This is a genomic window from Streptomyces flavovariabilis, assembly GCF_000725785.1.
In the GTDB taxonomy this organism is placed as follows: domain Bacteria; phylum Actinomycetota; class Actinomycetes; order Streptomycetales; family Streptomycetaceae; genus Streptomyces; species Streptomyces hawaiiensis.
In genome coordinates, this window is sequence record NZ_JNXD01000009.1 from 57,020 (window position 1) to 171,000 (window position 113,981).

The following is a 113,981-nucleotide window of genomic DNA, read 5'->3' on the forward strand; positions in this document are numbered from 1 at the left end:
GCGACAAGCGCGGTGGTGCCAACGGCGCCCGTATCCGCCTCGAGCCGCAGCGCGGCTGGGAAGTCAACGAGCCCGACGAGCTGGCGCAGGTCCTTCGGGTCCTCGAGGGCATTCAGCAGGAGTTCAACTCCGGCGCCAAGAAGGTCTCCCTGGCCGACCTGATCGTCCTCGGCGGCACCGCCGCCGTCGAGAAGGCCGCCAAGGAAGCCGGCTTCCAGGTGGAGGTCCCCTTCGCCGCGGGCCGTGTGGACGCGACGGAGGAGCACACCGACGCCGAGTCGTTCGAGGCGCTCGAGCCGACCGCCGACGGGTTCCGCAACTACCACGGCAAGGGCAACCGCCTGCCGGCCGAGTTCCTGCTGCTCGACCGGGCGAACCTGCTCACCCTGAGCGCCCCCGAGATGACCGTCCTGGTCGGCGGCCTGCGGGTGCTGGGCGCCAACTACCAGCAGTCCCAGCTCGGCGCCTTCACCAAGACGCCCGGCTCGCTGACCAACGACTTCTTCGTCAACCTGCTCGACCTGGGCATCACGTGGAAGTCGACGACCGAGGACCAGACCACGTTCGAGGGCCGCGACGCCGCCACCGGCGAGGTCAAGTGGGCCGGCTCCCGCGCCGACCTGGTCTTCGGCTCGAACTCCGAGCTGCGCGCGCTCGCCGAGGTCTACGCGAGCGACGACGCGAAGGAGAAGTTCGTCAACGACTTCGTCGCGGCGTGGGTCAAGGTCATGAACCTGGACCGGTTCGACCTGGTCTGATCACCATCGCATGACCCGACGCCCCGGGCCGGCCGGCCCGGGGCGTCCTGCGTTGCCTGAGGGATCGTCAAAATCCGTTCAAGGTAAGAACATCACTTACCCAACTCTCACCATGAAAGGGCAAGAAACGCGCCTGTGTCCGAAGCCGGGCATACGTTCGGGTCGTGAACACAGACTCCGCTGCCCACAGAGGCGCCGGCCGTGCACCGCACCCCTTCTCCATTGCACGGCCCACCACCGGCGGCACCGTCCGCCGCACCCTTCTGCGCACCGCCCTGACCGGGGCCGCAGCGCTCGGCGCGGGCCTCGGCGCCGCCCGGCCGGCCACCGCCGCCACTCCGGTCCGGGACACACACCCGCGGCCCGGCACCCCCGGCGAAGCCTTGCACGAGTTGGCCGCGGGCAATCGCCGCTGGCGAGCCTTCCGGGAACGCCACCCGCACGAAGACCCCACCCTGCGCCGGACGTTGGCCACCGGCCAGCACCCCTTCGCGGTCGTGCTCGGCTGCATCGACTCGCGCGTGCCCCCGGAGCTCGTCTTCGACCAGGGCCTCGGCGACCTGATGACCGTGCGCACCGCCGGCGAGGTGCTGGACGAGGCCGTCCTCGGCAGCGTCGCCTACGGCGTCCTGGAACTCGGCATACCCCTGGTCGTCGTCCTCGGACACCAGTCGTGCGGCGCGGTCCGTGCCGCCGTCGAGGCGGAGCAGTCCGGAACCACGCTGCCCGCCCACATGCAGTACCTCGTCGATGAGATAGGCCCGGCCATCGACCACGGCAAGGACGGGGACGCCCGGATCGACGCGACCGTGAGCGCCAACGTCCGGCTCGTACGCTCCCGGCTGGCCGCGGAACCCGAACTGGCCGCCAGGATCGGCACCGGCGCGCTGGAGATCGTCGGTGCCCGCTACGAACTGACCACCCAGGCGGTCCACCGCCTGGCCTGACCACCCGCCCGGTCCGCCGCACCCGGCAGCGGACCGGGCCGCCCCCTCACACCTGCAGCGGGTTGTACCGCGCCGCCGCCATGAGGTACCAGGCGGTCGCCCCCGTGTGCCGGTACGGGTAGTAGCCGAAGCCGAATCCGGTGTCCAGCGGACTGCTCGCGGACACCACACCGCAGCGCTCGGGCAGCGGCTTCCCGCCCACGGTCTGGCCGCCGCCCAGCAGATCCTGGGCCTTCTCGGTGGACGCGATCAGACGCCGGGCGCGCGCCTCGTCGCCCCGCGCCCCCCGGTCGCGCAGGGCGAGCGCGAGGTGAGCCGTCCCCTCGAACCACACGCCGTTGCGGTCGGGCCTGGGCTGGCCGGTCGCGATCGGGGCGTCTTCGTTCGCGAGGAGGCTCGCCGAGCTGAAGGTGACACCCTCGTACGACTGCCCCGCGGGCACCGTGCTGTTGACACGGCCGGAGTGGTCCAGGACGGCCAGCTCGGCCGCGGCCCAGTCCAGTGAACGGGAGTGGCGGCGCGAGCCGAGAGCGAGGTGCGTCCAGGTCTGGGTGTCCTCCGGGACCGGGGACGTGTTGACCGTGACACCGTCGTTGGTGCCGGTGTAGAAGAAACCGCCGGACGGCTCCCACATCCGCCGCACGAAGGCCTCGGCCCGCCCACGCCGCTCCAGCCACGCACGGTCGCCGGTGAGCCGGGCGAGCCGGCCGAACAGGCAGATCAGGTCGGTGTTGTGCTCGGTCGAGGTGAACGGCAGCTTCTGATTCGCCCCGTCGACCCCGAACTTGAAGCCGCCCAGAGGCTCGTCGGTCCGGCCGGTCCGCTCGATCCACTCGCCGATCCGCACGGCACCGCCGAGGAAGCGGCGCGCCCCGGTACGCCGGGCGAGGGCGCTCAGCGCGATGCCCGCCCAGGCCATGTCGCCCACGGCCGTGCCCGTGAAGCCGAACTGCGTCCCGACGTTGGCGGTGCCGTCCGCCCGTACGAAACCGTCGGGCTGGAGCGAGCCGTCGTAGAAGGTGTACGGCCCGACGTTGTAGGCCTGCCGGAGCCTGCCGTCGTCGTACGCCGGGTCGTGGCCCTGGGCGTAGAGCAGCGCGTCACCCAGCGCCTTGGCCCTGGTCAGGCCGGCCGAGGTCCGGGCCGCCAGGTGGGCCAGGATCGCGAGGGCGTTGTCGTAGGTGAACGCCGTGCTGAACAGGCCTGCCTGGTCGGTGTAGCTCTGCGTCAGGCGGATGCTGCCGTGGCCGGGGTAGGCGTCCATGGCGGCGGCGAGAAAGGCGTGCCCCCGGGCCGGGGCCGATGCGGGGCGCGCACCCGGGGAGCCCGCCGCCGCGAGGGCCTGCCCCGAACCGGCGGCGGTGAGCCCCGCGGCACTGATGCCGAGTCCGGCACCGATGAGCGAACGCCGGCTGAGCGCCGGGCCTTGTCTGCCAGTCATGGATCTCCCTTGAGAGCGCTCTCACTCAGTGCGCGCTCATTGTGCTGGCGCGGTGCTGCCGGGTCAACGCTCTGTTCTGAAGGGAGAGTTGCCGAAGAAGGCGAACGGGGAGTGGATCACTCGCAGACGATCTCGTCACGCGGCGTGTAATGCGTGCGGTGCGGCTCCCGCTTCACTTCCCGGCCGTCGTTGTAGAAGACCCGCTCCACGGTGACGTCGAACCCTTCGAGCGGTGTCTGCGGCACGCACTCCTTGTCGTCGCTCACCTTCTTCTCCGGCTTCCTCACCTCGGTGCGCGGACCCGTGACCGACTTGATCTCGTCGTACTTGCGGGTGCCGAGGAAGGAGACGGTCACGGAGGTGTCGGTGGACTCGGCCTGGATGTAGATGGCCTTGCCGGAGTCGTTGGTGAACCGCAGATCCAGGCTGCCCCAGGCGACCGTCGCCTCGCGGCCCTCCGGGTAGCGCTCGATGTAGAACGAGTGCGCTCCGTGCTCCACGGGCTTGACCCCGGCGAAGAACAGTGCGTTGTACACGGTAGTCGCCACGGACGAGACCCCGCCGCCGGACGCCTTCGTGAACTTGTCGTCGAGGATGATGATGCCGTCCATGAAGCCGTTGGCCTCGGTGCGCTCACCGACGGTCCGGTTGAAGCTCCAGGTCTCGTCCGGCCTGACGACGGAGCCGTTGATGAGTTCCACCGCCCGGCCTATGTTCTTCGTGCGGTACTCGGCCGGTTCGAAGTGGACGGTGAAGGAGGACATCTTCTCCGTCAGCCCCAGCTCCGCGGCGTTCTCGCGGGTCACCTCCGGCCGGGTCTCGCGCACCTCCACCTCGCCGCTGCGGGCGGCGCCCGGCTTGCCGAGCAGCGCCAGCACGGCCTTGCCCAGTGCCTTGTCGGTGACCGACCGGCCCACCGTGGCGTCCTCGGCCACCACGGCCCTGTCGCCTTCCGGCCGCAGCTTCGCGTTCTCGGCGGTCGTGGTGATGTCGTTCAGCGGACCGGCCACGGAGGGCTCCGCGCGCAGCCCCTTCGCGTCGAGCTCGGGTATCAGTTCGCCGCTGCCGTCCGGCCGCATGGTCAGATGGCCGCTCAGCGCGTCCTGGCCGACCGTGAACCTCTTGCCGGCCGCGGTGAGCGTGACGGGGCCCGACATGGCCGGCTCCGCGAAGGTGCGCACCGCACGTTCCACCTCGCCGGCGGTGACCTTCGGCCGGATCTCGCGGGTGGGCAGGGGAGTGGCCGTACCGGTGTCACCCCGCAGGAAGGAGTCACGCAGGGGCCGGACCGCGGCGTTCACGTCCAGCGCGTACCCCGTCCGCGGTGCCACGGCGTTCACCCGTCCGCCGTCGAAGGCGACGCCGCCGTCCCTGACCTTCTGGTCGAGCCCCTTCGCCAGCTGCCCGAGGGCCGCCCGCGCCTTGCCCTCGTCGAGGCTCACGGCCGGCTCGATGTCGCCGCCCGAGCGGAAGAGCCCGCCGAAGACGCTGATCGGATCGGCGCCGGTGCGCGCCGCCCGGTCGACGGTCTCCCGGACGTCGTAGGAGAGACCCGCGCGCTCCGGGTCGACCCTGCCCGTGCGGTCACCGACCTTCACCAGGAGGTCCCGGGTGCCTGCCGCGCCCAGCTCCCGTTCCAGCTTCCGCACCGCCTCCGCGCGGCTCAGCCCCCCGATCTCCACCCCGCGGACGGTCGTACCGGAGTCGATCTCTCCGCCCGTGAGGAGCAGGCCGGCGAGATACAGACCTGCTACCCCCACGGCCAGCGCGCCGCCGGCCAGGGCGACGGGCGGGAGGGAGGCGATGCGCGGGACGGAGGCTGTTCGGGGGCGCATGGGTCTCCTGAAGATCGATACGAGGGTGCACCCGGTGACGCGACGATGCGCGGGCAAACACATCAAGCTATCCACATATCAGGGGCATACCGGTATGGCCCAGACCACTTATGCCCGAGATCATTCCGGAATCGGCCGGACCGGCCCGGCCACCGGGCACGGCCACAGAGTGGTAACGGCGAACAACGAACCGGTCGTTGGCACGGTCTAGGCCACTATGAAGATCTCTTTCCTTATTCATAACGCCTACGGAATCGGAGGCACGATCACCACCACGTTCAACCTGGCCGGGGCCCTGGCCGAGCGGCACGACGTGGAGATCGTCTCCGCGTTACGTCACCGGGAGCACCCCAACCTCGTCCCGCACCCAGGGGTGCGGCTGCGGGCGCTGGTGGACCTGCGCAAGGAGGCGGACCATCCGCTGCACCAGAGACCGGCGAAGGTGTTCCCGCCCGCCGAGTACCGCCATCACCAGTACAGCGAGCTGACCGACCAGCGCATCGGCGAGTGCCTCGCGGCACTCGACGCCGACGTCGTCATCGGCACCCGCCCGGGCCTCAACGTGCACATCGCCCGCCAGGCCCCGCAGCACGTCCTGCGCGTCGGCCAGGAGCACCTCACGCTCGACAATCACTCGCCACGGCTGCGCACCGCCCTGCGCCGTGCCTACCGCCGCCTCGACGTGATCACCACCGTCACGGAAGCGGACGCCGCCGCCTACCGGCGCAAGATGTGGCTGCCCGGCGTCCATGTGGAGGCCCTCCCGAACAGCGTCCCCGACCCCGCCCTGCCCCCTGCCGACAGCACCGCCAAGGTGGTGATCGCCGCGGGACGCCTGGTTCCGGTCAAGCGCTACGACCTCCTCATCGAGGCGTTCGCCCAGGTCGCCGCCGTGCACCCGGACTGGCAGCTGCGCATCTACGGCAAAGGGGAGGAACAGGCCGGCCTGCGCCGGCTCATCGAGCGGCTCGGCCTGTGGAACAACGTGTTCCTGATGGGGGCCGCCACCCCCATGGAGGCCGAGTGGGCCAAGGGCTCGATCGGCGCGGCCGCGTCCAACTTCGAGCCGTTCGGCATGACCATCGTCGAGGCGATGCGCTGCGGACTGCCCGTCGTCAGCACCGACTGCCCCTACGGCCCCGGCGAGATCATCCAGGACGGAACCGACGGCCGGCTCGTACCGGTCGGGGACCGCGACGCCCTGGCGGCGGCCCTGCTGGGACTCGTCGGCGACGACGAGCGCCGCCGCCGCATGAGCCGGGCCGCCCTGGACAACGCGCGCCGCTTCGCCCCCGGCCCCGTCGTCGCCCAGGCCGAACGCCTCCTGGAGACCGCCGCCGCGGCCAGGAGCACCGGCCGGACAGCCACCCCGCAGGACCACCGCACGCAGAGCGCCCTGACCGGCCGGGGCCACGCTGCCCGCGACGCCGCCCACGCCGCTGCCGCCGGTGTACTGCGTTCGATACGGAAGGGACGCCGATGAGCACGCCTGAGGACAGGATGACCAGCACGCCCGAGGGCGCGACGTCGGGCGAGCCGCGTCAGGGTGCGACGCCGAGTACGCCGGAGAGCATGACCACGAGCCCGCAGCGCGACACCCACCTGCGCGCCGACTGCGCGATCGACACCGACGGCCGGATCACCTTCCGCCTGCCGCCGGCCCCTGGCGCACACCCCCAGCTGCTTTTGCGGCTGCGGCCCAAGAAGGGCCGGCCCGAGACGACCCGCCACGTCCTCGACCTGGAGCTCGGCCGGTCCGACGGCCACCGGCACGCGGTACTGGAACCGCACCCGTGTCTCGACGAGGGCCGCTGGGACGTGTACCTGCTGCCGGAACCCGGTGCCGAACGCCGACGGCTGCGCCCCGGCCTGCGGGATCTGCGCGCCCTCGTCGACGGCCACCTGCGCGACCGCCCCTCGCCGGTCGCGGTCAGGATCCCGTACGCCACGAAGGACGGCTTCCTCGCCCTGAGGGCATGGCGGCGCACGGCCCACGCGGAGGCCCGCACGATCGACGTCACGAACCGCGCCATGACGGTCACGGCCCGCCTGCACGGTGCCGAGCTCCGCGAGGACGCCACCGTGCGTCTGCGCCTGCGGGGCACCGACACCGTACGAAGCCTCCGCCCCCGGACCGACGAGGACGGCAGGGGCTTCTCCTTCACCGTCGGCCCCGGGGACCTGGCGGACGACGGTGGGGGAGCGGCCCGGATCTGGGACGTCCTCGTCCGCCCCACCGCCGAGACGCCACCGATCAGGGTCGGCCGGCTGCTCGACGACGTGGCGGACCGCAAGCACGTGTACGTCTACCCGGCGATCGAGACGGACGGATCCGCTTTCCGCCCTTACTACACCGTCGACAACGACCTCGCGATAGAGGTGACGTAAGACCGATTCGCCGATATGCCCGACATGAAAATCCCTGGAGTTTCGGATGGCCGTTTCGGTGATGCGCCGCGACAGCCATGTGTGGATTTTGTGCAAAGCGGCGGCAAATGGGGTAGGGGCTCGTTCTCAACAGCCGCAGATCGGGCGGGGACTTGCGGCTATAACCAAACTCAAGTACCTAGATGAATCATGAACCTGTTCAACCGCGTTGTGCCGTCCCGCCGGCAGGCACAGCTCCCCCCACAGCGCCCCGCCGGCGCACCGGCATCCTCCACTGCCGTGCTGCCGGACCCCGACCTGGCCAGTCTGTCCGGTGAATGGGTCGTCGACCCCGCGCACAGCAGGATCGGCTTCTCCGTCCGGCATGCCATGGTGACCACCGTGCGCGGTTGTTTCCTGGAGTACGAAAGCCGGCTCTACTTCGACGCGTACGACCCCACACGGTCACGAGCCGACATCACTCTGTTCACCTCCAGCGTCGACACCGGAGTGGAACAACGCGACGCGCACCTGGTCGGCCGTGACTTCCTCGACGCCGCGACGTATCCGCGTATGCGCTTCACCAGCACGGCGGTGGAGCAGACGGGCGCGGACCTGTTCAGCATGTCGGGCGAGCTGACCATCAAAGGCGTCTCCCGTCCCGTCGTACTCGACATGACCTACATCGGAAATGTCACCGACCCCTTCGGCTACGACCGGGTCGGTTTCGACGGCACCACCACCATCAACCGCTCGGACTGGGGCCTGACGTACAACAGCAGGCTGGCCGAGGGCGGCGCGATGGTGAGCGAGAAGGTACGCCTGCAGCTCGACATCGCCGCCATCCGCACGCCCCAGCCGGGCGGCTGACCGCCCCAGGGGATCTCACGACGCGGCGTCGGCCCCGGCCACCAACCGGAACGTGGCCGGGCCGAGCGTGAGCACCCCGTCGTTCGGCGGCGTGCACCGCACACCGCTCCGGCCGCGCAGGGCGCGCTGTGCGCCGGGGCCGATGGTCACGACCCTCCACGCGCAGGGCCGGGCGGGGCGCCTCACGGCGAACACCACCGGCCCGGTGCCGCTGTCCAGCGAGATCGTCGTGATGGTCACCGCCGCGCCGGTGGGCGGGCCGGGCGTAACCACCGTCCCTGGGCCCGGCGCCTCGGCCCGTCACTCCTCCTGCCGCCGCCCGAGCCCGCCGTCCTCCACAGGAGCCCGGCCGTCCGCCGCTTCGCCCGCGGTGAGGTGCTCCAGGACCTCGACCAGCTCCTGGCAGGCGCTCTCCACGGAACGCCGGGTGTGGATCTGCTCGGTGATCACTGCGGACAGGATCAGGGCGGTGAGCGCCATCGCTCCGTTGAAGGCCTGCAGCTTCACCATCACCTCGACCCGGCCGAGCCGTTCGAACGGCCCGACCCGGTCGGTCGCCGCCACCGTGGTCATGACCGAGGCGAACAGAGCGCACAGCAGGCTGCCGGCCAGCTGGAACCGCAGAGCCGCCCAGATCAGCAGGGGGTAGACGAGGAACAGCAGACTGACGGAGCTCTGCGCGGCGAGTGGCACGAGACAGCAGGCGATGACCGCGAGCCCGGCGGCCTCCTTCCAGCGCGACACCGGCAGGGGAAGGCGCACGCGGGACAGCAGGAGCAGCACCGGCGTGACGATGAGCACGCCCATCGCGTCGCCGACCCACCAGGCCAGCCACACCGCCCAGAAGCCCGGCCACTCGATCTTGCCCGTGGCGATCAGGATGCCGGCGCCGGTGGTCGAGCTGATCAGCATGGCGGTGAACGCGCCCAGGAAGACCAGGGCGAGACCGTCCCGCAGCCGCGCGAGATCGGTGCGGAAACCGGCCCGGCGCAGCAGCAGGTACCCCGCGACCGGCGCGGCGGTGTTGCCCGCCAGGACGCCCAGAGCCGAGGGCGTCAGGGAGGTGAGGGACAGGATGACGAAGAAGGCGCCCAGGGCGATCCCGGGCCAGCAGCGCAGCCCGAGGATCAGCAGGCAGGCGACCGAGACGCCGGTGGGCGGCCAGATGGGGGTGACGACCGCTCCCTCGACGACCAGTTCCCGCAACAGCCCCAGCTGTCCCGACGCGTAGTAGCAGGCGGCGACGGTCAGCGTCTGCAGAGCGACGGCGACCGGCGTACGCAGATCCTTGCTACCCACCACAGCAGCCATGAGACACCGAGGCCGCCGCCTCGGCGAGGCGGGGACGGGCGGTGTGCGGCCCTATGGCTGAGCGTCCGGCCCGTCGAGGCCGACCACCAGGACGGCGGCGTCGTCGTCGTGCCCCACGCGCTCGGCACCCTTGATCACGGCGGCCGCGAGCGCGTCCACGTCCATGCCGGCCACCGCCGCGATGCCCGCGAGCCGCGTCACCTGGTCGAGGCCCTCCTCCAGCCGCATCGACGGCCCCTCCACGACACCGTCCGTGAGCAGCACGAACACGCCGCCCGTCGTCAGCTCGTACCGCGTCACCGGATACGGCGTCCCCGGCTGCACCCCGAGGGGCGGCCCGCCCTCGTCGTCGGTGATGCCGGACTTCCCGTCCGCCGTGGCCCAGACGCAGGGCAGATGTCCGGCCCGCGCGCTCTCCAGCACCCCGGCACACGGGTCGAGCCGCATGAACGTGCAGGTGGCGAACAGATCGGAGCCCAGGGACAGCAGCAGTTCGTTGGTCCGGGCCAGCACCTCGCCGGGTTCGCTGGTGACCGAGGCCAGGGCCCGCAGCCCGGCCCGCACCTGCCCCATGAAGGCCGCGGCCTCGATGTTGTGGCCTTGCACGTCACCGATGGCCAGACCGATCCGGCCGTCCCCCAGGGTGAAGGCGTCGTACCAGTCGCCGCCCACGTTGAGGCCCTGGCACGCGGGCGTGTACCGCACGGCCAGATGCAGCCGCCGGGCGGCGGGCAGGTCCCGCGGCAGCATGCCGCGCTGCAGCGCGATCGCCAGTTCGACCCGGGACCGCTGCATCTCGGCCTGCGCACGCGCCTGAGCCGTCAGGGCCCCGAGCCTGGTCAGCAGCTCGTCGCCGTCGTCCGTCGTGCCGGTGCGGGACATGGATCACTCCGGCGAGGAAGGCCACGGTAGGTGACGACCCGAGAAGGCAAATCACCCGATTTACGTCCATAGGATGATACTCAAGCGGCGGCCTTCGCGACGACCTCACGCCTCCTGAAGGGCCCTCACCGCGCCTCCCGCTCCGCCTCGGAACCCGGACGCCGCCCCACCGCCGCCAGCACGAACGTCACGCTGATGAGCAACGCCCAGGCCCCGAACTTCGCCACCCCCACCGGCTCCCAGCCGTGCTCCTGATAGGGGTAGCGCCACGCGCCGACCAAGGTCGCCAGATTCTCCGCCACCCACAGGAAGAACCCGATCAGCACGAACGACAGGGCCAGCGGCATCCGCCGGCGCACCCCTCGCACCGTGAACCGCACCGACGTCCCCAGGGTGACGGCCACCAGCAGCCCGGCCAGCACCCAGCGCACGTCGGGCAGCCAGTGGTGGCTGAAGAAGTTGATGTAGACGGCAGCGGCGACCACGGCCGTCGCCCGCGGCCGATAGCGCACGAGCTCCAGATCGAACAGATGCCAGGCCCGGCAGAGGTAGCTGCCCACAGCCGCGTACAGAAACCCGCCGTACAACGGGACCCCGGCGAACTTCAGCACGGCCGGCTCCGGGTAGCTCCAGGAGCCGAGCGACACCTTCACCAGCTCGAAGGCCAGACCGATGACGTGGCAGACCGCGATGACGGCGATGTCCCGCCCGCTCTCCCAGCCGCGCGCCCAGAACACCAGCGTGAGCAGCACCCCGTAGACGACCAGCAGGTCGTATCGCGCCACGGGCAGTTCGGGCAGTAGCGCGGACACGGCCACACCGGACAGCAGAGCGATGGCGAACGCGCAGGCCCGCGTCTGCATCCAGGCGAATGCGAGCAGCTGGCGAATCGGTGCGGCCAGGGGGCCGTCGATGCTTGCAGGGATCATGGTGCCCTGTAGGACGGCCCCGTGCGCCTAGCGGTTGCAGCGAACCTCCCTGACCGGAGCCCGCCCGCCCGCGCACTCCCGCGCCTGCGCCACGGCCTGCCGCAGCAGCAGGGACAGCAGCTGATCGGCCTCCGGTGCGGCGCACAGCACCCCCAGCGCCTGCTCGAGGTGCCGGCGCCCCGGCCCGCGCCACCACAGCAGATCGGCGATGCGGCCCGCCGGGCCACCCGCGGGCGCGTGGGCGAGCCTCCCGGCCCTTCGCCGGCACGCACGGCCGCGCCGCGCCAGGCGCCGCGACGCGGGACGCACCCGGCATGCCGCGTCCACGACCCTGCCGACGAGCAGCGGCGGGTAGTCACGGCCCGCGGGGTAGGCATCGGCGAGGTCGGCGGCCAGCGGCCGCAAGGCGTGCCGGGCGTCGTCACCGACACTGTCGTTGACCACCCGGGCCAGGCCCGCGAGCACCGGATGGGTCCCGGCCGGGCTGTCGGTGAAGCGGCCGGAGGCCAGCAGGGCGGCGGCCTCCATCAGACAGGCGCCGTCGTCCGGGTGCAGATGGGTGAAACGCCCGGGCATCGGAAGGCCGTCCGGGATCCGGGCAGGGGCCTCCACGGACGCCGGACGGCCAGGAAGAGCGGTCATGGACGGCCTCCGGCTGTGATCACAGAGGGATGACGGAGTGCAGCAAGAGATAGAGCGCTGCTGCCGGGATCCCGGCGCCGGGAAACGTGAGGATCCAGGCGGTGCCGATCGAACGGGCCACCTGCCAGCGTACGTCGGAGAAACGCCGGGTGGCGCCGGCGCCCAGAATGGCCGCTGTGATCGTCTGCGTCGTGGAGATCGGCGCTTTCACCAGGAACGCGGTCGTGTAGAGGACGGCCGCGGCAGCGGTCTCGGCGGCGAACCCGCGCGGCGGATCGAGGTGCACGATGCGCCGCCCCAGGGTGGTGATGATGCGGCGCCCCCCGCTGTACGTACCGGCGGCCATGGCGAGCGCCACGGCGGCGATCACCCACACCGGCACGGAGAAGTCGTCCTGCCAGCCGGCCGTGACGAGCGCCAGCACGATGACCCCCATGGTCTTCTGCGCGTCCTGCAACCCGTGCCCCAGACCCATGGCGGCGGCGGAGACGGTCTGCGCCATACGGAACCGCCGGATGACGCGCCGGGGTGCCGACCGGCGGAACAGCCACAGGATGCCCGTGTGCAGCAGGTACCCGAGCACCACGCCGACCAGCGGGGACAGCAGCATCGGCAGGATGACCTTGTCCAGGATGCCCGACCAGTGCACCGTGGCGGACGCGGCGAGCGCGGCACCGACCAGTCCGCCGATCAGGGCGTGCGAGGAGGAGGTGGGCAGCCCCCGCCACCACGTGAAGACGTTCCACCCGATGGCGCCGATGAGTGCGCACAGGACGAGCAGCAGTCCTGACGTCGCCTCGGGGGCCCCGATGATGCCGCTGCCGACGGTCTGGGCGACCTCGGTTCCGAGGAAGGCGCCGCAGAAGTTCATCACCGCGGCCATGGCCAGCGCCGCCCGCGGTGTCAGGGCCCTGGTGGAGATGGAGGTGGCGATCGCGTTCGCGGCGTCGTGGAAGCCGTTGGTGAAGTCGAACGTCAGACCCACGATGATGATCAGCACCACGAGAGTGAGCTCCATGCCCGATCACCTTTCGACGCCCGGCCGCACGGTTCCATCGTGCGCTCCACAGGCGCAGTGGGCTGTGCGAGTACGCCACGCGGGGCGAGCCGTTCGAAGGAACTCGGGGAGGCGGATGTACCGCTTTACGGTGTCCTGATGCGATCTGTACCTACATGGACGCTGGTGTCTTCGGGATGTGCGCCCATCTTCCTGATCATGGGCTGGCTGGTGGCGGCGTCGCTGCAGGGGCCACCGTACGACCCCGCCGCCCAGACGATCAGCGTCCTGGCGGCCCCTGGAAGCTCGGGGTCCTGGGTGATGACGGCCGCGTTCATCGCGCTGGGGTTCTGCCATCTGATGACGGCCTGGGGCCTGCGCCCGGCGGGGACCGCAGGGCGGATGGCGCTGGCGGCCGGAGGTGTGTCGGCGCTGGCGGTGGCCATGTTCCCGGTGCCGAGCAGCGGCGGCTCCCTGAGTCACGGTTCCGTGGCCGCCGTGGCCTTCGCCCTCCTGGCGGCATGGCCCGTGCTGGCAGCCCGGGCCGGTATCGCCGTGCCGTGGGCCCTGCGCCCCTTGCCCTCCCTCGGGGCGACCGCGGTGATGGCGGCCGGCGCGGCCTGGTTCCTGATCGAGCTGCACCTCCGCGGTGTGGCCGGCGTGGCCGAGCGTGCCGTGACGACCCTCCAGTCGGTCTGGCCCTTCGTGGTCGTCCTCTCCTGCCTGCGCGAATCCCCGCGAGACGGGCCCCCGAGCTGACCGAGCGGTCACAAGCATTGACAGGTACGGACCAAGCCGCAACTCTGAGAGCGCTCTCAGAATTTCTCGAATCGGCCAACCGTCGAACGGAGGCAGAGCGTGTTGCGAACTCTCAGGCGCCGGGCCACGGCTGCGGGGCTGTCCCTCGCCACGATCCTCGCCGGCTCACTGCTGGCGACCGGAACGGGCGCGCCGGCCCACGCCGCCGTCCCGGCGACGATCCCTCTGAAGATCACCAACAACTCGGCCCGTGGTGAGCAGCTGTACATCTACAACCTCGGCACGGAACTCTCGACCGGACGGCAGGGCTGGGCCGACGCGGCAGGCACCTTCCATCCCTGGCCGGCGGGCGGCAACCCACCGACCCCTGCCCCCGACGCCTCGATCCCAGGGCCGGCGGCAGGACAGTCGGCCACGATCCGCATGCCCAAGTTCTCCGGCCGTGTGTACTTCTCCTACGGCCAGAAACTGGTCTTCAAGCTGACCACCGGCGGCCTGGTCCAGCCCGCCGTGCAGAACCCGACCGACCCCAACCGGAACATCTTGTTCAACTGGTCGGAGTACACGCTCAATGACGCCGGCCTGTGGATCAACAGCACACAGGTCGACATGTTCTCCGCTCCCTATGCGGTGGGCGTGCAACGAGCCGACGGCAGCACAGCGAGCACCGGCCGGCTCAGGCCCGGCGGATACAAGGGCTTCTTCGACGCCCTCAGGGGGCAGCCCGGAGGCTGGGCCAACCTGATCCAGACCCGTCCCGACGGCACCGTGCTGCGCGCCCTGTCACCGCTGTACGGCCTGGAGACCGGCGCTCTGCCGGCCACTGTCATGGACGACTACGTCAACCGCGTCTGGCAGAAGTACTCCACCTCGACCCTGACGGTCACCCCGTTCGCCGACCGGCCCGGCACCAAGTACTACGGCCGGGTCTCCGGCGGCGTCATGAACTTCACCAACGGCGCCGGTGCCGTCGTCACCAGCTTCCAGAAGCCGGACGCCTCCTCCGTCTTCGGCTGTCACAGGAAGCTCGACGCCCCGAACGACGAGGTACGCGGCCCTGTCTCGCGCACCCTGTGCGCCGGCTTCAACCGCTCCACGCTGCTGGTCAACCCCAACCAGCCCGATGCCGGCGCCGCCGACTTCTACAAGGACAACGTCACCAATCACTACGCGCGAAAGATCCACGCCCGGATGGCGGACGGAAAGGCGTACGCCTTCGCCTTCGACGACGTCGGCCACCACGAATCACTCGTCCACGACGGCAGCCCGCGCCAGGCCTACCTCACGCTCGATCCCCTCAACTGACACGTCTTCGCCGGCCGCCGGCACCGTGAACTGGTCGCGGTGCCGGCGGCCTTGTCGTATTCGCCCGCCGGACCCGCGCCCAAATCGACCTGAGGACAACGAAGTTGGCTCTTCATCAGTTGTGAAATCAATTACAACTTTGCCAACTCTTGGTGTAGCTCGGCTGTCGATTACGTGAGCCTCATTGGCATCACGCAGTGACTGCAAACCCCGCCGGAGCAAGGGCAACTTGTGGTCACTTTCCCCCCACGCAATGGTGAGAGGCACCACGATGACGATGAACCACGCCCTGCGGTACGGCAGCCGCACGCTCGCGTTGACGGCGACCGCACTCGGGGTGATTGCGACGGCCGTGCCGGCCGCGGCCGAGGAACAGCCCACCGCGGAGCAGATCATGGCCGACTGCGCCTCCGGAGAAGGAAAGTGCAGCTTCAACTCCCCGCAGCTCGGCAAGGCCTACCTCGGTGAGCCCCGGCAGGCATCCGAACTCCTCTTCAACTGCACCGACTCGCCCGCCTCCCAGTCGATGTCATGGGCCGACACCGTGGGCTCCTCCCACTCGGTGGGAGGCTCGGTCACCGTGGGCGGCGGCATCGAGGGCATCATCACGGCCAGTGTGACCGCGACGTACAACTACACCTGGCAGAGCTCGCACACGGAGACGAGTTCCTTCACCGTCACGGTGAAGCCGGGAGAAGTGGGCTGGATCTCCCGCGCCCAGGTGATGCGGCAGATATCCGGCACGTGGCAGACCCACTACGACGACCCCGAGTGGGGCCACTACTACTGGTTCGTGCCCGACACGGTCACCGGCCCGGCCCCGAACGGCACGGACGGCAAGCACAGCGCGGTCGTGGTCAAGTCCCGCAAGATGACGGCCGACGAGAAGAAGCTGTGCGCCGGCGGCTCCACCCAGGACAAGGTCTTCACCCGCAGCGGCTGACCCGGTCCGCCTTGGCCGAGGATCTCGCCGCAGCCGTGCGATCGGGCCGGAACCAGCCCGGCATCGCGTCGACCGGCACGAAGGCGCTGGACAGGAGCGGCGGGCCACTGGGCGCCGTGCGGCCAGCGCGCATGCCGGTCGGCCCCGCCGGATGGTTCTCGCCCGGCGGGGCCGACCGCTGGAACCGGGCGACGGGCGAAGACTGCCCGCGGCGCCGTCAACTGCTTGCGGCGGCGGTCACCGTGGCGGGATCCACCCCGGTCAGCTCGACGATGCGGTGCGGGGCCACGCCGGCGGCCAGCGCGCGTCCGATCAGGCCGTCCCGCCCGCCCGCGCAGTCACGGTAGGCGAGCAGTTCCTCCTCGAGCCGGGCCAGCGGCTCCGGTGCCATCTGGTGGCGGAGGCGGTTCAGCTCCTCCTCGCTCAGCGGGACGGGCAGCCGTTCCGCACCCTCGGGCACGGCCGCCGTCTCCTCCGGCGGCAGCAGACGCAGGTGCGGTGAGGTGGGCGTGCTTCCCTGGGCGTCGAGCCAGGCACGAACCGCGGGAGTCTCCATGCACGCGAGTTCACCGACTGCGGCCGGAGCCACGCCGAGCTGCGCGGACGCGTCGTCAAGCAGGAACAGGTAGGCGTCGTCGGTCATCCTCGGCTCCTTCCAACGGGGTGCTGATCGACATCCCATTACCCCGCCGCGCCCGGATTACCTCCAGATCACCACGGATGGGGAAGGCCACCCGGACGAGGCGCGCTCACTCGGGGGCGGCGGCACGGCGCCGGGTCTCGGTGAGGGGGAGGCCGATGTACGAGGCGAGGGCCAGTGACGCCACGGCATCGCCCCGCCCGCACACCTCAGGACTCGGCAGCAGTGGTTTCCCACCCGCCCGCCCCGCCGCCCGGCGCGGCTTCCCAGGGCAGGGGACCGGTGCCGTCCGTCCACGTCTCCAGGGTCGCCCGGTCCACGCACACGATCCCGCACTGCTCGGCGTACTCCAGCGCCGGCGCCGTGAAGTCACTCGTGCTGACCAGCACGGCGACGTCGGCCCCGTGCACAGTGAAGCACGTGCCGCCGAAACGCTGCATATCCTGGGAGCCGACCCGATGGGACTCGTTGTAGTGCTTGCACTGGATGACGATCCGGCGCCCGTCGGGAGTCGCGGCCATGACGTCGGCGCCCAGGTCCCCGGCGCCTCCGACGACCTCGACCCCGGAGCATCCGTCGCGTTCGCAGAGCGCGGCGACCGCCTCCTCGAACTCCTCCGGTGTCAGGGCGTCGTAGTCGACGGCGGCCTCAACGGACGTCCGCTGAGGGGGAACCGTCACAGTCTCCAGCTCCTCGGCCGCTTCCCTGGCCGCCTCGTCGAGCGCTGCGGCGGCCCGGCGAGCCACACCCGCCACGCGCATCCGTCGCCGCAGGCCCAGGCAGCCCGCGACACCAGTCACGACCAGTGCGAACACCCAGGCAGGGTGCCGCTCGACAGCGCCCGCCGCCACACGGGCGGCGAGGCCCAGGGCGCTCACGACCACCGCGAGAAGCACGAAGAACAGGGCGGTCGATCGAAGATCGAACCCGTACCGGCGGCGCTTCGCCGACGGTGTACGACGCGTGGGCACTGTCACGACATCCCCCCTCTTGGGATCAACAGCAAGATCACTCCCACCGTCTGCCCAAGATCACCTCCTTCACCGCTCCGGCCGCAGTGTGTGACGCCCCACCCGAGCTTGCCGCCGCGCACTCGCACAGCCGCCGCAGTCGAATGGCGGCGCGCCTTTGCGGACCCCGCCATCCGGCAGACGACGGGACGGTCGCCTGCGGCCCGCCCGGTCTCCAGCACCGCGTCGTCACCGTTCCCGAATGCGCCACCACCACCAGCGCCCCGCAGTCCACTCGCTCACCCGGCCCGGCTTCGGAAGGGTGCGGCGCTCGAACTCCGCGTCGATCCGCGCCACCAGGCGGCCCAGATCCGCCCGGGCGCCTCCGGGCAGGTGCCGCAGGGCTACTTCCAGGTCGTCTCGGCCGTCCTCGATCTCGATGCCGGGACTTTCGTAAGGTTCGTCGAGGAAACGCCCCGGCTGCCTGAAGGCGCACTCGAAGCGGAGGAGCGCAACAGCAACGGCGTCGGGCCACAGATGTTCGGCCTCAACACGCCGCACGGCTGCACGAGTTCGGGCTGATACGGACGGAATCCGCCGGACCGGCATGTGCTTGGGGGGCCGCCACCGCTCGTCGCGGACGGCCTTCGGGCGCCTACGCGGCATTGCCCTTTCGGATCAGAACCATGCCGGCATCCTGCCACAGCCGGCCGCACCGCGGCTCTTGCCCGCGACCGGCGTCGGTCACCACCATGAGGGCACAGGCACCACAGCGCCGAGAACCGGGGTGCGGGGGCCGCCGTGGGTGCTTCGGCCGGCTGAGGCTCGGGCTTGCGTGCCGCCTTGAGTTTCCTTGCGGCTCAGGAGCGGGCCCGTTCCGCGAGTCGGCGCCGGCGGGCGTTGATAGGCGACGCTCGATGTCCCGTCGCGGGTCCGGCATGGTGCCGGGGCCGGGGCCGGGGCCTTGACGGGTACCGGCTCCGTGGGGGCTCGCGTTCCGGGACGGCGTGTACGCGGCCCGACCGGCGGCCGACGGCCCTCGGCCCAACGCGAGTCCGCCACCGGTCGTGTCGACGACCGCCTCGCGAGCGCCCTGGAGCCGCACCGGTGGTGCCCATCAGGCCTCCTTGTGCCCGTATGCGCTCAGTCCTGGCAGGCGCCCAAGGTTCGGCACGCCATCTTGCCGTTACGGCAAACGGCCTGTGCCGCCGAGGACGGGCCGCGCCCCCGGCCGACGGTGTGTCCCTCGGCCGGGGGCGGCGGGCGCCGGTTCGTCACCAGGGCAGGGGGTACGGAGCCGCCCCGCCGAGCAGTGACGCTGCCGGCATCGGACCCGGCACGGCCGCCCGACGTGAGGTCAGTCCGAGAAGGGGACGGCGTCGGCGGGGTCGCTGTGCCAGTTGGTGGCGATGGGCCGGTCGACCGTGACGGTCTCGGGGAGGGCGAGGGAGACGGCGTTGGTCTCGTCGCCTGCGATGGAGAGGTGGAGGAAGTCGAACTGCCTGCCGTTGTCGTCGTTCGTGGTCTTGGGGTCGATGCCTGCGTAGGCGGCGGTGGAGCCGGACAGAGTGACCCTCTCGCTGACAGCATCCTCGGCCGGCGCCACCTCGGTGTCGGCGGAGGAGCCGAAGGAGGCGGAGGGGAAGACGCCCTCCAGGTAGCAGGTGACGCCGGACTTGGCCTTGGCGGTGACGAGGAAGTAGCCGCCCGCCTGTGTCTTCAGGCTGACCTTGTAGGTCAGGTCCTTGGTCACGCAGGCCCGCACGGTGGTGCTTCGGCTGTCGGCCGTGGCGGTGGCCGTGGCGGTCGCGGTGGCGGTGACGGCCACCGCGGCGACTGCGGCCAGGGCGAGGCGGGCGGAGGGAGCGGCAAAGCGCGAACGCATCGAGATCTCCATGGTGCGAAGTGGGTTGTCCAGCGGACTGCTTGGACGGCCTCAGCCTGTTCCGCGCTGCGTCCCACCCGCCACATCCCGCGGTCCTTTCGGGACGCTGGAACGCTGAAACGGGCGCTGACCAGCACAGACGCCGACAGCCTGGAACGGCGAGCCGGGATGCGGAAGGCGACCGGCGCCGAGCATGCGAGGACGTCGGGACGGCGGGCGACCGTTCGGCGAAACGGAGCGCGATGCCCACCGCGGGCGATCGGCTCCACTCTTCTCTCCCGTCAATACGAGTCCGCGTACCGGTTGGCCATCGCGGCGGCGCGGTCGTGCAGGGAGGTGCGCAACACCCCCGGGGCCAGGACTTCCGCGTCGGTGCTGAGCTGCCACAGCGCCCACTCGGCGTGTCGCAGATCCTGGAATGTCACCTCCAGCCGCAGCAAGCCGTCGTCGTCGAGTTCCGCGGTGCGGACGGCCACCGCGCTGCTCAGCAGTTCCTCCCGCCGCTTCGGGTCCACCCGTACCAGCACGGCGATATGGCCGCTCGACAGAAACTGCGCACAGCGTTCCCGCCAGACCCGGTCCAGATCGACCTGGTCCGGTCGCTGCGCCGGTTCGGGGAGTTCCTCGGCGGCCGAGACCCGCGACAGCCGGTAGGTGCGGTCCGCGCCGGATCTCGTGGCGAGCAAGTAGCCCCGGTCGCGCACGGTGACCAGGCCGATGGGATCCACTGTGCGCCACTGCGGGGGCTCGTCCGTGGCCGCGTAGTGGATGCGCAGTTTGTGTCCGGCGAGTACCGCGCGCCGGATCTCGAACATCGTCGTGTCGGGGACCTCCTCGGGGGCCACCCGGCGTGAGAGCAGGTCGGTCTCCGGCTCGACGAGAAAGCGCCGGGCCGCGTCGTTCGCGGTGGCCTGGTGGCTTTCGGGCAGTGCGTCGACCACCTTGCGCATGGCCGACGAGAGTGCGGTGCCGAGGCCGAACACCTGCTCGCCGCGCCTCGATCCGGCGGTCAGCAGGGCAAGGGCCTCGTCGTGGTTCAGTCCGGTGAGCTCGGTCCTGAAACCGGGCAACAGCGCGAACCCACCGTGCCGGCCGCGTTCGGCGTAGACCGGGACGCCGGCTGCGGACAGTGCCTCGATGTCGCGCAGCACGGTACGGGTGGACACCTCCAGCTCGCGGGCCAGCGTGTCCGCGGTCAGCCGACCGCGCTGACGCAACAACAGGACCAGCGAGACCAGCCGATCGGCGCGCATACGAGGACCTTAGCGAATACATGACCAAGGGTGTCGTGATTCGCTGCGAGGGTCGTGAGCACCGACGTCGACGATGGCGGATGCCGCGCCGGTGGACGTATGGAACTTCCCATGACTCGAACGGAGCTGATGTGGCAGTGGAACGAACGGCGATCAATCCGGTGACATGGTCGTTGGAGATGGGGTTCAACCAGGGCGAGGTCGTCTCCGGGCACACCCGGACCCTTTACTGCTCCGGACAGACCGCGATGAGCGGCGACGGCAAACCCCGGCATGACGGTGACATGGCCGCACAGTTGGCGCTGAGCCTCGACAACCTGGAGGCCGTCCTCGGCGAGGCCGGCATGTCCCTCGCGAACCTCGTCCGGCTCAACGTCTACACCACCGACGTCGATGGGCTGTTCCCGCACTACGGCGTGCTGGCGTCGCGGTTGGGCGCCGCCGGGGTGGCGCCGACCACCACGTTGCTCGGGGTGACACGGTTGGCCGTCCCCGGCCAGATGGTCGAGCTCGAGGGGACCGCCGTCGCCTGACACGACCTCGCCGCTCGCGCTGCTCGTGCCGGCCGGACGGCACGAGCAGTAGCACATGGGTGACGCACGACCTGGTCGACGGCATCACCCCACCACCGGGCTGAAGCCCCCGGGTCCCGCCCCCGTGCCCGGGCCGCAGCCTCAGCTGCCGGACAGGGTGCGGTCGAGGAGGGGGAGCAGGCGGTCCCAGTGGCGCTCCCGGGCGGACGGGTTGAAGACGTCGGTGTCGGACATGGTGAAGCCGTGGACGGTCCCGGGATAGATCTCGGAGGTGTAGTCGACACCTGCGGCATCCAGCGCATGGTTGAGCTCCCCGAGGGCCTCGGGTGTCAGGTCGGTCTCGGCGTGGCCGAGGTGGACCACGGCCGTCAGACCGGACAGGAGGCGGTGCAGGCTCTCGGGCCCGTCGACTCCGACGGGGCTGTGGAATCCGGCGACTGCGGCCACCTGGCCGGGGTGGGCGGCGGCGGTGCGCATCGCCAGGAGGCCGCCGATGCAGTAGCCGGTCACCGCGACCGGTCCGGCGCCGACCCCGGGCTGGGCGGTGAGGAACCTGAGGTAGGCGTCGGCGTCACTCAGGACGCGTTCGGTGGTGTGCGCCTCGACCAAGGGCATCAACCGGGCGACGAGCGCGGGCCGGACCTCTTCCCCGATGTGCTCGGGAAGTTCGATCACCGGTGCCGGACCGTGCCGGTAGAAGACGTTGGGGACGAGCACGTAGTACCCGTGCCCGGCGAGCTCGCGGGCCATCTCCCGCAGCACGGGCCGGATACCGAAGCCGTCCGGGTACATCAGCACCCCAGGGTGCCGCTCGCCCCGGTCGGGGCAGGCGGCGAAGGCGTCGGCCCGGCCGTCCGCGGTGGGGATCTGCAGTGTCTTGGTGAGCAACATCTTCCCGTCTTGAAGATCACGCGACTGGCGTTAGTGACACTAACGTTTTCGGCTCGGGTGAACGTACATCGTTAGTCGGGCCAACACAACGGGTTAGGGTCGGTGCCGTGATCAGAGCCGAAGCAGCGGACACGCCCGACGACGGCGCGTTCAAGACGCCCGACAGGCTGCGCCGGAGGGCGAGCCGGCTGTTGTCGCAACTGACCATGCGGTCGGACCGGTTGGTCACCGAGGGGCTGGCCCGTGCCGACGCCCGCAAGTGGCACTACGCCGTGCTCGCCTCCTTGCAGGAGTACGGGCCGGGCAGCCAGGCGGAGTTGAGCAGGCGCTCCGGCATCTACCGCAGCGACATGGTCGGCGTGCTGAACGAGTTGGCCGAGCGTGACCTCGTCGAGCGGGCGCCGGATCCCGCCGACCGGCGCCGCAACGTCATCACGATCTCCCCCCGAGGCCGCCGGCACCTGCGCCGCCTGGACAACGTCCTGGACGACCTCCACGACGAACTCCTCGCACCGCTGAGCCCGGCCGAACGCGACCAGTTCGTCCAGCTGCTCACTCGCTTGCTGGACCACCACGCCGAGAGCTCTTGAGGACCTCCGCCCACGGCTCTGCGGTCCGAGCCGGCGTGGTTTCGTGTCACGATGTTCGCCATGTCTGGTCGTGCGCTGAGCTTCGGAGCGGTGGCGGAAGCATACGAACGGTTCCGGCCGGAGTACCCAGTCGAGCTGTTCGACTTGGTGATGGCGTACGAGGGCCGTCCGGTCCCGACCGCCCTCGAGATCGGAGCCGGGACGGGCAAAGCGACCCGGCTGTTCGCTCAACGGGGGATCGCTGTCACCGCGACCGAGCCTGATGGGTCCATGCTCGCCGAGCTGCGCAAGCACGCGCCGGCGAACGTCAGAACGGTGCAAGCCGCGTTCGAGGACTTGCGGCCGGGGGAGAGGTACGGCCTGGTGTACGCGGCGGCAGCGCTGCACTGGACGAACCCGGAGGGCCGCTGGTCACGCATCGCCGCGCTGCTGGAGCCGGGTGGTGTGTTCGCCTCGTTCGGCGGGCCCTTCCGGCCGGCCGACCCGGCCCTGGAGGAAGCCGTTCACGCGGCGAGAGCACCGTTCCTGGAGAGCGACGAGATTCCGTCCCCCGACGGTACGCCTCCGGAACAGCAGATGCAGTGGCCGGGCAGCGAACTGCAACGGTCCGAGTGGTTCACCGAGGTTCGACAGGCCACGATCGAACGGCGTTTGACGATGAGCGCCCGCGACTACGTGGGCCACCTCTCGACCATCTCGGCCTATCTCGTCCTGCCGGCCCCGGAGCGAGAGCAGGCGTTCAGCCGCATCACGCAGGTCCTGCCGGACAGGGTCGAGATGGCCGCCGACATCACCGTTCACCTCGCCCGCAGACGATCAGAGGATTGAGCCACCCCGCACGCCACCCAAGGACCCGTCGGAGGATACCGGCCAACACCAGCTGATAGGCGGCGCGGATCGGGGTACATGCGTCGGCATGGCTTCGCAAACTGATCACGCTGAGTCCGTACGAGCCCTGCGGCAGTTGCGCCGGATGCGCACGTTCTACGCCGGGGGCGCCGTCCTGTGGGCTGTCTCGGCCGCGTCGGCGGGATGGGACGACCCCGGCAGCCGGCAGATGTGGGTGTCGGGGGTGCTTCTGGTGGTCTTCGCCGCCCTGCTGGCCATGACGTCCCTCTGGTTGAAGCGTCAGCAGGCTGACCACTCGACCGAGCCTGCGCACCATGCCGCTCCGCGCAGCACGGCATGGCGTCGCCACGCCAGCGCCTAGTGCGGGAGCTCGCCCCCTGCTCGGCCGGTGCACGCGACCGCCGGGCGACGCCCCGCGGCAACTCCGCGGCAGATCCTTGGTGATGCTGTCGAGACCCGTCCTCACGTGAAAAGAGCTTCGCGGTCTTCTCCTGATCAGGGCATGATGCCCACCGTGAAGGGAGACAGGGGGCAGAGCGGGCAAGGACGGTACGCCCTGACGGAGTCGGAGCACGGCCACGTCTGGGGCGTCTGCGCCGAGGTGGAGGGACTCTTCAGGGAGCCCGAGCGCGCGACCTACGAACTCTTCGGCTGGGTGCCGGACGGTGCCGAGGTGCGCGGCTGGGTCGCATCCAGGGTATGGCTGGTACCGGAAGACAGAACCATCGACCCCTGGCTGCTGGAGGACGCGGAAAGTCTCCGGCCGCAACCGCGAACCGATGCTCTCGTGCTCACGGGCATGGACGACTACATGGGCCCGCCGGAGGGACACCGGGCTCCGGTCCGTCTGCACGACGGGTACCGGTGGCTGGGCTCGTGCCGGGAGTTCGCGCGCGTCCTGCCCGGTGAGCAAGCCGCCCCCTCGCTCGTGCTGCGGGGCCTCTCGCCGGCTGGTCGGCTCCGGCAGGCACTGGCGACGGGAACCCGGCGCGCCCTGGACCTGGGCGAGGCCCGGCTGGAGATCCGGGACGACAGCGGTGAGCCGTTCACCGACCGGCTGCTGCGGCCCAGGATCCGCGCATGGCGCCCCTCCTTGCACGGGCCGGATCTGATCGACCTGGAACTCGACGAAGAGCTCGACAGGCCCGTCCCCGGACACGTCCGTCCCCTCTGGACCCGCTGGCTCGCCGGCCCTCCGGAGATCCCCGGCCGCTGGGCCGACCTGGATGCCCGGCAGCGTGAGGCGTGGCTCGAGCTCGTCCGCGAACGGGGCTGCCGGCGCGAGCACCAGGGCCGACCGGCCGGACAGCGGTACGAGTTGGACGGCCGGCACATCACCGACGTGCCCGGCCTCTTCCTGGCGCTCGGCGAGGCCGTCAACGGGCCGGGGGGTTACTTCGGCGGCTGCGTGGACGCACTCGCGGACTGTCTGCGCGGCAACTTCGGGTACACCGCCCCCGCCACCCTTCTCTGGCGGGACGTCGCGCCCGCGCGCGGGCATCTGTCCCACGTCCTGACACCGGAGGGCGAACCGTACGACCTGGTCGCCCTGGTACTCGAAGTCCTGACCGAGGGCCACATGCGCGTCACCTTCGCGTGAACTCGGCGTCTGCCGCGCTCTAGCTGCCTGGGCAGTGCGCCAGGTCACCGGTCCCACAGGTGCCGATCACCCGCGCGCGGGTACACGGCGCTGCATGTCCGAGGTGATTCAAGCAGGTGGTTGGGGGTTGCTGGCGGGCAGTGCTCTCCTGGTGGGAGCGGTGTTCGGCTTTGGGATGCGCGTGTCGCAGAAGGTCATCGCCCTGGTGATGGCTTTCGGTGCGGGTGTGCTTCTCTCGGCCGTCTCCTTCGAGCTGGTCGGCGAAGCCTACGAACAGGGCGGGTTGGGCCCGGCAGCAGCAGGGACACTGGCCGGGGCGGCGGCCTACACGTCGGGCAACCTGTGGCTGGCAGGCCGAGGCGCCCGCCATCGCAAGCGATCGGGCCATCACGCGGAGCAGACACAGCCGTCCGAGGAGAAGAACAGCGGCTCGGGCCTTGCGCTGGCGCTGGGCGCGCTGCTGGACGGAGTGCCCGAGTCGGCGGTGATCGGCGTCAGCCTGCTCGACGGTGGGGCGGTCAGCCTCGTGACGGTCGCGGCGGTGTTCATCAGCAACATCCCGGAGGGGCTGTCCAGTTCGGCGGGCATGAAGAAGTCCGGGCGGGGTAAGGGCTACGTCTTCGGCGTGTGGGGCGCCATCGCGGTCGCGAGCACAGCCTCAGCAGTCCTCGGGTACGCCGTCCTCGGGGGCTTTTCGCCCACCGTGATCGCGGGGGTGACGGCCGTGGCCGCCGGTGCGATCCTGGCCATGGTCGCCGACACGATGATCCCCGAGGCGTTCCAGGAAGCCCACCTGGCGATCGGGCTGGTCACGGTCAGCGGCTTCCTGGTCTCCTTCGCGCTGTCCCACGCCTGACGTCACGTGGTCGAGGCGACTCGCGGTGTGCGGGGCTGATCCTCTTCCACTCGGCACGTTGGCAGCCCGAGGACGGTTCACCCGCATCAGCGTCGCGGTGCGCCGGCGGTCCGGGCCTCCAGAGCGCGCAGCACGGCCACCATGTCCTCGCCGCCGTGGCCCCGTTGGACGGTCTCTTCGTAGAGGGCGTGGCACACGTCGAGGAGCGGGGATGCCAGGTCGGCCTTGCGGGCGGCCTCGGCGATCAGGCGGTTGTTCTTCAGGACGTCCGCGGCGGCTGCCTGGACCGAGAAGTCGCGCTCCAGGAGCTTCGGAGCCTTGCCCCGGGAGACGCCACTGGCCATCGGGCCGGCGTCCAGGACGTCCCGGAAGAGACGCTGATCAAGCCCGTGCCGCTCGGCGAAGTGGAACGCCTCGGCAAGACCCGTGACCACGGTGATCAGAAACAGGTTCACCGAGAACTTCAGCAGCAGCGCACCCGGGACGGCCCCGCACACGAACGTCTCCCTGCACACCGGAGTGAGCAGGGACCGCACGGTCGCCACGGCGTCGCCGTCGCCCGCCAGCATCCCCACCAGTTCGCCTCGCTCGGCGGGGACGCGGCTGCCGGAGACCGGGGCCTCGACGTACCGTCCGCCCGCCGCCCGGATGTCCTTCTGGAGGCTGGACGAGTACTCGGCCGAGGTCGTGCCCATGTGGACGGCGGTATGGCCGGTGACGCGCCGGGCGAAGTCCGGGGTGCCGCGTCCCAGCACCGCGTCCACGGCCGTCTCGTCGGCCAGCATGAGGAACACGGTGGCCGCCCGGTCGAAGACCTCGGCGGGGCTTGCCGCCACTTCGGCACCGGAGGCGTGCAGCGGTTCGCATCGCTCGGGGGTGCGGTTCCAGACCACGAGTCGTGTCCCGTTACGAGCGAGGTTCAGTGCCATGGGCTGCCCCATGACTCCCAGACCGATGAAACCGACGCACATGACGCACCGCCTCCTCCGGCTCGTGCGAAGGCCGAGCCGCCACCGTCTCCCTTGACTATGACAGCGGTCATAGTAGCTGCGGCTATGACGGCCGTCATAGAATGGAGGTCGAGAATGATGCGCCGGAGAGCCTCCGAGAAGGATGCGCCGAGAGCTGCTGGAGGTCGACGATGGCGAGGGCCGCACGGGGACCGCGTGAGCGGATGGTCTTCAGCGCGGCCCAGCTCATCCGGCGCGACGGAGTCGCCTCCACCGGCATGCGTGAGGTCGCCGTCGACGCGGCGGCGCCGCGCGGTTCGCTCCAGCACTACTTCCCCGGCGGCAAGACGCAGTTGGTCGACGAGGCAGTGGGCTGGGCGGGGGGATACGCGGCGGACCGGGTCGCCCGTTTTCTGGCCGCGCTGCCCGAGCCGACGCCGAGCGGGCTGTTCGCCGCGATGGTGCGTCAGTGGACCGACGAGTACGAGGCCGACGGCTTCGCGGGCGGCTGCCCGGTAGCGGGCGCCACGGTGGACTGCGCGGAGTCGGTCCCCTCCACGCGGAAAGCCGCAGCCGCCGCATTCGCCACCTGGACCGGTGCGGTCGCCCGAGCACTGGCAGAGATGGGTGTGCCCGGGGAACGGGCAGGCGCACTCGCCACGCTCATGATCAGCAGCCTGGAGGGTGCGATCCTCCTCGCCCGGGCCGAGCGGGACGTCCGGGCCCTGACGACCGTGGCCCGGGAACTGGGTCCTGTCCTCGACGCGGCCGTGAGCGAGAAGAAGGGCTGACCGGCCGGGCAGCCCGCCCGGCCGCGATCGCCGGGCCCGCACGGGCGCTATTCCTGGTACTGCGTGAGGTCGATGCCGTACACCGCGAGGTCGTAGCCGTGGACCGGGTGCTGTGCGGTGCCTTCCGCCTGCATGCCGAGTTTGTCGAGTACGTTCACGGAAGCCTCGTCGCTCGTGCGGCATACGGCGACCACCCGGTCGAGGCCGCGGTCCTGCAGGGCGAACTCCAGGGTGGCGTGCGCTGCCTCCGAGGCGTATCCCTGCCCCCAGAACACCCGCCCCAGCCGCCAGCTGATCGCCACCTGGCCGGCGACCTCGGCCGGGGCGTCGGCCACGGACAGGCCGACGGCGCCCGCAAGCTCACCGGAGCCCAGGAGCTCGACGGCGAACATCCCGAACCCTTCCTCGTCCCACTCCTCCTCCCACGCCTCGATGTCCTGGGCGGTCTCTTCGGGGGAGCGCGGCGTGCCGTCGCCGATGCGCTGCATCACCACCGGATCGGCATGGATCTCGGACAGGGGGACGACGTCGTCGTCGAGCCATCGGCGCAGGACGAGACGGGGTGTGCGGATCTCGGTCATGATCCCATCTTTGCCGAGGTGGCGGCGGGAACGCGAACCGCGGCTCGCGAACCGGGATTGCCGCGCCGGGGGAGCTCCCAGCCGTGCGGCCGCCGGCCGACTGCGAGACGCGGACGTTGACACGCCCGCCACAGGTCAGGGAATGGGTGACGTCGTCCTTCGAGTCCTCATGAACCGTCGAAGCTCACGCGCGGCATGATCCGTCGAAGCTCACGGGCGGCCCGGGACGGGCTCCGTCTCGCGTGGCGGTGCGACCATGCCCACCACCGCCAGGAGCAGCACCACCGCCGCGATGACGAGCAGTGCTCGCCCCGTGCCCAGCGGCACCAGCAGCAGCGTGCCCAGCCCACCGCCGCCGAAGATCCCGCCCACGGTGGCCGTCCACCGGGTCCGGGCCAGCCGCTGCTTCGCCGGCATTCCGCGCAGTGCTGCCCGGGGCCTTTCAGCACGTCGTTGACGAGCTCGGCGATGGCCGTCTGGCTCAGCAGCGTCGGCATGCCCGGCACATGGACGCGCAGGGCGGTGGAGGCACGCACTCCCCTGGCCGGCGCGACGAGTGCGACGACCCCGCGGTCGTCCTGGGTCGGGACGGCTCCGGTGCCGTGTTTCGCCAGCGCCAGCACGCCGGCGCACACCAGCAGTACGGCCTCGCAGACGAGCCCGACCGGGAACCACGGCCGTCCGCGCTCCGCGAGCCACTTCATTACGACGGCCGCTCCGGCCATGAACGCGCCGATCGCGATGGCGGGCCGCGCCACCGGAACATCGTCCTCCCCGACGAGCGCGAACGACAGGAAGAGCACGTTGCCGGTCGCCAGCGCGCAGAACACCTTCCCCCATGGTCAGAAAGCTCACGGCGTCGACGGCGCCCGCCAGCACGGTCAGCACCGTCATGACGGCCACCCGCCGGACATCGGTCGCGAGGACCGGGGACGCATCGGACATGCGGCCAGTGTGGCCGGTACCGACGGCCCGCCACCGGACCGCGGCCCCGGGACACGCGGCCAGTGGCTACGGGGGGCTACTACGGCCCACACCGGGACGGATGGTCGCCGCGCACGCGGGCACGGCGCTGGACCGGAGACTTTTCTGCGGCGCCTGGAGGCACGACACCCGGGTGATCGACCTCGGAGCGATCAGTCCGCGCGGACCTCGACCTCCTCGGTCGGAGCCGGGACGTGTGGAAGGGTGGAAGAGAAGGGGCCGACCCCGCGAACCGGGCACGGCGTGGCTCTTCGTACCGGTCGCCGGAGCCGTGAGGTTCGACTGCGGTCGGCGCTCTCCCGGCGCGTCCCCTGGCCGTTCGCAGGTGGCGTACCGCATCGTGAACGGGTGGCCGACCTGCAGGGAGACCGCCGTGAGCGTCTGCCGACGCGGGCGGGTGCGCCGGTGAGGTCGACATGGCCTAAGGGGCGAAAGTGATGAGCCGAGCGAATCAGCCTTCGGAACAGGCGGGTGATCCGGAGGAGGCGGCATCCGGCCCGAGCGGGCTGATGGACCTTTTGGGCGTCGCCGCGGTGCTGGTGGAGGCCGACGGCCGGATCGACATGTGGAGCCCCCAGGCCGAGGAACTGTTCGGCTACACCGGTGACGAAGCGGTCGGGCAGTACGCGGCAACCCTCCTTCTCCACCCCGAACACCGGAAGGCGGGGATGGCACTGTTCGCCGAGGTGATGGAGACCGGCCGGGGCTGGGCGGGATCGTTCCCCGTCCGTCTCAAGGACGGAAGCACCCGCACGGTCGAGTTCCGCAACGTGCGCCTGACCGACAACATCGGCGATCACTACGCGCTGGGGCTGGCCACCGACAAGGCCACGGTGCGGCAGGTGGAGCGCGAGGTGGCCCTGTCCAGCCAGCTGGTCACCCAGGCGCCGATCGGCCTGTCCGTCCTGGACACCGAGTTGCGGTACGTGGCCGTCAACGGGGCCCTCGCCGCGATGCACGGCGTTCCCGAGGCCGACCACACGGGCCGCCACTTCCGGGAGATCCTGCCCGGCGCGCCCTTCACGACCGCGGAGAACCAGATGCGGGAGGTCCTGCGGACCGGCCTGCCCCTGGTGGACGAGCAGGTCGTGGGCCGTACCCGCGCCGACCCGGACCACGACCACGCCTGGGCCGTGTCGCTCTACCGACTGGAGGACCACAGCGGGCACGTGCTGGGGATCGCCAACGTGGTGGTGGACGTCACCGACCGGTACGAAACAGCCAGGCAGGCCGACCGGGCCCAGCAGCGCCTGCGCCTGATGGCCGACGGCTCGTCCCGCATCGGGACCACCCTCGAGGTGGAGCGGACCGCCCAGGAGCTGGCGGACGTCCTGGTCCCCGACCTGGCCGACATGGTCGCGGTGGACATCCTGGACTCCGTCCTGCGGACAGGCCGCCCGGACCGCGGCGAGGGGCCTGCACTGTTCCGCGCCCTGGCGGTGAAGACCGCCTACCCCACCGGTGCCTCCGAGGCGATCATCGCGCCCGGCCACCTCACCGCCTACCACGCCGACCATCCGGCAGCCCACTGCCTCCGCACCCGCAAGCCCCTGCTGATCACCCACATCGACAGCGGCGAGCTCAGCCGCATCGCAGCCGACGACGCCGCCGCCGGCCTGCTCGCCGAAGCCGGTGTCCACACCGACATGGCCGTCCCCCTCATCGCCCGCGGACAGATCATCGGCGTGATGGGCCTCGCCCGCGCCCGCAACCCCCAGCCCTTCGACGAGGACGATCTCACCCTCGCCTGCGAACTGGCCTCGTCCGCCGCGCTGAGCATCGACAACGCCGTCCTGCACCAGCACATCCGCAGCGCCGCCGAAACCCTGCAGCGCAGCCTGCTGCCCCGGCCCTCGCCCCGCCGCCCCGGCCTGGAGATCGCTGCCCGGTACCGGCCCGCGCAGGCCTTCAGCGAGGTCGGCGGCGACTGGTACGACGTCATCCCCCTCAGCGGAGACCGAACCGCCCTGGCGGTCGGCGACGTCATGGGCAGCGGCATCCAGGCTGCCACCGCCATGGGCCGGCTGCGCACCGCCACCTCCACCCTCGCTGACCTCGACCTCGCCCCGAGCCGTATCCTCACCCACCTCGACAAGATCACCCAGGGCCTGGACCCCTACATCGCGACGTGCGTGTACGCGGTCTACGACCCACACCACTCCCGACTGCACGTCGCCTGCGCCGGCCACCTGCCCCCGGTCCTGGTACGGGCCGGAAGGCCTCCCGAACTGCTCGACCTGCCCACCGGCACCCCGCTGGGAGTCGGCAGCGGCCCCTTCGAAACCTCCGCCCTCGCCATGAACCCCGGCGATCAACTCGTCCTGTACACCGACGGCCTGGTGGAGACCCGCGACGATCCCATCGACAAACGCCTGGACGTCCTCCTGCACCTGCTGTCCCCGCCGTTCCGCTCCGTGGAGGAGACCTGCGACCGCCTGCTCCGGCAACTCCGCAGTCCCGACGACCACGACGACGTCGCGCTGCTCATCGCCCGTGCGCGGCCTGCCGGCACTGCGTGAGGGCCGGAACGCCTCCAAAGCCGAGCGTCTCCGTGTGCGGCGGCCCCGCCACGTCCGTTCTCCTAGCCGGCGTTGTTGCGCGCGAGAGCGACTCGCTCGGTGTCGTTGTGCGCGCTGAGCGTCGGCAGCGGGAAGTTCCCGGCCGCGAGTCGACGGCGTGCCTCTTCGTACAGTTCGCGCAGCGAGATCGACTCGGACCCCTCGGTCACACCGTCGCGCAGGACGTCGATCAGGGCCCCCGTGAACGCCGTGTACGCGTCTCCCGGTGCAGTGGCCGCGCGTTGGAGCGACGCGGCCAGGACCGTGACATCACGGTCCGGCACGATGTTGAACACTCCGGGCAGGGCTTGGCGGCCGACGCGGCCGCTGTAACAGCAGTCCAGGATGACGATCTTGTGCCGGGCGGCGCTGTGCAGAACCAGTTCCCTCACGTCGTCGAGCGGCACGGCGGTGACCGGTGCGTCCGGACGGCTGCCGGCGACGGCCAGGCTCAGCTCTCCCGAAACCGAGTCGTACAGGCCGTGACCGGCGAAGTACACCAGCAGGGTGTCCTCGGCAGATGCCGCCGCATGCCCGACGACGTCGAGGAGCTCTGATCCGCTCTCCGGATTCTCCAGCACCAACGAGCGTTCCTGGGAGAAGCCGCCGTCCAGCGGGTGGGTGAGCAGCAGTGCCAGATCCCGGAGCCCGGCGTGAACCTGCGGCAGATCGGGCAGCTCCGTGTAGGAACCGGTGCCGATCAGGACCGCGGTCGAGCGCTCGGGGTCAGGGAGTCTTGAGGAGCGTGTGTGCAGCCAGGCCCAGCTTTCGAAGTCCTCGTGCTTTACGCGTACGCGCCGGAAACGGCCGTGGAACCCGGGTACGTCCTGGTACAGCGACTCCGAGACAATGAGCGCGTAGTCGGCTTCGGACTCCCTCAGGACGGCCGAGTCGGCGAGGCGGGCGGCGCTCTGAACGGCCTCGCCGGTGGCACCCAGTTCTCCCATGGCGATGACGCCGGCCGTCATGGCCACCCTCACGCGCATCACGTTTCCCCGCTCGCGGGCGTGCCGCAGGCCCCGGGCGAGTCCCTCCACGAAGCCAGGGACCGTCACCGACTCGTCCACGCCCTCGGACAACAGGACGAGTGAGCCGTCGCCGCGGTCCTCGCGAAGGTAGGGGCGGGTGTTTCCAGCCGTTCGTACCGCGTCGTCGATGACGTCGCGCAGCGCCCCCGCCATTTCGTGCCGGGTGGCCGCGCTCATCTTCCCGTGTCCGGCGATGTCGACGACGATGCAGACCCTGAAGGACACCGGCGGCGTCGGGAAGCCCGCCGCAGCACGATTCTGGAAGCGCAGTGCGACGACCGACAGGTCCGGCCAGACGGCCACGCACTCGTCGAGCGGTACCGGCCCGTCCGGCTTCTCGTCCTCGTCCACGGCCACCAGGAAGCCCCGGGTCAGGGAGTCGTCCACGGCCATGAGTTCCGCGACCTGCGTACGCGGGGGCCAGGAGAAGGGAGAACCAGCCCGCTTGATCTCCACGGGGCAGTACCGGCCGTTGCTGTGCCAGAGCAGGTCGAACCGGCGCCTCCAGCCCAACCGTCGCTCACGGTCCGGAGACAGTCCACGCTCGTCCAGATAGCGCACCAGGTCTTCGACGATCTCCGCCTGGGTCATCCGTGCCGCGGTCGGCCGGTCATGGACGTACATGAGCAGGTGGAGAAGCAACACGTGGCTGTCTTCCGGGGCATCGCGGACACGGGAGAACGTGCTCACGACGTCCCGGGGGCACAGCGGCAGCAACGCGTCCAGGTACTGCTCGCGCAGCCGCGGCCGTACGTCGGGGGGCGGTTCGCCCCTCGACTCGGCGACCGAGTCCACGAGGCCCGTCACCTGGTCCCAGAGGGGCAGCGTCACCTCGGGTGCGCGAACGCCCAGTTCCCCGGCCAGCAGCCGCAGCGACGCATCCAGGCCCTCTCCCGACACCCAGGGGAACTCCGCCTTCGCCGGCGCCTCCTCGCTGGAACTCTGCTCAGCCGGCGAGAGGATCAGCGTGGAGGCAGCCGCTTCCGGCACTCCCAGCCGCGCCTGCAATGCCGGCCCGAGATGAGCGAAGGGTGCGGCCGACCCTCGTGCGTCCTGGCTCAGGGGCCAGGCCGGGAAGTCCGAGGAGCGGCCGACCAGAGACTCGATGTGTTCGCCCACCCGGCGACTGCAGGCAAGGAGGTCGGTGGTGGGGACGGCATCCAGAAGGAGGTCCTTGGCCTCCGGCGTGAAGTCGAACAGACGGTGGCGGCCTGCCGAGTGGTCGGCCGGCAGAGGCTGCAGCAGACCACCGAGGAAGACCTCCGCCAGCGGTGTGGTGTCCTGGCGCCGGTCGAGGTGCGCGTGGACGAGCTGCATGACGGGCACGGTGACCGGGGCCATCGCTGCCAGGTGCGCGGCCAGGCGCAGGGCCTCGGGGGACGCGGCGCGCGCGAAGTCCCCTACGGACACGGGCCCGGGGGAGGAGACGGCGGGTGCCTCGGGCCGGTGCGGAGACCACAGGGGAACCGGGACCGGCCGTGCGACGACCGTGTTCACCGCCGACCACGTGGCGAGACCGGCCGGGGTCAGCTCCACGACGGGTACCGGGACCGGCGGAGGCGGTGCGACGGTCGGCGGGAGTACCTGGTCGGTCACCGTCCAGGCGGTGTTCACCGCACCCGGCCGGGGGGACACCACCCGCCAGGTGTCCGCCCGGACTCCCGAACCCGCCCACAGGCGGCGGGGGAGCGTGTGGAGCACGGCGGTCGGGCCGCTGCGGGCCCAGCCTTCGAGTACGGGGCGTAACCGTCCGTCGCGCCATGCGGGCGCCGCTCCGTCGGTGACCACCAGCACCATGGTCCGGCCGGAGCCGTCCGCCACGGAACCGGGCGCCCGGGTCTGCGGGTCGGTGCTCCACGGGCGTGCGAGGCGGACTTCGGCGCTTCCGGGGGCACAGCGGATCTGGTGAGTCACCACCTGACGGAAGGCGCCGCTGCGTTCGAAGAGGTCTTTGAGGTCAGCGCACTGCCGCTGCCACAGGGGCATGGACACACCGCCGTCGATGACCAGAGCCAACCGCAGCCAGCGCTCCGGCTGGGCACGCAGCACAAGGTGCGGAGAGCGCGTGTCGGCCTGGAGGGCGGCGGTGGCAGCTTCGTCGAGTCCGCTGTGGTGACGGCTCGGAACACGCCGTTTCAGCGGGCGCAGCGCTCTGCCCAGGGGCAAGGTGGGACCGAGGGCACGGCCGCCGGGGGTCCACAGGGCTCCGGCGGGTGGTCCGGCGGCCGACGGGCTGGAGACGATGGCCAGGTGTGCGTCCGAGGGAGCTGCGGATCCCGCTGTCTCCTCCCGGCCCGCCGCCGCTGCGGGGCCGGTACCCGCCGGTGCGTCCCCGGGCGGTCGGGCATCCGGGCCGACTGCGTCGAGGGACGGGCTCTGGGGGTCCGTCGTCTCCGGAGCACGCAGTGCCAGCGGGGCGGCCGGGCCCGACGGGACGCGAGGCGCGAGCCAGAGGACGTCGAGGAGTTCCTCCTCCATGGGCAGCCCGGGGCCCCTCGCGAGGACTTTCAGCAGCTCCTCGAACATCTTCTCAGCCGTCCGTGTTGAGCCGGTGCAGGACGGTCTTCAGCAGTCCGTCGGCGTCCAGCTGGACCCCTCCCCGGCGCAGGAACACAGCGTTGAGGAGCTGGTCGGTGGCGAGTTCCCCGACGGCCCGCCGGGCCAGGAACGCCATGATCAGGTCCCCGGCGTCGGCGAGGGCCTCCGGGCCGAGGTGGCCTTCGACGATCTCGCGCAGGCGGGCCTCGTCCGGGTCGCCGAGGTGCAGCGGGAGGCAGCGGCGGCGGAAGGCGGGTGGGAAATCGCGTTCACCGTTGCTGGTGATGACGACGAGAGGGAACTCGGCACAGCGCACCATCCCCCGCTTCACTCTCGCTGTCCGGTGCGGGTCGGCGGTCAGGACGTTCACCTCCGCCTGGTCCTCGGGCAGCCTGGACAGCTCCGGGATCTCGAAGGTGCCCTCCTCGAAGACGGTGAGCAGGTCGTTCGGCAGGTCGAGGTCGCCCTTGTCCAACTCATCGACGAGCAGCACCCGGGGCCGCTCCTCGGCGATGAACGCCGTTCCGACCGGGCCGAGGCGCAGGAAGGAGCCGATACCGGGCCGCGCGTCGTCCGGACCCCGTTCGAGGTTGCTCTCCTGGAGCCTGCCGATCGCGTCGTAGCGGTACAGGGCGTCCTGGAGCGTGGAGCGACTGTTGACAGGCCAGTGCAGCACGGGGCCGAGGTCCAGTTCGTGGGCGATGGCCGCCGCGAGGGATGACTTGCCGGTACCGGGGTGGCCCGTGACCAGCAACGGCCGGCGGAGGTGGATGGCCGCGTTGACCACGTCCGTCTCCGTACGGCCGATGACGTAGCGTGCCCCGGTCCGTGCGTTGTCCCCGCGGACGGCTTCGCTTTCGGCGTTCTCGCTTTCCGTGCTCGCGAAGCGCCTCCAGGGTGGTGCCTCGGGGATCGGTACCGTGCGGCGCTGCCCGTCACCCCGGAAGAGCTGCCAGCTCTCGTGCTCGGCAGGGGGACCGGGCGTCTCGGGGGTTTCCGCTGCGGGGTTCTGGGTCATCGAGGGCTCGCCTCTTCGGAGTCGGAGGGGGCGGGGTGATCGGGTGACTCGGAGAGTCCGGTCAGGGACAGCACCGGTGGCAGGGGACGGTCGGCCGCCTCGAGGAGCACAACGGGGCACACAGGACGGGCGGCAGGCTGCACGCACGCCTGGGCCCGGTAGTCCCGGATCCGCCAGGGCAGCCCGTCCACGGCCCTTTCCGGCTGCAGCGGGTCGAAGTGAGTGTGCTGGACCTGGCCCGGTGCCCGCCGGTCCCACAGCACGACCGGGTAGCCGAGCCGCAGCGCCGCCTGCACCAGCCGGCCCCGGCCGTCGGGCCCCGCCCGCACGACGGCTCGGGCCGCGCCGACGTCCGCCATCAGGGCGCCGTACCCCGCGAAACCCTGGGCGTGCTCGTCGTCCAGGAAGACCACCGTGTCGTTGTGCCGCCCCGCCCACCTGCTCTTGATGCCCTCCTGGCGCTTTTCCTCCCGCTCGGCGCAGGCCAGGGGAGCGCAGCGCAGGGCGGTCGCCCACTCGACCCCCAGCAGGATGGGCAGTTCGTCGCCGTCGTCGGCGCCGTTCCAGGAGTCGACGGGCAGCTGCACGGCATCCGGCTGAAGCAGAATCTCGACGACCGGCGTTTCCTCGGTCACCCCCCGCAGCAGCGACACGGTCCGCTGTATCCGGCGCACCACGTCCCTCGGGGCCAGGGGGTCCGGGCTCTGCTCGGCGGCCTGCACGAGGTCGCCGGCGCCGGTGTCGAGCCACATCACGCAGGTGTAGCGCTCGTCGCCGTCCGCGGTGGTGGAGTCGGGTGGCGCGGCGTCGAGCTGGGCCACGACACGGGGCCGGCCGGCCGCCGGGTCGAGGCTGTCCAGCCAGGCCAGCGCGTCGGCGCGGCGCTCGGCGAGCCCACCGGGGTCGACGTTCAGCCGGCGGCTCACTCGTGCGGCCCACTCGTGGAGTTCTGCGCGGACGTCGGGAACCATCGCCGCGAGCAACTCGGTGAAGCGGATGACCGCGGGCACCAGTTGTCTGCCCGGATGGGCCATGCTCTGTCCGCCGGTGTGCTTCTCGAAGTGCTCCACACAGGCCATGAGCTGGGCGACGCTGGAGCCGTGCCCTGCCTGCGGCTTCGGGGGCAGCCACGCCCTCTCGAGCGGCTGGGTGGCTCGTACGGCCGCGATCACCCGTGCCGTCGGCGGCAGGTGGGGTGCGTGGCTGAGGACCTCCCGCAGGGCGGTGTACTCAAGGTGGGAGAGCAAGCCGGGCACACCGTGCGTACGGCCCAGGGACAGCAGTTGGTCGGCGGCCCGCCGGTTGCGGCTGTGCACCACTTCCACGAGTGCGGCCATGGCCCGTTCGACCGTGAGCAGGGTGTGCGCGAGTTGCTCGTCCGAAGGGCAGGAACCGAGATGCGCGCCCGGGCACTGGACGGCGAGGTGCTCCAGGCAGCGGGCCCTCAGGTCGCCGTCGTCGAGCGCCTCGTGCAGGGCCAGGGCCAGGTGGCTGCGGCCTGTCGACGCCGGAAGCGGGGCGCGGGGCCAGAGCAGGCGCTCGCGGGAGCCATCGAGAGTGCGGATGTCGATATCGATGCTGACGGGTGTCTGCGTGTCGGGCGTGGCGGCCCGGACATGGGTGAGCAGGGCGGCCGGATCCGGGTGCAGATCGGCGGCGTGCGTCTCCAGCCAGTCGATGACGGCATGTGAGAAGACGCCGCTGCGCAGGGCCGGGTCGTTCTCAGCGACCTGGCCTGCGGCGGCCGCGCACAGGGCGAACTGCGCGACGGGATGGCGGCGTACGGTGGGGAAGTCGGCGATCGCAGGCCCTGTCGGCTGATTGTGGTGCTCCAGGAAGGTCGCGCACGTGTCGAACAGCAGCACCTGCTCGGTGAAGCCCGCCAGGTCGTCGCGCTGGAGGTATTCCAGCAGGTTGGCGGTGTCCACGCAGCGCTTGTCCTTCGGGGAGGCGTCGGGGCACAGCAGCAGACGTCGGTCGCCTTGGCCGAGCACGCCGTGGCTGCCCCAGTAGACGTAGAGCAGATCGCCGGTACGGCCGTCGAGGCCGTGGGCGAAGGCGTCCATGAGTGCGTCCCGACCCCAGGTTTGGCACCAGGTCAGCTCACCGGCCGCGGTGAGCGCGTCCAGCGAGGTACGACTGGCCTCGTCGGGCGCCAGCAACAGCTGGATGTTGTCCTCGGGCACGCCGCCCTTGCGCAACCACTTGTAGAAGCGCAGGGCGTCGTCGACCGCGCCGGGCAGATCCCAGTCGGGATGCCGGGGATACCGTTCGACGCCGACGACCACGGCGTGGACGCGCGCGGGGTCGTCGACCGCTCTCAGCCCAGCCATGCGCCGATCGCGCCCCAGACCTCGCGGTTGTCCCAGTAGGCGCTGTGCGCGAAGGGGAACGGCTGGTGGTTGTCCACCTCGTGGTCTGTGGCCACCACGGGAAAGACCTGCGCGGCACGGAAGGACAGCAGGTCGCGGGGATCGTAGAGGTTGAGCCAGCGGCGCGGGAAGTGGGCGGGGAGCCGCTGCGGGTGTTCGAGGGAGATCAGGGCGCCCGCCTCGTAGAAGAAGGGGGCCTGGGAGCCGACGGTGATCAGCTGGTCGACCCGGTCGATCCGCTCCTCCACCATGAGATCGACGCAGGCCACCCCGCCCAGGCTATGGGCGATCACCGTGACGGCGTCGCCGGGCGCGTGGTCGACGGTGCGCTTGATCAGTCGGCGCAGCGCCTGGCCACGGGCCTGGTAGCGGAGGATGTCACCGACAGCCGGCACGAGGAGGTCGTCGTTGTGGGCGCCGCGGCGGCGCCGGGCGTGCCAGGTCAGGGCGAGGAGGGCGGGGGTGGAGGCGGCCTTGGCGACGGTCCCGCCCAGACCGCGGCCCTGGGTGTGCAGCTCGGCGCTGAGCAGGGAGAGCAGGGTGTCCCGCTGGAGGCCGTCCGGGGCGTCTGCTCCGCCGTCCACGGCGTACGCCAGCGTCGCCGCGACCACGGCTCGGGCGAAGGCGTGCCGGTGCTCGTAGCCGCCCTCGTCGGCCGTGGCCGCCGCATCGCGCAGTTCGGGCGAGGCGGCGACCTCGAGGAGCGCGTGATCGAGTGCGTCGTCCAGGTCATGCGCGGTGAAGGCGGCGCGCACCTGTGCGGAGGGGACGTAACCGGTGAGCTCGCCGAGCAGCTTCAGCGCGGGGCTCTGACCGCGGCCCATCCCGGAGACGACAGCGGGACGCAGGCCGAGCAGACGCAGCTCGTAGCCGGGGTCGCGGTAGAGCACTCCCCAGATGGCGATGTCCTCGTCGTCCTTCTTCCGGCCACCGCGGGACTCCGTGTATCCAGGGATGCTCGCGCCGTCCAGGGCCAGCCGCGCTCCGGCCTCCCGGCCCCAGAAGCATCCCCGTACCCCGACTTCGGGCCGCAGCTCCTTGAGCGCCGAACGCACGGTCGACAAGGTCTTGTCGTACGACCTCTCGCGCACACCGGTGCCATGGACGAAAACCACTGAGCGTTGCACGTTTCCCCACCCCGCGGACGCACGCAGCCGGGCTTCTTCGCGCGGCTGTCGCCGATGCTAATCGGGGTGGCGAGGCGGACGGGGGGAAACGGCGCAGGAACCGGTGAGGCAGGCGCTTCTCTTCTGTCCGCATACACGGTGCGATTCGCTGGTGTGTGCGAAGCCGCCCCCGGTGTTATTCAATGAGGTGTGCGGTCAGGGAGCTCGGGGCCTCACCGCACGGGTCCGCACACGGCCCCGGTGCCGCGCCGGGGATTGCTGAGAGAGCCGCATGGACTCCACACCCCCGCCCTCGTCCCCTTCGGCCTTCGACCTGGTCAGCCGCGCTCTTGGGCGCTACATCCCGCAAGGAGGAGCGGCAGCGCCCGACGCGCAGAGTGACCGCGCCACGCGCCGGCAGGCCCCCGACCAGTCGGCGGCGGGCCGTCAGGAACAGATCCTCGGCGCGGTCAACCTGGACAGGGACCTGATCATCACCCGCTGCAATCTGGCAGCCCCCGTCTTCGCGGGTCTGGACGCCGGGGCCGGGAGGCCGTTCGTCGATCTCCTGCCACCGGGGGACGTACCGACGGTCACCCGGCGGCTGCGGCAGGTCGTGGAGAGCGGTGAGGCGCATGTGGCCCGCATCCAGCGCCTGCGGCGCGAAGACGGGTCGGAGCTGGTGGTCTCCATGAGTATCCTGCCCTCCGCGGCGCCGGAGGGGGGCCTGACGGTCTCCGTGATCGCCATGGCCAGACGGCTGCACCTGTACGCCGCCGAGACCGCGATCGGCACTTCCCTGGACATCGGCGAGACCGCGCAGTCGCTGGCGGAGTCCCTGCTGGCCTGGGGAGACGTGGCCGCCGTGGACCTCGACTTCGCCGTGTGGACGGGTGAGGGAGTCTCCGCGGGGGCGCGGGGGCGCATCCGGCTGCGGCGGGCGGCCCTGGTGCCGGACCGGGTGTGGCCCGAGGGCTACACGACTGCGGGCGACGACCTTCCCGGCGACGCGAGTCGCCTGCTGGCCCAGGCGGTGCTGCGCGACGATGCTCCGCAGACCCTCGTCATACCCGGAGGGGAGGCGGTCGAGCGGGTCTTCGGCAGTCCACGAGTGGCGCGTGCCCTGGTACCGGGTGACCGGTCGGCAGGTGTGGCGTGCATACCACTGGTCCTGGACAGTGCGCCGCCCGTCGTCCTGGGCGTGGCCGAGGTCTGGCGGCGGGCGGACTGCCCCTTCCGCGACAGCGAGCTGTTCGACCTGCAGGAACTGGTGGCCAGAACCGCCCACCACGTCGACCTGGCTCGTCAGCACCAGCGCGAGCACACGCAGGTGCTGGCGCTCCAGCGACGGCTCCTGCCCCGGGCCGGCGGCGACACCATCGAGATCGCCAGCGTCTACCAGCCCGCCACCCCCGACAGCGCGGGCGTCGGCGGCGACTGGGTGAACAGCTTCCCGCTGCCTGACGGCCGTACCGCGCTGGTGGTCGGTGACGTGGTCGGGCACGGTCTGGGAGCCGCGGCGACCATGGGCCAGCTGAGCATGGAGGCCCGCGCGCTGCTGTCCGCGGGGCTCGCGCCCGACCAGGTACTGGAGCACCTGGACGAGACCGTGACGCTGCTGGACGACGCGGAGTCCGGGCTGGCGGCCGGCTACAGCGCCCTCGGATCGACCTGCTGCATCGCCCTCTACGACCCGGTCAGCCACCACATGACGCTGTCCAGCGCCGGCCACCTCCCGCCGATCCTGGTCTCACCGGACGGGCACGCCGGCCCGCTCGCGATCCGCCCTCACCCCGGCCTGGGGGCCGAGTTCGCGCTGCGAGAGCCGTTCGACGTGTACACCTTCGGCGTGCCCCCGGGCTCGGTGCTCGCCCTCTACACCGACGGCCTGGTGGAGGACCCCGCCCTGTCGATCGACGAGGGCATGGACAGGCTGGCGGACGCAGTGGCCACGGTGCACCCCTGGGACACCCTGCAGCAGGCCGTACGGCACGTCGTCTCCGCACTGGCGCCCCGGCCTCAGCGTGACGATGTGACCCTGCTGCTCGCCCGGATGATCGGCTACCGAAAGGAGGACACGGCGACCTGGCGGCTGCCCGCCCGCGACGACGCCCCGGCCCGTGCCCGGGTGCAGGTCGCCGCGCTGCTGGCGCAATGGCGCATCAGGGACGACACCCGGCACGACGCGCTGCTGCTGGTCAGTGAGCTGGTCACGAACGCGGTGCGCTACGCCACCGGTCCCGTCACGGTGCGGTTGATCAGGGCCGGTCACGGCCTGCTGTGCGAGGTGGGCGACACCGGCAACGGCCGGCCACGGCTGAGGCGTGCCGGCCTGCTCGACGACGGCGGCCGTGGCCTGAGCATCGTGCACCGGCTCACCACCCGGTGGGGGGTGCGGTGGACGGACACCGGGAAGGTCGTCTGGGCGGAAGTGTCGAGGTGACGCGGATGGCGCGGGGGCCGCGGCGGGACTGGAAGAGCGCTGTGGAGATCGCGGGATGAGCGACAGGCGCCGCCGACGGTGCGGACGGCGCCCGTCGGCCCACTACAGCCACTGCCCTTCCAAGGCGGTGGCCGTGAGACCCGGGGCCGCCGCGTACAGGACGGCGCGGTTGCCGGGCTTCTGCTGCCCGGCGTCGTGCGCCCGCCGCAGGATGTCGAACACGGCGGCGCCGCCGCGGTTTCCGCTGGTGTAGCTGTCCCGGCTGTGGTCCAGCAGCCCTGACGGCCAGGCGTCGGGCATCGTCTGCTCCATGTACTCCAGCACCCGGGTCCCCCCGGGGTGCGCGAGCAGCACGTCGGGGTGCCAGGTGTCGGGATCGTCCTGGTAGCGGGCGCGCAGCCACTCCCACATCGCGGTGACCGTCTCCTGTACGGCGCGCGGCCCGCGCCGGTCCATCACGAAGTGGGTGCCGTCCGCCCGCGTCTCCAGGCGGTGCAGGTCCTGGGTGCCGGGCAGGGTGTGATGCCAGGCGGCGTCCAGTCGCAGCACCGACTCGGGCCTCGGGCGGCCCGTGACCACCGCTGCGACAGCGGTGTCGGCGAACAGCAGGCGGACGATCAGGGACTCGAGGGTGTCGTCCGCGGGCTGGTAGGTCGTGCTCAGCGCCTCCGAGATGACGACCAGGACCACCCGGTCGGGGTCGGCGGCCACGAGATCCGCCGCCAGCGCCAGGGAACGGGTCCCCGCGATACAGGCCCACTGCGTGGCCGGCAGCAGCATCACGTCGCTGCGGAGCGGCAGCCGGTTGGCCAGGGCCATGTCCAGACCCGGCAGCGCCGGAGTGGTGGAGTGACTGGTGATCAGGCAGTCGACGTCCGCGGCGTCCAGCCCGGCTTCCTGCAGGGCCCCGCGCGCCGCACGCTCCCCGTAGGACTGCACGGCCTCCCATGCGGGGGCGGTGCGCTCCTGGACGGTCTGCGGCGCGGGTATGGTCTCGAGGGCGGCGATCACGCGGTCCACGTCCTGCTGGGTGAACCCGCCCCGCGTCAGGGCTTCTTGGGCGGGCGCGATGCCGACGGCCCGCAGGCCGCTGCCCTCGCCGGGTGCGACGGCGGTCTCCAGCGGCAGCATCCAGCCGCGGGTCTCGATGCCCGTACTGGCCGCGATGCCGTCGATGCGCGGCGCCCACGCAGCGTGTGGATGCCGATCGCTTACCTCCGCCACGATCTCGCTGGTCTTCACGGCATGCTCGCCGTGTATCACGGCAGGGGGGCAGAGGTAAGCGGCCATGGTGGGGCACCTTCCGAGGGAGAACAGAAATGTGATCCGGCGTCCGTTTCGAGCATGGACGCCAAATGGACATTTCCGCTGTGATGCAGACAACTTAGACGCACCCTGATTGCTGTGACGCGGCTCACGTTCGAACGGTTCCAACTCGCAGGAGGTGGCGGAGAAGAGGGGCTGTCCGATCCCTCGGGCGATGACGTCAGGGCCCGGGGCGTCCGGACCGTCGTAGCGATGCCGCCCTTCTTCGCGCTCATCAGGCAGCCGTCGGCCGGCCCGGACGCCTGCTCGGCGACCTGACGCCGACTCATGTCGCGGTCCACCGCCTCGGGCCGGGAGCGGACACGCACTCGAACGGGTGGCTCCCGCGCCGCAGCCGACCTCACCGCGAGGTCGGCCTGGGCACCGTGAACTCGGGCGCGCCGCTCGGCATCGGCCTCTGGGACCTCTACCTGGATGTACGCGGCCAGGGAGTCAGCCACATCTCGTTACCCGGGATGCTTGTCGTCCGAGGACGCCTGATCGACAATGCCGCCTGCCGCCCGAAGCCCGTGGCCCTGCTCGCCGAAGGGGGTTCGGACTCGGTTCGGGAGGTGCCGCTGCTGTACGCACCGGACGGCAGCCGAACCTTCACTGCCGCATGCCGGTCGGGAAACCGCGACCGGGACGGTGGACGCTGACCCTCCGCCGCTCCCCGGCGGCCCGAAGGGGACTCCGGTGCTGCGTGTGGCTCCGGTCAGGCCGGCTGCGGTCCTTCGCTGCCGCCCCGGTCGACGGGAATCCCCAGCCGGTGCGCGACGGTGCTGAGGGCTGTGCCCAGCGGGAGAGACACCCTGGTCACGGCGTGCCGGTCGCCCCGGGTCTGATCCCGGTTGACGATCAGCACCGGCTTCCCGGCCTGGGCCGCCTGGCGGACGAAGCGGAGCCCGGACATCACCGTCAAGGAGGAGCCCAGGACCAACAGCGAGGCCGCCCCGCGGACCAACTCGCGGCAGTGCTCGACCCGCTGCGGCGGAACCGATTCGCCGAAGAACACGACGTCCGGTTTGAGGGTGCCGCCACAGACCGCGCAGGGCACCACGCGGAAGCCTCCGACCTGGTCGTCCGTGAGGTCGGCATCACCGTCCGGGTTGATTCCGGCAGCCACGGGATCGAACCCCGGATTGGCCTCCTCCAGCCGCAGGGCGAGTTCACGGCGCGGGCTGAAGGCGCCGCAGGAAAGGCAGACGACCCGGGCCAGGTTTCCGTGGAGTTCCACGACGTCGTCGCTGCCGGCGGCCTGGTGCAAGCCGTCCACGTTCTGGGTGATGACACCCGCGAGCAGTCCGTGCCGTCCGAAGGCGGCCACGGCCCGGTGCCCGGCGTTGGGGCGGGCCCGGCCGAAGCTGCGCCAGCCCAGGTGGCTGCGGGCCCAGTACCGGCGCCGGGCCTGGGCGCCGGCGACGAAGTCCTGGTAGGTCATCGGAGTGTGCCGGCTCAGGCTCCCGCCCTCGCCCCGGTAGTCGGGGATGCCCGATTCCGTGGAGATACCCGCTCCGCTGAGCACCAGCACTCCGCCGGCGCTCAGCGCGTCGGTGACCGGCTCCATATCCGTGGTGGCCGGCGGCAAGTCCTCGGAGGGGCTCCAGCTCAGGGTGGGGCGCGTGCGCATGCCGTCAGGGTACGCAACAGCAGCATGTCGTGACCGATGCGTTGTGTCGGGCGGCATGGTCATCGTCATGGCCCCCGGCGCCGGACAGCGCCACCGGGCCCTCGCGGAAGCCGATATCAGGACGAGACGTTTGGCCGGGCGGGATCGGCGCACCCGATGAGCTAACAGAATCCTTATACGACGAAGCGGAGACGCACCATGGGCATCATTGCTTGGATCATCATCGGGCTACTCGCCGGCGCGATCGCCAAGGCCCTGATGCCGGGCAAGGACCCCGGCGGCATCATCATCACCATGCTCATCGGCATCGCCGGTGGTCTCCTCGGCGGCTGGCTCGGCAAGGTCATCTTCGGCGTGGACTCCATCGACGGGTTCTTCCACCTCTCCACGTGGATCGCCGCGATCGTGGGTTCCCTCATCCTGCTCGCGCTCTACCGCGTCGTCACCGGCAACCGCCGCTCGCACCGCCACGCATGACCCGTTGAAGGCATAGCCTCCGGACGCACCTCGACGGCTCCCTCCCTGTTCGCAGGGGAGGGAGCCGTCGGTGTTCGCGGGCGAGAGCGGCCGGGCCGACCGGCCCGTTCGGCCCTCACCCTGCCCGAATTCAGCAAGGGCTCCGCCACACCCCGAGTTCCGGTTCCTTCAGCATCGACGACAGCCTCAGCCGACGGGACTCGGCACAGAAACCGCTCCTCGGCTCCGTGTACTCCACGTGGAACACCGCCTTGCCCGCGGCGATGAACGGGGAGAGCTCGCCGCACTCGTCGTACTGAGCGCATTCCTCGTTCACCGCGAAGTCGAAGTGGCCCACGAGTTGCGGGATCTGGGGGAGGTCGTTCTTCAGCCCCACCGACAGTCCCCGCTCGTGGGCGATGGCCGCGATCATGCGGTTGTACCTGAGCTGGTCCCGGGCGGTGAGCGGGAAGCCGGTGTCGTTGCCGTAGCCCTCCACCAGATCGGGTTCCACCGCGTCGAAGCCCTTGTCGCGGCACATGTCGAAGCGGCGTTCCATGATCGGCCGCAGGACCGTCAGCCGCCGGATGTCCAGCCACCGCTCGCCCCCCCACCCGTTGGGCTCGCCGAGCACCGAGGGCGGGAAATCGTCCCGGTCCGGCCGGAAGTCCTCCCATGCGCCCACGTTGACGTAACAGATGACCTTCCTTCCCGCGCGGTGCAGCCGGGCCACGTCCGCCGCGGAGTTCTCGAAGCCGTCGATGTCGTAGACGGGCACGTCGGCCGACGCGTCGACCTTGCCGTCCAGTTGCCACTGCCAGGCGAGGCCCGGACGGGGCTTCCACACAGCCCTGGAGGGTGACGGGGCGGCCGAACCCCGCGGCGGGGGAGCGGAGTTGCCGTCGAGGGGTGGCCCGGCGCTGCCGGAGCAGCCCGTCAGCGCCGCGGCCGCCAGCGCAACCAGCAGGGCCGCGCAGGGAAGTACCCTCCTTCTCATCGCTCCGCCCTGGTGAGGGCGGGTGTCAACTGGGCCCACGGGTTGGGCGGTTCGCCCGTCACCGGGCCGCAGACCGCCGCTCCCCGGTCGTGCGCGGTGCGCACGGCCAGCGGAACGAGTGCCCCGGGCACGCCGTAGACGAGGTGGCACAGCCGCTCGGGTGGGTGCCGTGCGGTCCACGCCGGCCGGCTGAAGGCGGAGACGTACGTCGACCAGTGGCCCTCGAAGGTGACCGTCAGGTCCGCGAGCCGGGCGTATCCCGGCGCCGGATGGACCCCGGGGTTGAGGACGACCGTCCCCGCGCCCAGCCGGCGTACCGTCCGAACCAGCCGGCGGCAGGCCGGCAGCCCGTCCGCGGTCGCCGTCACCCTGTCCAGGAAGCAGCCGTCCGCCGCGTACCACTCCCGGTGCCGGCGCACGTCCTCGATGACGTCCGCAGGCTCGCGCACCCCGTAGTCGGTGTCGACGTATCCCAGCAGACGCGCCCCCGCGGCCCGCAGCGCACCGGCCGCGGCGGTGAACGCCGGGTCGGGGACCTCGCCCGGCCCGCTCGCCGGGTTGAGAACGACCCCGTAGGTACGCGGCGCGGCGGTGATCAGCCGATGCCAGGCGCCCGGGTCCTCGGCCGGATGCACGTACAGCGGGATCAGCAGGTTCACGGCGTGCCGCCGCCTTCCCACAGCGCGGTGAGCGCGTCGTCGAGGGTATGGGCCGGACGCCAGTCCAGGGCCCGCTCGGCGGCGGTGATGTCGGAACACTGCCACGACACCTGCGCGGAGCGGGCCGACCCGGCCGTGCCCGCCGTGGTCTCCTCGATCCGGCCCCGGAATCCGGCCAGGTCGGCCAGGCCCCGCACCAGGTCACGCACCGGAACGGCCCGGCCTCCGCCGACGTTGAGGACGGGCGGCAGCGGGTGCGGGGCCGTGGCCGCGAGCACCGCCGCCCGTGCCACGTCGCGCACGTCGACGAAGTCGCGGTAGGCGGACAGGTCGCCGAGCCGCAGTACGGCATCCGGGCCGGGGCCGGCCTCGCGCAGCAGTGCGGCGATCCGGCCGGGCAGTCCGGAGGGCGGCGCCCCCGGCCCCACCGGATTGCCCACCCGCAGCACCACCGCGTCCAGGCCGGAGGCGGTCACCGCGACCGTGCCCGCGAGCTTGGTCGCGCCGTAGGGGCCGACCGGGCGGGTGGCCGCCGACTCCGTCACCGGAGTGTCGGGCACGCCGGGGCCGTACTCGGCGGCCGAGCCCAAGTGCACCAGGCGGGCCGCGGGGGCCGACTCGCGCAGCGCCGCGCACAGCACCGCGGGGCCGAGGGCGTTGACCTCGGCGAGGGTGACGGCGTCGCCGCCGGTCGCGCCCGCGCAGTTGACCACGATGTCGGGCGCGGCGGACGCGAGGGTCTTCGCCAGCTGCTCCGGGCGGACGCGGGCGAGATCGACGTCGAGGTGGGCGGCCGGTGACCGGCCGCCGCCGAGAACCAGCGCGCCCGGCAGGGCGCGCAGCCCCTCGACGACGTGGGCGCCGAGATAGCCGGTGAAGCCCAGGACGAGAATGCGCATGACGTGCTCAGGCTCCCTTGAGCAGAAGCGACTTGCGGGTGGTGAACTCGGCGTTGGCGCGGTCATAGTCGTCCGGGCGGCCGATGTCCAGCCAGTACCCGTCGAACTCGTAGGCGTGCGGCTGGTTCTGTGTTTTCAGCAGGTCGAGCACCAGCTCGTCGAATCCGAGGGGCAGTCCGGGCGTGTAGCCGTCGAGGGTGCCGCGGGACAGGCCGTAGACGCCCATGGAGACGCGGTAGTCCATGCTCGGCTTCTCGGTGAACGCGACGACTTTGCTGGAGCGGGTGGTCAGCACCCCGAAGTCGATGTGCACCTTGCGGGCGTACGTCGCGATGGTCAGCGGGGCCCCGGACCCGCGGTGCCGGCGCAGGACGTCGGCGTAGTCGAGGTCGGTGAGGACGTCGCCGTTCATCACCAGGAAGGTCTCGGGCAGCCGGTGGCGCAGGTTGAGCAGCGGGCCCATGGTGCCCAGGGGGCTGTCCTCGGTGGCGTAGTCGACGTTCAGACCCCACTGGGAGCCGTCGCCGACGTAGGCGCGGATGATCTCGCCGAGGTGGCCGATGGCGATGGTGCAGCTGGTGAAGCCGGCCGCGGACAGCTGGCGCAGCACGATCTCCAGGATGGCGTGCTGGTCGCCGATGGGCACGAGCGGCTTGGGCAGTGCGGTGGTGTACGGCCGCAGCCGGACGCCCTTGCCTCCCGCCAGGATCACTGCGTGCATGGGGGCTCCTCCTTCGTGAACGCTTCGTGGACGTGCGCAGACGTGACGGACGAGGTCCGCGGTGGAGTCAGATGTTGTAGATGCCGGTCTTGTAGCGGGCGAGGTTGGCCGGGTCGCGGAAGAACTCCACGGTGGACGCCAGTCCTTCCTCCAGGCTGTGCGCGGGCTGCCAGCCGGTTGCCGCGCCGAGCCGGCTCGCGTCCGCGACCAGCCGCATCACCTCGGAGTTGGCGGGGCGGATGCGGGCGGTGTCCTCGCGGACGTCGAGGGCCGTGTCCATCACCTTGCCGATCAGCGCGACCAGGTCGCCGACCGAGATCTCCCCACCGGTCCCCGCGTTGAAGGTGCGGCCCACGACCCGCTCGGAGGGCGCGGTCCCGACGGCGAGGAAGGCCTGCGCGGTGTCCTTGACGAAGGTGAAGTCCCGGGTGGGGCGCAGGTCGCCGAGGGTGATCGTGCGTTCCCCGGCCGCGACCTGCCCGATGACGGTGGGGATGACCGCGCGCATCGACTGCCGCGGTCCGAAGGTGTTGAAGGGCCGCAGCGTGACGACCGGGGTGCCGAAACTGGCGTGGTAGCTGTCGGCCAGCCGGTCCCCGCCCGCCTTCGAAGCGGCGTACGGCGACTGGGTGTTGATGGGGTGGTCCTCGGTGATGGGCACGGTCTGCGCGGTTCCGTAGGTCTCGCTGGTGGAGGTGTGCACCAGCCGGGGCGTGCCCAGGGCGCGCACGGCTTCCAGCACGTTGAGGGTGCCGGTGACGTTGGTGTCCACGTAACTGTGCGGGGCCTGGTAGGAGTACGGGATCGCGATCAGGGCGGCCAGGTGGTAGGCGGTGTCGGCGCCCTCGAGGAGACCGCGGACGGAGCCGGGGTCCCGGACGTCGCCGAGGACGATCTCCACCTGGTCCAGGACGTCCGGGTGCAGGGTCTCCAGCCAGCCGTAGGAGGAGAAGGAGTTGTACTGGGCCATGGCCCTGACCCGGTGTCCGGAGGCGACCAGCGCCTCGGTGAGGTGCGAGCCGATGAAGCCCTCGGCTCCGGTGACGGCGGCGAGCGGTGCGGAGGTCAACTGCGGTGTCCCTTCGGATGGGTGGGATGGGAGCGGCGAGTGGGCGCGGGAATCAGGCGTGCGGGGCGGGCCGGCCGAGCAGCCACAACGCGCACGCCGACAGACACAGGGCCGCGGCGCCGCAGCTGAGCGGCAGGGCCAGGGCGGCGCCCGGTGGCAGCTGGAACAGGACGACCGCTCCGGCCCCGCCGGCTGCCGTCAGGCAGATCCCGGCCGACGACCAGGCCGCCCCGAAGGCCTGGAGCAGCAGCGCGGTCCACAGCACGGCCGCGAGCAGCAGCAGGGTGGCCGGGTCGGCGCCGGTGAGCAGGGCGGCGGGCAGCAGCGGCGTGAGATAGGCGAGCAGGCAGAGACCGAGGATGCCGGCCGAGCGCAGCAGGAATCCGGCGGGCGTGGCGGTGGCGCGCAGCGCGGCGACCGACAGTCCGCGGTAGCGGTACAGCAGCCATTCCGCCGGCCCCATGCTCAGCGTCAGCACGATCACCGCGTACGGTTCCTCCCGCCCTTCCAGCAGTACCAGCACCCCGGCGGCCAGCCCGAACAGGCCGTACGGCAGCGACCACAGCAGGCGCGGCCGGGTCGCGCCGGCGACGGCGGGCACGGCGAGGGCGCCCCGCAGGACCCAGCCCGTGACGGTGAGCGCGGCGAGCAGCGCCAGCAGGGGGAGCCCGGCCCGGAGTGCGGGGCCGGGCTCCCCCCACGGCAGGACGGCGGCGCCCGCGCACAGCGGGCTGAGCGCGGCCAGCAGCAGCCGTTCCCGGCCCAGGACCAGCAGGACACCGGCGGCCGCCAGGTACGCGGACTGTGCGGCCGCCACCAGGGTCACCGGCCCGCCGCCGGCGGGCAGCGCGGAGATGGCCGTCGCCACCACCGCTCCCGCGGGCGCGCCGGCCAGGAGGGTACGGCCCGCCTCCCGGTGTCCGGTCGCCATCCGCAGGTGCGCGCGGTGACCCAGTGCCTGCCCCCACGCCCAGGAGACGAGTCCGGCCACGATCAGGGCGGGGGCGTGCCCGCCGGCGTCCCACAGCGGTGCGGTCAGCAGGTAGGCCAGCCCCGGCAGGGCGAACAGCACCCCCCGCAGCAGACAGCGCAGCGTGTCGGGGCGCCAGGGGTCGGCCGCCGGGGCGGGTTCGGGGAAGGTGCGCGGCACTCGTTCGTACAGCGCGGCGGCCAGGGAGAACAGGTTGGGATGGCCGTACCGTTCGTTGATCAGGGAGGCGGACAGTCCCTCCGCCTCCAGCAGCGCGGCCACCTCGTAGGGGTGGACAGCGGGGCCGACGCGGTCGGCGAGTTCGGCGGCGAGTTCACTGACCGCCTCCTCGTCGGGGCCGCGCCGGGGCAGCCGGATGGCGAGCGTGGCGTCGTCCAGGGCCCAGCGCGGCCGGCGGCGTGGCGGGCGGGTGCCGGCCAGCCGGATGGCCAGCGTATCCTGTTCCGCACCCCCGGGTTCGAGAGACATAGGCCCGCTCACAGGGCGAGGCTTCCGGTGCCGTCGACGGCCGGGGCGGACATCCTGACCGTCGTGGGCATGGCCGTCAACTCCTCTGTCGGGTGGGCCAGTTCCAGATAGACGGACCGAAACGTGTCAATGGTCTGCCGGAGGGTGAACTGCTCGATGACCCGTAGCCGGGCCGCCTCGCCCATCGCCTTGCGCCGCCCCGGATCGGCCAGCAGTTCCAGCGCGGCCGTGGCCATCGCCGCCGGATCGCGCGGAGGCACCACGAGCCCGGTGTCGCCGACGGCCTCGCGTACACCGCCCACGTCGGTGGAGACGGTCGCCCGTCCGCAGGACATGGCCTCGATCAGAGTGAAGGGGAAGCCTTCGCTGATGCTGGAGAGCATCACGACGTTCCCGGCGGCGTAGGCGTCCTTGATGTCGTCGACGCGCCCTTCGAAGGTGACGGCGTCGGCGTGCCCGAGTTCGGCGGCCAGGGCCTCGCAGCGTTCCCGGTAGGCCTCTCCGCCCCGGGGTGTCCCGCCGAACAACCGCAGCCGGGCGTGCGGGAGCCGGTCGCGGACGAGGGCGAAGGCCCGGATGAGGGTCTCCAGGTCCTTGATGGGGTCGACGCGGCCCGCCCAGCTGAGGGTGGGGGCGTCCGGTTCGGGCCCGGCCGCCGGGAACGCGGCGGGATCGACGCCGTTGTAGACCGTGCGGATCGACTCCGGGTCGGCGCCGCCCTCCTCCTCCCACAGCCGGTTGTAGCGGTTGCCCGGTGTGATCAGGGCGGCCCGGCGGTAGCTCTCCTGCGCGAGCAGCCGGAAGAAGCCGAGGATCACGGCCTTCACCGGCCAGCGGTAGGGCGCGGTGCGGTAGCCGAGGTAGCGCTCACGCAGGTAGACCCCGTGCTCGGTCAACAGCAGCGGGACGCCGTGGTGTTCGAGGGCGGCGAGGCCCGGCAGGACGGCGACCCCGCCGCTGACGGCGTGCGCGACCCCGCTCTCGGGCGCCGGGGCTGCCAGCGGGCGCAGGGCGTGCTCCAGCAGGGCGGTCGCGGTGAGCGCGTCGTGCAGGGTCGGCTGTGCCTCGCGCACCGCGAGGCCGGGGCGCCTCCACAGCGCGGTGAGGATCGCGATCGCCCGGTCCGCGCGCAGGAAGGGGCTCAGCGTCCCGTCCGTCGCGGCCCGTGCCAGCGTGTACAGGGCGGGTGCGAAACCGTCCTCGGCGTGCGGGTCGAGCAGCGCGGTCAGGAACCGTTCGTAGGCGGCGGTGAGCTGGTTGCGGGACCGGCCCCGGGGTGGGCGGCCCTCGGGCGGGGCGCCCCACATGGGGACGGACAGCACGCTCGACACGTGCGCGGGCAGGTCCCAGACGAGCGGCTCACGTCCGGTGCCGGTGACGGCGATGACGTCGAAGGCGAGGTCGGGCATGCCCTGGACGAGCTGGTCGCACCAGACGCTGACGCCGCCGTGGCTGTGCGGGTAGGTGCCTTCGGTGAGCAGGGTGACGCGCGTTGCTCCGGTACGTCGCGCGCCCTGGGGAACGGGCATCGATGCTCCACGGCCGAGGAGTGGGGTGGTTCGGGCCGGTCCTGGCCGCCAGGGGACGGCCAGGACCTTCGGTCGGTCTCGGGCGGGCGCCGTTCAGCCGTCTGCGGTGTGGCTCACCGGGTCGGTGACACCCGTGGGGACACGGGTCTTCGGTGCGGGGCCGGTGGCCGGGGCGGGTTCGGAGTCGGCGTCGGCCGGAGCCGCGGCCGACGCCGGCAGGGTGAGAGCGAGCGGCGTACCCGTGGAGGGCGTCCAGCCGGACACCGCCCCCGCGTACGCCTCGCCGAACGCGGCGCCGGCCAGTGTGGTGCCGGTGGGCAGGGTCGCGGGGACCGCCAGCCCGTCCGGCGCGTCGACGGTCACCGTGCCGCCGATGCGGTGGGCGGTGATCTCTCCGGCCCGGAGTGCGTCCTGCCAGTCCGCGCGGCGTCGCAGTTCGGAGCCGATGTCCCGCATCCGCGGGTTCACCACGGGGGTGTCCTCGGCGAACAGCGCCTCATAGCCGTCCAGGACGCCGTCGAGCACGGGGTAGGCGATGCGGTCCTCGGCGAGGTTCGACTGGTGGATGAAGTGCGGCTTGGGGTCGTTGGCCAGGACGTGCCCGAGGGCGATCCGTGTCTCCAGCGGCACGATGTGGTCGGCGTAGCCGGTGGTGGCGTCCAGCGGCGCCGCCAGGCAGGTGGTGGTGGCCGGGTTGTCCTCGCAGATGCCGCTGCCGCCCTGGGCGCGGCCAGTGTAGATCCAGTTGTACTCGTCGACCTGCTCGGCCGCCCGGCCGGCGTTGTAGAAGACGTTCATCGGATAGCGGGGCACGGTCGTGGCCGGACCGACCTGTCGCTGGGCGGGCTCACGGGAGTTGTCGGAGCCGAGCCAGGTGATGTCGTTGTCGTCGAGGGCGAGCGCCAGGTTGGGGTTGTCCTCGGGCTGCTGCGGCAGCACCTTCATGCCCGAGTGTTCGCCGGTGACCAACTCGGCGTTCACCAGCGGCAGACCGGCGCTCTGGCCCCAGACCCGGTTGGTGGCGATCTCGTCGGAGATGTCGTTGCGGCTCATCCACCGGGTGCTGCCGTCGGCGTCGGTCGCGCACTTCCAGGGCACCACGGTGGTGTCCTGGACACAGCCGAGGAAGGGGTGCGAGTAGGTGTGGTTGATCCACCGGAACTCGCCCCGCCGTGCGATCAGCCGGTCGGCGAGGGCGTCCGTGCCGTTGTTGTCCTCCCGGTGGTCGACGCTGCCGGCGCCGTTGTAGGCGAAGTCGAGGGTGAAGTTCTTGCTGTCCTGCCAGTCGACGGCGTGGTCGACGTCGCCGGCCGTCATCCGGATCGGGTCGGGCGTCGCGTCGGGGTCCGTGCAGTCGACGTCGCCGGGCGTGCAGTTGAGCTCGCTGTTCCAGCGGTCGTCGGCGGCGAACACGTCGTCCACGTGGACGGAGAAGTAGTTCCGTGAGGCGCCCAGGTGCACACCGCCGGTCATCCATTCCACGATGCCGCGGGCCAGAAGCCGGAACTGCTGCTGGTACTGGTTGTAGACGAAGGTGACGACCAGCTCGCGCCGCCCGTCGTGCCGGTACTCGCCCACCAGTGTGCCCTTGGCCGGCTGTCCCGGGATCGCCGCCTGCACGTACGGGGTGAAGTCGGCCCCCGCCACGGGCTTCGACAGGTAGGCGTAACTCTCGCCGATGGCCGGGTCGTTGTCCTCGAAGGGCACCGCCCCGTCGAGATAGCCGAAGGGGCCCGACTTGCCCGCGGCGGTCACCTCCGCCCGCGTGCCGTCGATGCTGCCGGAGTAACCGCCGTGGATCGGGTACTGCAGACCGGCTTCGGGACGCGCGTAGGTGTAGGCGTCGACCTGGGGAATGTCATACGTCTGCTCGTACGCCGCGAGTGCCGCCATCTCGGCGGAGCCGGCCGGGAACGGGTTGTCGTTGGGCAGCACGACGGCCTGGAACCTGGCGCGCGGCCGGCCGTCGACGGTGTCCGCCAGGAAGTCGGCATCGATCACGGTCCGGCCGGACTGCGTGAGGTCGATCCGGGTGTAGGGCGTGCCGGCCGCGGCCAGTTCGGCGGCTATCGCGTCGGTGGACGGGCCGCCGTCGCTCACCACCAGCACCCGCAGGTCGATACGGGGTGTGGTGTCGGCGTGGGCCGCGCCGGCCGGCAGGCCCAGTGCGGCGATGAGCGCGCCCACCGTGAGCACGGTGGTGCGTAAGGTCCGCTTCATGCGGTGAGGTCCCCTCCCCGGGCAGGGGTGAGCACAGCTCCCGTGGAGCGGACGCACCCCCTGCGTGCCGCCGGCGTCCCCCTCAGAAGCCAGTTCGTCACGCATCCGTTCGCGTCACATAGTGATGTCTGTGTGGAGATTTTGCGGTCATGTTGCGGAACATGACGGAAAAGCGCAGGTGTCGAATGGGGCCCGTTCGAAAGCGAAGTGAGCCGTTGCCGGTTTCCGGTCGAGGTCGGACCTGGTGGGCGCGAGGGCCCGGCGTGCTGGTCCGGGCCCTGTGTGGCGCGCCGGCGGGCCGGTGGGGCCCGCCGGTCGGAGTGCCAGTGGTCCAGACCGGGACAGGTGCCTGGGGGTGGAGGCTTTCAGGTCACGCCCACGGTGCTCCGGACGAAGCGTCAGGAGCAGAGCACCCGCGTCACGGGTGTGTAGACCGGGCCGCCGCTGACGTTCGTGGAGTCGCTGAACTCGGCGTAGAAGTACGAGTAGAAGCCGATGTTGCCGTTGCAGCCGGAGTCGGCGGCGACGTCCAGCGTCAGGGTGACCGTACGGCTCTGGCCGGGCGGGATGGTGGCGCCGTAGTTGGCCCCGAGGTTGGCCGGGCCGGTCCCGGAGCAGGGGGCGGGGCCGGCCGTGGTGGTCGGGCTGCACCCGGTGAAGCTGTACTTCAGGTCGGGGCGCTGCGTGGTCAGCCACGTCGGTTCGATCGTCTGGTACACGAACCAGACGTCGTAGGTGTGGGTGTTGGTGATGGTCATCGACAGCCTGACCGAGCCGCCGGGCGTGGTGGTGGCGCTGTCGGTGGCGAAGGTCAGCTCCGCCGGCGCCGGGTCGGCCGCGCTCGCGCTGGGGGCCAGGCCGAACACGGCGAGGGCCAGGGCGAGGACGGCGCCGAGACCGAAACGTCTCATCAGGGGTGATCGCATGGCCCCGGAGGCTAGGCAGGGGCCGAGTGCAGCGTCTGCCCCCTGGGGAAGGTGCTGGTCGCCCCTCGGCTGGAAGTGTTCATTACGTGAATGACGCGTGATGAAAATATGGTGGCGCGGCGGAGGTCGCATCCGCCCAGGCAGTCGGTGTGTGCGGGGGTGGTGGTGCGGGCCGGGCGCCGTCGGCCGCTTCCGTGGCGCGCAGAGATGACTTTGGCGCGTATCGGACGCGGCGGGCCCCCTCTGCACCTCTGGTCACCCTGGAGTTCTCGGCCATCCGCCGGTTTCCGGCCTACCCGTCAGAGAGGGCTCCCAGGCCGGATCGTCACCCGTCAGGATGGTGACCGCATGCGAGGGGTGTGTGTGCGAGGCTGGTCCCGTGTGGACGGATACAGGCAAGAAAGGTGATACGCCATGAGCGATGTCGAAGAGAGGGCGCTGCTGGCGGGTGGCTGCTTCTGGGGTATGCAGGATCTGATCCGGTCGCTTCCCGGAGTGATCCGTACCCGCGTCGGTTACAGCGGTGACGACGACAAGCCCCGCCCCACCTACCGTGACCACGGAAAGCACGCGGAATCGATCGAGATCGTTTTTGATCCGACCGCTACCGACTATCGCGCGATCCTGGAGTACTTCTTCCAGATCCACGACCCGTCCACGAGGAACCGGCAGGGCAATGACATCGGTCTGAGCTACCGCTCCGCCATCTTCTACCTCGACGACGAGCAGCGGCGCGTCGCGCAGGACACCATCGCCGACGTCGAGGCGTCCGGGCTGTGGCCGGGCCCGGTGGTGACCGAGGTCGTACCGGCCGGCGCGTTCTGGGAGGCCGAGCCGGAGCACCAGGACTATCTCCAGCGCTACCCGGACGGTTACACCTGCCACTTCCCGCGTCCGAACTGGCGGCTGCCCAGGCGCGGCTAGTTCTGAACACCGACGTGGCCGGGGAGGGCGCTGCTCTCCCCGGCCACGTGTCGTTTCCGCGCCTTGGTGGTGCCGCACACCCAGCGACCCGGAACTCCTCGGCATCACCTCGCCGCACGACGGCATCGTCACCGGTTCGCCGCGTAACGCAGGAATCCACCTTCGCCTGTAGGCCCGAGCCGCACTCCTACGGGCGACTCGCCCCAGGGCACCAACAGCTCAGCCGGTTCCCCGGTGCACGACCAACGGCAAAAGGCAAGGAGAGATCTCTCCTTGCCTCTCCCAAGGTATAGCGCACCGGGGGGCTTGCGGCAAGGCCCCGGTCACAGCGCAGAATCAGCGGCCTGAGCCACAACCTGCGGAAACGGGGACACCACGTGCGTGTGATCGAGCAATTCGTGCTGGATCTTCAGGAGATCGACGAGAAGCAGCTCGCGGTCGTCGGCGGCAAGGGCGCGCATCTGGGCGCGCTGTCGCGGATCGAAGGCATCCGCGTGCCGGGTGGCTTTTGCGTGACGACGGACGCCTTCCGGCGGATCGTGACGGAAGCACCGTCGATCGAGGAACTGCTGGACCGGCTGTCGCGCACGAACCCGGACGACCGGGAGGCGATCCGCACGCTCAGCGCGCGGATTCGCCGGACCATCGAGGAGACCGCCGTCCCGGGCGATCTCGCGGCGGCAATCACCCGCGCGCTCGCCAGGCTCGGTGAGCAGACCCCCTACGCCGTCCGATCCAGCGCGACGGCCGAGGACCTGCCGACGGCCTCCTTCGCCGGCCAGCAGGACACGTACCTGAACGTCATCGGGCCGGCGGCGATCCTCCAGCACATCAGCCGGTGCTGGGCCTCGCTGTACACCGAGCGGGCCGTGACCTACCGCCGGCGCAACGGCATCGACGACCGTACGGTCCACATGGCAGTGGTCGTGCAGCAGATGGTCTTCCCGCATGCGGCCGGCATCCTCTTCACGGCCGACCCCGTCACCGGCAACCGGAAGGTCGCCACTGTCGACTCCGGCTTCGGCCTCGGCGAGGCCCTGGTCTCCGGTCTGGTGAACCCGGACGTCTTCAAGGTGCGACACGGCGAGGTCGTCGCCAAGACCATCGCCGCGAAACAGCGTGCCGTTCACGCCCTGCAGGCCGGCGGCACGCAGGAGACGGCGGTCGACGCGCAGCGGCAGGAGCAGCCGTCTTTGACGGATGCGCAGGCCGTGCAGCTCGTGCACCTCGGGCGGCGGATCGAAGCGCACTTCGGCCGCCCGCAGGACATCGAATGGTGCCTGGCCGACGACGGTTTCCAGATCGTTCAGAGCCGGCCGATCACGACGCTGTTCCCCATTCCGGAGGCCGCCGACCAGGAGAATCACGTCTACGTCTCCGTCGGCCATCAGCAGATGATGACCGACCCCATGAAGCCACTGGGGCTGTCCATGTGGAAGCTGACGGCGATGGTGCCGATGACCGATGCCGGCGGCAGGCTCTTCGTCGACGCCACCCGGGCCGTGGCCACGCCCGCGGGTCGCGCCGGTCTCCTGGACCTCATGGGGAGAGGCGATCCGCTGACCAGGGACGCCCTGGAGACCGTCCTCGACCGCGACGATTTCGTCCCCCTGCTCCCGGACCCGGGTCCCGGCGGAGCCCCGGCCCGAAGCGCGCCCGCCCCGATCGAGACCGATCCGGCCATCGTCACCCGGCTGATCGAGCGCAGCCAGGCGTCCCTCGCCGCCCTGCGGCGCGACATCGGCACGAAGACCGGGCCGGCTCTGTTCGACTTCCTGCTGGAGGCCTTCGAGGAGCACAAGCGAGTCCTCAGCGATCCGCTGAGCGTGCAGGTGATCATGGCGGGGATGGAGGCCACGTGGTGGCTCAACGACAACCTGCACGAGTGGCTGGGCGAGAAGAACGCGGCTGACACGCTCACGCTGTCCGCCCCCGGCAACGTCACGTCGGAGATGGGACTGGCACTGCTCGACGTCGCGGACGTGATCCGTCCTCATCCGGAGGTGGTGGCATTCCTCCAGAACGCCGAGGACGACAGCTTCCTGGACGAGCTGGCGAAGCTCGCGGGCGGGATCGAAGCGCGCGACGCCATCGAGACCTACCTCGCCCGGTACGGCATGCGCTGTGCCGGCGAGATCGACATCACGAGACCTCGTTGGCGCGAGCGCCCCGGCACGCTCGTGCCGGCGATCCTCGACAACGTCAGGAACTTCGCACCGGGCGCCGCCCAGCGGCGCTTCGAGCAAGGCCGGCAGGAGGCGTCGAAGAAGGAACAGGACGTGCTGACACGCCTGCGGGCTCTGCCCGAGGGGGAGAGCAAAGCCGACGAGACCAAGTGGATGATCGACCGGGTCCGAACCTTCATCGGGTACCGGGAGTACCCCAAGTACGACATCGTCTGCCGCTACTTCGTCTACAAGGAGGCCCTGCTGGAGGAGGCCGGGCGCCTCGCGCAGGCCGGCGTGCTCCGTGAGAAGGAGGACATCTTCTACCTGACGTTCCAAGAGCTCCACCACGTCGTACGCTCCTCGAACCCAGTGGACGACGAGCTCATCCGGCAGCGCAAGGACGCGTTCCAGTCGTACCACGCGCTCACCACGCCGCGGGTACTCACATCGGACGGCGAGATCCTCAACGGTGCGTACCGACGCGACGACGTGCCGGACGGTGCCCTGATCGGCCTGCCGGTTTCCGGCGGCACCATCGAGGGACGGGCCCGGGTCGTCCTCGACATGGCCCAAGCCGATCTCGAGGCGGGCGACATCCTGGTCACGGCCTACACGGACCCCAGTTGGTCACCTCTGTTCGTCGGAATCGCGGGCCTGGTGACGGAGGTGGGCGGCCTGATGACCCATGGCGCGGTGATCGCCCGCGAGTACGGCTTGCCGGCCGTCGTAGGTGTGGATCAGGCCACCCGGCTGATCCGGGACGGACAGCGGATCCGCGTGCACGGAACCGACGGGTACATCGAGATCCTGTCTTCCGGGTCGGAGGTGGGCTCGTCGGACTCGCCGTAACCCGGCAGGCCGGGGCAGACGACCGTACAGACGGCGGCGGCCGGCGGCGGGGGCGCCGGGCCTCAACTCTTGACGGCCTCTGCGATGCGCAGTGCTGTCCCGGTCGGCGCGGCGGACGAAGTGCCGTGCCGGAATGGCGTGCTCGGCGAGGCCCGTGCGTCATGGGTGTACGCGACGGTCTCGACCACGAGTGGCCGCCATGGCGGCCAGTGCTGGAAGGTGCCCGTCCAGGGCCACCGTGGGACGCGACCCGGCAGGTAACGTCCGGCGCCATGGATGACGTGAAGATCGTCGTAGAGCGCCGGTACGCCCCGGACCCGATCGACTACGAGCGCCTGGTCCACCTCGTCGAGTCCACGGGTGAACGCGTCGTGCTCACCGAGGCCGATGTGCCGATGAGCGTGCTGTTCCCGGCGGGGAGGGTGGCCGAGCTGGAGCACTGGGCCCGCGCTGACTACCCGGCACCCGCAGTCATACCGCAGGACGGCGACGAGGAGGGTGCGGAGGAGGCCACGTGGGACGTCGGCCGGCTTCGGGCCGAGTCGTTGGCCGGGCCGCGGCAGTACGGGCCCTACACCCGGTACGTGCGCCCTGATGGCATGCGCGTGAGCTTCGCCCGGGGCGGGACGGTGGTGGCCGTACAGCTGACTGCCGACGAGGCGGCATGGCTCGAGGACAAGGCCATGTACACGCGCCAGGCATTCATGGATCCCCGGCAGGCAGCGGCATTCGAAGAGTTCCTGGCCGGACAGCGGCCTGTCGACGAGGAGTGACACCGCGGCGCCGAGCCGGCCCAGGGCCTCGCCCGACGAGTCGTCAGCCTCCGTACGTGGCCTCGGACTCACCGAGCACGGTGGTGAAGTCCGAGGCCAGCCGCACCGCCTCGGCCGGCTCCAGGCCGGCGACGGAGATCCGCACACCCGGAGGGGACGACAACCTGAACCGTGCCCCGGCCGCCACCCACCAGCCGTGCGAGCGCAGCCCGTTGACCACGGCGGACTCGTCACGGACCGGCACCCACACGTTCATGCCGCCGGCTCCGTGCCCCGCTACCCCACGCGTTCGCAGCTGCTCGATCAGCGCGTTACGGCGTTGCGTGTACACCTCCCTCGCGCGGGCCACCAACGCGCGCGTGCCGTCGTCGGTCAGGAGTCCGTGCACCGCCTCCTGGAGCAGATGGCTGACCCAGCCCGACGTCAGCAGCAGCCGTCCGTCGTGCCGGGCCAGCGTGATCGGGTCGCAGGCCGCCGCGGCCCACCGCAGATCGGGCCCCAGAAACTTGCTCACCGTCCGCACGTGCACCCAACGCGTCAACCCTCCGGCGGTCAGCGTGTGCAAGGGCGCGTCGGCGACCGCGGAGGCGTGGTCGTTCTCCACGACCAGCACCTCGGGTTCTTCCCGGAGCAGGCCGACCAGCGCATCCCTGCGCTCGGCGGAGAAGCAGCCGCCGTACGGATTCTGCGCCCTGGGACTGCACACCAGAGCCCGCACACCGGCCCGCAGCGCGCCACGCAGGGCATCGGGGCGTATGCCCTGGTCGTCCACGGCCACGGGCACCGCCCGCAATCCCAGAGCTGTGACCAGATCCAGCAGATGGTGGTAGCCGGGGTCCTCCATGGCGACGGCGTCACCGGGCCGCAGCTCGACGGACATCAACCGCGCGATCAGATCCAGCGCCCCGTGGGCGAAGGTCACATGGTCCACCGGTACGCCGTCGGAGCGGAACCACGCGCGCACGGTCTCCTCCAAGCGTGCCTGCCTGGGTGTCGCCCGGTGCGACCGGGCCGCGGGGGACAGGCGCGATGTGGGCAGACGGCCGGGAAGCAGCCGGTGATCCGGGTGGCCGTCGGCCAGGTTCCGCAGGCCTTCGGGGGCCCTGGGGGGTCGCCGGGATGCGACGGCCGGCGCGGGGGCCACCACCGTGCCGGCCCGGCCGCGCGTCATCACGATCCCGCGCCGGCGCAGTTCCTGGTAAGCCGCGGCGACAGTCCCGGGACTCACCCCGAGCTCGTCCGCCAGCCGCCGCACCGGAGGCAGGGCGCTCCCCGGACCCAACGTCCCTTCGGCCACGCTCCGTTCGACGGACGCGGCAATTCCCTTGGCTGTCGTACCACTCAGCCCATATTGTGTTGCCACATCCAACATTATGTACCAGTACATAATCGGAATGCAAGGGGGGAGCAGTGCGTTCGATGAGCCGCGCGATCGCCTGGTCGAAACGGATACCCGGGGGATCGGACGGGCGCAGACTTGTCGTCGCCGCCCTCGTCGACCGCATCGGCAGCGGCCTGTGGGCATCCGTCTCCGTCCTCTACTTCACCTACGTCTCCGCCCTCACCGTCACGGAGATCGGCACCCTCGCCGCCACCGCCGGCGCCGTCGGAATCGCCGGAGCGCCGCTGGCCGGCCGCATCGCCGATCGCTTACCCCTCACCCGAGTCCTGGTCGTCACGCAACTCGCGCGCTCCCTCGCCTCCCTCGCCCTGCTCACCACGGACGACTACGTCCTGCTTCTCGCCTACTCCGCAGTCGGCAGCTTCGGAGACCGGGCCTCCAGCGTCCTCACCAAGCTCTATGCCACCCGCGTCGCCGGACCGGACCGCGTTCGCTACCAGGCCGTCCACCGCACCGTCGCCAACGCCGGCTGGGCTCTGGGCGGTCTCACGGCCGCGGCCGCCCTCGCCGTCGGCTCCCACGACGCATACCAGTGGCTCCTTGTGGGGGACGCCCTCTCCTTCGTCGCCTGTGCCCTGATCGTTCTGCGCTGCGGCGAACCGCCCTCACCGTCCAGAAGGGTCGCCGCCTCCACGGACGTCCCGCACGCGATCGAACGGGCCAACCCCTGGCGCGACCGCACGTACCTCGCGTACGTCACCACCGAAACGGTCCTCTTCCTCGACGACGCCGTCTTCAAGATCGGCCTGCCGCTGTGGATCGCCCACACCAGTACCGCCCCCGACGGCCTCGCGCCCTTGCTGATGGTCCTCAACAACGTGATGGTGGTGGTCCTGCAAGTCCCGCTCGCCCGGTTCGGCGCCACCACGCCGGCCGCCCGGTCCCTCTTGCTCCCGCTTTCGGCCGCCTTCGTGTTCGGCGGCGCCACCATGGCCTTCTCCGCGACCGCAGGCCCCCTTGCCGCCACGCTGCTGCTCACCGCTTCGGCGGTCCTGTTCACGCTGGCCGAGATGCTCCACGCCATCGTCTCCTGGGAACTCTCCGTCGCCCTCGCGCCCGACACGGCGCAGGGCGCCTATCTGGGAGTCCACGGCATGGCGCAGTCCGCCCAGCGCAGCGTGGGACCACTTGCCGTCACCGCCGCCATCGCCAGCGGTCCCTTCGGCTGGGCGGCCTTCGGTACCGCCGTCGCACTGACCTGCATCGCCCAGCACCGTCTGGTCCGAGAGCGTCTCACCGCAAGCCCCTTGCCGACGCCCCCTGCCTCGGTCGGGAACCCCTGACCGCCCGCGCCGGTGAGGATCCCGACGACGTGCGCCGCTTCGACGCCCCGAGCTGTCATGGAAGTCCGAAGAGCGCACAGGGGGACGCCCGGTCCGTCGACCACGACGGACCGGGCGTTCGCGCGTCACACCGCCACGGAGGGCATCACCTCAGCGCACCTCACGCGCGTACGGGGCGACGGTGATCCGGTCGATCAGCGGCGCGTAGCGGGAGCGGAGCAGCACGCCGGGGAAGGTGTCCGAGGCGTAGGTGGTGCCGTCGAAGTTGGGCAGCTCCTCGGAGCGGAAGCCGATCGTGTTCTTCCCCTTCTTCAGCTGTACGGGGACGGTCAGCTCCCAGAAGTTGTTCCGGTGGAAGCTGTGCGGGAAGCCGACGCGCCGTGCGGTGCCGCCGTTGACGCTGATGTCGGCGTGGCGGGCGAGCGGGTCGGGGTTGTAGTGGGTGGCCTCCGACTGCTCCGGGTTGGAGTAGCGGATGCGCAGCGCGTACAGGCCGGCCCGGTCGGCCGAGACGGTGAACGTCGCGGTGTTGCCGTTGCCGGGGGCCCCGCCGATGCCCGTGATCGCCGTGCCGTCGGTGGCGAGGGAGAGCGGGGCGAGTGCGGCCGAGCCGGCGAGGGCGGCGCTCCCGGCCTCGTAGGTGCGCGTGGGCAGCGTGCCCCGGGTCGGCGTGACCGTGAGGCGGTCGACGAGAGTTGGGGAGGCGCCTCCCGTCACGGTCACCTTGTTGACGCCGCCGGAGAGGGAGACCGCCGCGCTGCTGCGGCCCTTGGCCAGGCGCATCACGTCGTGGCCGTTGACGGAGAGCCGGGCGCCCGTTCCGCCGAGGGTGTCGACGTGGAGGGTGGCCTCGCGGTCGGCCGGCGAGTAGACCCAGAACGTGGCGGTCTGGCCCTTCGCGAGGCGGACCGCGCCCGAGCCGGTGGTGGCCGGCTCGGGGAGGTCGTAGACCGGGCGTGCCCCGCCGCCCGCCCAGGCCAGTTCACCCTCGTACACCTGCGTGTCCGCCGAGGCGCGGGGGAGGGACAGGGTGAGCCGGTCGACGATGGCGTCGCCCTTCGTGGCGCGCTTGCCGTCGGCGCTCTTCGCGGCGAGCGTCAGGGTGTGCTTGCCCTTCGTGAGCTTCACCTCGGTGTCGGTGTGGTCCCAGACGACCCACTTGTAGCCGAGCGGAAGGCTCAGCTCCTGCTCGCCGTCGGCCTTGCCGTCCACCCGTAGGAAGACGTTGGTGGGGCCTTGCTCCTCGACCTTGTCGTAGGTGTTGAGGGAGTTGGCGAAGACGCTCAGGTCGTAGGTGCCGTCCTCGGGCACGTTCACGGTGAAGTCGAGGGTGACGTCCGAGCCGGTGCGCAGACCGCCGACGTCGTAGCCGCCGGAGGTGTAGAACTTCGACACGTCACGCGGCGAGCCTTCCGGGCCGTTCTTCGACCAGCCGGATCCGGTGTGCGCGGCGTCCTCCGCCTCGTACGAGGACTGCCAGCGCACGGGCGGCGCCTGCGTGCCCCGCGCCTCACCGGCAGGGCTGAGGACGACCTCGTAGGCCGAGGACTCCTTCAGCTTCGGCAGGGCGCCGTCGCCGAAGTCGAGGGCGACCGTGCCGTCGGCACCGACCTTCAGGTTCGTCTCCGCGACGAGTTTCGGGCCGGACGAGTCTCCGACCTGCCCGCTCCACTCGATCTCCCGCACCCAGGCGTGCACACGTGTGCCGAAGACCTTCTTCGGGACGTCGGCGAAGGTGACGTGGCCCTTGCCCGTGGAGCCGCCGAAGATCAGCCGGGACTGCTTCTTCTTCTCGTCGAGGGTGGCGACGCCCTGCATGGTGTAGTTCTCGCCCGGGAACGGCGGAGACACCTTCACGGTGTGGCCGCTCATCGAGGCGTACGAGTTCAGCAGCCACCACTGGCCGTTGCCGCGGCCCGACTGCACCGCGGAGTCGGAGAGGTTGCCGTCGATGTTCCAGTAGGCGATGTCGGCGTCGACCTTGGACTCCTCGATCGCGGACACCCACTGGATCATCTGGCCGGGCACGGACGTGTGGTAGTTGAAGGCGTACTCGTTGATGTTGACGGGGAGTTGCGTGCCTGCGCGCTCGGTGCCCTCGAACAGGTCCTTCTCCCACGCCCGGTACTTGGCGACGCTCTGGCGTACCGCCTCCGGGTGGCTCAGCTCGTGCCAGGTGACGACGTCCGGGAGGGTGCCCGCGGCCAGGGTGTGGGTGAGGAAGCCCTTCACCTGGTCGTACAGGACGCTGGTGTTGGGCCCGGCGATGCGGGCGCTCGGCATCCTGGCCTTGATGAGCTTGTACGCGTCGTCCCAGGCGGCGAGGAAGTCGTCGGGGTCGCTGAGCCAGCTGACCTTGTTGTAGCTCCACTCGCCGGTGCCGAACATGTTGCCCTCGGGCTCGTTGAACGGCACGAAGACGATGTTGTCCTGGTACTGCTCCGGCAGTTCGAGGACCTGGTCGACCTGCTCGGCGATCTTCTCCTTGTAGAGCTTGAGCTTCTCCTCGGGAGTGTCGCCCGGCCACTGGTACGGGAAGCCGCGGTGGATGTCGGTCATGTAGATGTACACGTCACCGTCGGTCGAGTCGGCCAGCGGCTTCACCACCTCCAGGGCGTCGGCACCGGGGTGCTGCGGACCGTCCTGCGCCTTGGTGGAGACCGTGCGCAGACCCATGCCCTCCATGAGGTTGTTGGTCGGGACGTCCGGCCCGTACACGCCGTAGAGCGTGCCGGAGGCGCCGCCGTGGAACGCGCCGGTGTCCGAGCCGAGGTCGACGGTGAGCTGTCCCTCGCGGACCACGGTGACAGTGGCCTTCACCGCGCGCCCGGCCGCGGTTCCGGCAACCGTGAAGGTGCCGGGTGCGGCGTACTTCTCGGAGGGAACGGCGTCCCAGGTGACGGGTGTGTCGCGGTCGTAGCCGTCGGAGAAGGAGGCGCGGACGGCGGCGGGCAGGGCCGGGGCGGTCCCGGTCGTGGTGCGTGCCTCGAAGGACGTCTTCGAGAGCTGCTGGAGGGTGGGCACGGTCCCGACCGTACCGGCCACCTGCTCCGCGCTCAGCGCCGCGTGCCACACGGTGAAGTCGTCGATCGCGCCCTTGAGCAGCGGGTCCGGGTAGAAGGACTTGCCTATGTACCCGGCGGTGGTGGCCGAACCCTCCAGCAGGTCCTTGGCCTTGATGGCGGTCTCGGCGGAGGAGACCGGCACACCGTCGAGGTAGGTGGTGAGCCGGCCCGCAGAGGTGTCCAGGGTGACGGTGACGGTCCGCCACTCGTTCGCGGGGAGCGGCGCGTAGCCGCGGACCTGTGCCTCGGCGCCCCCTCCGCCGGTCGTCACCGAGGTCTGGAACAGCCCGCTGCCGTTGTAGGGGGTGCTGAAGAGGTACTTGGTGGTGTTGGTACCCAGGTCGAAGATCCGCTGCCAGGGCGACTTGTCGCCGCTCCACTTCACGCGGGCGGAGACGGTCAGGTCGGCTGCGTCGCCGACCACAGCGCGGGGCAGACGGACGTACGCGCCGCCGGAGTCGGCCGCACCGCCGGGCAGGGCGAGGGCCTTGCCTCCGTCCGTGCCTTCGACGGGCCGGGCGGTGGAGCCGTTCACCAGGTCTGCGGTCAGACCGTTGCCGGAACTGTCGGCGATCTTCCCGGACGCCATGTCGTCCTGGTCGAAGGTGTAGCGGGCGGCGGGCCGGGGCGCCTCGGCCGCCTGCGCGGGACCGGCCGGTGCGGCCAGTAGGCCCGCGCCGAGGGCCAGCGTCACGGCGGCGGGTGCCCGTCGCCGGGCGGATCTGTCAGCGGATGGCATGGATGGCGTCCTCAATCCTTGAGTGGGCGGTTGCGGCCGGCCGGAGTCCGTCGGCTGCTCGTACACGGGGTGGCCCGGCGGAGAGTGCGTGGGTGATGAGGTCGAATCGGTTCGATTCCATGGGCCGCAGGTACTTCTGCGAGGGCGGGCGCGGCAGCTCGTCTCCCCGGGGGGTACGGAAGGAGCGCAGGTTTGCCGGAAGGATCACTTCGTCGAACCGGTTCGCGAAGCTAGCACCGCGAAACCCGGCCAGCAATCCCTCCGGCACAAGGAATTACCCGCCTCGCAGGCAGGCCGGGAAACCGTGGTCCAAGGTGTTGACAGTTGTTCGGCCAGTTCCTACCGTCGCTTCACGCGAACCGGTTCGACAGCCGGACAGCGTCCCCCCGTCCATCCCTCACCCGTACGACCGGCGAGTGCTTCCTCCCACGAGGTGTCGAACCGGTTCGAGCAAGGAGCCGCCGTGAACATCGGTGAGATCGCCAAGCGAGCCGGTGTCTCGCGGAGCACCGTGTCCTACGCGCTGAGCGGCAAGCGCTCGGTGTCGGAGGAGACCCGTCGCAAGATCCAGCAGGTCATCGATGAGCTGGGCTACCGGCCCAATGCCAGCGCGCGCGCCCTGGCCAACGGGCGGACCAGCACGATCGGCCTGGTCTTCCCCCCGGCGGGCAACCACTACACCGGGATGCAGCTGGACTTCATCGGCAGTGTCGTGGAGGCCGCGGCGGCGCACGACTACGACGTGCTGCTGTCGCCCAGCGGTGTCGACAGCGACCGTTCGTTCCAGCGGCTGCTGGGGGAGCGGAGGGTCGACGGGGCGATCCTCATGGAGATCAGGCTGGCGGACGACCGGGTCGATCACCTGGCCGAACTGGACTTCCCCTCCGTCGCCATCGGCCGCACCGCGCATCCGGAGAGCGGCTGGTGGGTCGGTCTGGACCACACCGCGCTCGCGGCGGCGTGCGTCCACCACCTCGCCGACCTCGGCCACCGCCGGGTCGCCTTCGTCAACCGGCCCGAACAGCTCCTGCGGGCCGGGTACGAGTCCGCGCACCGCGGCCTGGACGGCTTCACCAAGGCCGCGGCGGAACGCGGGCTCACGGTACGGACGTACTGCTGCGGGGACGACGCGGCGTCCGGCCAGGCATGCCTGGAGCACATCCTGCACGACGACCCGGCCACCACCGCACTGGTCACTCTGAACGAGGCCGCACTGGGCGGCCTGTACCGGGGACTCGCCCGGGCCGGCCGCCATGTGCCGCGCGACTTCTCCGTCACCGGAATCGTCGCGAGCCGGTGGGCGGAGACGGTCACCCCGCAGCTCACCGCGGCGGACGTACCGGCGGAGGAGATGGGCCGTCGCGCGGTCGACCTGCTCGTCGAACGGATCGAGCATCCCGCCGCGCCGGGCCGGCACCATCTGCTCACGCCGCCGATCTCGTTGCGGGCCAGCACCGGACCCGCGACCGGCACAGCCTTCCCCGAAGCCTGACCGCACAGCACGGCCCCCTCGCTCTGCTCCCTCCTCACCGAGCACCCGGCCCCCTCACCCTCGCCGTTCGGAGTGCCCGCATCCCCCCAGTCACCCCTCCCACGGCACACGTGTGCCACAAACGAAGGACCCGCCATGCACAGCTCCTCAAGGCGCCGACTCACCGCGGTGGCCCTGTCGACCGTCATCGCTGTCACCGGCGCCGCCTGCTCCTCCGGCTCCGGCAGCGCCGACGCGAAGGGCGCGGACAGCGGCACGTACACCGTCTGGGACCCGTACCCGCAGTTCGCCAAGGGCTCGGCCTGGGTGAAGCTGCTGGACGAGTGCGGTGCCAAAGCCGGTGTGACGATCAAGAGGACCGGCTTCGACACCAGCGACCTGGCGAACAAGGCGCTGCTGGCCGCCCAGCAGGACAACTCCGCGGACCTCCTCATCGTCGACAACCCGGTGGTGTCGACCCTGGCCGAGGCGGGCGTGCTCACCAGCACCGAGGACAACAAGCTGGACACCTCGAAGGTCGACCCCAACCTGCTCGCCGCCGGCCAGTCGGACGGCAAGACGTACGGCACCCCGATCGGCGCCAACACCCTCGCCCTCTACTACAACAAGAAGGTCCTCGAAGAGGCCGGGGTCGACATAGCCTCGGTCAAGGACTGGAAGTCGCTGACGGCCGCGCTGGCCAAGGTGAAGGCGGCGGGCAAGAAGGGCATCACGTTCTCCGCGATCGGCACGGAGGAGGGCAGCTTCCAGTTCCTGCCCTGGTTCTGGGGCGCGGGCGCGAAGCTGACCGAACTGGACTCCGCCCAGGCCGCATCCGCCCTCTCGCTGTGGAAGGACTGGCTGAAGCGGGGCTACGCCCCCAACTCCGTCATCAACAACACCCAGACGACCAGCTGGCAGGAGTTCGCCGGCGGTGACTACGCCTTCGCCGAGAACGGGACATGGCAGCTCGCCAACGCGAAGAAGGCCGGCTTCGACTACGGCGTCCTGCCGGTACCGGGCGCCGACGGGGGCAGCGCCGCCGCCCCGACCGGTGGCGAGTTCGTCACCATCCCCACCCAGGGCGACACCGGCCGCTACGCCACCTCCCAGAAGCTGGCGACCTGCCTGACCAGCACCCAGAACCTGTACGACACCGACACCACCCTGTCCTACGTGGCCCCCACCGGCGAGGTCCAGGACAAGCAGGTCGCGGCGAACGCCGAGCTGAAGCCGTGGGTCGAGGCGGTCAAGGCGGCCAAGGGACGCACCAGCGACGACCTGGGCACCAAGTACCCCAAGATCTCCGAGCAGTTGTGGAAGGCCGTCCAGTCCGCCCTCAGCGGTGCCAAGTCTCCCGAGGAAGCGCTCTCCTCGGCGCAGGCCGCGGTCAAGTGACGAGGGCCCGATGAAGCAGACGACCCATCCGCCGGACCATCCGTCCGCGCGCGTCCGGAACGGGGCGGCCACCGCCGCCCCGCCCCCGGACCCCGCGCGCCCGCCGCGCCGTCCGACCAGCCCGCAGTGGGCCGCCTGGGGATTCCTCGCCCCGGTGACCCTCTACCTGGCCCTCTTCTACGCCTATCCGCTCTACCGCAACCTCGACCTCAGCCTGCGCAACTACACCGTCCGCTCCTTCGTCCAGGGCAACGCGCCCTTCACGGGCATCGAGAACTACCGGACCGTCTTCGACGACCCGACCTTCGCCCCCGCCCTGCTCCACACCGCGGTCTTCACCGTCGTCTGCCTGGTCTTCCAGCACGCCATCGGCCTCGCCCTCGCGGTCTTCTTCACCCAGCACTTCCGGCTGTCGGCCACCCTGCGGGCCCTGTTCCTGGTGCCGTGGCTGCTGCCGCTGATCGTGTCGGCGTCCACCTGGTCGTGGATGCTCAACAGCGACTCCGGCATCGTCAACGCCGCCCTGCACGCCCTCGGCGTCGCTCCGGTGAACTGGCTGACCTCGCCGTCCTGGTCGCTGACCTCGGTGATCATCGCGAACATCTGGATCGGCGTGCCCTTCAACCTGGTCGTGCTCTACAGCGGCCTGCAGTCCATCCCCGCGAACCTGTACGAAGCCGCCGCCCTCGACGGCGCGAACGCCTGGCAGCGGTTCTGGCGCATCACCTTCCCACTGCTGCGCCCGGTGTCCGCGATCACCCTCCTCCTCGGCCTGATCTACACCCTCAAGGTCTTCGACATCATCTGGATCATGACCAAGGGCGGCCCGGCCGACTCGTCGACCACCTTCGCCACCTGGTCCTACCAGCTCGGCTTCGGCAATCTCCTGCCCGCCTTCGGACCCGGCGCGGCCGTCGGCAACCTGCTGGTCGTCGCCGCCCTGGTGTTCGGCCTGATCTACCTCAAGGTCCAGCGAAAGCAGGCGCTGTCATGAACCGACGCACCGGACGCACATGGTGGAAGACCGCCATCGGCCTGCTGCTGACCGCGCTCATGCTCTTCCCGGTCTACTGGATGCTCAACGTGTCCCTCACCCCCGACCGTGACATGCGCAAGAGCCCACCGGACCTCTTCCCCGCCCACGGCACACTCGACGGCTACCGCACCGTCCTCGACGAGCAGTTGCCCTACCTCGGCACCAGCCTCGTCATCGGCCTGGGCACCGTCGTCCTGACCGTCGCCCTGTCCGCACCCGCCGGCTACGCCCTGGCCAAGCTGCGCCCACGCGGCGGCAACGTCCTGAACTTCGTGCTGCTGGCCGCGCAGATGATCCCCGGCATCATCATGGCGATGGGCTTCTACGCCATCTACCTCCAGCTCGGCCTGCTCCAGTCCGTCCCCGGCCTGATCGTCGCCGACTCCACGCTGGCCGTACCGTTCGGCGTCCTCATCTTCACCGCGTTCATGTCCGGCATCCCCGGCGAACTGCTCCAGGCCGCGAAGACCGACGGGGCGGGGGCCCTGCGGACCTTCTGGTCCGTCGTCCTGCCGATGAGCCGCAACGCCGTCGTCACGGTCTCCCTGTTCGCCTTCCTGTGGTCCTGGTCCGACTTCGTCTTCGCAGGCACCCTCGTCAACGGCGGCGCCCACGAGCCGATCACCCTCGGCATCTACCACTACATCGGCAACAACAACCAGGAGTGGAACGCCATCATGGCCACCGCCGTCGTGGCCTCGCTGCCCGCCGCGGTCATCCTCGTCGTCGCCCAGCGCTACGTCGCCGCCGGTGTGACCGCCGGGGCCGTCAAGGACTGACCCCTTCCACCCTCCCCGTCACCACCGAGCGGCCTGCGGGTCAGCCGGCCGTGACCCCTGCTCGAGAAACGAGTCAGCTTCATGACCGCCGCCCGATCCGGCCCGGCCTTCTCCGTCCACGACATCCCGTTCAGCACCCACGGCTCCTGGTTCGACATCTCACCCGTGGTGGCGGAGAAGACCTACGCCGAGGACCTCCACCTCGTCTCGCACCAGAACGGCATGCACGCCGTCCTGCGCCTCGTGCCCCTCGGCGCGGCGACGGGCGAGCGGACCGAAGCCCGCGTCGAGACCACACCGGGTCTGCTCAGCTGGAGCAGCACGGACGGACGCATCGACCTCTCCTACGAGTCGCCCGACACCGTGCGCCTGCGGGGGAGCGGCCTGGGCATCAGCGTCGACGCGGCCGCGCAGACCCTCACCCCGTTCAGCGGAACGTACTTCTTCCGCGACCCGGCCGCGGACGCGCACGTGTTCACGTCCTACGAGACCGGGCGCCGCTACCGCGTCACCGTGCTGTCCGGCACCGTCACCGGGACGCCCGGCACCCAGACCCTGGGCAGCGGCCACCGTGGCCTCGCCATGTCCGCGGAGGGGAACGGCCACTGGGAGATCGCCATCGAGGAACTCGACACCGCCCGCCCGCCGTACGCGTCCTCGGCGACGTTCGACGCGATCGTCGAGTCCGCACGGACCTCGTTCGCGGACTTCGTCGACCAGGTGGCTCCGTGGCGCTCGTCCGACACCCCCGCCGCCGAACTCGCCGCCTACGTCCTCTGGTCGGCGACCGTACGCCCCACAGGGCTGGTCACCCGGCCCGCCGTACTGATGTCCAAGCACTGGATGGACAAGGTCTGGAGCTGGGACCACTGCTTCAACGCCCTGGCCCTCGCACCCGGTTGCCCCGACCTGGCCCTCGACCAGTTCGCCCTGCCCTTCGACCACCAGGACGACAGCGGAGCCCTGCCCGACTCCGTCACCCACTCCGAGGTCCTCTACAACTTCGTCAAACCGCCCATCCACGGCTGGACCTTCGGCCACCTGCGCCGCCGCCTGCCCACACCCCCCGGCCCCGCCGAGCTCACCGAGACCTACGACCGGCTGGAACGCTGGACCGGCTTCTGGCTCACCGCACGGCGAGCACCCGGCGCCGACCTGCCCCACTACCAGCACGGCAACGACAGCGGCTGGGACAACGCCACCACCTTCGACCCCGAGCGGGTGATCGAAACCGCCGACCTGGCCGCCTTCCTCGTCCTCCAGCTCCACGAACTGGCCCACCTGGCCACCGCATTGGACAGACCTGACGACGCCCGCCGGTGGACACAGAAGGCCGAGGAGACGCAGGCGGCGCTGCTCGACCAGCTCTGGGACACGGACAGGTTCGTGGCCCGGGGAGCCGACACCGGGGACACCTGGAGCAGCTCCAGCCTCCTCGACCTGATGCCCGTCGTGCTCGGCGAACACCTGCCCGGCCACGTCAGCAGCACGCTGGCCGACCACATCAAGGCCCACCTCACGCCGTACGGCCTCGCCACCGAGCTGCCCACCTCGCCGCACTACCTCGCCGACGGCTACTGGCGCGGCCCCATCTGGGCCCCCGCCACCGTCCTCGTCGAGGACGGCCTGCGCCGCGCCGGCCACGAGCGCCTAGCGGACGACATCAGCGCCCGCTTCCGCGCCCTGTGCGAAACCCACGGTTTCGCGGAGAACTTCGACGCGCTCACCGGAACGGGCCTGCGCGACCGCGCCTACACCTGGACCGCCAGCAGTTATCTCCTCCTCGCCGAAGCACACGCACACCGAGACGGCCGCTGACCGGCCGCCTCCCGCACGGCCCACGGGACAGCCCATCAGGGACGTCAGGGCCGACAACGTGACGGCCCGGTGGGACGTGCGGAGCGAGCCGGACGGCAGCGGATTCCGGGGTGCCTCACAGGCTGATCATCGGCCCCCGGCATCACCGGCAAGCCCGGCTCCTCCTCCCCGCAGCGGCAGCGCGGCCGTATCCGTCCCGCGCTGTCAGTTGCCGCCCGTGTCCTCGGTCTGCGCCTCGGCCTGGTCACCGCCGGCCGCCTGAGCGGCGGGCGCGCTGTAGAAGACGGACCTGCCCTGCTTGGAACGCTCGGCCTGGCTCTTGGCCACGAGTCCCTCGAGCGTGACCCGGACGACCTTGGCCGCGACGTCGCGTTGCGGGTGGGCCTGGCCGAGCGCTGCGGAGATCTCCGCAGCGGAGCGCGGTTCCTTCTGCTCGGCGAGGTGACGCCGGATGAGCTCGACGAGGGTGGGCTCGGCCGCCTTGGCGGTGCCGGCCGTCTTGGCGGTGCCGGCCGTCTTGGCCGCCGACTTCCTTCCCGCCCGCTTCGCCGGCGCGGCGGTTGACTTCTGTGTCTTCTGCTTCCCGCCGGCCGCGGCGCCGGCCTTCTTCCGCCGCGGAGAGGGCACCTTGACAGTCGCCGAGTCGGAAACGGACTCGGCCGGCGTCGCGGTGATGCCGAGTGCCTGCTGCATGCTCACCAGCACGCCGTGGTCGCGCTGCAGAGAGGCAAGCTCTTCCTGAAGGGAGGCGATCTCCGCGCTGATGCGTTCCTGCTCCTTGACGTTGGCCTCGAGGTCGCCGGTCACTTGGGCGATGTACTGCGATGCCAGTTCGGTGGCGGGGGTTGTTGTCTCGGACATGGCGCTGACCTTTCCTCGGCGTGGGAGGCATGCTGCGGGCGGAGCCCGTCGGGAGACGGGGGCGGCGGCCCGGTGGGACGCCGCGTGTACCGCAGGATGCCTCGGTGTAGTGATGGTACGGACCGATGGAGCCGGTTGTTCCGGCTTGGGCCGACTCCTCCGGGTAAGGATTCGAGAAACCGCGTCACCACCCTGTCGACGTCGGGCAGTTGAAACGCCTCGAACCATGAACGGGCGATACGTGGGAGATCGTCGGTCGTGAAGGGCTGCAACGTGTACCGCGCGACGCGCTCCGCGCTCCCGGAGCCGCCGGCCCCTGAACCGGCGGCCCGGTCCAAGGCGTCGAGCTCGCCGGAGGGCAAGGGGCGCGTGGCTACGGCGAAGCGGTAGTGACTGGCTGTGTCGTCGTCGCGCATCTCCATGATGGTGCTGACAACAGCGCGACGCGCAGCGGGGTCGGTCACCTCGTCGAGACCGTCGACCAGCACCAGCCAGGGCACATCTCTGTACGGGGGAGTGGCGAAGAAGCCTGTGGGCAGCGCGGGCCAAGCCGTACGCGGACAGTTCCGCAGTGACCGCCGAGGCGAGCGCATCGGCCGGCGGCCGGCGAGAGCCGCGGCTTGGACCAGCACCGGGACCGTCGCCTCGCCGGCACCCTCCTGCCAGTGCTGGATGCCCGTGGCCGGACGGGTGCGCAGCAGACTGGGATGGGGTGGAGAGCGGTCTACGGCCCTTGACCGCCCTCGCCGCCGCAGGAAGAGGGCCGGGACTCGCCCGAGGCGAAACGCCGCCACTCGCCCGCCTCGGGCAGCCCGAACCGGGAACAGAGCTCCTTCAGAGCCACACGGGGCACTTGTTCTGGACTGGAATCGATCAGGATCGTCCGGAACTAATCGGCTCAGGTGCGGCCCGAGTTCTCGTGGTCACCCGGCAGCCCCCTGAGCCGCGCCCGCGTTGTTCCGGCCCTCGCGGCCCTCAGAACGCATAGCGCACGCGCAGCCACGGCGCATGGCGCTCGATCAGGGAGCGCAGGGTCTGCACCGCCTCCCCTTTGACCCCGGTGCGGTAGCGGAGGTTGAGTGCCCCGTTCTCGGAGCGCTTTGCCTGCTGGAGTTCCGGCTGCCACAGAACCTCCTCGGCGCGGGGATGCCAGCCGAGGTTGACCTCATGGAGCTGCCGGTTGTGGGTGAGCATGATCACCTCTGCCGCCGCCTGCTGCTTCACCCGCCACGGCAGGACGTCGTCGAGGTGGATGAGCAGCTCGGCCCAGGCGTCCTGCCAGCCGGGCCGGACGACCACGGGCGAGAGGTTGAAGTGCACCTCGTACCCCGCGTCCAGAAAGTCCGCCGCGGCGTCGATACGCTCGGCGACGGGAGAGGTGCGCACATCGAGCAGCCGGGCGTCGTCCGGCGGCATCAGCGAGAACCGGACGCGGGTGCGACCACGCGGATCGAGGGCCAGCAGGTCGGGGTTGACGAACTTGGTGGCGAAGGACGCCTTGGCGGTGGGCCACTGCCGGAAGGCGTGCACCAGATCTGCGGTGTTGTCGCAGATCAGCGCGTCCACCGAACAGTCGCCGTTCTCCCCGATGTCGTACACCCACGCCTGTGTGTCGCACTGGTTCGGCTCGGGCTTGCGGCCCTGCCGCGCCACGTGCCGGGCGAGGTGGGCGATGATCCGGTCGATGTTGGTGAAGACGGTGATGGGGTTGGCGTACCCCTTGCGCCGGGGCACGTAGCAGTAGGCGCAGGCCATGGCGCAGCCGTTGGAGGGGCCGGGGGCGATCCAGTCCGCCGACCGGCCGTTGGGGCGTGTGGTGAGGGTCTTCTTCTCACCGAGGACCAGCGTCTCCCCTTTGACACGCACCCAGCGCTCGATATTGCCCTCGTTGCCGTGCAGCCCGGGGATGCGCCAGTGGGACTCCACCATGGTCACCCGCGCGTCGGGGAACCGGGCACTGATCTGCCTCCCACGGGGGGACGTGGCGGCGGCGGGCTCGGCGTAGATCTCCCGCACGGGCAGCAGCCGGCGGGCCGCGGCGGAGGTGCGGAAGGAGGGGTGCCGGCCGGCCGTAGCGGGTCGTGGGGCGAGGGCGTCGAGCCCGAACAGGGCGTCGGAGTCGTCGTCCGGGCTGCCGGACGGGTGGTGCATGACTGCTCCCGTACGGATGGATGCGAGGAGACGAGGGGGGTCCCCTCACTTAACTGTACGGGGCACACATCACCGCCGCGTCCTCGCGCGCGAAGATCCACCAGCCGGCTCGGAAGGCGGTCATCACAGCAACCGACCTCACCGCCGTTTACGGCATCCGTACGCGCTTGGTACGCGAAACGTGCGCTCCACGCTAGGGTTGCGGAGCAGGAGGTGCTGCATGTCCGAGCTGTTCGACGCGGTCGACGCGCTCATCGCGTCCCGCTCCCCGCTGCCGCCCCCGGCGGAACGCAAGCGGCTGCGCCAGGCGCACGGTCTGACGCTGGACGAGGTGGCCGCCGCACTGCAGGTACGGCGGGCGACGGTCAGCGGCTGGGAGGCCGGCAAGACCGAGCCGCGGCCGCCGGAGCGCGACGCGTACGCCCGCCTGCTCAAGCAGCTCGCCCAGCTGTACCCCGCCAGCGCCCCTGTCCCCCCCGAGGAGACGGTGGTCCCCGAGACACCTGCCGTTCCGGCCGCTCCCGTGCCATCGGTGCCTGAACCGGCCGAAACCCGCACCGCGCCCCCAGGCCCGGCCACGGAAGACGCTCCCGGAAACACCGCACGCCGCCCCGTCGGCCCCGGGGCTGTACCGCGTCCGGCGGCCACGTCCGGGCCGACATCGCGACGCCCGGCCGCGCGCAAGGCCGCCCCCGCCGGCACCAGCGCGAACAACACCGATTCCCGGTTCGACAACGGCCCGCTCGCGGTCGTCGACGTCGACGCAGATGGCCAGGTGCTGGCGTACTGCGTCGGCGGGCTGGTCCTGGACGTGCCCGCCAAGTCGCTTCCGGCGCTGGTGGAGTGGACGCTCGACCAGGGGCGGCTCGGCCAGCCGAAGCTGTCCGGGCCGGGCAAGGACGCCGACCCGCTGGTCGTGCTGACCGGGGCCGCGTGTGAGCGCTACGGCCTGCCCGTCACGCTCACCGGGCAGGAGCGCCTGGCCGGGCGGCTGCCGGAAAGCCACAAGGTCATCAAGCAGCTGACCCGCGCCGACTGGCAGCTGACCAAGCGCGGGCTCGGACCGTGGGCACGGATCTACCGCCCCGCGCAGGGCGCGGAGCGATCCTGCGTGCAGTTGTGCATCCCGTCGTGGGACGCTCTCGACACCCGGCACTGGGCCAACGCCGGGCAGCTGCCGCCGGCGGACCTCGCCCGGCTGCTGGGCACCTACGCGGCCCGGGTGATGACGCCGCGCGGATCGACCGCCGTGACCGGTCTGGAGCTGATGACCGCACTGCACCCTCCGACCCGCGCGTCCGAGCCCGATGCCGACGGCCGACGGCACTCCGAGCACAACCCCGGCTCGCTGGGCAGGAACCCGGTGGACTGCGCGCCGTGCGAGGCCCCCGACGGCCACCCACTCCTGGCGAACCTGCCTCGCTTCCACCACCGCACCCCGGCTGAGGTCCTGGTGGAAGAGGCATACGACTGGGCGCGGCCGCTCACCGACGCCGAATGTCTTCGCCGCCACCTGGTGGGCATCGACGTGAACATGGCCTTCGCCGCCGGCGCCAACGGCCTCACCGTCGGTCTGGGCGCACCGAACCACGTCAAGAACCCCGTCTTCGACGCGAAACTGCCCGGCTCCTGGCTGGTCGACCTGAGCCACGTCGACCTCGCCCGCGTGAAACTCGCAAAAGAATGGACGGACTTGGACGGTGACCTGCTGCCCAGCCCGTTCACACCGAAAGGCGAACGCCCGACAGGGCCCGCCTGGTACGCCACGCCGACCGTGGCGTACGCGGTGGAGCTCGGCTACGAGGTGCGCCCGATCGAGGCATACGTCCGCCACGACAACGGCCGCTACCTGGACGCCTGGTACAACCGGCTGCGCGACGCCTACCTCGCCACGATGGCTGACCTCGGGGTGAGCGCGGACCTGCCGCCAAGGGAGTTCCTCGCCGCGATGGAGGGCTACCGGCAGCGTGACCCTCAACTGGCGATCGTGGTGTCCGCGATCAAGGCGACCGTGAAGGGCGGCATCGGCAAGCTGCGCGAGCGCCCCCGCGGAGAGGGCTGGAAGCCCGGTCAGTCGTGGCGGGCCCTGGCCCGGCCCACCTGGCGCCCGGACATCCGTGCCGCCGTCATCTCCCGGACCCGGGTCAACATGCACCGCAAGATCGTCAAGCACGCCGCCTTCACCGGGCAGTACCCGGTGGCCGTCCTCTCGGACTGCGCCGTCTACGCATCCGACGGCCCGTCGCCACTGGACTTCCTGCCCTACCGGGACGACAAGCCGCTGCCGGGCGGCTTCAAACTGGGAGTGAACCCCGGGCTGGTCAAGCACGAGGGCACCCAGAGCGTGCTGTGGGGCGAGGGCGTACGGGAACAGTTCAACGCCCCCGAACTCAACCTCGCCCGCTACATCAAGGACGGCACCGTCACCGACCAGGACACCGGAGAGTAGGTAGAGCGCGATGAGCCTGTTCGGCAACGGCCTGGACGCCGCGGTGCACAAGGCATTCACCCGCCCCGCGCCCAAGAGCGCGCCCGCGCAGATGCGTTACCTGGTCAAGCAGCTCAAAGGCACCAAGGCGGTCGCCCAGATGCTGCGCATCTCCCAGCGGACCGTCGAACGCTACGTCAAAAATCAGATCAAAAAGCCCCGCCCCGACCTCGCCACCCGCCTCGACGCCGAGGTGAAGAAGCGGTGGCAGCCGCAGATCCGCGCCAAGGCGCGGCAGCAGGCAGCCACCACCAGCGGCATCATCATCGACACCCGCGCCCGGATCGGCTACACCGCCCCGATCGGCACAACGGACGAGGACCGGCTCCGGCACCTGACGGTAGCGCTGCCGCCCCACCACGCCGCCCGCCTCTTCAACGCCCAGGAGCAGGGAGCCACCGAACAGCAGCTTCAGCAGATCGCCGCCGAAGCCCTCAAAGAGGTGTACTTCCAGGACGGCGGCCGCCGGGCCGGCGACCTGGAGGAGGTCCGCTTCACCGACATCGAGCACGTCGAGTTCGACCTATGACCCAGCGTCGCCTGAGAGTCCTCTGATGGTCACCCCGGGCGGCGGGCCCTCTGCGGTCCCGTGGCCGGCCCTCACACGTGCGGCAAGTTGGTGGCCCAGCAAAACCGGTCTGCCCCGGGACCACCGCCGGTGATCTACTGCCGGTCGTGCCGTTGCTGATGCTGGACCTCGACAACACCCTGGTCGACCGGGACGCCGCCTTCCGCGACGCTGTCACCACACTTCTCGCCGAACACCGCCTGCCCGGCACCGACCTCACCTGCCTCGGCTATGACCGACCGGTACCGGGGCATGGTGCCCGCCACGGCCATCCACGCGAGAAGGCGTTCATCGAGTCCTACCGGGACGGCTCCTTCCCGTACGTCCTGATCGCGGCCGACCGCGTCTGAGCCCGGCCCGGTACAGCCGGGGCCCTCACCGGCGGCCCCGGCCTGCCGCCACGTCGAGCCGCCCCCCGTCCGCGAGTTGAGAGGATTCGCACGGAGCCGTTCGGCCGATGAGCCGCATGCGAGAATGTCGCCCGTGACCGGATCGCCTTCGTCGCCTGTCGTAGAGACCACGCCCCGTGACGGTCTGGGCCCACGCGCCGCCGCGATACTGGTGTTCGGGTCCTCGGCAGCGGTTCTGGTGGTCGAGATCGTCGCCCTGCGGCTGCTCGCTCCCTACCTGGGCCTGACCCTCGAGACCAGCACCTTGGTGATCGGCATCGCGCTCACAGCGATCGCCTTCGGCTCCTGGTTGGGCGGGCACATCGCGGACCAGGTCGATCCACGGCGGCTCATCGGCCCTTCGCTGGGAGTGTCCGGAGCGGTGGTGGCGCTCACCCCCGCGGTGTTGCGCACCACCGCGGAGTGGGCGCCGGCGGTGCTCTTGGTCATCGCGTCGCTGACCATCCTGGTGCCGGGGGCGCTGCTCTCCGCGGTGACGCCGTTCGTGACGAAGCTGCGTCTCACCAGCCTGGCGGAGACCGGCACGGTCGTCGGCCGGCTCTCGGGCATCGGCACCGTCGGCGCCATCGTCGGCACCGTGCTCACCGGCTTCGTCCTCGTGTCGCGGTTGTCGGTCAGCGGCATACTGCTCGGCCTGGGAGCACTGCTGGTGGCCGGCTCGGCGTGGGTCGAATGGCGAACGCGCGGGTGGCGCGGCACCCCAACCCTGGCACTCGTGGTCGCAGCCGGCGGCCTCGCCGCCACGGTCGCGCCCGGGGGCTGCGACGTGGAGACCAAGTACCACTGCGCGCGGGTCGTTTCGGACCCTGACGGGGGCGACGGGCGCACCCTCGTTCTGGACGGCCTGCGGCACTCCTACGTCGACATCGACGAGCCGACCCATCTGAGGTTCGAGTATGTGCGCGCCATCGCGTCGGTGGTCGATGCCGCCTTTCCGCAACGTGAGCCACTGGTCGCCCACCACCTGGGCGGCGGTGGACTCACCCTTCCCCGTTACCTTGCGGCCACCCGACCTGGAACGCGAAGCCTCGTCTCCGAGATCGATCGCGGGGTCGTGCGCATCAACCACGACCGACTCGGTCTGCGCTCGGAAGGCGGTATCGACGTACGCGTCGAGGACGGCAGGCTCGGCCTGCGGCAACTCGGCAGCGACAGCCGTGACCTCGTCGTCGGGGACGCCTTCGGGGGTGTCAGCGTGCCGTGGCACCTCACCACCGTGGAAGCGATGACGGATGTACGACGGGTGCTCAACGAAGAGGGCCTGTACGTTGCCAACCTCATCGATCACGGGGGTATGGACTTCGCACGCGCCGAAGTGGCCACCCTCGGCGAGACCTTCGAGCATGTCGCCCTCCTCGGCGAACCCGCCGATATCGGCCTGGGCCCGACCGCGGCATCCGACGGCGGCAATCTGGTGGCGCTCGCCTCCGATCAGCCGGTCGACCTCAGCGCGATCCAAAGGGCGCTAGACGCCCGGCGAACCGGCTGGAAGATCACCGCCGGCGAGGACCTCACGTCCTGGACCGGCGCTGCTCAAGTCCTCACCGACGATCACGCACCCGTGGACCAGCTCCTGCAGCCCTACAGCCCGCAGAGCGGCCAGTGACAGAGTGAGGGCCGCGGTGCCCGCACGGCCAGGGCGGGAGATGCCGACCGTCCGTGAGGCAACACGTCGAGGGCAAGGACTTCGGCGAGGTCGCACCGCACCCGAGGGGTTACTCGTGGCGTACCGGCGCTCATCGCCGCGCACCGGGGAAGGGCCGCCCAGGGCCGTACTCCTGCTGTCCGAAGGACGTCGCCGCGGGCGTACGAGATGTTCAAGGACAAGACGGACGGCTGCGTGCGCGCGGTCATCCGGCCGGGCGGCTGACGGCGGAGCCCCGTCGTACGCCACCCCGCCCGCCCATACGAGGTCGCGACTGACCGGGCCTATGGGACGCAGGTGGGCAGGACGGTGGTGAGTTGGGTCAGATGGTCGGGGCGGGCGCGGATTCCGGGCAGCCAGAGGAGCTGACCCTGATGTGTGACCTGGACCCAGATGCTGGTGTGCTGGTGGTTCTCGTCGGTGACGGTGACGCCGTTGGCGATGGTGCAGCGAGCTCGGAGGAGGTCGTGGTGCCAGACGCGGCGGGCGGAGTTGGTCGTCGTGTAGGGGCGATAGGGGTTGTAGGCCAGCGACAGGGCGCACGTGTGCGTGCGGGGTTCCTGGCATGCCTTCTCGACGTTGTGGACGACGACGCCGGCACTGCCGCCTGAGCTTGTGCTGCCCGCGGCGCCCTGCGCGGGCGTGGCGCCGGGACCGTCCTGCGGGGGGAGCAGAAGCAGCAGGGCTGCCGCGAGTGCGCTCGTGGCGACAGCCGTGAGGGCCGCTGTGACGACCCGACGCCGGGGCCACGGCCCGCGCAGCAGACGCCGGACGGTGAAGCGGGGGAAGGGTGAGGGACCGGCGGCTTCGACGTTGCCGGTGGAGGCTGACGTCTCCTGGCCGGTGGGGGTGGCTGCTTCCCACAATGCCCGGTACTCGGAGGGGTCTGCGCCCAAGGCCCGGCACAGGTCCGCAGGTCCGCTGCCGCCCGTTGTGCAAGCGGCGGATAGGTGGGTACCTGCGTTCGGCGGCCCGTCGACGACGGGTGTCCGAGCGGTGCGAGTGTGCGGAGTGGGGAGATCGAGGTGGGATTGCGCGAGGTGCGGAGCGCCCGGGCTTTTCGGGGCTGTGCCCGGATTCTGGGGGGCCGCTACCGGCTGGATGCGCTGATCGGTTCGGGCGGCTCGGCTGACGTGTACCGCGGGTTCGATCTGCGGCTGCGGCGGCCCGTTGCCGTGAAGGTCTTCCGCGCCGGTACCGGCTTCGACACGGAAGAGGCGTTCCGGAGCGAGGCTGTGATCCTGGCCCGGATGCACCACCCGCGACTGGTGACCGCCTTTGACGCCGGACACCATGACGGCGATGCCTTCCTGGTCATGCAGCTGATCGACGGACGTACCCTGAAATCCCGCATCGCCGAGGGCCCCCTGTCCTGCGAGGCGGCGGCCGCGCTCGGCGCGGCTTTGGCCGAGGCTCTGGCTCACGCCCATGGAGAGGGGATCGTCCATCGGGACGTCAAACCGTCCAACATCATCCTGGACTCCTCCGGCCGCCCCCATCTGACGGACTTCGGCATCTCCCGGCTGCTGGACGCGACCACCCGCACCGCCACCGGTACCCTGACCGGCACGGCGGCCTATCTCTCCCCAGAGCAGGTGCTGGGCCGGCCCGTCGGCCGGCCCGCCGACATCTACGCCCTCGGCCTGGTCCTCCTCGAAAGCCTCACCGGACGACTCGAATACGACGGCGGCCCTCTGGAAGCCGCCATAGCACGCCTGCACCGCCCGCCCGTTCTCCCGGATTTCCTGCCCGACGGCTTCGCCACCCTCCTTCGGGACATGACCGGCCTGGAAGAACAAGCTCGCCCCACGGCGGGCGACTGCGCCCAAGCCCTGACCCGTCTCTCCGGAACGAGCACGGCCAACCCTGCTGCATCCGTCACCCGGCCAGTGCTCAGCGCCATACCTCCCACAGCCGCGGATCACGCCGACCGCACACACCGGAGCCTGTCGCCCGCCGCGACAACACCCGGAAGCTCGAGCGGCTCAACAGGTCTCCCCGAGGGGGTGTCTTCGTCCGCTTCCCCACCCGGCCGCTTCCGAACGCGTGGGGCGGCGGCTGCACTGGCCGCCCTTCTCGCCGCCGGCCTCGTGCTGACCGACGGCTTCTCACACCATGACGGCGCAGGCGAAGCGGCCCCGTCCGCCCCTGACCCGGTCGCCCCTTCCAAGCCTCCGGAATCGGCCGCTCACAACGACGACACGTCTTCTGCGCCGGCGACCCCGCCTTCACGCAGCCCCTCTGTCTCGGCTCCGCCGCCGAGTGATGCCGCCCTCCTGCGCGCCGTCCATCCGCCCTCCGGCAGGTCACGGCCCACCACCCGCACCGCCTCCACGCCCCACACCGCGGAGCAGGCCGCGGCCGACGCGGTCGCGAAAGGCAGGGCAAAGGCTCCCGACCAACCGCCGGGGCAGGCCCGCACGAACCAGAAGGGCAAGAAGCCGGCACATGCCAAGTAAGGGGCAGGAAACGCCGAGGCGGCGGTCGTACACGTCACTGCCGGGCTCAGCGAGGCACCGGATCTTCGGAGACGGGCAGCGGTTCGGCGGTCTCCGGGACCAGCGCGCGGACGGAGGGGGTGGCGACCATGGCGAGGGTGGCGAGGAGGATGAGCGCGGCGGCCGCGTAGAGCGTGGCATGGAGGCCGAGCAGGAGTACGGCGGGTCCGGCCGTGAACTGGGCGAGCGGGAGGGCGAGGTAGGAGCCGAGGTCGTCGTAGGCGTAGACGCGGGCAAGGCGGCTTTCGGGGATCTGCTCGTTGAGGGTCGCGTACCAGGCGACGCCGGCCTGCTCGACGCCCACGCCCGCAACGAAGTTGGCCACGACCAGCACCCAGGTATACGGGGCGAGAGCGAGCAGCAGCGGGGTCATCGCCGTCAGGCCCATCAGCGCGCAGCCGACCAGGATCGCGCGCCGGGGCCGCCAGAGCAGCGACAGCACACCGCCGGCGACCGCGCCGAGTGAGGTCGCCGCGACGGCCAGGCCCCAGCCGGTGCGCCCGATCCCGGTGGTGTCGGCGACGGCCGGGCCGAGGACGGTGAACGAGGCGGTGTAACCGGCGTTGAGGAAGCAGAAGGCCACCACGATCACCCACACCCAGCTGCGGGAGGTGAACTCCTGCCAGCCGATGCGCAGTTCATGCACCAGGCCGGGGCTGGGGGCGGGTGGCGCGACCCGGACGCGGATCAGCGCGAAGGACGCGGCGGCGAGCGCGAAGCTGAGGGCGTCGACGGCCAGGCCCCAGCCGGGGCCGACCGCGGCGACCAGTACTCCGCCCAGTGAGGCGCCCGCGATCGTCGCGCTGCTGCCCGCGATCCGGGAGAGCGCGAGGGCGGCGCGGCGGGACTCGGCCGGCACGGTCTGCGGCAGCAGGGCCTGGGCGGCGGGCTGATAGCAGGAACTTGACGCCCCGTTGACCGCGGCGAGCACCATCAGCAGGGGGATGGCGGCGCTGTGGGTGAGGACCAGGGCGGCGATCAGCGCCTGGCTCGCGGCGCTGACCATGCTGCTGCCCACCAGCAGCGGGCCGCGCGGCAGCCGGTCCGCCAGCACCCCGCCGAACAGCAGGAAGAGAATGCTGGTGAGTGAGTGGGAGCCGACCACCAACCCCAGCGAGCCGACCGAGCCGGTCGCGTCGAGCACGGCGAACGCCAGGGCGATCGGGGCCACTCCGCTGCCGAGCAGGTTGGCCGTCGTACCGATGAAGAGGTGACGGAACGGGCGGTGGCGCAGAGGCGCCAGGGCGGCAGGCATGCGCCTGATCGTTGGTGCTGGGCGGCGCGCCCGTCAAAGGGTTATAGGACTGGCGCCCGTCCAGGTGTGCGGCTGCCCCTCGTGAGGGCATCGAGCGCCTCCGCCTCAAGTTCAGACATCGGACCGGCGGCCTGCTCTTCGGCCTAGGGTCGGATCATGTTCAAATCAGGGGTGGGGTTCCTCGCGTTGTTCGGGCTCGGCTGGTGGCTGCTGGGTTCGAGTGCATTCGACGGGTTGACGCGGCAGGTGCTGGTCGCAGGCGGCTGTGCCGTCATGGTGGGGCTGCTGCTTGCCGCACGCCGTTTCCTTCCCTCGTCGGCAGGGGGACCACTCCCCGTTGGCCGACGGAAGCGGTTCAACCAGATCAACGGAGTCCAGTGGCTGTTGATCATCGCCATCGCCGTGGTCTGCCGCCACGTCGGGGTGCCGGTGCTCATTCCCCCGCTGATCGCCGTTGTCGTCGGGCTCCACTTCCTGCCGTTGGCTGCGGTGTTCGAGCAGCCCCGGCTGCGCACACCGGCGGCCCTGCTGACCGCCTCCGGCGCGGCGGGCATGACGGTCTGGCTTACGAACGGCCCGGACGAGACCGTACGCCTCGTGGTGGGCCTTGCTTCTGCCCTCTCCCTGTGGGGCATGGCGCTGTGGACAGTCGCAGGGGTGGCGTCCGCTGCCGGGCAAGGCGCAGAAAGTGAGGGACCTGGCGGCTCGAACGCCTGGTCAGCGCGTGATGATGGCGGCCAATAGATGTTGCGGGTCAGGACGTTGGTGACGGCGCATAGTGGTGGGCAAGGTTGATGGCGAGGTCGCGGAGGTGAGCCCTGGCTTCGGTGGGGCTGTGTACAGTGATGGCGCTCCCGAACGGCAGTAGTGCTCGCACGTCCTCCAGATGCAGGAAGCGGATCGTTACCTTGTGGCCGGTGGGGGATTCTTCATGGTCGTCCCGGACGAGTCGTAGGCCAAAGATCCGTTGCGCTCGCTCGATCTGGGTCTGTTCGATGGTGGCGCTGACCTCTATCGCGTGGTTGTGTTCCCACTGATCAATGAGCGCTGCAGCGACGGTGGCCAGGGTCTGGTTCTCGCGGATCCGTCGTGGCTGGTCGACTTCTTTCCACGTCGTGATCCGTTGGAGTCGGTACATCCGCGGCACTCGGGCACAGTCGGCGACGAGATACCAGATGCCGGCCTTGGCGAACAGCCCGTAGGGATCCACGAGCAGGTCGCGTGGGCATGACTCGTGTGGGCTGTCGTACTCGATCTGTAGCTGCCGACCTCGCCGCACTGGGCCGATCAGCGAAGCCGGAGTCGTGCCGGAAGCCCGTGCCTGGAGCCAGGGACGGCTGTCCACGTGCACTACGTCGGTGAGCGGCAGGAGCTCATGACCTCGACGTGACTGTGTGGCGACGATCTTGGAGAGCGCGCGCTGGCTTTCGACCGATGCGTTGAGCTCCGCACGTTGCTTCTCGTCCAGCCCGGTGAGCGACAGATGATCGCGCTCGCCCGGTGTGAGTCGCGTGAGGTCGAGCCCGGACCCGGGCGGCATGGTCACGCCTCCGAGGCGGCCCCGTTGTGCGGTCACCGGCAGTCCGGCGTCGCGGAGCCAGTTCAGGTCTCGGGTGATGGTTCGAAGGGACACTCCGAGCGCTGAGGCAAGTTCCTGTGTGGTCACGGCATCCCTTGATTTGAGGAGCAGCATCAGGGTGAAGAAGCGATCTGGGGTCACACACCAATTTTTTCAGGAATTGCGACACGATGCGGCGCATATCCCGGTCAGGCTGGTGGATGCGTACCTACGATCTGTGAGAAGGAAAAACCATGACCACATCCGTCGTGTCCATCGTCTACGTGAACGACGCTCCCGCCGCAGCTCGTTTCTACGGCGACCTCCTCGGCATGAGCCCCTCGTTCGAGACTTCGGGATACATCACCTTCGACCTCGGGCCAGGCGCTGACCTCGGTCTGTGGTCTGGCCAGTTCGAGGATCTGTCGCCGGACGTCCCGCGCACCAGTGAGGTTTGCCTGGCCATCGACGGTGGACCCGACGAGCTCAACGCGACCTTTGAGCAGTGGAATTCCAATGGGGTCACGATCCTGCGCGAGCCTCATGATGCGGGGTTCGGGCTGACCTTCCTCGCAGCCGATCCTGACGGGAACCGTATCCGCGTCGCACTGCAGGGCTGAAAGGCCGCAATGCGGCAGGCGCGCACGATAGGTGTCGCGCCTGCCGTCGTCTGACTTCGAGAGGACGACGAGTGCCCCACGCGAATGCGCCCCTGCGCGTCGAGGGCCGTAGGCGGCTCGTGAAGCGGTGCCAGACACGTCCCATTGCCCACGTCGCCGCTGAGATGGGTTTCTCTCGCGCATGCTCCAGCAAGTGGGTAAATCGCTGGCGGCTACACGGTGATGCGGGATTGCACGACCGGCCGTCGAGCCCGCACCGGAGTCCGAACGCGACACCATCATGGGTCATCGAGCAGATCGAGTCCTGGCGCCGCGAGCACAAGTGATCCGCGCAACGGATCACCGACGAACTTGTGAGCATCGGTTTTGTGATCGACCGGCGGACTGTCAGTAGACACCTGCCCCGGCTCGGCCTCGGCAGACGCCGCTTCATCGACCCAGGCGGTGAGAGCAACCGGAAGCCGGGGAAGATCACCGCCCGCTGGCCCGGACACATGGTGCACCTGGATGTGAAGAAGGTCGGCCGGATCCCTGATGGCGGCGGGTGGCGGATCCACGGCCGGGACAGCGATCAGGCCAAGGTCGCTAGTCGGGCGAAGTCGGCCGGGGCGAAGCGTGGCTACGTCTACCTGCACTCCGTCGTCGATGGTTCCTCGCGGCTCGCCTACACAGAACCGCTGGGCGATGAGAAGGGCGCGACGGCTGCTGCTTTCCTCGCCCGGGCGAAGGTCTGGTTCGCCGCCCACGGCATCAACCACATCCACCGGGTCGTCACCGACAATGGCGCTTGCCACCACTCCGGCGACTTCGCCCGCATCGTCGGGCAAGGCACCCGGCATCAGAGAACCAAGCCATACACACCTCGGCACAACGGGAAGGTGGAGCGCTACCAGCGCATCATGGCCGAGGAAGTCCTCTACGCCCGCGAGTTCACCAGCGAGGACGCCCGGTCAGCCGCGATCGCAGTGTGGAACATCCACTACAACTACCACCGACCGCATAGTGCTGCCGCCGGAAAGCCGCCGGCAGCACGCCTCCGCGAGAGCGTCACCAACCTCGAGCCCTCATACAACTAGAGCCCCCAGCAGGCCCAGCCCGGACAATCCGACGGTGAGCGGGACCCGGCCGACCCCTCGTCTATGCTTCCCGAGCGGTTCGGCCTGCGTGGCTACCTGTGGTGGTACTTCATCGCCGTGTTCCTGCGCCATCCGCGGCGGGTGTTCGATGGCGAGGTGTTGGCGCTCTGGTTGACGGGTTCGGAGGGATGCGATCATGGGTGGGTCATGTTCGTTCGCCCGTGAGGTGATTTCTTGAGGAAGGTGGCACTGCGTCCTCACGCACTGTTGCCTCGGCAGTACGACCACCAGAAGGTTCTGGCGACCACCGTGGACGCCTGGGGCCGGACTCTCTGGTTGATCTGCCCTGATGCGGAACTCCGCCCGAGTTCGTTCGGCAGGCCCCACCCTCAGCCTCGAAGCTGTCCGTATGACGCGCTTCTGGTCATCGACAACGGCGGCGCAGTCCGCGAACGCCCCCTGCGCAACGTGAGCTTGCGGGTGACCCATATCGATGCGCTGCCCAACGGCCGGTTCGTTGTGCAGGGGCACAGTGCCGCAGGGGACCAGAACGCGCAGATCTACGGGATGGACGGGCGACGCCGCCGCAGCTTCGTGATGGGGCGTGCGGTCGAGTACTTGATGGCAGACCGGCGCCACCATGTATGGAGTGCCTACTTCGACGAAGGCGTCTACATCGACCCGATCAGCGCCGCCGGCCTGGTCCGTTGGGACAGCGGCGGTAACCACCAATGGGAGTACACGCCTCCGAAGGGCGTCGAATACATCGATACGGTCTATGCCTTCAACGTCGACGACGGTGTCGCGTGGGCCAGCTACTACCCGACCTTCCCGCTGCTCGAAGTCCGGACCAACGGTGAGACCCGGCTACGGAGAACCCCTGTGGTCGCTCCCGCGGGTATGGCCGTGCACGGAGAACACATCACGATGCTGGGGGGCGATCGGCAACCGGACCGCCTGCACCGCTGCCTCCTGACAGAGGGCGAGGCCCTGCTGGTTGAGGAAGCCTGTCTCACTCTCCCCAACGGGGCACCGCTGAAGCGGTACGCAAGCCCCATAGGACGAGGCCGACATCTGTACCTGCGTGGCGGATCACCCAGACAGTGGTACGTGATGACTTCCTGACAGCGCTCTGCGGGATGGTTTCCCCGCAATACCGAGGAACGACTGATGGACCCATCGCTGCTGCTGGGTGCCTTCCCGCCGGACGTGCCACCAGGTCCGGTCGTTACCGTAATTGTCGCCGTAGGTCCAGCAGTGGCAGTAGGCCTCCTGCCTGGTGACCCGGCCCGCGGACCTGCTCGTACTGGACGAGCCGACGAACCACATCGCGCTCGACCTGGTCGAGGACCTCCAGGCCGCGCTCGCGGCATACCCGGGGGCGGTCGTCGCGGTCTCGCACGACCGTGCCTTCCGCGCACGTTTCGAAGGGGAGCGGCTGGAGCTGCGCGCGGGTCGCAGGCGTTGACCAGCAACGGAGGTGTGGACGGTTCCTCCCTGCTCGTACTCCTCGGCGCCGACGGCCGCCGACGGTGCTGACCCGGCTTCAGAGGCGCGCGCATTACCCTGAGTCCATGCGGCAGGGGGCGGCGGCGCAGGCGGGGGAGTGGCGGGACTGGCGGGTCGGTGACCGGGTCCTCGGGGTGTACGAGGTGACCGGTTCCCTCGGCCAGGGCGGCATGGGGCTCGTGCACCGGGTGCGGCACCTGGGGTGGGGCACCGATCTCGCCGTCAAGAGCCCGCGTCCGGCGGATCGCGTCTGCCGCCACCGCGATGCCTCCGGCGCCGCGCTGACACCCCGAGTCGCGGCGGTGGAGCTGCTCAACGTCATCCGTCCCACCACGGCACTGAGCTGGTTCGTGGCCTTCGCGGCGCACGCCCTGCACCGTTGGCCCGAACACAAGGAGCGGCTCCGGTCGGGCGAGACGGGGTTCGCCACGGCGTTCGCCCATGAGGTCCGCCGCTTCTACCCCTTCGCCCCGTTCCTGGGTGGCCAGGCCGCCACCGACCTGACCTGGCACGGCCGCCACGTCCCGGTCGGCGGCCTCGTCCTGCTGGACGTCTACGGCCAGAACCACGACGAACGCCTGTGGAAGGACCCGTACACCTTCCGCCCCGAACGTTTCCTCGACCACCCGCCCGGCCGGGACGAACTGATCCCCCAAGGCGGCGCGGACCCTCGAACCGGACACCGCTGTCCCGGCGAGGCCATGGCCGTCGGCATCCTGGAGACGCTCTCCCAGCGCCTGGCCGACCTGAGCTACGCCGCTCCGCCGCAGGACCTGACCATCCCCCTGAACCGCATCCCCACCCGGCCACGCAGCGGAATGATCATCCGAGTGATCGCGTAGCACGGGTCACGGCCCCCACCGCCCAGCGGTAGTCGTAACCGACCGCAGAACGCCATGACCGACGGCGGATCCCGAAGGACGCTGACCGCCCGGCTGTTCAGTGCGCGGCATCAAAACCGCATAAAGATTGCCGGAACCAGGCAATGCCTCCCTTGGTCTCCCCGTGTGACGATGCCCGCGACAACGGGGGAGGGCAAGGAGAGGCGGTGTGCACGGATGGCCTGGTTGCTCGGGCTCGGCATTGCGGGGGTCGTCCTCCTTGCCCTGTCGTTCGTCCTCGACGGCGTGATCGAGGGGCTGTTCGACGGGGTTGCCGTGCTGGAGGGCGTCGCCGACGGGCTGCTGTCGCTGCCCGTGATCGCCGGGTTCGTCTCCATGCTCGGCTTCTCCGGGGCGATCGTCCTGGGGACCACCGGGCTGAGCGCGGCCGGGGCCACGCTGATCGGGGTGCCGGCCGGTGCCGTCACCGGCTGGTTCGCCTACCGCCTGAGCCGGGCGCTGATGAACGGATCCTCCGGAGACGCTCCGCGCGACGACGACATGGTCGGTGTGTCCGGCTCGGTGGTGACCGCCATCCCCGCCGGTGGCTACGGCGAGGTGCTGGTGCACCGGGCCGGGCACCTGGTGAAACTCTCGGCGAAGAGCCCGGTTGCCGTGGCGCGGGGAGCCGAGGTCTGGGTCGAGCAGACACTGTCGCAGTCGGCGGTCTCCGTCCGCCCGGTGGAGCGCTGACCCGGCGAAGCCGCTCACTCCTTCCGGCAGCGCACCGGCTGTGCCATCGCGCCGCTCACCTTCACAACCCTTACCGAACGCCGTCCTGAGGGAGGGCTGAGGGGACAACACCATGAGTTCTGTCATTGTCGCGGTCGGAGGAGTCGTCGTACTCCTCGTGCTGATCGCGCTGGTCGTCGTCAGCCGGTACAAGGTCGCCGGTCCGAGTGAGGCGTTCATCGTCACCGGGCGGCGCGGCAAGCAGGCCACCGATCCGGAGACCGGACGGGTCTTCACCGACAACAGCGGTCAGAAGGTCGTGGTCGGCGGCGGAGTCTTCGTCGTGCCGTTCGTGCAGCAGAAGTTCACCCTCGACCTGTCCTCCCGGCACATTCCCGTCGCCGTGCGCGGCGCGGTCACGCTGCGCGGAGTGAAGGCCAACCTGGAGGGCGTCGCGATCGTCAAGGTCGGCGGCAGCGAGGACGCCATCCGGGCCGCCGCACAGCGATTTCTGATGCAGCAGGACGGCATCGTCGGCTTCACACAGGAGGTACTGTCGGGCGCCCTGCGCGCGATCGTCGGCCGGATGTCGGTGGAGGACATCATCCGCGACCGTGCCGCCTTCGCCGGGCAGGTCGCTGAGGAGGCCGAGGCGAGCCTGTCCGGGCAGGGCCTGGTGCTGGACGCCTTCCAGATCCAGGACATCACCACCGAGGGCTCCTACCTGGAGGACCTCGGCCGACCGGAAGCCGCCCGCGCCAAGCAGGAGGCCGACATCGCCGAGGCGGTCGCCCGGCGCGCCGCCGAGCAGGCCCGGCTGAAGGCCGAAGAGGAAATCGCGATCGCCCAGCGGACCTTCTACCTCAAGCAGGCCGAGATCAAGGCCGAGACCGACGAGGCCGCCGCCCGCGCGGACGCCGCCGGCCCGCTCGCGGAGGCGGCCCGGCAGCAGGAGATCCTCATCCAGCAGGAGAAGGTCGCCGAACGGCAGGCCGCCCTGACCGACCGCCAGCTCGACACCCAGGTCCGCAAGCCCGCCGATGCCCAGCGCTACGCCGCCGAACAGGAGGCCGAGGCCAAGCGGGTGGCGCGGGTCAAGCAGGCCGAGGCGGAGAAGTCCGCGGGTATCGCGGACGCCCAGGCGGAGGCCGAGCGGGCCCGGCTGACCGGCGAGGGCGAGAAGCAGCGCCGTAGTGCGCTGGCCGACGCCCAAGCCATCGAAGGGCTCAAGGAGGGCGAGGCCGAGAAGGCCCGGCGCGCGGCCATCGCGGAAGCGGTCCGGCTGGAGGGCGAGGCCGAAGCGGCGGCGATCGGCGCCAAGGGCGCGGCCGAGGCCGAGGCGATGCAGAAGAAGGCCGACGCCTTCGCCCAGTACGGCGACGCCGCTGTGCTGCAGATGCTGGTGGAGGTGCTGCCCCAGGTGGTGGCCAAGGCGTCCGAGCCGCTGAGCGCCGTGGACAAGATGACCGTCATCTCCACGGACGGCGCGAGCCAACTCTCGCGCACGGTCGCCGACAATGTGGCGCAGGGCGTCGAACTCCTCAGCTCCACCACGGGAGTCGATCTTGCCGAGTTGCTGAAGGGCCTCACACAAGGCCGCGGCGCGGCGCAGCCCACGACCCCGTCGGCTGCCGAGGCGAACGGGAAGATCCAGATCGGCTGAGGCCGGGAGGAGCGGTTCAGGGGCCCGCGGCATCGAGCCGCCGGGCTCCTGAACCACTCCGTGCTTGCGGACTCGCCTGGTACGACTCCAACCAGCGGACGCACACAAGACGGGGCCCGCATCGGGTGATCTCCAGCGAGCAGCGAGGTCACCTCCGCACTACAGGGCACGACCTCAGCGGGCTCACGGCAGGGCGGCGTTAGGCAACGGAGACAGGGGGTACCGATGACAGTTACGACGACATCGACCACGCCGACGCGATCGCGCTGTTCGGGCACAACATCGCCCCGCCCGCGCCGCGAACGAGACGACCGTCGCCGACTGGGATCCCGTTTCCAAGCAACCACTGTTCAAGACCGCCGCGGCCGCGCTGCACCGCGTGGAGCACGCCGACGGCAACACCGCCCCGGCACCGACCACCACCGCCTCCGCTCCGAACCGCACCGACGCCGTACCCGCCACGACCGGAGGCCCGTCCGCCCTCGCCGTGCAGTCGGCCGACGCCGGCCGGGACAACCGCAGGGAGGGCACAGCGTGAACGGCCTCGACCTCGTCCTCCGCGCCCTGCACCACGGCGAGCAGCACCTGGCCGGGGAGCTGACGACGGTGGCCCGGCGCCACCGCACCGACCACGAGGTCCACCACGTCGCCACCGACCTCGCCCACTGGTCCCGCGAACACGCCCCGGGCCTGGCCGACACCGGCCAGGACCGGGGTCGGCACCTCGGTGATCCAGCGGAGGACCACGCCCCGGGCCTGCTGCCGGCGGTGCGGGAGAAGGCCGCCGAGGCGCTGGGACACCGACCGGAACCCGCTCTGCTCCTCCTGCGGGATCTGCGGGATCTCCATGTGGCAGCCGCGCAGAACTCCCTGTACTGGGAGATGCTCGCGCAAGCCGCGCAGGCCACCAGGGACGACGAACTCCTGGCCCTGGTCTCCGCGTGCCATCCACAGACGCTGCGGCAGATGCGCTGGACCAACACCATGATCAAGAACCTCTCGCCCCAGGTCCTGTCGAGCCTGTGACGCAGGGCCTCCACTGATCACGGGACGCCGTGTCAGCCGGTGGCGGGGTGCGGTACTCCGGCGAGGGACGCGACGCCCTTAGTCGGGCCGGCCCGGGGCCCGAGCCACTCGCACAGCAGGATGGTGGCATCGTCCTGCAGCTCGTTGCCGTGGTGGCGAAGATGGGCGCGGATGAGGCGGCGGAGGGTTTCGGGGACGGTGAGGCCGTCGCTGTGGTGGCGGATCAGGAAGTCGATGAAGCGGGTGAGCCCGAACTCCTCACCGTCGGGGGTACGGGCTTCGGTGATGCCGTCGGTGTAGAGGACGAGGCGGTCACCGGGCTGGAGCTGCTCGTGGCAGAGCGTGGTGGGCAGACGCAGATCGGTACCCATGGGGTGTGCGGGCGGACAGCGCAGGAGGGTGGTCCAGCGTCCGTCCCGGATCACGACGGGGGGATGGTGGCCACGGTTGACCCAGGTCAGCATGCCGGTGGAGGTGTCGAGGTCGGCGAGGATGCCGGTGACGTAGCGGGTCCGGCCGAACTGTTCGAGCACCACCCGCTCGATGGCGTCGCCGAGGTCGGCGAGGCCCGTTCCCTGCCTGCGGTGGTTGCGGCAGGCACCCATGGCGAGGTTGGCGGTGAGGCCGGCCGAGGTGTCGTGTCCCATGGCGTCGAAGACCGACAGATGGACGACGTCGGCGGCGGTGGCGTAGTCGTAGGCGTCCCCGCTGACCTCGTACGCGGGCTCCATCACGGCACCGATGACCACCCGGTGGTCGGCGTAGGTGCGGGGCGGCATCAGCGTCCACTGCATCTCCGCGGCGACGTTCATGGGCTGCAGGCGGGTCAGGCGGGCATGGGAGTCACTGGTGTCCCGGCTTCCGACCACCAGCATGGCCACCAGCGAGGAGAGCGCCATCATGTCCTGGCGGACGTCCTCCCCGTCCTCGCCGGGGGAGGCCAGGTACATCACCCCCAGGCGTTCGGTGCCGTCCAGGAGTGGGATCCACCATCCCCGCAGCCCGTCCCCCGTGTCGGCGATGGGCACGATGAGCCCGTACTGATAGGCACGACCGGCGACCGTTCCCTCGACCGACAGCTTCGCCTTGCCTTCCGGGGCGCCCTCGGCGGCGTCCAGTCCCCTGCCGGTGAGCAGCCGCAGCACGTCGCGCTGCAGATCTCCGAGGTAGATGAGCGCGTCGGAGAAGCCCGCCGCCGCGGCGTGTTCGGCCACCCGCGACGGCAGGCGCTCGAACGCCATCAGATGGCTCTCTTCCAGCAGCCCCGTCAGCATGCGCCGGACCGCGCTGTCCCGCTGCGTCACGAGACACCTCCCTACGCCTCACAGTCGCGATGTCGCGCTCGGCTACGTCTCCCCTCTTCGCGGCCGACAGGCAGGGCAGCTCGCCGATGAGGCAGACGGTGGCCCGGTCGGGGCCGAACCCGCAAGGCGCGTCCGGCCGAGGACGTTTGATGTCGCCGCGCTCCCTCGCGGTAGAGCTTCGGAGGATGACGGCGGGCGCGGTGCCGTCGCGGATCGGCACCCGGGCAGGGCCGTGCCGATCGGCGCACGGGCCCGCAGTGCTCAGGTGCCGTAGGCAGCCTCATCATGCAGCGACGGGGCCGTCAGGACGGCTCACGGGTGCTCGGGTTGCTGATCCGGTGGGACCCCTCCGCCTTCCCCTCCACCTTTGTCGCCCTTGTCCGTGCCGTGGGCACTGCGGCCTTTCGCCTCGCTCTCCCGGGCCTTGATCTCACCGCTCTGCTGTGGCGTGCTGCCGCCCTTTTGACTACGTCGCTGCTCTGGTTCCTGGGGATTGGACATGTCGGGTACCTCGCTCGCGTCTGAGGTCGTTCTCGTCGACGAGTTCCCGTGGGGGCCCGCCCGAAGCATGGGGTCGTGCCAGAGGTGCACGTGCCCAGCTCTGGCCGTGCGCGCTGTCTGTACTGGGGATGACAGAGGCCATGCCGCGCCGACTGACGTGTCGGTGTCGAGGTGGTGGCCGCGCTGGAGATTTTCTCCGGAGGATGGACTCCGACGCCCCGGTGGCACGGCACGACGCCCACGACGGGGCCGACGGGCCTCATGAAGGAACGTAACGCGGTGACTTCCGATCAAGCCCACGACGGTTCTGCCGTCATGCAGTGGCTGCTGGAGACCCAGTCGCTGGAAGACTTCCTTCAGTCTCTGGTCGACGCGGCGCTGGCTCTGACCGACACCGAGGGTGCCGGCGTGACGATCGAACGCGATCAGCGGCCTCCGACCGTGGCCAGCTCCGGCCCGCCGGTGCTGAAGCTGGACGAGAAGCAGTACGGCCAGGACGACGGCCCGTGTCTGCAGTCCGCCCGTACCGGCCAAGAGGTCGCCGTCGACGACATGCTCAGGGAGACCCGCTGGAGCGACTACCCGGCCTACGCGGCGGCCTGCGGAATCCGCTCCTCGCTCTCCCTGCCGATCGCTGCCCGCACCCACACCGTCGGTGCCCTGAACCTCTACGCGGGCCCACCCCGGGCGTTCGAGGCCGCCGATCTCAGCGCCCTGCGTTCGCTGGCCGCGCAGGCCACCGGCGCCATCGCTCTGGCTCAACGCATCGCCGATGCGCAGGCTTTCGCCGAGCAGATGCAGAAGGCGATGCAGTCGCGCGGCGTCATCGACCAGGCCCTCGGGGTGGTCATGGGCCAGCGCGGCTGCACCGCCGACGAGGCCTTCGGCATCCTGCGCTCCGCCTCCCAGCACCGCAACATCAAACTGCGCGACCTGTGCACCGAACTGATCACCAACCTCACCGGCCGGCCCCCCACCACTCCTACTTGGACAGGCCCGGAGCGCTGAAGGACGGTTGCGGGCGAGGCAGACCATCCGACCGTCGCTCGGCCGGCAGACGCACTGACGGCCACCGGGCGTAGCCGTGACTGACAGGCGGATGGCTAGGATCATCGGATGCCGAGGCCGACCGCAGGAAGCGCCGTACCCGTGGGCAGAGCCCGCACAGTCGCTCAGGTGTACCGACACTTCGGTGAAGTCGACGCCGCCGAAACGTCGCCGCTGTACGAGCGCGTCGCCGTCGCCCTGAGTGAGTCCGACGAGGCGCTGCGCGCCATCGAAACGGCTCCGGCGCGTAAGCGGCACCCGACGGTGATCCTCGCCGCGCTGCACGACCTCGCCCTCGCCGGACGCGCCCCGGCGCTTGCCGCGGCCTATGCCGCCGCGGACGGCGACGCTGCCGCCCGAGCGGCGATCGACACACTGCTGCGCATGACCGACTCCGTCGTGTCCATCGCCGTGCGCCGCCGGATACGGGCCGACGAGACAGGACGCTGCGCCGTGCTGTATCCGGCCATTGCCGAGGCGGCGCGCCGAGTAGGCGCGCATGCGGTGGGGCTGATCGACGTGGGCTGTTCGGCCGGGCTCAATCTCCATGTCGATCGCGTCGCCGTCACGTACGGCAACGGGCAATCGCTGGGCGACGCGTCATCTCCCGTACAGCTGTCGTCTTCGATCGTGGGAGACCGGCCCGTCCCGACGCGGGCGATGCCCGAGGTCGTCGCCCGGGTCGGCGTCGACCTCGATCCGGTCGACGTGACCGACGCGGATGACGCCCGCTGGCTACGCGCATGCCTGTGGCCGGATTCGCCCGGTCACCCGGAGCGGGTCGCAAGGCTCGAAGCGCAGACGGCACTGGCAGCGACGGCACCTCCGCTGCTGCTGCGAGGTGACGCCGTCGAGGTGTTGCCCGACGCCTTCGCCCGTGTGCCCGCGGACGCCCTGCCGGTCGTCACCACCACGTGGGCGCTGTCGCACTTCTCGCTCGAGCGCCGCCTGCGGTTCCTGCACCGCCTGGACGAGGCGGCGGCCGGCCGGGCGGTGGCGTGGGTGTCAGCGGAAGGGGTCGGAGTCGCGCCGGCGATACCCACACTCGGCGACCGCCGCGCCTCCGGCCACAGCATCATCGGCCTGGCGGTGTTCGACCAGTCGGCCCTGCGCGCCGAGGCCGTCGGCCGCTGCTGGTCGCAGGGCCGCTTGCTGGCGTGGCTCGCAGACTCCCAGGCCGCGCGAATGCTGTGAACGCCCCGCTGTGCGTGCGTAGTTGAACGCGTCCCGGCGAACTCGGCACCGTGGGTGGCTTCGTCCGTGAGTGGTTCGGTCTCTCAGATCTGGTTCAGGCCGCCGTCGACGTACAGGCTGGAACCGGTGATGAAGCTGCTCTGTCCGCAGGCGGAGAAGGCCACGGCGGTGGCGATCTCCTCCGGGCGCCCGGGCCGGCTCAGCGGCACACGCGCGGCCAGGTGCTGGGGCTGCTCCGGGGCGGTCATGACGGCGCTGCACCGGTTGTGGTCGGGCAGGCGGTGCACACATGACAAGCTGTCTTCTCCAGTGCCCGAGCCCAGGAGGTCGCCATGGCCGAAGAGTCTCCATCACAAGAAGGTTCGGAGTCGGCTGACGCCGAGAGCCCTGCCCTCTCGCCCGACGAGAACGGCCAGTACGACCTGAAGCGCAAGTTTCGGGAGGCCTTGGCACGTAAGCGCGCCAAGCAGGCGGACGCCGCCGAACTCGCTGCGACCACCGACACGTCGAAGGTCCGCGGCGCGCACGGCCCGGCTGCGAACCAGCGGTCGTTCCGACGCAAGAGCGGCGGCTGAGTCCAAACGGTTCAGATGAGACTCGGCAGGACACAGCCCGGCAGCCACGCCGATGAGTTGGGCTGGGTCCTGCCCGGGTGACGACCCCCATGGCCTACAATTAATCATCTGTGGAAGATAATTCTTCGGAAGATGAGTGATGGCTGACCTGAAGCAGCTGTACCGGGAGCTGGTCTCGCTGGAGATCGAGCTGTGGAACGGCATCGAGGGCAGGTTGCGGGCCGAGTACAACCTGCCGCTGACCTCGTTCGAAGTGCTGCATCTGCTGCTGCGTCGGCCCGGGCCGCGGATCCAGGACATCGCGGAGGAGTTCTCGATCACCGTGGGCGGCACGAGCAAGGTCGTCGACCGCTTGGAGGCGGCGGGCCTGTGCAAGCGGCGCGCCAATCCGAACGACCGCCGTTCCTCGGTCGTCGAGCTGACGTCTGAGGGACGGAAGCTGGTGGACGGAGCGCTGAAGGTCTTCGAGGACGAGCTGGAACTGCGGATCGGGTCGGTGATTCCCGAGCAGTCCGTGCGCGAGGTGACCTCGGTCCTCAGCACGCTGCGGGCGGCCGGGCGAGCCCTGGACGCGGAGCGGAAAGCCGCCGGGCAGACGCCGACGCCGGGGATGCGGGCGCCGAAGCAGCCCGGCCGACCGGCATCGTGAGCCGCCCCCATCGGCCCACAGGTCAGTCGGCGATGCCGTCGAAGGCGATGACCTTGTCGATGCGGCCCCGCACCAGGATGTTGCCGGCGCCGCCGTTGCGCACGGCGTATTCATCGGCGCGGTCGTCGCCCATGTAGCGGGCGCCGAGGCGTCCGCCCCAGCGCAGCATGTCGCCGGGGTCCTCGGAGATCTCGGCGCGTCCGCGGAGCAGGACGAACGCGTACGGTGGCCGGTCCTCGTCGACGCAGAGGGCGAACCGTCCGTCACGGACGAGGTTGCGGCCCTTGACCCCGTCCTTCTCGGTGGTGAGCACGACGTCGTCGCCGTCGAGGAGGAACCAGACCGGTGTCACATGGGGGCTGCCGTCGACGCGGACAGTCGACAGCTTGCCGGTGCGGGTGCCGTGCGCGACGAACGCCCGCCACTGCCCGTCGGTCATCTTCCGCATGCAGGCGCCTTTCGCGTTCGTTCACGTTCGTTGGCGTTCGTACGGCTCGACTCCTGGGTGTCCGAGGGCCATCGGCCTCGGACACCCAGAGATTCAGCCCCAGAAGGCGTCTTCGGCCACCGGGTCGCTGGAGAAGAGCCACATCTCGGCGATCTTGCCGTTCTCGATGCGCAGGACGTCGACGCCGTCCATGCTCATCGACGCGCCGTCGTGGCGGCCGGTGAAGTGGATGGTGGCGGCGACCAGGTCTCCGTTGCCCATGAGGGTGTGGATCTTGTCGATGGCGAAGGTGCCCTGGCTGGTCTCCATCATGCTGCCGAGCATCTGGAAGACGGCGCCCCGGCCCTTGTGCTCGCCGGAGAACTGGTTGGCGCCGGGCTGGTGCCAGACGATGTCGGCGTCGAGGAGTTCGCCGACCGTGGCCATGTCTCCGCTCTGGACGGCCTGGAAGTAGGTGCGGGCGATGTCGATGTTCGCTCTGGTCATGTCGCTTGCTCCTTGGTTCCTCGTGCGGGGTGGTGGCTATCGGGCGAAGTCGAGACGGTCGGCGAGGCCGGCGTCGGTGAACGCGGTCTCGATCTCGTGTCGGCCTTCCTTGAAGTGGGCCCAGCTGTCGAAGTGGGCGGGGACGACCCGTCGGGCGCCCAGCAGCCGCACTGCCTGAGCGCCCTGGGCGCTGTCGAGGGTCAGCAGGGCGTTGTCGAAGGCGAAGGCCATGCGGGCGCCGCCGAGGAAGAGGACCGCGGTGTCGACGGGAGCGAACCTCTCGGCGATCTCTTCGACGTGCTCCAGTGCGGCGTTGTCGCCGCTGACGTAGACGGAGGGCAGGTCGTCGGAGGTGAGTACGAAGCCGACGACGTCTCCGGTGACCGGTTCACAGCCGACGGGGCCATGCCGGGCGGGGACGCCCGTGACCGTGACGGTGCCGCCGTCGGGCCGCTTGAGCGCGGCGGTCTCCCAGAAGGCCAGCCCCTGTGCGTTGCCGCCCAGACGACCGGCGCCGCTGACCGTGGTGAACACGACCGGAACCTCGGGCAACAAGGCGCGGCCGGCGTTGTCCAGGTTGTCGTCGTGCGTGTCGTGGGAGAGCAGGACGGCGTCGATGCTGCCCAGGTCGGCAGCGGTGACGGGCGCCGGGTCGGTCTTGACGAGCTTGTGGTCGCCGGGGAGGGGCATGGGGTACTCACCGGGCGGGTCGAAGGTGGGGTCGGTGACGAACCTGAGTCCGCCGTACTCGATCACGGTGGTCGGGCCGCCGTGGACACGGACGGGGATCATCTCGCTGGTGGCGCTGGCGCCGGGCATCGGTAAACCTCCAGGCGGTGAACAGGGGAGACGCGGCCCTGCGGGGCCGGTCAGGCGGCGGGTACGGAGAAGACGCCGAAGTGGTTGCCGGCGGTGTCCCGCAGCCGGGCGAAGGTGAAGCCCGCAGCGTCGGAGGCCGGTTCCATGAGGACCTCGGCGCCGAGCTCCCGGCCGCGCTTGACGGTCGCGGCGACGTCCTGGACGAGGACGTAGAAGATCGCGTAGTCGGGGAAGCCGCCCTCCGACTCCCACACGCCCCCGGCCGGCTGCTGGGCGCCCGGCGTCATCACCGAGTGGTAGGTCACGCCGGGGGTGTTGGTGTTGAGGACGTACTGCCAGTCGAACAGCTCGCCGTAGAACTCCTTGACCTTCTCCGGCTGGTCGGTGCCGAACTCGAACCAGGCGACCGTGTTGAAGGCGGGAACGGTCATGACACTCACTCCTTATGCCCCCGGTGGGGGAGATGTGACTCTTTGCGGCAGGCCCGATCCAGGCGGTGACCAGCAGGGCGCGGGCGGGGCGGCTTGCAGGAACCGGCAGGGATGAGGGGCCCAGCCGGCCAGGCGTCCAGCAAACCATTTACATTCCATGGAAGCAACTTCCATCGATTATTGTTCCACGGTGTGGGTTCGCTGGTCATCGGCCGGCCGGCCCTCGGGCAGCACGGAACCCGGCGTCTCGGACGCGGACGGCCGGGTCGGAAGGAAGGAAACGGTCATGGACCCGGTCGAGATCGAGGCGAAGACCCTGATCCAGAAGTCGAAGACCCCGTCGAACGACTACGTCATCAACCCCTACACCGGCTGCGTACTGGGCTGCGCCTACTGCTTCGCCAGCTTCGCCGGGCGCCAGTTCGGCCGATCGGTGAAGGAGTGGGGCGACTACCTGTACGTGAAGAAGAACGCTGTCGAGCTCGCCCGCGCGGAGCTGACGAAGATGCCCGAGCGTAAGCGGCGGGGCACGATACTGCTCAGCTCGGTCACCGACCCCTACCAGGGCCACGAGGCGAAGTACCGGCTCACCCGCGGCATCCTGCGCGAACTGCAGAGGGTGGAGTACCCGGGCCTGGTCCGCATCCTCACCAAGTCACCTGTCGTCACCCGCGACATCGACCTGCTCACCAGCCTGCCCCGCGCCGAGGTCGGCATGACCGTGACCACCACCGACGACAAGGTCAGCCGCTGGCTGGAGGTACGCGCCCCACTCGCCTCCCGCCGCCTGCGCACCCTGGCCGAACTCACAGAGGCGGGCATCCCCACCTACGCCTTCGTCGGCCCGCTCCTGCCCCACTTCGCCACCCGGCCCGAGCTCCTGGACGACCTCTTCGGCCGGCTCGTCGACACGGGGGTCAGGGAGGTGTTCATGGAGCACATCAACCTCAAGCGGTACATCCGTGAGCGCATGGACCAGGTTCTCGCCGACGAGCCCGAAGACGTCCGCGAGGCGTACCTCCAGGCGCGGACGAAGGAGCATCGGGAACAGCTCGACGCGATCGTGGCGGAGCTGCTGGACAAGCACGGTCTGCGGCTGCGCTTCGAGGAGGTCGTGCACCACGACGACAACGACGCTCTGCGGCAGAGGCTCATGTCCTCGGGGTGACCGCGTCCGCGCCGCCTGGCGGTTGCCTCAGGCGGTGACGCCGGCCTCGGGGTCCGGCACCGCCATGGCCCAGGTCCCCATGGCCTCCAGGACATCGCGCAGTCCCTCGCCGAGAGGGGTCAGCGCGTACTCGACACGCGGCGGGACCTCCGCGTAGGTGGTGCGGGTGACGATGCCGTGCCGCTCGAACTGGCGCAGCCGGCTGGTCAGGGTGTGCGGGCTGATGCCGGGCAGGGCCTCCCGCAGCTGGTTGAAGCGGTGGGGGCCGTGCAGCAGTTCGCGCACGATCAGGGTGGCCCACGGGCCGTTGAGCAGGGTGAGGAACCGGGCGACGCCGCACTCCGGTAGGCAGGGATCGGTCACATTTTTGACGGTACCCCATTGGTGCAGTTGATGTAACTGATGCATCGCATGCACTAATGGCGCCATGACCTACGTGATTCACGGCGCCACCGGCGCCCAAGGTGCCCCCGTCGTCGCCGCTCTCGCCACCGAGGGCAAGGCCGTGACCGCTCTGACCTGAAACGCCGACACCGTCGTGGCCGGCGCGCGGCGCGTCGTAGCCGCCGGCTACGGCTCCACCGCTGAACTGACCGAGGCATACCGCGGCGCTGACGGGGTGTTCGTGCACCTGCCGGTGGTCTCCGAAGAGGACCGCCAGACCTATGCGCGCAACATCGCCGCCGCCGTCCGCGCGGCCCGCCCGGCCCGAGTGGTGTTCTCCACCAGCGGTGCCCCGATCGACCCCGAAACCGGCGGCGCGGCCGCGGCACTGGTCAGCGGCCTGGCGGACATCGGGGTGTCCCATGCGGTGATCGCGCCCACCTTCTACCTGGAGAACCTGCTCATGCCGTACGTCCTCGACGCGGTCCGCGAGCGAGGCGTCCTGCCTTACCCGATCCGCGCCGACTTCCCGGCTTCCTGGGCGTCGCACCTCGACATCGCCGATGGCGTAGTCGCTCTGTTCGACCGCCCGGACATCACCGGCGTGGTCTCCGTCGGCCAGTACCCGGCGATCACCGGACCGGACCTGGCCGAGGCGTTCGGCGCCCACTGCGGCAAGGACGTGGTCTTCGAGCAGATCACCCCCGAGCGGTTCCGAAGCTCCGTGGCACCTCTGATCGGTGAGGGCCCCGCCGCCGACGTCGCCGGAGCGTACGCGGCCATGAGCACGCTTCCAGACCGCTCGATCACACCCGAGAACTCCGCCCAGAAGCTGCTCGGCATCACCCCCCGCTCCACCGGGCGGTGGCTGACCGACATCGGCCTCTGACTCTGGGCGCGCCTCCATGCTCCTCCCGGAACGCTGCGCTCCGGGCGAATCAATACCTGTGCCCGCGAACTGAGATTTCAGTGGAACATGCAGACAGGTTTCCTGCCACAATAAGGCGGGTGCCATTTTCCACCGCACGCCGACCGCTGCAGCGTGCTACTGTCGATCTCAGTTGCAGTTGTGGTTCCCGAAACTCTAAGTGCTCCCCGGTCGGCTTCTGTGCCGCTGGAAGCGCTTTTGTATTTCCGGTTTTTTCCGGCGGGGTGATCATCGCGGCGATACGGGGTCCGCGCTGTGCGGATCCCAATGCACTGCCCCAAAGGAGATATGACATGGCTGCTGGTACCGTGAAGTGGTTCAACGCGGAAAAGGGCTTCGGCTTCATCGAGCAGGACGGTGGCGGCGCTGACGTGTTCGCCCACTACTCGAACATTTCCGCCCAGGGCTTCCGCGAGCTGCTCGAGGGCCAGAAGGTGACCTTCGACATCGCGCAGGGCCAGAAGGGCCCGACGGCCGAGAACATCGTTCTCGCCTGACGCCGGCGCGCACTTTGTAGCTGGGGCCCGCATCCTTAGGGGTGCGGGCCCCAGCTGCCCGCATTCCCGCAGTGGGTTCACCTGCGGGGCGACGAACAGGAACCCGCGCGCTCAGCGCCCGGACCCTCCTTCAGGGGTGCAGACGCATCCCTTCACATTGCTACATCGCAGTGGACACCCCGAATATTGCGTCCACGCCGCACCACTCGTTTCAGCGCCTGAGCCCGCACGGATTTTCGTCGGCCAGATACGCTTTCGCGTTCCATCGGCCCTTTCTTGCAATTCTCCGTGCCGCTCATCGCTGCGGGAATTCCTTGATATGTGCCGCATCGAGGAAGGTTCCGCATGAACCGCACACGCACGAACGACCGCTTCGCCCGCACCCGTAACGGCAGTGCCGACTCCGGAAGGGGCGGCAGCCGATTCGGTTCGTCGGCCCCGCGCCGGTCCGGTGAGCCGAGCCGTTCCGGCGGTTACGGCCCCCGGCCCGCCGCGATTCAGGGTGAGTTCGCCCTCCCCAAAACGATCACCCCCGCGCTTCCCGCAGTGGAGGGTTTCGCCGAACTCGACATGCCCGCGGAGCTGCTGGCCGCGCTCGGCTCCGAGGGCGTGACCGTACCGTTCCCGATCCAGGCCGCGACCCTGCCGAACTCCCTCGTAGGCCGCGACGTCCTCGGCCGTGGGCGCACCGGCTCCGGCAAGACCCTCGCCTTCGGGCTGGCGCTGCTGGCCCGTACGGCCGGTCAGCGCGCCGAGGCCGGGCAGCCGCTGGGGCTGGTCCTCGTACCGACGCGTGAGCTGGCGCAGCAGGTCACCGACGCGCTCGCCCCCTACGCCCGCTCCGTGAAACTGCGGCTGGCCACAGTGGTGGGCGGGATGCCGATCGGAAGGCAGGCGAGCGCACTGCGCGGTGGCGCCGAGGTCGTCGTCGCCACACCCGGACGCCTCAAGGACCTCATCGACCGCGGCGACTGCCGGCTGGACCAGGTCGCCATCACCGTCCTCGACGAGGCCGACCAGATGGCCGACATGGGCTTCATGCCGCAGGTCACCGCCCTGCTCGACCAGGTCCGACCCGAGGGGCAGCGCATGCTGTTCTCCGCCACCCTCGACCGCAACGTCGACCTGCTCGTGCGCCGCTACCTCAGCGACGCCGTCGTGCACTCCGTCGACCCCTCGGCCGGCGCCGTCACGACGATGGAGCACCACGTACTCCATGTCCACGGCGCCGACAAGCACACGGCCACCACCGAGATCGCCGCACGCGACGGCCGCGTGATCATGTTTCTCGACACCAAGCACGCCGTCGACCGCCTCACCGAGCACCTCCTGAACAGCGGGGTACGGGCTGCCGCCCTGCACGGCGGCAAGTCGCAGCCGCAGCGCACCCGCACCCTGACGCAGTTCAAGGCCGGGCACGTCAACGTGCTGGTGGCGACCAACGTCGCGGCGCGCGGCATCCACGTCGACAACCTCGACCTCGTCGTCAACGTCGACCCGCCGACCGACCCCAAGGACTACCTCCACCGCGGCGGCCGTACGGCACGTGCCGGCGAGTCCGGCAGCGTCGTCACCCTGGTCACCCCGAACCAGCGCCACGGTATGACCCGCCTCATGGCAGCGGCCGGCATCGTCCCGCAGACCACCCGGGTCCGTGTGGGCGAAGAGGCCCTGCACCGCATCACCGGCGCCCAGGCCCCCTCCGGCATCCCGGTCGTCATCACCGCACCGGTGGTCGAACGCCCCAAGAAGCGCAGCGCCACCTCACGGGGCCGCCGCCGCCCCGCTTCGGCGACCCGCCGCGCATCCGTACGGCAGTCCACGGCCGGTGCGGCCGCATAGGACCTTCGCGATCAGGCAGCCGGCCCAACTCCACAGGAGGCACCCTTTGACGCTGGTCCACGTGCAGACCCGCCCGGCGAGCGCCCACCCCGAACACGGCACGGTGGGCGACACCATGGACGCAGCCGGACCGCAGGTCTGGGAGGACATGACCGTGGAGGTGGCCCTGTCCGTGATGGCCGCCGCCTGCACGGCGCATCTGGTCGTCTGCGACGAGGACGGCCAGTGCACCGGGCTGGTCACCCGGGCCAGACTCACGGCCGTTCGTGACAACTCCCGATACACGGACCGGATCCGCCTGCGTGACATCGCCGACGTCATCGGGCCCTTCGCCTCGCCGCTGGCCACGAGGGCCGAAGCCGAGCGCGCGATGCGCTGCCGCCGGCTCGGAACCCTGCCCGTGGTCGACGAACAGGGCAACGCTCTGGGCGTCCTCGCCCTCACCCGTTGAACCGCTGCACGCCGGTCGGGCCCGCCCCTACTTCTCCCTGTGAGGCATCATGCGCTGTGTCATCGCCCGCTTCCCCTTCGACCTGACCAAGAGCGGAGTGCTGGAAACGATGAAGGGCGTCAAGCCCGAACCGGTCACAGACGAGTTCGTGATCATCGGACGACGCCACTACCCGGCCAAGCAGGTCGGCCAGGTCATCACCCGCCAGGACCGCCGTGATTTCAGCGCCGGCGAAGTCCTCCGGGCCATGGCCCGGCTCGGCTTCACCTGTCGTGCCCTCCCCGAGGCCGCACCCGCGCACGTCGAAAGCCCGTTGCAGCGGGCTTCCGCGATGCTCGGCACCCCCCTGCCCGTCTGACCGACGGGACGGGCGCGAGCCGAACAGAACAGTGAGGGCCCTGCCGGCGCGCGCCGGCAGGGCCCTCACTGCGTGCCGGGCCGGTCGGAGGGTGACAGACGACCGACGGTTGTCCGGATCCCTCAGCCACCGGAGTGAAGTGGCGGACCGCCGTGAGGGTGTTCGCACGTGCGTGGCAGGTATCCAAGCTGGGCGGCGAACCGGTAAGGACCGGACGAAGCCGGTGGACGCCCGGCCGCACACCTGCAATGAGTGGAGAGACCATGGGACACGGCGGAGACGTCATCCAGGAACTGACCGCGGACCACCGAGAGGTGGACGAACTCTTCTCGCAGATCGAAACACTGCCCGGGGCGGACGAGCGGCGCCGTGAACTCGCGGACCGGCTCACCATGGAGCTGATCCGCCACTCGGTGGCCGAGGAAGAGCACCTGTACCCGGCGGTGCGCCGGTACGTCGACGGGGGAGACGACCTCGCCGACAAGGAGATCGCCGACCACAGCGAAGTCGAGCGCATGCTCAAGGAGCTGGAAAGCTGCCAGCCCGGGGACGGGCGTTTCGACACGCTGATCCTGCGGGTGAAGAACGCCGTCACGGCGCATGTCAGTGACGAGGAGAACCGGCTCTTCCCGATGCTGGCCGACTCCTGCTCCGCCGAGGCCCTGGCGGAGCTGGGGGAGAAGGTCCGCGCCGCCAAGGAACACGCTCCCACCCGCCCGCATCCCTCCGCGCCGGACACGCCACCCGCGAACAAGCTCCTCGCGCCCGGCGCCGGCATGGTCGACCGCCTGCGCGACAGGCTCACCGGGCGCGGAAAGCAGAACTGACAGGACCCAACCGGCTTCTGCGCCCCGGCGCGTACCACGCCTCACGCATCCGCACCGGTGACGGCCTCGCCCCGTTTCCACGCCTCGCTGCGTGAGATGGGCCGTGCGTCCTGCTGTCCACGCACCTCATGGCGGAGGGCGTTGACGAGGGGGCGGGCCCACAAGTCGGTGGGCCGTGCGGCTCGTGTCCGCACCGTCAGCTCCGCCGGACCGCCCCGAGCTGGGCACGGTGCAGACCTGGGGCGGTGAATCGCTGCGCCACCGTACGCAGGACGCGGTCCATCGCCTGGGCGGGCGGGGTGGCGGGGCGTGCCGCGGCGCGTGCGAGGAGGATGCGGCGGGTGGGGGCCGGGACGTCTGAGGCGAACGGCAGGAGGCGTACGTCGCTGCGTCGGCTGGTGAGGGCCAGGCGGGGTGCGAGCGCGATGCCGAGACCGGCGGCGACCATGGCCTGCGCCTCCTGGTAGTCGTGCGAGGAGTAGGCGATGCGCGGCTCGAATCCCGCCTGGCGACAGCTTCGACGCAGGACGTCGGCGACCGGGTGGTTGTCGGCGCGGATGATCCACTCCTGGTCTGCGAGGTCGCCGAGGCGCACGGAGGGATGTGTGCGCAGGGGTGAGTCGGCCGGGACGACCAGCACCGTGGGGTCGTCCAGCAGGTGGGTGAGGGAGAGCGCCGGATCGTCGAGGCGGTTCCATTCGTAGTCCCAGAGCAGCCCCTGCTCCACCTCTCCGGTGTGCAGCATCTCCCTGAGCTCCGCGAGGACCCCGGCGCGTACCTCGATGCGGATGCCGACGTGGCGACGTCGAAAACGCGTGAGCGCCAGCGGCAGCAGGGACGCGCTCGCCGTGGGGAAGGAACCGAGCCGCAAGGTGCCCTGGTCGAGGGCGGTGAAGGAGTCCAGGTCGGCCTGGGCGGCACGGAGCTCCCGGCGGATGGCCTGACCGCGTTCGGCCAGCGCCGCACCCGCCGGGGTGGGGCGGATACCGCGTGGCAGCCGCTCGATGAGGGGCTGCCCCGCCTCCTGCTCCAGCAGGGACATCTGCTGGGAGGCGGCGGAGGTGGTCATGGAGAGGGCTGTGGCCGCGGCAGTGAGCGAACCGCGTTCGGTGGCCTCGGTGAGCAGCAGCAGGCGACGCACGTTGAGCATGCCGACGACTTTAGCTGAGCTAAACCCAGGTGAAGCGAACTGCGATTGTTCCGAAGTCGTGCCTCTGCGAACGTCTCCGCAATCGCCGGGCGGTGCAGCGGCCCGCAGTGAGCCCGTAACCGCTGCCTCGGCCCTTTCCCTCCCCTCCGTTCACCCAGGAAGAGCCTCAGACGTGCACATTCCCGCGACCCTGGTGCGTGGCGGCACAAGCAAGTGCTGGCTGTTCAACCAGGTCGAAGTCCCCGCCGACCGTGGCGCCCTCGAGAAGCTGCTGGTCGCCGCGTACGGCGCCACCGACCCCGTGGAGCTGGACGGGGTGGGCGGGGCAACACCCACCACCTCGAAAGCGGCCGTGGTCAGCGCCTCACCCCAGCCCGGCGTCGACGTCGACTACCTGTTCGCTCAAGTCGGCATCGGGACGGGCTCGGTGGAGTGGACGAGCAACTGCGGCAACTGCGCCACCGGCGTCGCCCTGTACGCGGTGACCAAAGGAATGGTTCCGGTCACCGGCGACCGGACGCGCGTGGTGATGCGCAACACCAACACCGGCGCGGTCCTCGAAGGGATCGTCGACACTCCCGGAGGCGTGGTGCACCACTTCGGCCGCCAGACGGTACCCGGCACCCGTGCCGGGGGAGTCGCGGTCGGTCTGACTTTCCGCGACCCGGCCGGTGGCACCACCGGCTCGCTGCTCCCCACCGGCCGGGCCGCCCAGGACCTGCGAGTCGGCGCCGTCGAGCCGGTACGCGTGAGCATGGTGACCGCAGGAGCTCCGGTCGTCCTTGTCGACGCCGCCAGTGCCGGGCGTACCGGTGCCGAGTCACTGGAGCGGATGGGCGCGGACGTGCCCTGGCTGCGCACCGTCCGCCATACCGCCGCACCCCTGATGGGGCTGCGCCGGCCGGGCGAGGAACCGGGCGACGCGGTGCCCAAGGTGGGCCTGGTCGGCCCGCCGGTGCCGTACACCACCACCCTCGGCGAACCGATCGGTGCCGAGGACTACGACGTGTCGGTGCGCATGCTCACCATGAACGCCCCGCACCCCGCGATCGGCCTGACCTCTGCCGTCGCCGTCGCGGCGGCCGGGTTGCTGGAGGGCTCCGTGGTCTCGCGGACCACGGGTGGCCCGACCGACGAGTGGTTGCGCATCGGCACGCCCGCCGGCGTCGTCGCGGTCCGCTGCACCGACGTACGGGACGGTCTGCCACATCGGGTCACCGTGCAGCGCGCGGCCCGTCTGCTCGCCGACGCCCGAATCTACGTACCGGAAGCAGGCAGCCCGCAAGCCGCCTGAGCCGCGACGAACATCATCTCGGTCGGGCCGGTTCCCAGCCGTCCGAACCGGGACACTTCGCGCCCCCGGGGCGCGCCACCCCGTCCCCACCGCACCAAGGACAAAGATGTCTGTTGAAGTGATCTCCATAGGCGCCCTGCTGGTGATGTTCGTGGTCGGCACCGTGCTGCCGATCAACCTGGGCATTCTCGCTTTCGTCGCCACCTTCACGGTCGGCACCGCCTCGCTCGGCCTCACCGAGGACGAGATCTTCGAGGGGTTCCCGGCGAAGCTCTTCGTCACCATCGTCGGAGTCACCTACCTGTTCTCCGTCGCCCGCCGCAACGGCACCATCGACTGGCTCGTCGCGGCCGGGGTGCGGCTGGTACGCGGCAAGGTCGAGCTCATCCCCTGGGTGCTGTTCCTGGTGGCCGCCCTGCTCACGGCGTTCGGTACGTTCACCCCGGCCGCGGTCGCGATCCTCGCGCCGATCGGCATGAACTTCGCCTACCGCTACAAGCTCAACCCGCTGGTCGTCGGCATGATGGTGATCAGCGGCGGGCACGCGGGCGCGTTCTCCCCGCTGGCCGTCTCCGGTGCGCTGGTGCTCGGCCTCGTCGACAAGACCGATCTGCAGGTGTCCGCCGTGGCGCTGTTCAGCGCCAGCTTCGTGATCAACCTGGTGCTCTCGATCCTCACCTACGCCCTGCTCGCCAAGCGTCCCGCCCCGCTGGTCGAGGGCGCCGCGCAGGCAGCCGACGACGAGGACCTCGTCGTCTCCGGCAGGCCCGACTGGCGGCAGTGGCTCACCCTCGCCTGCCTGGTGGCCCTGGTCGTCGGCGCGCTCGGCTTCCACTTGGAGATCGGCTTCCTCGCGCTGGCCGCCGGCGCCCTACTGGCCCTGGTGGACATGAAGCGGCAGGAGAAGGCCGTGGACGGCGTCAGCTGGTCCACCCTGCTTCTGGTCGCGGGCATGATGACGTACATCGCGATGCTGGAGAAGGCCGGGGTCATCGAGGAGATCTCCGAACACGCGGCGGGCCTCGGCGCCCCGGTCGTCGTCGCTCTGCTGCTGTGCTTCACCGTGGCCATCACCTCCGCCTTCGCCTCCTCCACCGCGATTCTCACCGCGATCATCCCCATCGCCGTACCGCTGCTGCTCTCCAGCCAACTCAGTGCCGCCGGACTGATCGCCGCGCTCGCCGTCTCCACGACGATCGTCGACACCTCTCCCTTCTCGACCAACGGAGCACTCGTCCTCAGCAACGCCCGTGGGGTGGACACCCGTCGCTTCTACCGCCAGGTCATCGGCTACACCGGCGGAATCGTCGCCCTCGGCCCCGTGGTCGCCTGGGGGGCCCTGGTCCTGCCCTGGGCATAGCGCAGACCGACAGCGGACAGCGGAGGGCGCCGAGCACGACAACGCCGGCGCCCTCCGTGCTGATGGCGCGCAGGACCAGGGGGACACAGACGCCGTCGGCGACGGCCAGTGTGTACCGACGCGAGCTGACGGGCACCGCGAGCCCGAACGTCCCCGTCCGGGCTTGACCCTGACGCCGCTGGACACTTGACGATCTCGCTGTAGGCGACAGCGGATTGCCTTCCTCACCGACGTCGTCCGCACCGTCCGCCCGCTCTTCGCCGGCCCGGGCAGCTACGCCTCGTGCCCCCTGGACGGCGTGGACTGGGGCCCGTTCGACATCGTCGGCCTGGACGCCTTCCGTGGCCTTCGCAACGCCGCCACATACCGCGACGACCTACGCGAAGCGTTCACTCACGGCAAGCCGGTCGCCATCATGGAAGTCGGTTGCTGCACCTTCCGGGGGGCGGGCGACTACGGCGGCTCGGGATGGTACGTGGCCATGGAGCCGGATGGTGTCACCCCCAAGCCGGACCTGGTCCGCGACGAGAGCGAGCAGGTCCGTTACCTCGACGAGCTCATGCCCGTCTTCGGGGACGAAGGCGTCGACTCCGTCTTCTGGTTCAGCTTCGCCGGCTACGGCACGCCCCATCGTCTGTCCGGACCGGACCCCGACCTAGCCTCCTACGGCATCGTCAAGATCCTCGACGAGCACAGCGGCTACCCAGCGGACGGGCGTACGTACCCGGACATGCCCTGGGAGCCCAAGGAGGCGTTCCACGCCCTGGCGAACCGCTACCAGGCGTCGTCTCGAAGGGCACCGTACGGCTTGAGGTGATGGCCCTGCGGCCTCACTCCGCCGACCTGACATGATCACGAACACCGGATTGGTCTATGTTGCTGACCTAGGGGCGCTGGCCCCAGTCCAGGCGGTCGGCCATTGCGGCGGCGGCGAAGGCGGCCTCCAGCTCGGCACGGCCCTCGGTGAAGTGGGCCCAGCTGTCGTAGTGGACCGGCACCACGCGGCGGGCTCCGAGGAGCCGGGCGGCCTCGGCGGCCATGGCGCTGTCCAGGACGATCACCCTGCCGTCGAAGACTTCGGCGAAGCGGGGAGCCCCGGCGAACAGGATGGCGGTGTCCACCGGGGCGAAGCGCCCGGCGATCTCCTCGACCGCGTCGAGGGAGGCGTTGTCGCCGCTGACATACACGGTGGGCAGACCTTCCCCGGTGAGGACGAAGCCGACGACCTCGCCGCAGATCGGCTCGACCTCATGGCGAGTGCCGGGGCCGTGGACGGCGGGGACGCCCGTGACGGTGACCGTGCCGCCGTCGGGGCGGTCGAGCTCGACGGACTGCCAGTCGGCCAGGCCGGTGGCCTTCTCGCCGAGGCGCTGTCCGCCCCCGGGCGTGGTGAGGGTGAGGGGTACGTCG

At 70.6% G+C, this 113,981-nt stretch carries 103 protein-coding genes and 5 pseudogenes (2 of these 108 running past the window's edge); 59 read left to right on the forward strand and 49 right to left on the reverse strand.

Features of this window, described 5'->3' with window-relative positions:
- Positions 1-758, forward strand: the 3' portion of a protein-coding gene (gene katG / locus IO24_RS0117240; protein WP_031136675.1) for a catalase/peroxidase HPI. 1,462 nt of this gene lie to the left of the window's left edge; only the last 758 of its 2,220 coding nucleotides appear in the window; the start codon falls outside the window, past its left edge; the stop codon is at positions 756-758.
- Between the two features lie 164 nt (positions 759-922).
- On the forward strand, positions 923-1,705 hold the full coding sequence (locus tag IO24_RS0117245; RefSeq protein ID WP_031136676.1) for a carbonic anhydrase: 783 nt from the start codon (positions 923-925) through the stop codon (positions 1,703-1,705).
- 46 nt (positions 1,706-1,751) lie between these two features.
- On the opposite strand, the gene IO24_RS0117250 is transcribed toward IO24_RS0117245, so the two are convergent.
- The gene (locus tag IO24_RS0117250) at positions 1,752-3,146 is read right to left on the reverse strand and encodes a hypothetical protein (protein WP_031136677.1); all 1,395 of its coding nucleotides are present in this window, start codon (positions 3,144-3,146) and stop codon (positions 1,752-1,754) included.
- A gap of 116 nt (positions 3,147-3,262) precedes the next feature.
- The gene (locus IO24_RS0117255) at positions 3,263-4,981 is read right to left on the reverse strand and encodes a VanW family protein (RefSeq protein ID WP_031136679.1); all 1,719 of its coding nucleotides are present in this window, start codon (positions 4,979-4,981) and stop codon (positions 3,263-3,265) included.
- A 217-nt stretch (positions 4,982-5,198) separates the two neighbouring features.
- Between IO24_RS0117255 and IO24_RS0117260 the strand changes: the two genes are divergently transcribed.
- The 3 genes from IO24_RS0117260 (at position 5,199) to IO24_RS0117270 (ending at position 8,218) form a co-directional block, all read left to right on the forward strand.
- Entirely contained in the window at positions 5,199-6,464 is a 1,266-nt protein-coding gene (locus tag IO24_RS0117260) for a glycosyltransferase family 4 protein (RefSeq protein WP_031136681.1), read from the forward strand.
- Between the two features lie 89 nt (positions 6,465-6,553).
- Positions 6,554-7,369 carry a hypothetical protein gene (locus tag IO24_RS0117265; protein ID WP_031136682.1) on the forward strand — a complete coding sequence of 272 codons (816 nt, stop codon included), beginning with the start codon at positions 6,554-6,556 and terminating at the stop codon, positions 7,367-7,369.
- A gap of 189 nt (positions 7,370-7,558) precedes the next feature.
- Complete coding sequence (locus IO24_RS0117270; RefSeq protein ID WP_031136685.1) at positions 7,559-8,218, forward strand: YceI family protein; 660 nt, start codon at positions 7,559-7,561, stop codon at positions 8,216-8,218.
- A 15-nt stretch (positions 8,219-8,233) separates the two neighbouring features.
- On the opposite strand, the gene IO24_RS0117275 is transcribed toward IO24_RS0117270, so the two are convergent.
- The 6 genes from IO24_RS0117275 to IO24_RS0117300 form a co-directional block, all read right to left on the reverse strand.
- The gene (locus tag IO24_RS0117275) at positions 8,234-8,458 is read right to left on the reverse strand and encodes a hypothetical protein (RefSeq protein ID WP_338055577.1); all 225 of its coding nucleotides are present in this window, start codon (positions 8,456-8,458) and stop codon (positions 8,234-8,236) included.
- Between the two features lie 60 nt (positions 8,459-8,518).
- Complete coding sequence (locus tag IO24_RS0117280) at positions 8,519-9,520, reverse strand: MASE1 domain-containing protein (protein WP_031136688.1); 1,002 nt, start codon at positions 9,518-9,520, stop codon at positions 8,519-8,521.
- Between the two features lie 60 nt (positions 9,521-9,580).
- A complete protein-coding gene (locus IO24_RS0117285) occupies positions 9,581-10,411 on the reverse strand; it encodes a PP2C family protein-serine/threonine phosphatase (RefSeq protein WP_031136689.1) in 831 nt (276 codons plus the stop codon).
- A 125-nt stretch (positions 10,412-10,536) separates the two neighbouring features.
- Positions 10,537-11,340, reverse strand: coding sequence for a DUF817 domain-containing protein (locus IO24_RS0117290; RefSeq protein WP_031136691.1), 804 nt, complete (start codon positions 11,338-11,340; stop codon positions 10,537-10,539).
- Between the two features lie 27 nt (positions 11,341-11,367).
- Entirely contained in the window at positions 11,368-11,982 is a 615-nt protein-coding gene (locus IO24_RS0117295) for a hypothetical protein (protein WP_045296369.1), read from the reverse strand.
- A 19-nt stretch (positions 11,983-12,001) separates the two neighbouring features.
- Complete coding sequence (locus IO24_RS0117300) at positions 12,002-13,000, reverse strand: inorganic phosphate transporter (protein WP_031136695.1); 999 nt, start codon at positions 12,998-13,000, stop codon at positions 12,002-12,004.
- 138 nt (positions 13,001-13,138) lie between these two features.
- On the opposite strand from IO24_RS0117300, the gene IO24_RS0117305 reads away from it, so the two are divergent.
- The 3 genes from IO24_RS0117305 (at position 13,139) to IO24_RS0117315 (ending at position 15,986) form a co-directional block, all read left to right on the forward strand.
- Positions 13,139-13,738, forward strand: a complete 600-nt coding sequence (locus IO24_RS0117305) for a DUF998 domain-containing protein (RefSeq protein ID WP_031136697.1) — start codon at positions 13,139-13,141, stop codon at positions 13,736-13,738.
- A gap of 99 nt (positions 13,739-13,837) precedes the next feature.
- Positions 13,838-15,043, forward strand: coding sequence for a glycoside hydrolase family 64 protein (locus tag IO24_RS0117310; RefSeq protein WP_031136699.1), 1,206 nt, complete (start codon positions 13,838-13,840; stop codon positions 15,041-15,043).
- A gap of 271 nt (positions 15,044-15,314) precedes the next feature.
- Entirely contained in the window at positions 15,315-15,986 is a 672-nt protein-coding gene (locus IO24_RS0117315) for a hypothetical protein (protein WP_031136701.1), read from the forward strand.
- Positions 15,987-16,203: 217 nt separating this feature from the next.
- On the opposite strand, the gene IO24_RS0117320 is transcribed toward IO24_RS0117315, so the two are convergent.
- The 5 genes from IO24_RS0117320 to IO24_RS0117345 form a co-directional block, all read right to left on the reverse strand.
- Positions 16,204-16,629 carry a DUF6003 family protein gene (locus tag IO24_RS0117320; RefSeq protein WP_031136703.1) on the reverse strand — a complete coding sequence of 142 codons (426 nt, stop codon included), beginning with the start codon at positions 16,627-16,629 and terminating at the stop codon, positions 16,204-16,206.
- Between the two features lie 206 nt (positions 16,630-16,835).
- Positions 16,836-17,603: a restriction endonuclease gene (locus IO24_RS0117330; protein ID WP_031136704.1), complete on the reverse strand. Its 768-nt coding sequence runs from the start codon at positions 17,601-17,603 to the stop codon at positions 16,836-16,838.
- 222 nt (positions 17,604-17,825) lie between these two features.
- On the reverse strand, positions 17,826-18,137 hold the full coding sequence (locus IO24_RS0117335) for a hypothetical protein (protein WP_234335247.1): 312 nt from the start codon (positions 18,135-18,137) through the stop codon (positions 17,826-17,828).
- A gap of 796 nt (positions 18,138-18,933) precedes the next feature.
- Positions 18,934-19,461, reverse strand: coding sequence for a DUF4232 domain-containing protein (locus IO24_RS0117340; protein WP_031136709.1), 528 nt, complete (start codon positions 19,459-19,461; stop codon positions 18,934-18,936).
- A gap of 281 nt (positions 19,462-19,742) precedes the next feature.
- Positions 19,743-20,714, reverse strand: a complete 972-nt coding sequence (locus tag IO24_RS0117345) for a helix-turn-helix transcriptional regulator (protein ID WP_031136710.1) — start codon at positions 20,712-20,714, stop codon at positions 19,743-19,745.
- Between the two features lie 137 nt (positions 20,715-20,851).
- Between IO24_RS0117345 and IO24_RS0117350 the strand changes: the two genes are divergently transcribed.
- Positions 20,852-21,247: a RidA family protein gene (locus IO24_RS0117350; protein WP_031136712.1), complete on the forward strand. Its 396-nt coding sequence runs from the start codon at positions 20,852-20,854 to the stop codon at positions 21,245-21,247.
- 141 nt (positions 21,248-21,388) lie between these two features.
- Here IO24_RS0117350 and IO24_RS0117355 read toward each other — a convergent pair whose 3' ends face one another.
- Positions 21,389-22,135 (reverse strand): dienelactone hydrolase family protein, encoded by a 747-nt coding sequence (locus tag IO24_RS0117355; RefSeq protein WP_031136714.1) that lies wholly within the window; start codon positions 22,133-22,135, stop codon positions 21,389-21,391.
- 110 nt (positions 22,136-22,245) lie between these two features.
- Between IO24_RS0117355 and IO24_RS0117360 the strand changes: the two genes are divergently transcribed.
- The 5 genes from IO24_RS0117360 to IO24_RS0117380 all read left to right on the forward strand — a co-directional run bounded on the left by IO24_RS0117360 (position 22,246) and on the right by IO24_RS0117380 (position 26,033).
- Entirely contained in the window at positions 22,246-22,728 is a 483-nt protein-coding gene (locus IO24_RS0117360) for a MarR family winged helix-turn-helix transcriptional regulator (RefSeq protein ID WP_031136715.1), read from the forward strand.
- A 60-nt stretch (positions 22,729-22,788) separates the two neighbouring features.
- Complete coding sequence (locus IO24_RS0117365) at positions 22,789-23,556, forward strand: class I SAM-dependent methyltransferase (protein WP_031136717.1); 768 nt, start codon at positions 22,789-22,791, stop codon at positions 23,554-23,556.
- Between the two features lie 88 nt (positions 23,557-23,644).
- Entirely contained in the window at positions 23,645-23,938 is a 294-nt protein-coding gene (locus IO24_RS0117370; protein WP_031136720.1) for a hypothetical protein, read from the forward strand.
- Positions 23,939-24,079: 141 nt separating this feature from the next.
- The gene (locus IO24_RS0117375) at positions 24,080-25,177 is read left to right on the forward strand and encodes a barstar family protein (protein ID WP_031136722.1); all 1,098 of its coding nucleotides are present in this window, start codon (positions 24,080-24,082) and stop codon (positions 25,175-25,177) included.
- A 94-nt stretch (positions 25,178-25,271) separates the two neighbouring features.
- Positions 25,272-26,033, forward strand: coding sequence for a ZIP family metal transporter (locus tag IO24_RS0117380; protein WP_031136723.1), 762 nt, complete (start codon positions 25,272-25,274; stop codon positions 26,031-26,033).
- Between the two features lie 86 nt (positions 26,034-26,119).
- Here the strand turns inward: IO24_RS0117380 and IO24_RS0117385 are convergent, their stop codons facing one another.
- Positions 26,120-27,004 carry an NAD(P)-dependent oxidoreductase gene (locus IO24_RS0117385; protein ID WP_031136724.1) on the reverse strand — a complete coding sequence of 295 codons (885 nt, stop codon included), beginning with the start codon at positions 27,002-27,004 and terminating at the stop codon, positions 26,120-26,122.
- A 170-nt stretch (positions 27,005-27,174) separates the two neighbouring features.
- Between IO24_RS0117385 and IO24_RS0117390 the strand changes: the two genes are divergently transcribed.
- Complete coding sequence (locus tag IO24_RS0117390; protein ID WP_031136726.1) at positions 27,175-27,774, forward strand: TetR/AcrR family transcriptional regulator; 600 nt, start codon at positions 27,175-27,177, stop codon at positions 27,772-27,774.
- Positions 27,775-27,821: 47 nt separating this feature from the next.
- On the opposite strand, the gene IO24_RS0117395 is transcribed toward IO24_RS0117390, so the two are convergent.
- The 3 genes and pseudogenes from IO24_RS0117395 to IO24_RS47610 all read right to left on the reverse strand — a co-directional run.
- A complete protein-coding gene (locus IO24_RS0117395; RefSeq protein WP_031136728.1) occupies positions 27,822-28,355 on the reverse strand; it encodes a GNAT family N-acetyltransferase in 534 nt (177 codons plus the stop codon).
- 210 nt (positions 28,356-28,565) lie between these two features.
- Entirely contained in the window at positions 28,566-28,772 is a 207-nt protein-coding gene (locus IO24_RS46460) for a hypothetical protein (protein WP_031136729.1), read from the reverse strand.
- 41 nt (positions 28,773-28,813) lie between these two features.
- A pseudogene (locus tag IO24_RS47610) lies at positions 28,814-29,185 on the reverse strand (DUF1275 family protein); the annotation flags it as partial.
- Between the two features lie 591 nt (positions 29,186-29,776).
- On the opposite strand from IO24_RS47610, the gene IO24_RS0117405 reads away from it, so the two are divergent.
- A complete protein-coding gene (locus IO24_RS0117405) occupies positions 29,777-31,858 on the forward strand; it encodes a SpoIIE family protein phosphatase (RefSeq protein ID WP_031136730.1) in 2,082 nt (693 codons plus the stop codon).
- Between the two features lie 62 nt (positions 31,859-31,920).
- Here IO24_RS0117405 and IO24_RS42080 read toward each other — a convergent pair whose 3' ends face one another.
- From IO24_RS42080 to IO24_RS0117425, 4 genes are read right to left on the reverse strand one after another with little or no spacing between them, the layout of a single operon-like run.
- Positions 31,921-35,451, reverse strand: a complete 3,531-nt coding sequence (locus IO24_RS42080; protein ID WP_051905926.1) for a caspase, EACC1-associated type — start codon at positions 35,449-35,451, stop codon at positions 31,921-31,923.
- Positions 35,452-35,455: 4 nt separating this feature from the next.
- Positions 35,456-36,481, reverse strand: coding sequence for an AAA family ATPase (locus tag IO24_RS0117415; RefSeq protein ID WP_037667969.1), 1,026 nt, complete (start codon positions 36,479-36,481; stop codon positions 35,456-35,458).
- Entirely contained in the window at positions 36,478-38,814 is a 2,337-nt protein-coding gene (locus IO24_RS42085) for a VMAP-C domain-containing protein (RefSeq protein ID WP_051905927.1), read from the reverse strand. The genes IO24_RS0117415 and IO24_RS42085 overlap by 4 nt, the downstream gene beginning before the upstream one ends.
- Positions 38,802-39,980, reverse strand: a complete 1,179-nt coding sequence (locus IO24_RS0117425; RefSeq protein WP_045296372.1) for a lipase family protein — start codon at positions 39,978-39,980, stop codon at positions 38,802-38,804. The genes IO24_RS42085 and IO24_RS0117425 overlap by 13 nt, the downstream gene beginning before the upstream one ends.
- 271 nt (positions 39,981-40,251) lie before the next feature.
- Between IO24_RS0117425 and IO24_RS0117430 the strand changes: the two genes are divergently transcribed.
- Positions 40,252-42,402: an ATP-binding SpoIIE family protein phosphatase gene (locus tag IO24_RS0117430; RefSeq protein ID WP_031136739.1), complete on the forward strand. Its 2,151-nt coding sequence runs from the start codon at positions 40,252-40,254 to the stop codon at positions 42,400-42,402.
- A 102-nt stretch (positions 42,403-42,504) separates the two neighbouring features.
- Here the strand turns inward: IO24_RS0117430 and IO24_RS0117435 are convergent, their stop codons facing one another.
- On the reverse strand, positions 42,505-43,692 hold the full coding sequence (locus IO24_RS0117435) for a beta-ketoacyl-[acyl-carrier-protein] synthase family protein (protein WP_031136740.1): 1,188 nt from the start codon (positions 43,690-43,692) through the stop codon (positions 42,505-42,507).
- A 114-nt stretch (positions 43,693-43,806) separates the two neighbouring features.
- On the opposite strand from IO24_RS0117435, the gene IO24_RS0117440 reads away from it, so the two are divergent.
- Together IO24_RS0117440 and IO24_RS45190 are read left to right on the forward strand one after the other, a co-directional pair.
- The gene (locus tag IO24_RS0117440) at positions 43,807-43,986 is read left to right on the forward strand and encodes a hypothetical protein (protein ID WP_031136743.1); all 180 of its coding nucleotides are present in this window, start codon (positions 43,807-43,809) and stop codon (positions 43,984-43,986) included.
- Between the two features lie 107 nt (positions 43,987-44,093).
- A complete protein-coding gene (locus tag IO24_RS45190) occupies positions 44,094-44,366 on the forward strand; it encodes a hypothetical protein (protein ID WP_157851262.1) in 273 nt (90 codons plus the stop codon).
- 56 nt (positions 44,367-44,422) lie between these two features.
- On the opposite strand, the gene IO24_RS0117445 is transcribed toward IO24_RS45190, so the two are convergent.
- On the reverse strand, positions 44,423-45,337 hold the full coding sequence (locus IO24_RS0117445; protein ID WP_031136745.1) for an NAD-dependent protein deacetylase: 915 nt from the start codon (positions 45,335-45,337) through the stop codon (positions 44,423-44,425).
- A 198-nt stretch (positions 45,338-45,535) separates the two neighbouring features.
- Here IO24_RS0117445 and IO24_RS0117450 point away from each other — a divergent pair, with 198 nt between their 5' ends.
- Positions 45,536-45,814 (forward strand): GlsB/YeaQ/YmgE family stress response membrane protein, encoded by a 279-nt coding sequence (locus IO24_RS0117450; RefSeq protein ID WP_031136747.1) that lies wholly within the window; start codon positions 45,536-45,538, stop codon positions 45,812-45,814.
- A gap of 130 nt (positions 45,815-45,944) precedes the next feature.
- Here IO24_RS0117450 and IO24_RS0117455 read toward each other — a convergent pair whose 3' ends face one another.
- The 9 genes from IO24_RS0117455 to IO24_RS0117495 form a co-directional block, all read right to left on the reverse strand.
- A complete protein-coding gene (locus IO24_RS0117455; RefSeq protein WP_031136748.1) occupies positions 45,945-46,790 on the reverse strand; it encodes an endo alpha-1,4 polygalactosaminidase in 846 nt (281 codons plus the stop codon).
- Complete coding sequence (locus IO24_RS0117460; RefSeq protein WP_031136750.1) at positions 46,787-47,449, reverse strand: spherulation-specific family 4 protein; 663 nt, start codon at positions 47,447-47,449, stop codon at positions 46,787-46,789. Before IO24_RS0117460 ends, IO24_RS0117455 begins: the two co-directional genes overlap by 4 nt.
- Positions 47,446-48,348 carry an NAD-dependent epimerase/dehydratase family protein gene (locus IO24_RS0117465; protein ID WP_031136752.1) on the reverse strand — a complete coding sequence of 301 codons (903 nt, stop codon included), beginning with the start codon at positions 48,346-48,348 and terminating at the stop codon, positions 47,446-47,448. The genes IO24_RS0117460 and IO24_RS0117465 overlap by 4 nt, the downstream gene beginning before the upstream one ends.
- 7 nt (positions 48,349-48,355) lie before the next feature.
- The gene (locus IO24_RS0117470; RefSeq protein ID WP_031136754.1) at positions 48,356-49,069 is read right to left on the reverse strand and encodes a nucleotidyltransferase family protein; all 714 of its coding nucleotides are present in this window, start codon (positions 49,067-49,069) and stop codon (positions 48,356-48,358) included.
- A gap of 67 nt (positions 49,070-49,136) precedes the next feature.
- The gene (locus tag IO24_RS0117475) at positions 49,137-50,138 is read right to left on the reverse strand and encodes a GDP-mannose 4,6-dehydratase (protein ID WP_031136755.1); all 1,002 of its coding nucleotides are present in this window, start codon (positions 50,136-50,138) and stop codon (positions 49,137-49,139) included.
- 52 nt (positions 50,139-50,190) lie between these two features.
- Positions 50,191-51,609, reverse strand: a complete 1,419-nt coding sequence (locus IO24_RS0117480) for a hypothetical protein (protein ID WP_031136757.1) — start codon at positions 51,607-51,609, stop codon at positions 50,191-50,193.
- Entirely contained in the window at positions 51,606-53,126 is a 1,521-nt protein-coding gene (pelF, locus tag IO24_RS0117485; protein WP_031136759.1) for a GT4 family glycosyltransferase PelF, read from the reverse strand. The genes IO24_RS0117480 and pelF overlap by 4 nt, the downstream gene beginning before the upstream one ends.
- Positions 53,127-53,219: 93 nt before the next feature.
- A complete protein-coding gene (locus IO24_RS0117490; protein WP_031136760.1) occupies positions 53,220-55,346 on the reverse strand; it encodes a hypothetical protein in 2,127 nt (708 codons plus the stop codon).
- Positions 55,347-55,744: 398 nt separating this feature from the next.
- Positions 55,745-56,257 carry a hypothetical protein gene (locus IO24_RS0117495; RefSeq protein ID WP_031136762.1) on the reverse strand — a complete coding sequence of 171 codons (513 nt, stop codon included), beginning with the start codon at positions 56,255-56,257 and terminating at the stop codon, positions 55,745-55,747.
- Positions 56,258-56,686: 429 nt separating this feature from the next.
- On the opposite strand from IO24_RS0117495, the gene msrA reads away from it, so the two are divergent.
- From msrA to IO24_RS0117510, 3 genes are all read left to right on the forward strand, one after another.
- On the forward strand, positions 56,687-57,196 hold the full coding sequence (gene msrA, locus IO24_RS0117500) for a peptide-methionine (S)-S-oxide reductase MsrA (RefSeq protein ID WP_031136764.1): 510 nt from the start codon (positions 56,687-56,689) through the stop codon (positions 57,194-57,196).
- A gap of 383 nt (positions 57,197-57,579) precedes the next feature.
- Entirely contained in the window at positions 57,580-60,213 is a 2,634-nt protein-coding gene (gene rph / locus IO24_RS0117505) for a rifamycin-inactivating phosphotransferase (RefSeq protein WP_045296390.1), read from the forward strand.
- 272 nt (positions 60,214-60,485) lie between these two features.
- Positions 60,486-60,986 carry a hypothetical protein gene (locus tag IO24_RS0117510; RefSeq protein WP_031136767.1) on the forward strand — a complete coding sequence of 167 codons (501 nt, stop codon included), beginning with the start codon at positions 60,486-60,488 and terminating at the stop codon, positions 60,984-60,986.
- Between the two features lie 43 nt (positions 60,987-61,029).
- Here IO24_RS0117510 and IO24_RS0117515 read toward each other — a convergent pair whose 3' ends face one another.
- A complete protein-coding gene (locus IO24_RS0117515) occupies positions 61,030-62,349 on the reverse strand; it encodes an aminotransferase class I/II-fold pyridoxal phosphate-dependent enzyme (protein WP_037667973.1) in 1,320 nt (439 codons plus the stop codon).
- A 56-nt stretch (positions 62,350-62,405) separates the two neighbouring features.
- Here IO24_RS0117515 and IO24_RS0117520 point away from each other — a divergent pair, with 56 nt between their 5' ends.
- Positions 62,406-63,671 (forward strand): MFS transporter, encoded by a 1,266-nt coding sequence (locus tag IO24_RS0117520; RefSeq protein WP_045296374.1) that lies wholly within the window; start codon positions 62,406-62,408, stop codon positions 63,669-63,671.
- Between the two features lie 150 nt (positions 63,672-63,821).
- On the opposite strand, the gene IO24_RS0117525 is transcribed toward IO24_RS0117520, so the two are convergent.
- Positions 63,822-67,475, reverse strand: a complete 3,654-nt coding sequence (locus IO24_RS0117525) for a LamG-like jellyroll fold domain-containing protein (RefSeq protein ID WP_045296377.1) — start codon at positions 67,473-67,475, stop codon at positions 63,822-63,824.
- Positions 67,476-67,938: 463 nt separating this feature from the next.
- On the opposite strand from IO24_RS0117525, the gene IO24_RS0117530 reads away from it, so the two are divergent.
- From IO24_RS0117530 to IO24_RS0117550, 5 genes are all read left to right on the forward strand, one after another.
- Complete coding sequence (locus IO24_RS0117530; protein ID WP_031136774.1) at positions 67,939-68,967, forward strand: LacI family DNA-binding transcriptional regulator; 1,029 nt, start codon at positions 67,939-67,941, stop codon at positions 68,965-68,967.
- Positions 68,968-69,102: 135 nt separating this feature from the next.
- Positions 69,103-70,344 carry a sugar ABC transporter substrate-binding protein gene (locus IO24_RS0117535; protein WP_031136775.1) on the forward strand — a complete coding sequence of 414 codons (1,242 nt, stop codon included), beginning with the start codon at positions 69,103-69,105 and terminating at the stop codon, positions 70,342-70,344.
- 10 nt (positions 70,345-70,354) lie between these two features.
- On the forward strand, positions 70,355-71,338 hold the full coding sequence (locus IO24_RS0117540; RefSeq protein WP_031136777.1) for a carbohydrate ABC transporter permease: 984 nt from the start codon (positions 70,355-70,357) through the stop codon (positions 71,336-71,338).
- Positions 71,335-72,159 carry a carbohydrate ABC transporter permease gene (locus IO24_RS0117545; protein WP_031136780.1) on the forward strand — a complete coding sequence of 275 codons (825 nt, stop codon included), beginning with the start codon at positions 71,335-71,337 and terminating at the stop codon, positions 72,157-72,159. Before IO24_RS0117540 ends, IO24_RS0117545 begins: the two co-directional genes overlap by 4 nt.
- Before the next feature lie 81 nt (positions 72,160-72,240).
- On the forward strand, positions 72,241-73,977 hold the full coding sequence (locus IO24_RS0117550) for an MGH1-like glycoside hydrolase domain-containing protein (RefSeq protein WP_031136782.1): 1,737 nt from the start codon (positions 72,241-72,243) through the stop codon (positions 73,975-73,977).
- A 204-nt stretch (positions 73,978-74,181) separates the two neighbouring features.
- On the opposite strand, the gene IO24_RS0117555 is transcribed toward IO24_RS0117550, so the two are convergent.
- Both IO24_RS0117555 and IO24_RS0117560 read right to left on the reverse strand, forming a co-directional pair.
- Positions 74,182-74,838, reverse strand: coding sequence for a hypothetical protein (locus IO24_RS0117555; protein WP_031136783.1), 657 nt, complete (start codon positions 74,836-74,838; stop codon positions 74,182-74,184).
- Positions 74,839-75,813: 975 nt separating this feature from the next.
- Positions 75,814-76,989: a spore photoproduct lyase family protein gene (locus tag IO24_RS0117560; protein ID WP_031136784.1), complete on the reverse strand. Its 1,176-nt coding sequence runs from the start codon at positions 76,987-76,989 to the stop codon at positions 75,814-75,816.
- 220 nt (positions 76,990-77,209) lie between these two features.
- On the opposite strand from IO24_RS0117560, the gene tap reads away from it, so the two are divergent.
- From tap to IO24_RS0117580, 4 genes are all read left to right on the forward strand, one after another.
- A complete protein-coding gene (tap, locus tag IO24_RS0117565) occupies positions 77,210-79,438 on the forward strand; it encodes a telomere-associated protein Tap (RefSeq protein ID WP_031136786.1) in 2,229 nt (742 codons plus the stop codon).
- Between the two features lie 10 nt (positions 79,439-79,448).
- Positions 79,449-80,006 carry a telomere-protecting terminal protein Tpg gene (tpg, locus tag IO24_RS0117570; protein ID WP_031136788.1) on the forward strand — a complete coding sequence of 186 codons (558 nt, stop codon included), beginning with the start codon at positions 79,449-79,451 and terminating at the stop codon, positions 80,004-80,006.
- A gap of 146 nt (positions 80,007-80,152) precedes the next feature.
- Entirely contained in the window at positions 80,153-80,395 is a 243-nt protein-coding gene (locus tag IO24_RS0117575) for a hypothetical protein (RefSeq protein WP_031136790.1), read from the forward strand.
- Positions 80,396-80,528: 133 nt separating this feature from the next.
- The gene (locus IO24_RS0117580) at positions 80,529-82,061 is read left to right on the forward strand and encodes a fused MFS/spermidine synthase (RefSeq protein ID WP_031136791.1); all 1,533 of its coding nucleotides are present in this window, start codon (positions 80,529-80,531) and stop codon (positions 82,059-82,061) included.
- A 323-nt stretch (positions 82,062-82,384) separates the two neighbouring features.
- Here the strand turns inward: IO24_RS0117580 and IO24_RS40730 are convergent, their stop codons facing one another.
- The gene (locus tag IO24_RS40730) at positions 82,385-82,996 is read right to left on the reverse strand and encodes a hypothetical protein (RefSeq protein ID WP_157851263.1); all 612 of its coding nucleotides are present in this window, start codon (positions 82,994-82,996) and stop codon (positions 82,385-82,387) included.
- A 129-nt stretch (positions 82,997-83,125) separates the two neighbouring features.
- Between IO24_RS40730 and IO24_RS0117590 the strand changes: the two genes are divergently transcribed.
- Positions 83,126-84,559: a serine/threonine protein kinase gene (locus IO24_RS0117590; RefSeq protein ID WP_031136794.1), complete on the forward strand. Its 1,434-nt coding sequence runs from the start codon at positions 83,126-83,128 to the stop codon at positions 84,557-84,559.
- Positions 84,560-84,605: 46 nt separating this feature from the next.
- Here IO24_RS0117590 and IO24_RS0117595 read toward each other — a convergent pair whose 3' ends face one another.
- Positions 84,606-85,853, reverse strand: a complete 1,248-nt coding sequence (locus IO24_RS0117595; protein WP_031136796.1) for an MFS transporter — start codon at positions 85,851-85,853, stop codon at positions 84,606-84,608.
- Positions 85,854-86,009: 156 nt separating this feature from the next.
- Here IO24_RS0117595 and IO24_RS42090 point away from each other — a divergent pair, with 156 nt between their 5' ends.
- The gene (locus tag IO24_RS42090) at positions 86,010-86,597 is read left to right on the forward strand and encodes a hypothetical protein (protein ID WP_045296379.1); all 588 of its coding nucleotides are present in this window, start codon (positions 86,010-86,012) and stop codon (positions 86,595-86,597) included.
- Between the two features lie 10 nt (positions 86,598-86,607).
- Here IO24_RS42090 and IO24_RS0117605 read toward each other — a convergent pair whose 3' ends face one another.
- On the reverse strand, positions 86,608-87,573 hold the full coding sequence (locus IO24_RS0117605; RefSeq protein ID WP_031136801.1) for a helix-turn-helix transcriptional regulator: 966 nt from the start codon (positions 87,571-87,573) through the stop codon (positions 86,608-86,610).
- 92 nt (positions 87,574-87,665) lie between these two features.
- Between IO24_RS0117605 and IO24_RS0117610 the strand changes: the two genes are divergently transcribed.
- The 10 genes and pseudogenes from IO24_RS0117610 to IO24_RS0117655 all read left to right on the forward strand — a co-directional run bounded on the left by IO24_RS0117610 (position 87,666) and on the right by IO24_RS0117655 (position 94,858).
- Positions 87,666-88,031: a VOC family protein gene (locus IO24_RS0117610; RefSeq protein WP_031136802.1), complete on the forward strand. Its 366-nt coding sequence runs from the start codon at positions 87,666-87,668 to the stop codon at positions 88,029-88,031.
- 71 nt (positions 88,032-88,102) lie between these two features.
- Positions 88,103-89,107 (forward strand): annotated as a pseudogene (locus IO24_RS40740) (IS481 family transposase).
- A 63-nt stretch (positions 89,108-89,170) separates the two neighbouring features.
- Positions 89,171-89,332: a hypothetical protein gene (locus IO24_RS45195; protein ID WP_157851264.1), complete on the forward strand. Its 162-nt coding sequence runs from the start codon at positions 89,171-89,173 to the stop codon at positions 89,330-89,332.
- 18 nt (positions 89,333-89,350) lie between these two features.
- Positions 89,351-90,232 (forward strand): hypothetical protein, encoded by an 882-nt coding sequence (locus tag IO24_RS0117625; RefSeq protein ID WP_234335248.1) that lies wholly within the window; start codon positions 89,351-89,353, stop codon positions 90,230-90,232.
- A gap of 151 nt (positions 90,233-90,383) precedes the next feature.
- Positions 90,384-90,575 (forward strand): annotated as a pseudogene (locus IO24_RS0117630) (ABC transporter ATP-binding protein); the annotation flags it as partial.
- 283 nt (positions 90,576-90,858) lie between these two features.
- Positions 90,859-91,458 (forward strand): annotated as a pseudogene (locus IO24_RS0117635) (cytochrome P450); the annotation flags it as partial.
- A gap of 216 nt (positions 91,459-91,674) precedes the next feature.
- Positions 91,675-92,190 carry a hypothetical protein gene (locus IO24_RS0117640; protein ID WP_031136809.1) on the forward strand — a complete coding sequence of 172 codons (516 nt, stop codon included), beginning with the start codon at positions 91,675-91,677 and terminating at the stop codon, positions 92,188-92,190.
- A gap of 112 nt (positions 92,191-92,302) precedes the next feature.
- Entirely contained in the window at positions 92,303-93,832 is a 1,530-nt protein-coding gene (locus tag IO24_RS0117645; protein WP_031136810.1) for a flotillin family protein, read from the forward strand.
- A gap of 286 nt (positions 93,833-94,118) precedes the next feature.
- A pseudogene (locus IO24_RS43065) lies at positions 94,119-94,370 on the forward strand (hypothetical protein); the annotation flags it as partial.
- The gene (locus tag IO24_RS0117655; RefSeq protein ID WP_031136812.1) at positions 94,367-94,858 is read left to right on the forward strand and encodes a hypothetical protein; all 492 of its coding nucleotides are present in this window, start codon (positions 94,367-94,369) and stop codon (positions 94,856-94,858) included. The pseudogene IO24_RS43065 and the gene IO24_RS0117655, both read left to right, overlap by 4 nt.
- A gap of 32 nt (positions 94,859-94,890) precedes the next feature.
- Here the strand turns inward: IO24_RS0117655 and IO24_RS0117660 are convergent, their stop codons facing one another.
- Positions 94,891-96,132 carry a PP2C family protein-serine/threonine phosphatase gene (locus tag IO24_RS0117660; RefSeq protein ID WP_045296392.1) on the reverse strand — a complete coding sequence of 414 codons (1,242 nt, stop codon included), beginning with the start codon at positions 96,130-96,132 and terminating at the stop codon, positions 94,891-94,893.
- Positions 96,133-96,942: 810 nt separating this feature from the next.
- On the opposite strand from IO24_RS0117660, the gene IO24_RS0117670 reads away from it, so the two are divergent.
- Both IO24_RS0117670 and IO24_RS0117675 read left to right on the forward strand, forming a co-directional pair.
- Positions 96,943-97,671 (forward strand): GAF and ANTAR domain-containing protein, encoded by a 729-nt coding sequence (locus IO24_RS0117670; protein WP_031136818.1) that lies wholly within the window; start codon positions 96,943-96,945, stop codon positions 97,669-97,671.
- Positions 97,672-97,839: 168 nt separating this feature from the next.
- On the forward strand, positions 97,840-98,904 hold the full coding sequence (locus tag IO24_RS0117675) for a DUF2332 domain-containing protein (protein WP_208861332.1): 1,065 nt from the start codon (positions 97,840-97,842) through the stop codon (positions 98,902-98,904).
- Positions 98,905-98,987: 83 nt separating this feature from the next.
- Here the strand turns inward: IO24_RS0117675 and IO24_RS0117680 are convergent, their stop codons facing one another.
- Positions 98,988-99,191: an SDR family oxidoreductase gene (locus IO24_RS0117680; protein ID WP_031136820.1), complete on the reverse strand. Its 204-nt coding sequence runs from the start codon at positions 99,189-99,191 to the stop codon at positions 98,988-98,990.
- A 45-nt stretch (positions 99,192-99,236) separates the two neighbouring features.
- On the opposite strand from IO24_RS0117680, the gene IO24_RS0117685 reads away from it, so the two are divergent.
- Entirely contained in the window at positions 99,237-99,479 is a 243-nt protein-coding gene (locus IO24_RS0117685) for a DUF5302 domain-containing protein (RefSeq protein ID WP_031136822.1), read from the forward strand.
- 139 nt (positions 99,480-99,618) lie between these two features.
- A complete protein-coding gene (locus IO24_RS0117690; RefSeq protein ID WP_037667977.1) occupies positions 99,619-100,128 on the forward strand; it encodes a MarR family winged helix-turn-helix transcriptional regulator in 510 nt (169 codons plus the stop codon).
- A gap of 22 nt (positions 100,129-100,150) precedes the next feature.
- Here IO24_RS0117690 and IO24_RS0117695 read toward each other — a convergent pair whose 3' ends face one another.
- The 4 genes from IO24_RS0117695 to IO24_RS0117710 all read right to left on the reverse strand — a co-directional run bounded on the left by IO24_RS0117695 (position 100,151) and on the right by IO24_RS0117710 (position 102,312).
- Positions 100,151-100,576 (reverse strand): PPOX class F420-dependent oxidoreductase, encoded by a 426-nt coding sequence (locus IO24_RS0117695; RefSeq protein ID WP_031136826.1) that lies wholly within the window; start codon positions 100,574-100,576, stop codon positions 100,151-100,153.
- A gap of 93 nt (positions 100,577-100,669) precedes the next feature.
- Positions 100,670-101,062, reverse strand: coding sequence for a nuclear transport factor 2 family protein (locus IO24_RS0117700; protein WP_031136828.1), 393 nt, complete (start codon positions 101,060-101,062; stop codon positions 100,670-100,672).
- A 36-nt stretch (positions 101,063-101,098) separates the two neighbouring features.
- On the reverse strand, positions 101,099-101,881 hold the full coding sequence (locus IO24_RS0117705; RefSeq protein WP_031136829.1) for an MBL fold metallo-hydrolase: 783 nt from the start codon (positions 101,879-101,881) through the stop codon (positions 101,099-101,101).
- A gap of 50 nt (positions 101,882-101,931) precedes the next feature.
- The gene (locus IO24_RS0117710; RefSeq protein WP_031136831.1) at positions 101,932-102,312 is read right to left on the reverse strand and encodes a VOC family protein; all 381 of its coding nucleotides are present in this window, start codon (positions 102,310-102,312) and stop codon (positions 101,932-101,934) included.
- Between the two features lie 286 nt (positions 102,313-102,598).
- Between IO24_RS0117710 and IO24_RS0117715 the strand changes: the two genes are divergently transcribed.
- Positions 102,599-103,480: an SPL family radical SAM protein gene (locus tag IO24_RS0117715; protein WP_031136833.1), complete on the forward strand. Its 882-nt coding sequence runs from the start codon at positions 102,599-102,601 to the stop codon at positions 103,478-103,480.
- A 27-nt stretch (positions 103,481-103,507) separates the two neighbouring features.
- On the opposite strand, the gene IO24_RS0117720 is transcribed toward IO24_RS0117715, so the two are convergent.
- Complete coding sequence (locus IO24_RS0117720; RefSeq protein ID WP_031136835.1) at positions 103,508-103,843, reverse strand: winged helix-turn-helix transcriptional regulator; 336 nt, start codon at positions 103,841-103,843, stop codon at positions 103,508-103,510.
- A gap of 175 nt (positions 103,844-104,018) precedes the next feature.
- Between IO24_RS0117720 and IO24_RS40745 the strand changes: the two genes are divergently transcribed.
- From IO24_RS40745 to IO24_RS0117750, 6 genes are all read left to right on the forward strand, one after another.
- Positions 104,019-104,753 (forward strand): NmrA family NAD(P)-binding protein, encoded by a 735-nt coding sequence (locus tag IO24_RS40745; RefSeq protein WP_234335249.1) that lies wholly within the window; start codon positions 104,019-104,021, stop codon positions 104,751-104,753.
- 332 nt (positions 104,754-105,085) lie between these two features.
- Positions 105,086-105,289 (forward strand): cold-shock protein, encoded by a 204-nt coding sequence (locus IO24_RS0117730; protein ID WP_031136836.1) that lies wholly within the window; start codon positions 105,086-105,088, stop codon positions 105,287-105,289.
- A 345-nt stretch (positions 105,290-105,634) separates the two neighbouring features.
- Entirely contained in the window at positions 105,635-107,131 is a 1,497-nt protein-coding gene (locus IO24_RS0117735; RefSeq protein WP_031136838.1) for a DEAD/DEAH box helicase, read from the forward strand.
- Between the two features lie 46 nt (positions 107,132-107,177).
- Positions 107,178-107,582 (forward strand): CBS domain-containing protein, encoded by a 405-nt coding sequence (locus IO24_RS0117740; protein ID WP_031136840.1) that lies wholly within the window; start codon positions 107,178-107,180, stop codon positions 107,580-107,582.
- A 49-nt stretch (positions 107,583-107,631) separates the two neighbouring features.
- Positions 107,632-107,940 (forward strand): SCO5918 family protein, encoded by a 309-nt coding sequence (locus tag IO24_RS0117745; protein WP_031136841.1) that lies wholly within the window; start codon positions 107,632-107,634, stop codon positions 107,938-107,940.
- Positions 107,941-108,203: 263 nt separating this feature from the next.
- Positions 108,204-108,767, forward strand: coding sequence for a hemerythrin domain-containing protein (locus tag IO24_RS0117750; RefSeq protein WP_031136842.1), 564 nt, complete (start codon positions 108,204-108,206; stop codon positions 108,765-108,767).
- A gap of 196 nt (positions 108,768-108,963) precedes the next feature.
- On the opposite strand, the gene IO24_RS0117755 is transcribed toward IO24_RS0117750, so the two are convergent.
- The gene (locus IO24_RS0117755; protein WP_031136844.1) at positions 108,964-109,917 is read right to left on the reverse strand and encodes a LysR family transcriptional regulator; all 954 of its coding nucleotides are present in this window, start codon (positions 109,915-109,917) and stop codon (positions 108,964-108,966) included.
- 172 nt (positions 109,918-110,089) lie between these two features.
- On the opposite strand from IO24_RS0117755, the gene IO24_RS0117760 reads away from it, so the two are divergent.
- From IO24_RS0117760 to IO24_RS0117770, 3 genes are all read left to right on the forward strand, one after another.
- On the forward strand, positions 110,090-111,211 hold the full coding sequence (locus IO24_RS0117760; protein WP_031136845.1) for a PrpF domain-containing protein: 1,122 nt from the start codon (positions 110,090-110,092) through the stop codon (positions 111,209-111,211).
- A gap of 106 nt (positions 111,212-111,317) precedes the next feature.
- Positions 111,318-112,571 carry an SLC13 family permease gene (locus IO24_RS0117765; protein WP_234335250.1) on the forward strand — a complete coding sequence of 418 codons (1,254 nt, stop codon included), beginning with the start codon at positions 111,318-111,320 and terminating at the stop codon, positions 112,569-112,571.
- Between the two features lie 298 nt (positions 112,572-112,869).
- A complete protein-coding gene (locus IO24_RS0117770) occupies positions 112,870-113,388 on the forward strand; it encodes a hypothetical protein (protein WP_234335251.1) in 519 nt (172 codons plus the stop codon).
- 67 nt (positions 113,389-113,455) lie between these two features.
- On the opposite strand, the gene IO24_RS0117775 is transcribed toward IO24_RS0117770, so the two are convergent.
- Positions 113,456-113,981, reverse strand: partial view of an MBL fold metallo-hydrolase gene (locus IO24_RS0117775; protein WP_031136848.1) — the 3' portion only. It continues 263 nt past the right edge of the window; the window shows 526 of its 789 coding nt (coding positions 264-789); its start codon lies beyond the right edge, outside the window; the stop codon is at positions 113,456-113,458.

Excerpts from the sequence above, each read along its gene's own strand:
- IO24_RS0117710 (WP_031136831.1), bottom strand. The coding sequence starts at position 102,312 with ATGACCGTTCCCGCCTTCAACACGGTCGCCTGGTTCGAGTTCGGCACC.
- IO24_RS0117295 (WP_045296369.1), bottom strand. The coding sequence starts at position 11,982 with ATGACCGCTCTTCCTGGCCGTCCGGCGTCCGTGGAGGCCCCTGCCCGG.
- IO24_RS0117395 (WP_031136728.1), bottom strand. The coding sequence starts at position 28,355 with ATGACCGAGATCCGCACACCCCGTCTCGTCCTGCGCCGATGGCTCGAC.
- IO24_RS42080 (WP_051905926.1), bottom strand. The coding sequence starts at position 35,451 with ATGTTCGAGGAGCTGCTGAAAGTCCTCGCGAGGGGCCCCGGGCTGCCC.
- IO24_RS0117645 (WP_031136810.1), top strand. The coding sequence starts at position 92,303 with ATGAGTTCTGTCATTGTCGCGGTCGGAGGAGTCGTCGTACTCCTCGTG.
- IO24_RS0117765 (WP_234335250.1), top strand. The coding sequence starts at position 111,318 with ATGTCTGTTGAAGTGATCTCCATAGGCGCCCTGCTGGTGATGTTCGTG.
- IO24_RS0117495 (WP_031136762.1), bottom strand. The coding sequence starts at position 56,257 with ATGAGACGTTTCGGTCTCGGCGCCGTCCTCGCCCTGGCCCTCGCCGTG.
- IO24_RS0117260 (WP_031136681.1), top strand. The coding sequence starts at position 5,199 with ATGAAGATCTCTTTCCTTATTCATAACGCCTACGGAATCGGAGGCACG.
- IO24_RS0117695 (WP_031136826.1), bottom strand. The coding sequence starts at position 100,576 with ATGCGGAAGATGACCGACGGGCAGTGGCGGGCGTTCGTCGCGCACGGC.
- IO24_RS0117305 (WP_031136697.1), top strand. The coding sequence starts at position 13,139 with ATGCGATCTGTACCTACATGGACGCTGGTGTCTTCGGGATGTGCGCCC.
- IO24_RS0117270 (WP_031136685.1), top strand. The coding sequence starts at position 7,559 with ATGAACCTGTTCAACCGCGTTGTGCCGTCCCGCCGGCAGGCACAGCTC.
- IO24_RS0117685 (WP_031136822.1), top strand. The coding sequence starts at position 99,237 with ATGGCCGAAGAGTCTCCATCACAAGAAGGTTCGGAGTCGGCTGACGCC.
- IO24_RS0117435 (WP_031136740.1), bottom strand. The coding sequence starts at position 43,692 with ATGGCCGCTTACCTCTGCCCCCCTGCCGTGATACACGGCGAGCATGCC.
- IO24_RS0117265 (WP_031136682.1), top strand. The coding sequence starts at position 6,554 with ATGACCACGAGCCCGCAGCGCGACACCCACCTGCGCGCCGACTGCGCG.
- IO24_RS45195 (WP_157851264.1), top strand. The coding sequence starts at position 89,171 with ATGCTTCCCGAGCGGTTCGGCCTGCGTGGCTACCTGTGGTGGTACTTC.
- IO24_RS0117545 (WP_031136780.1), top strand. The coding sequence starts at position 71,335 with ATGAACCGACGCACCGGACGCACATGGTGGAAGACCGCCATCGGCCTG.
- IO24_RS0117525 (WP_045296377.1), bottom strand. The coding sequence starts at position 67,475 with ATGCCATCCGCTGACAGATCCGCCCGGCGACGGGCACCCGCCGCCGTG.
- IO24_RS0117715 (WP_031136833.1), top strand. The coding sequence starts at position 102,599 with ATGGACCCGGTCGAGATCGAGGCGAAGACCCTGATCCAGAAGTCGAAG.
- IO24_RS0117465 (WP_031136752.1), bottom strand. The coding sequence starts at position 48,348 with ATGCGCATTCTCGTCCTGGGCTTCACCGGCTATCTCGGCGCCCACGTC.
- IO24_RS0117430 (WP_031136739.1), top strand. The coding sequence starts at position 40,252 with ATGGACTCCACACCCCCGCCCTCGTCCCCTTCGGCCTTCGACCTGGTC.
- IO24_RS0117290 (WP_031136691.1), bottom strand. The coding sequence starts at position 11,340 with ATGATCCCTGCAAGCATCGACGGCCCCCTGGCCGCACCGATTCGCCAG.
- IO24_RS0117520 (WP_045296374.1), top strand. The coding sequence starts at position 62,406 with ATGAGCCGCGCGATCGCCTGGTCGAAACGGATACCCGGGGGATCGGAC.
- IO24_RS0117370 (WP_031136720.1), top strand. The coding sequence starts at position 23,645 with ATGGCTTCGCAAACTGATCACGCTGAGTCCGTACGAGCCCTGCGGCAG.
- tap (WP_031136786.1), top strand. The coding sequence starts at position 77,210 with ATGTCCGAGCTGTTCGACGCGGTCGACGCGCTCATCGCGTCCCGCTCC.
- IO24_RS0117535 (WP_031136775.1), top strand. The coding sequence starts at position 69,103 with ATGCACAGCTCCTCAAGGCGCCGACTCACCGCGGTGGCCCTGTCGACC.
- IO24_RS42090 (WP_045296379.1), top strand. The coding sequence starts at position 86,010 with ATGTTCAAATCAGGGGTGGGGTTCCTCGCGTTGTTCGGGCTCGGCTGG.
- IO24_RS0117365 (WP_031136717.1), top strand. The coding sequence starts at position 22,789 with ATGTCTGGTCGTGCGCTGAGCTTCGGAGCGGTGGCGGAAGCATACGAA.
- IO24_RS0117390 (WP_031136726.1), top strand. The coding sequence starts at position 27,175 with ATGGCGAGGGCCGCACGGGGACCGCGTGAGCGGATGGTCTTCAGCGCG.
- IO24_RS0117345 (WP_031136710.1), bottom strand. The coding sequence starts at position 20,714 with ATGCGCGCCGATCGGCTGGTCTCGCTGGTCCTGTTGTTGCGTCAGCGC.
- IO24_RS0117380 (WP_031136723.1), top strand. The coding sequence starts at position 25,272 with ATGTCCGAGGTGATTCAAGCAGGTGGTTGGGGGTTGCTGGCGGGCAGT.
- IO24_RS0117560 (WP_031136784.1), bottom strand. The coding sequence starts at position 76,989 with ATGCACCACCCGTCCGGCAGCCCGGACGACGACTCCGACGCCCTGTTC.
- IO24_RS0117255 (WP_031136679.1), bottom strand. The coding sequence starts at position 4,981 with ATGCGCCCCCGAACAGCCTCCGTCCCGCGCATCGCCTCCCTCCCGCCC.
- IO24_RS0117745 (WP_031136841.1), top strand. The coding sequence starts at position 107,632 with ATGCGCTGTGTCATCGCCCGCTTCCCCTTCGACCTGACCAAGAGCGGA.
- IO24_RS0117300 (WP_031136695.1), bottom strand. The coding sequence starts at position 13,000 with ATGGAGCTCACTCTCGTGGTGCTGATCATCATCGTGGGTCTGACGTTC.
- IO24_RS0117755 (WP_031136844.1), bottom strand. The coding sequence starts at position 109,917 with ATGCTCAACGTGCGTCGCCTGCTGCTGCTCACCGAGGCCACCGAACGC.
- IO24_RS0117415 (WP_037667969.1), bottom strand. The coding sequence starts at position 36,481 with ATGACCCAGAACCCCGCAGCGGAAACCCCCGAGACGCCCGGTCCCCCT.
- IO24_RS0117610 (WP_031136802.1), top strand. The coding sequence starts at position 87,666 with ATGACCACATCCGTCGTGTCCATCGTCTACGTGAACGACGCTCCCGCC.
- IO24_RS0117660 (WP_045296392.1), bottom strand. The coding sequence starts at position 96,132 with ATGCTGACGGGGCTGCTGGAAGAGAGCCATCTGATGGCGTTCGAGCGC.
- IO24_RS0117705 (WP_031136829.1), bottom strand. The coding sequence starts at position 101,881 with ATGCCCGGCGCCAGCGCCACCAGCGAGATGATCCCCGTCCGTGTCCAC.
- IO24_RS0117405 (WP_031136730.1), top strand. The coding sequence starts at position 29,777 with ATGAGCCGAGCGAATCAGCCTTCGGAACAGGCGGGTGATCCGGAGGAG.
- IO24_RS0117315 (WP_031136701.1), top strand. The coding sequence starts at position 15,315 with ATGACGATGAACCACGCCCTGCGGTACGGCAGCCGCACGCTCGCGTTG.
- IO24_RS0117470 (WP_031136754.1), bottom strand. The coding sequence starts at position 49,069 with ATGCACGCAGTGATCCTGGCGGGAGGCAAGGGCGTCCGGCTGCGGCCG.
- IO24_RS0117690 (WP_037667977.1), top strand. The coding sequence starts at position 99,619 with ATGGCTGACCTGAAGCAGCTGTACCGGGAGCTGGTCTCGCTGGAGATC.
- IO24_RS0117730 (WP_031136836.1), top strand. The coding sequence starts at position 105,086 with ATGGCTGCTGGTACCGTGAAGTGGTTCAACGCGGAAAAGGGCTTCGGC.
- IO24_RS0117595 (WP_031136796.1), bottom strand. The coding sequence starts at position 85,853 with ATGCCTGCCGCCCTGGCGCCTCTGCGCCACCGCCCGTTCCGTCACCTC.
- IO24_RS0117700 (WP_031136828.1), bottom strand. The coding sequence starts at position 101,062 with ATGACCAGAGCGAACATCGACATCGCCCGCACCTACTTCCAGGCCGTC.
- IO24_RS42085 (WP_051905927.1), bottom strand. The coding sequence starts at position 38,814 with ATGGCTGGGCTGAGAGCGGTCGACGACCCCGCGCGCGTCCACGCCGTG.
- IO24_RS0117340 (WP_031136709.1), bottom strand. The coding sequence starts at position 19,461 with ATGCGTTCGCGCTTTGCCGCTCCCTCCGCCCGCCTCGCCCTGGCCGCA.
- IO24_RS0117250 (WP_031136677.1), bottom strand. The coding sequence starts at position 3,146 with ATGACTGGCAGACAAGGCCCGGCGCTCAGCCGGCGTTCGCTCATCGGT.
- IO24_RS0117445 (WP_031136745.1), bottom strand. The coding sequence starts at position 45,337 with ATGCGCACGCGCCCCACCCTGAGCTGGAGCCCCTCCGAGGACTTGCCG.
- IO24_RS0117490 (WP_031136760.1), bottom strand. The coding sequence starts at position 55,346 with ATGAAGCGGACCTTACGCACCACCGTGCTCACGGTGGGCGCGCTCATC.
- IO24_RS0117550 (WP_031136782.1), top strand. The coding sequence starts at position 72,241 with ATGACCGCCGCCCGATCCGGCCCGGCCTTCTCCGTCCACGACATCCCG.
- IO24_RS0117375 (WP_031136722.1), top strand. The coding sequence starts at position 24,080 with ATGATGCCCACCGTGAAGGGAGACAGGGGGCAGAGCGGGCAAGGACGG.
- pelF (WP_031136759.1), bottom strand. The coding sequence starts at position 53,126 with ATGCCCGTTCCCCAGGGCGCGCGACGTACCGGAGCAACGCGCGTCACC.
- IO24_RS0117385 (WP_031136724.1), bottom strand. The coding sequence starts at position 27,004 with ATGTGCGTCGGTTTCATCGGTCTGGGAGTCATGGGGCAGCCCATGGCA.
- IO24_RS0117750 (WP_031136842.1), top strand. The coding sequence starts at position 108,204 with ATGGGACACGGCGGAGACGTCATCCAGGAACTGACCGCGGACCACCGA.
- IO24_RS0117285 (WP_031136689.1), bottom strand. The coding sequence starts at position 10,411 with ATGTCCCGCACCGGCACGACGGACGACGGCGACGAGCTGCTGACCAGG.
- IO24_RS0117640 (WP_031136809.1), top strand. The coding sequence starts at position 91,675 with ATGGCCTGGTTGCTCGGGCTCGGCATTGCGGGGGTCGTCCTCCTTGCC.
- IO24_RS0117735 (WP_031136838.1), top strand. The coding sequence starts at position 105,635 with ATGAACCGCACACGCACGAACGACCGCTTCGCCCGCACCCGTAACGGC.
- IO24_RS0117450 (WP_031136747.1), top strand. The coding sequence starts at position 45,536 with ATGGGCATCATTGCTTGGATCATCATCGGGCTACTCGCCGGCGCGATC.
- IO24_RS0117510 (WP_031136767.1), top strand. The coding sequence starts at position 60,486 with ATGGATGACGTGAAGATCGTCGTAGAGCGCCGGTACGCCCCGGACCCG.
- IO24_RS0117540 (WP_031136777.1), top strand. The coding sequence starts at position 70,355 with ATGAAGCAGACGACCCATCCGCCGGACCATCCGTCCGCGCGCGTCCGG.
- IO24_RS0117455 (WP_031136748.1), bottom strand. The coding sequence starts at position 46,790 with ATGAGAAGGAGGGTACTTCCCTGCGCGGCCCTGCTGGTTGCGCTGGCG.
- msrA (WP_031136764.1), top strand. The coding sequence starts at position 56,687 with ATGAGCGATGTCGAAGAGAGGGCGCTGCTGGCGGGTGGCTGCTTCTGG.
- IO24_RS0117555 (WP_031136783.1), bottom strand. The coding sequence starts at position 74,838 with ATGTCCGAGACAACAACCCCCGCCACCGAACTGGCATCGCAGTACATC.
- IO24_RS0117320 (WP_031136703.1), bottom strand. The coding sequence starts at position 16,629 with ATGACCGACGACGCCTACCTGTTCCTGCTTGACGACGCGTCCGCGCAG.
- tpg (WP_031136788.1), top strand. The coding sequence starts at position 79,449 with ATGAGCCTGTTCGGCAACGGCCTGGACGCCGCGGTGCACAAGGCATTC.
- IO24_RS46460 (WP_031136729.1), bottom strand. The coding sequence starts at position 28,772 with ATGCCGGCGAAGCAGCGGCTGGCCCGGACCCGGTGGACGGCCACCGTG.